General features: G+C 39.4%; 111 protein-coding genes, 3 tRNA genes, 1 pseudogene and 1 riboswitch (2 of these 116 only partly in view). Of the genes and pseudogenes, 53 read left to right on the top strand and 62 right to left on the bottom strand.

The annotated features are described in order from the left end of the window. The 3 genes in view from A9970_RS24405 to A9970_RS24395 are tightly spaced (at most 1 nt apart) and all read right to left on the bottom strand, a layout consistent with a single transcriptional unit that may run on beyond the window. Positions 1-170 carry the 5' portion of a GntR family transcriptional regulator gene (locus tag A9970_RS24405; protein ID WP_070567719.1) on the bottom strand. 214 nt of this gene lie to the left of the window's left edge, so the window shows 170 of its 384 coding nt (coding positions 1-170); the start codon lies at positions 168-170; its stop codon lies beyond the left edge, outside the window. Between the two features lies 1 nt (position 171). After that, on the bottom strand, positions 172-981 hold the full coding sequence (locus A9970_RS24400) for a hypothetical protein (RefSeq protein WP_182984041.1): 810 nt from the start codon (positions 979-981) through the stop codon (positions 172-174). Further along, on the bottom strand, positions 965-1816 hold the full coding sequence (locus tag A9970_RS24395; RefSeq protein WP_120332636.1) for an ATP-binding cassette domain-containing protein: 852 nt from the start codon (positions 1814-1816) through the stop codon (positions 965-967). Before A9970_RS24395 ends, A9970_RS24400 begins: the two co-directional genes overlap by 17 nt. A 723-nt stretch (positions 1817-2539) precedes the next feature. On the opposite strand from A9970_RS24395, the gene A9970_RS24390 reads away from it, so the two are divergent. Next, positions 2540-3016, top strand: a complete 477-nt coding sequence (locus A9970_RS24390) for a hypothetical protein (protein WP_182984040.1) — start codon at positions 2540-2542, stop codon at positions 3014-3016. On the opposite strand, the gene A9970_RS24385 is transcribed toward A9970_RS24390, so the two are convergent. Genes A9970_RS24385 through A9970_RS24375 form a run of 3 tightly spaced genes read right to left on the bottom strand, consistent with a single transcriptional unit; the run spans position 3017 to position 5788 of the window. After that, a complete protein-coding gene (locus A9970_RS24385; RefSeq protein WP_159731043.1) occupies positions 3017-3793 on the bottom strand; it encodes an enoyl-CoA hydratase/isomerase family protein in 777 nt (258 codons plus the stop codon). Next, entirely contained in the window at positions 3794-4633 is an 840-nt protein-coding gene (locus A9970_RS24380) for a hydroxymethylglutaryl-CoA lyase (RefSeq protein WP_120332633.1), read from the bottom strand. 6 nt (positions 4634-4639) lie between these two features. Continuing rightward, a complete protein-coding gene (locus tag A9970_RS24375) occupies positions 4640-5788 on the bottom strand; it encodes an acyl-CoA dehydrogenase family protein (RefSeq protein WP_182984039.1) in 1149 nt (382 codons plus the stop codon). Positions 5789-5942: 154 nt separating this feature from the next. On the opposite strand from A9970_RS24375, the gene A9970_RS24370 reads away from it, so the two are divergent. Beyond that, positions 5943-7550, top strand: a complete 1608-nt coding sequence (locus tag A9970_RS24370) for an acyl-CoA carboxylase subunit beta (protein WP_182984038.1) — start codon at positions 5943-5945, stop codon at positions 7548-7550. Between the two features lie 91 nt (positions 7551-7641). Here A9970_RS24370 and A9970_RS24365 read toward each other — a convergent pair whose 3' ends face one another. Both A9970_RS24365 and A9970_RS24360 read right to left on the bottom strand, forming a co-directional pair. After that, the gene (locus A9970_RS24365) at positions 7642-9570 is read right to left on the bottom strand and encodes an acetoacetate--CoA ligase (protein ID WP_182984037.1); all 1929 of its coding nucleotides are present in this window, start codon (positions 9568-9570) and stop codon (positions 7642-7644) included. A 122-nt stretch (positions 9571-9692) separates the two neighbouring features. Then, positions 9693-10739 carry a ferredoxin--NADP reductase gene (locus tag A9970_RS24360; protein WP_182984036.1) on the bottom strand — a complete coding sequence of 349 codons (1047 nt, stop codon included), beginning with the start codon at positions 10737-10739 and terminating at the stop codon, positions 9693-9695. A 253-nt stretch (positions 10740-10992) separates the two neighbouring features. Here A9970_RS24360 and A9970_RS24355 point away from each other — a divergent pair, with 253 nt between their 5' ends. Continuing rightward, positions 10993-11709 carry a superoxide dismutase gene (locus tag A9970_RS24355; RefSeq protein WP_159731051.1) on the top strand — a complete coding sequence of 239 codons (717 nt, stop codon included), beginning with the start codon at positions 10993-10995 and terminating at the stop codon, positions 11707-11709. A 54-nt stretch (positions 11710-11763) separates the two neighbouring features. On the opposite strand, the gene A9970_RS24350 is transcribed toward A9970_RS24355, so the two are convergent. Together A9970_RS24350 and pyrE are read right to left on the bottom strand one after the other, a co-directional pair. Beyond that, positions 11764-12162 (bottom strand): SRPBCC family protein, encoded by a 399-nt coding sequence (locus tag A9970_RS24350; RefSeq protein ID WP_182984035.1) that lies wholly within the window; start codon positions 12160-12162, stop codon positions 11764-11766. A gap of 20 nt (positions 12163-12182) precedes the next feature. Beyond that, positions 12183-12833 (bottom strand): orotate phosphoribosyltransferase, encoded by a 651-nt coding sequence (pyrE, locus tag A9970_RS24345; RefSeq protein ID WP_182984034.1) that lies wholly within the window; start codon positions 12831-12833, stop codon positions 12183-12185. Between the two features lie 22 nt (positions 12834-12855). On the opposite strand from pyrE, the gene A9970_RS24340 reads away from it, so the two are divergent. From A9970_RS24340 to A9970_RS24325, 4 genes are all read left to right on the top strand, one after another. Beyond that, the gene (locus A9970_RS24340; RefSeq protein ID WP_232475558.1) at positions 12856-13443 is read left to right on the top strand and encodes an NUDIX domain-containing protein; all 588 of its coding nucleotides are present in this window, start codon (positions 12856-12858) and stop codon (positions 13441-13443) included. Between the two features lie 58 nt (positions 13444-13501). Next, entirely contained in the window at positions 13502-14218 is a 717-nt protein-coding gene (locus A9970_RS24335) for a 3-ketoacyl-ACP reductase (RefSeq protein WP_182984033.1), read from the top strand. Between the two features lie 119 nt (positions 14219-14337). Next, positions 14338-15399: an NADH:flavin oxidoreductase/NADH oxidase gene (locus A9970_RS24330; protein WP_182984032.1), complete on the top strand. Its 1062-nt coding sequence runs from the start codon at positions 14338-14340 to the stop codon at positions 15397-15399. A gap of 86 nt (positions 15400-15485) precedes the next feature. Beyond that, positions 15486-15878, top strand: a complete 393-nt coding sequence (locus A9970_RS24325) for a VOC family protein (RefSeq protein WP_120332627.1) — start codon at positions 15486-15488, stop codon at positions 15876-15878. A gap of 64 nt (positions 15879-15942) precedes the next feature. On the opposite strand, the gene infB is transcribed toward A9970_RS24325, so the two are convergent. From infB to A9970_RS24305, 4 genes are all read right to left on the bottom strand, one after another. Further along, positions 15943-19092, bottom strand: coding sequence for a translation initiation factor IF-2 (gene infB / locus A9970_RS24320; RefSeq protein ID WP_153848248.1), 3150 nt, complete (start codon positions 19090-19092; stop codon positions 15943-15945). Positions 19093-19195: 103 nt separating this feature from the next. Beyond that, complete coding sequence (gene nusA, locus A9970_RS24315) at positions 19196-20437, bottom strand: transcription termination factor NusA (RefSeq protein ID WP_070567754.1); 1242 nt, start codon at positions 20435-20437, stop codon at positions 19196-19198. A 5-nt stretch (positions 20438-20442) separates the two neighbouring features. After that, positions 20443-20907 (bottom strand): ribosome assembly cofactor RimP, encoded by a 465-nt coding sequence (gene rimP, locus A9970_RS24310; RefSeq protein WP_159731061.1) that lies wholly within the window; start codon positions 20905-20907, stop codon positions 20443-20445. Positions 20908-21144: 237 nt separating this feature from the next. Beyond that, complete coding sequence (locus A9970_RS24305; RefSeq protein WP_153848246.1) at positions 21145-21921, bottom strand: LexA family transcriptional regulator; 777 nt, start codon at positions 21919-21921, stop codon at positions 21145-21147. Between the two features lie 102 nt (positions 21922-22023). Here A9970_RS24305 and A9970_RS24300 point away from each other — a divergent pair, with 102 nt between their 5' ends. Continuing rightward, a complete protein-coding gene (locus A9970_RS24300) occupies positions 22024-22347 on the top strand; it encodes a GIY-YIG nuclease family protein (protein WP_159731063.1) in 324 nt (107 codons plus the stop codon). A 72-nt stretch (positions 22348-22419) separates the two neighbouring features. On the opposite strand, the gene A9970_RS24295 is transcribed toward A9970_RS24300, so the two are convergent. Beyond that, positions 22420-24681, bottom strand: coding sequence for a transglycosylase domain-containing protein (locus A9970_RS24295; RefSeq protein ID WP_310889302.1), 2262 nt, complete (start codon positions 24679-24681; stop codon positions 22420-22422). A gap of 521 nt (positions 24682-25202) precedes the next feature. Here A9970_RS24295 and rpoN point away from each other — a divergent pair. The 3 genes from rpoN (at position 25203) to A9970_RS24280 (ending at position 28792) form a co-directional block, all read left to right on the top strand. Further along, positions 25203-26669, top strand: coding sequence for an RNA polymerase factor sigma-54 (rpoN, locus tag A9970_RS24290; protein WP_153848700.1), 1467 nt, complete (start codon positions 25203-25205; stop codon positions 26667-26669). A gap of 80 nt (positions 26670-26749) precedes the next feature. After that, positions 26750-27625, top strand: coding sequence for a carbon-nitrogen hydrolase (locus A9970_RS24285; RefSeq protein ID WP_182984030.1), 876 nt, complete (start codon positions 26750-26752; stop codon positions 27623-27625). Between the two features lie 90 nt (positions 27626-27715). After that, positions 27716-28792 carry an agmatine/peptidylarginine deiminase gene (locus tag A9970_RS24280; protein WP_182331225.1) on the top strand — a complete coding sequence of 359 codons (1077 nt, stop codon included), beginning with the start codon at positions 27716-27718 and terminating at the stop codon, positions 28790-28792. A gap of 106 nt (positions 28793-28898) precedes the next feature. Here A9970_RS24280 and agaR read toward each other — a convergent pair whose 3' ends face one another. The 3 genes from agaR to proS form a co-directional block, all read right to left on the bottom strand. Beyond that, on the bottom strand, positions 28899-29660 hold the full coding sequence (gene agaR, locus A9970_RS24275) for a transcriptional repressor AgaR (protein ID WP_153848702.1): 762 nt from the start codon (positions 29658-29660) through the stop codon (positions 28899-28901). A gap of 222 nt (positions 29661-29882) precedes the next feature. Further along, a complete protein-coding gene (locus A9970_RS24270) occupies positions 29883-30671 on the bottom strand; it encodes a GDP-L-fucose synthase (protein WP_182984029.1) in 789 nt (262 codons plus the stop codon). A 15-nt stretch (positions 30672-30686) separates the two neighbouring features. Beyond that, entirely contained in the window at positions 30687-32159 is a 1473-nt protein-coding gene (proS, locus tag A9970_RS24265) for a proline--tRNA ligase (protein WP_153848704.1), read from the bottom strand. A gap of 178 nt (positions 32160-32337) precedes the next feature. Here proS and A9970_RS24260 point away from each other — a divergent pair, with 178 nt between their 5' ends. The 6 genes from A9970_RS24260 to purH all read left to right on the top strand — a co-directional run bounded on the left by A9970_RS24260 (position 32338) and on the right by purH (position 39368). Beyond that, positions 32338-33531 (top strand): hypothetical protein, encoded by a 1194-nt coding sequence (locus A9970_RS24260; RefSeq protein WP_182331221.1) that lies wholly within the window; start codon positions 32338-32340, stop codon positions 33529-33531. A gap of 72 nt (positions 33532-33603) precedes the next feature. Continuing rightward, positions 33604-35196 carry a hypothetical protein gene (locus tag A9970_RS24255; RefSeq protein ID WP_153848706.1) on the top strand — a complete coding sequence of 531 codons (1593 nt, stop codon included), beginning with the start codon at positions 33604-33606 and terminating at the stop codon, positions 35194-35196. A gap of 161 nt (positions 35197-35357) precedes the next feature. Continuing rightward, on the top strand, positions 35358-36113 hold the full coding sequence (locus tag A9970_RS24250; protein WP_153848707.1) for a hypothetical protein: 756 nt from the start codon (positions 35358-35360) through the stop codon (positions 36111-36113). Between the two features lie 11 nt (positions 36114-36124). After that, positions 36125-37048 (top strand): LysM domain-containing protein, encoded by a 924-nt coding sequence (locus A9970_RS24245; RefSeq protein WP_182984028.1) that lies wholly within the window; start codon positions 36125-36127, stop codon positions 37046-37048. Positions 37049-37080: 32 nt separating this feature from the next. Further along, on the top strand, positions 37081-37719 hold the full coding sequence (locus A9970_RS24240; RefSeq protein ID WP_075993390.1) for a uridine kinase: 639 nt from the start codon (positions 37081-37083) through the stop codon (positions 37717-37719). A gap of 122 nt (positions 37720-37841) precedes the next feature. Beyond that, on the top strand, positions 37842-39368 hold the full coding sequence (gene purH, locus A9970_RS24235; protein WP_182984027.1) for a bifunctional phosphoribosylaminoimidazolecarboxamide formyltransferase/IMP cyclohydrolase: 1527 nt from the start codon (positions 37842-37844) through the stop codon (positions 39366-39368). Positions 39369-39421: 53 nt separating this feature from the next. On the opposite strand, the gene A9970_RS24230 is transcribed toward purH, so the two are convergent. Then, the gene (locus tag A9970_RS24230; RefSeq protein WP_182984026.1) at positions 39422-39790 is read right to left on the bottom strand and encodes a YkvA family protein; all 369 of its coding nucleotides are present in this window, start codon (positions 39788-39790) and stop codon (positions 39422-39424) included. Positions 39791-40119: 329 nt separating this feature from the next. On the opposite strand from A9970_RS24230, the gene A9970_RS24225 reads away from it, so the two are divergent. Further along, the gene (locus A9970_RS24225) at positions 40120-40830 is read left to right on the top strand and encodes a DUF4397 domain-containing protein (RefSeq protein ID WP_153848711.1); all 711 of its coding nucleotides are present in this window, start codon (positions 40120-40122) and stop codon (positions 40828-40830) included. Between the two features lie 86 nt (positions 40831-40916). Here the strand turns inward: A9970_RS24225 and A9970_RS24220 are convergent, their stop codons facing one another. Further along, the gene (locus A9970_RS24220; RefSeq protein ID WP_075993394.1) at positions 40917-41222 is read right to left on the bottom strand and encodes a septum formation initiator family protein; all 306 of its coding nucleotides are present in this window, start codon (positions 41220-41222) and stop codon (positions 40917-40919) included. Between the two features lie 231 nt (positions 41223-41453). Here A9970_RS24220 and lpxB point away from each other — a divergent pair, with 231 nt between their 5' ends. Together lpxB and A9970_RS24210 are read left to right on the top strand one after the other, a co-directional pair. Next, positions 41454-42569, top strand: a complete 1116-nt coding sequence (lpxB, locus tag A9970_RS24215) for a lipid-A-disaccharide synthase (protein ID WP_182984025.1) — start codon at positions 41454-41456, stop codon at positions 42567-42569. A gap of 57 nt (positions 42570-42626) precedes the next feature. After that, positions 42627-43262: a hypothetical protein gene (locus tag A9970_RS24210; protein WP_182984024.1), complete on the top strand. Its 636-nt coding sequence runs from the start codon at positions 42627-42629 to the stop codon at positions 43260-43262. Between the two features lie 64 nt (positions 43263-43326). Here A9970_RS24210 and A9970_RS24205 read toward each other — a convergent pair whose 3' ends face one another. From A9970_RS24205 to A9970_RS24195, 3 genes are read right to left on the bottom strand one after another with little or no spacing between them, the layout of a single operon-like run. Further along, the gene (locus A9970_RS24205; protein WP_182984023.1) at positions 43327-44406 is read right to left on the bottom strand and encodes a DUF3810 domain-containing protein; all 1080 of its coding nucleotides are present in this window, start codon (positions 44404-44406) and stop codon (positions 43327-43329) included. A gap of 21 nt (positions 44407-44427) precedes the next feature. Beyond that, positions 44428-45486, bottom strand: coding sequence for a nucleoid-associated protein (locus tag A9970_RS24200; RefSeq protein ID WP_153848845.1), 1059 nt, complete (start codon positions 45484-45486; stop codon positions 44428-44430). A gap of 10 nt (positions 45487-45496) precedes the next feature. Then, positions 45497-46402, bottom strand: a complete 906-nt coding sequence (locus tag A9970_RS24195; protein WP_182984022.1) for a histone deacetylase — start codon at positions 46400-46402, stop codon at positions 45497-45499. A gap of 158 nt (positions 46403-46560) precedes the next feature. Between A9970_RS24195 and A9970_RS24190 the strand changes: the two genes are divergently transcribed. Genes A9970_RS24190 through A9970_RS24180 form a run of 3 tightly spaced genes read left to right on the top strand, consistent with a single transcriptional unit; the run spans position 46561 to position 49288 of the window. Beyond that, positions 46561-47202, top strand: coding sequence for a YceH family protein (locus A9970_RS24190; protein ID WP_182984021.1), 642 nt, complete (start codon positions 46561-46563; stop codon positions 47200-47202). A gap of 6 nt (positions 47203-47208) precedes the next feature. Then, entirely contained in the window at positions 47209-48399 is a 1191-nt protein-coding gene (locus A9970_RS24185) for an MFS transporter (protein ID WP_182984020.1), read from the top strand. Between the two features lies 1 nt (position 48400). After that, a complete protein-coding gene (locus A9970_RS24180) occupies positions 48401-49288 on the top strand; it encodes a DUF72 domain-containing protein (protein ID WP_182984019.1) in 888 nt (295 codons plus the stop codon). A gap of 114 nt (positions 49289-49402) precedes the next feature. Here A9970_RS24180 and eno read toward each other — a convergent pair whose 3' ends face one another. The 9 genes from eno to A9970_RS24135 all read right to left on the bottom strand — a co-directional run bounded on the left by eno (position 49403) and on the right by A9970_RS24135 (position 55183). Then, positions 49403-50698, bottom strand: a complete 1296-nt coding sequence (eno, locus tag A9970_RS24175; protein WP_046675452.1) for a phosphopyruvate hydratase — start codon at positions 50696-50698, stop codon at positions 49403-49405. Positions 50699-50909: 211 nt separating this feature from the next. Next, positions 50910-52010 (bottom strand): glutamine-hydrolyzing carbamoyl-phosphate synthase small subunit, encoded by a 1101-nt coding sequence (carA, locus tag A9970_RS24170; protein WP_075993402.1) that lies wholly within the window; start codon positions 52008-52010, stop codon positions 50910-50912. Positions 52011-52236: 226 nt separating this feature from the next. After that, positions 52237-52548: a DUF2752 domain-containing protein gene (locus tag A9970_RS24165; RefSeq protein ID WP_182984018.1), complete on the bottom strand. Its 312-nt coding sequence runs from the start codon at positions 52546-52548 to the stop codon at positions 52237-52239. Next, the gene (locus A9970_RS24160; RefSeq protein ID WP_088162229.1) at positions 52548-52904 is read right to left on the bottom strand and encodes an NINE protein; all 357 of its coding nucleotides are present in this window, start codon (positions 52902-52904) and stop codon (positions 52548-52550) included. The genes A9970_RS24165 and A9970_RS24160 overlap by 1 nt, the downstream gene beginning before the upstream one ends. Positions 52905-53081: 177 nt before the next feature. After that, positions 53082-54080, bottom strand: a complete 999-nt coding sequence (obgE, locus tag A9970_RS24155; RefSeq protein ID WP_046675449.1) for a GTPase ObgE — start codon at positions 54078-54080, stop codon at positions 53082-53084. Positions 54081-54116: 36 nt separating this feature from the next. Next, positions 54117-54686 carry an adenylate kinase gene (locus A9970_RS24150; protein WP_046675448.1) on the bottom strand — a complete coding sequence of 190 codons (570 nt, stop codon included), beginning with the start codon at positions 54684-54686 and terminating at the stop codon, positions 54117-54119. A 74-nt stretch (positions 54687-54760) separates the two neighbouring features. Beyond that, positions 54761-54834 (bottom strand) — tRNA-Arg (locus A9970_RS24145). Positions 54835-55006: 172 nt separating this feature from the next. Continuing rightward, positions 55007-55080: transfer RNA gene (locus tag A9970_RS24140), tRNA-Arg, on the bottom strand. 29 nt (positions 55081-55109) lie between these two features. Then, a tRNA-Arg gene (locus A9970_RS24135) sits at positions 55110-55183 on the bottom strand. A gap of 187 nt (positions 55184-55370) precedes the next feature. Between A9970_RS24135 and A9970_RS24130 the strand changes: the two genes are divergently transcribed. Beyond that, a complete protein-coding gene (locus A9970_RS24130) occupies positions 55371-56204 on the top strand; it encodes an alpha/beta fold hydrolase (RefSeq protein WP_088163631.1) in 834 nt (277 codons plus the stop codon). Between the two features lie 104 nt (positions 56205-56308). On the opposite strand, the gene A9970_RS24125 is transcribed toward A9970_RS24130, so the two are convergent. Next, complete coding sequence (locus A9970_RS24125) at positions 56309-56644, bottom strand: DUF3276 family protein (RefSeq protein ID WP_075993406.1); 336 nt, start codon at positions 56642-56644, stop codon at positions 56309-56311. A 266-nt stretch (positions 56645-56910) separates the two neighbouring features. Here A9970_RS24125 and A9970_RS24120 point away from each other — a divergent pair, with 266 nt between their 5' ends. The 6 genes from A9970_RS24120 to A9970_RS24095 all read left to right on the top strand — a co-directional run bounded on the left by A9970_RS24120 (position 56911) and on the right by A9970_RS24095 (position 62320). After that, a complete protein-coding gene (locus A9970_RS24120) occupies positions 56911-57792 on the top strand; it encodes a LiaF transmembrane domain-containing protein (RefSeq protein ID WP_182984017.1) in 882 nt (293 codons plus the stop codon). Positions 57793-57795: 3 nt separating this feature from the next. Then, a complete protein-coding gene (locus tag A9970_RS24115; protein WP_120332608.1) occupies positions 57796-58842 on the top strand; it encodes a sensor histidine kinase in 1047 nt (348 codons plus the stop codon). Next, positions 58835-59575 (top strand): LytTR family DNA-binding domain-containing protein, encoded by a 741-nt coding sequence (locus tag A9970_RS24110; RefSeq protein WP_153845850.1) that lies wholly within the window; start codon positions 58835-58837, stop codon positions 59573-59575. Before A9970_RS24115 ends, A9970_RS24110 begins: the two co-directional genes overlap by 8 nt. Positions 59576-59606: 31 nt before the next feature. Beyond that, on the top strand, positions 59607-61037 hold the full coding sequence (locus A9970_RS24105) for a serine hydrolase (RefSeq protein WP_182984016.1): 1431 nt from the start codon (positions 59607-59609) through the stop codon (positions 61035-61037). 153 nt (positions 61038-61190) lie between these two features. Next, positions 61191-62165, top strand: coding sequence for a D-glycerate dehydrogenase (locus A9970_RS24100; protein ID WP_182984015.1), 975 nt, complete (start codon positions 61191-61193; stop codon positions 62163-62165). Continuing rightward, entirely contained in the window at positions 62162-62320 is a 159-nt protein-coding gene (locus tag A9970_RS24095; RefSeq protein WP_182984014.1) for a hypothetical protein, read from the top strand. Before A9970_RS24100 ends, A9970_RS24095 begins: the two co-directional genes overlap by 4 nt. Here A9970_RS24095 and A9970_RS24090 read toward each other — a convergent pair. Next, positions 62317-63174, bottom strand: a complete 858-nt coding sequence (locus A9970_RS24090; protein ID WP_153845847.1) for a mechanosensitive ion channel family protein — start codon at positions 63172-63174, stop codon at positions 62317-62319. The genes A9970_RS24095 and A9970_RS24090 overlap by 4 nt on opposite strands. 143 nt (positions 63175-63317) lie before the next feature. On the opposite strand from A9970_RS24090, the gene A9970_RS24085 reads away from it, so the two are divergent. From A9970_RS24085 to A9970_RS24060, 6 genes are all read left to right on the top strand, one after another. Further along, positions 63318-64184: an AraC family transcriptional regulator gene (locus A9970_RS24085; RefSeq protein WP_153845846.1), complete on the top strand. Its 867-nt coding sequence runs from the start codon at positions 63318-63320 to the stop codon at positions 64182-64184. A 2-nt stretch (positions 64185-64186) separates the two neighbouring features. After that, entirely contained in the window at positions 64187-64612 is a 426-nt protein-coding gene (locus A9970_RS24080; protein WP_046675442.1) for a DUF983 domain-containing protein, read from the top strand. A gap of 26 nt (positions 64613-64638) precedes the next feature. Next, positions 64639-65817: a cysteine desulfurase family protein gene (locus A9970_RS24075; RefSeq protein ID WP_220801690.1), complete on the top strand. Its 1179-nt coding sequence runs from the start codon at positions 64639-64641 to the stop codon at positions 65815-65817. Between the two features lie 81 nt (positions 65818-65898). Next, complete coding sequence (locus A9970_RS24070) at positions 65899-66225, top strand: iron-sulfur cluster assembly accessory protein (protein ID WP_153845844.1); 327 nt, start codon at positions 65899-65901, stop codon at positions 66223-66225. A 253-nt stretch (positions 66226-66478) separates the two neighbouring features. Next, a complete protein-coding gene (gene asnA, locus A9970_RS24065) occupies positions 66479-67525 on the top strand; it encodes an aspartate--ammonia ligase (RefSeq protein ID WP_259655470.1) in 1047 nt (348 codons plus the stop codon). Positions 67526-67762: 237 nt separating this feature from the next. Beyond that, entirely contained in the window at positions 67763-69016 is a 1254-nt protein-coding gene (locus A9970_RS24060; protein ID WP_259655469.1) for a DEAD/DEAH box helicase, read from the top strand. A 506-nt stretch (positions 69017-69522) separates the two neighbouring features. On the opposite strand, the gene A9970_RS24055 is transcribed toward A9970_RS24060, so the two are convergent. From A9970_RS24055 to A9970_RS24040, 4 genes are all read right to left on the bottom strand, one after another. Next, positions 69523-70251, bottom strand: coding sequence for a menaquinone biosynthetic enzyme MqnA/MqnD family protein (locus A9970_RS24055; RefSeq protein ID WP_153845842.1), 729 nt, complete (start codon positions 70249-70251; stop codon positions 69523-69525). Beyond that, complete coding sequence (locus A9970_RS24050) at positions 70244-70870, bottom strand: histidine phosphatase family protein (RefSeq protein ID WP_182984012.1); 627 nt, start codon at positions 70868-70870, stop codon at positions 70244-70246. The genes A9970_RS24055 and A9970_RS24050 overlap by 8 nt, the downstream gene beginning before the upstream one ends. Before the next feature lie 13 nt (positions 70871-70883). Continuing rightward, positions 70884-72083: an aminofutalosine synthase MqnE gene (gene mqnE / locus A9970_RS24045; protein ID WP_120332600.1), complete on the bottom strand. Its 1200-nt coding sequence runs from the start codon at positions 72081-72083 to the stop codon at positions 70884-70886. 103 nt (positions 72084-72186) lie between these two features. Next, a complete protein-coding gene (locus tag A9970_RS24040) occupies positions 72187-74010 on the bottom strand; it encodes an ABC transporter ATP-binding protein (RefSeq protein WP_182984011.1) in 1824 nt (607 codons plus the stop codon). A 265-nt stretch (positions 74011-74275) separates the two neighbouring features. Between A9970_RS24040 and A9970_RS24035 the strand changes: the two genes are divergently transcribed. Together A9970_RS24035 and A9970_RS24030 are read left to right on the top strand one after the other, a co-directional pair. Next, the gene (locus A9970_RS24035) at positions 74276-75436 is read left to right on the top strand and encodes a pyridoxal phosphate-dependent aminotransferase (protein WP_182984010.1); all 1161 of its coding nucleotides are present in this window, start codon (positions 74276-74278) and stop codon (positions 75434-75436) included. 131 nt (positions 75437-75567) lie between these two features. Beyond that, the gene (locus tag A9970_RS24030; protein ID WP_075993419.1) at positions 75568-76407 is read left to right on the top strand and encodes a prephenate dehydrogenase; all 840 of its coding nucleotides are present in this window, start codon (positions 75568-75570) and stop codon (positions 76405-76407) included. Between the two features lie 56 nt (positions 76408-76463). Here the strand turns inward: A9970_RS24030 and A9970_RS24025 are convergent, their stop codons facing one another. The 3 genes from A9970_RS24025 to A9970_RS24015 all read right to left on the bottom strand — a co-directional run bounded on the left by A9970_RS24025 (position 76464) and on the right by A9970_RS24015 (position 80832). Continuing rightward, positions 76464-77684 carry a tetratricopeptide repeat protein gene (locus tag A9970_RS24025; RefSeq protein WP_182984009.1) on the bottom strand — a complete coding sequence of 407 codons (1221 nt, stop codon included), beginning with the start codon at positions 77682-77684 and terminating at the stop codon, positions 76464-76466. Between the two features lie 49 nt (positions 77685-77733). After that, the gene (locus A9970_RS24020) at positions 77734-78117 is read right to left on the bottom strand and encodes a hypothetical protein (protein ID WP_088162243.1); all 384 of its coding nucleotides are present in this window, start codon (positions 78115-78117) and stop codon (positions 77734-77736) included. Positions 78118-78219: 102 nt separating this feature from the next. Further along, a complete protein-coding gene (locus tag A9970_RS24015; RefSeq protein WP_182984008.1) occupies positions 78220-80832 on the bottom strand; it encodes a TonB-dependent receptor in 2613 nt (870 codons plus the stop codon). A 429-nt stretch (positions 80833-81261) separates the two neighbouring features. On the opposite strand from A9970_RS24015, the gene A9970_RS24010 reads away from it, so the two are divergent. The 12 genes from A9970_RS24010 (at position 81262) to A9970_RS23955 (ending at position 91944) form a co-directional block, all read left to right on the top strand. Further along, positions 81262-81891 (top strand): Crp/Fnr family transcriptional regulator, encoded by a 630-nt coding sequence (locus A9970_RS24010; protein WP_075993423.1) that lies wholly within the window; start codon positions 81262-81264, stop codon positions 81889-81891. A 60-nt stretch (positions 81892-81951) separates the two neighbouring features. Next, positions 81952-82797, top strand: coding sequence for an NAD(P)-dependent oxidoreductase (locus tag A9970_RS24005; RefSeq protein ID WP_182984007.1), 846 nt, complete (start codon positions 81952-81954; stop codon positions 82795-82797). Between the two features lie 118 nt (positions 82798-82915). Continuing rightward, on the top strand, positions 82916-83659 hold the full coding sequence (locus A9970_RS24000) for a dienelactone hydrolase family protein (protein WP_182984006.1): 744 nt from the start codon (positions 82916-82918) through the stop codon (positions 83657-83659). A 33-nt stretch (positions 83660-83692) separates the two neighbouring features. Continuing rightward, on the top strand, positions 83693-84943 hold the full coding sequence (locus tag A9970_RS23995; RefSeq protein ID WP_220801689.1) for a hypothetical protein: 1251 nt from the start codon (positions 83693-83695) through the stop codon (positions 84941-84943). A 125-nt stretch (positions 84944-85068) separates the two neighbouring features. After that, the gene (locus A9970_RS23990) at positions 85069-85911 is read left to right on the top strand and encodes a VanW family protein (protein ID WP_235032797.1); all 843 of its coding nucleotides are present in this window, start codon (positions 85069-85071) and stop codon (positions 85909-85911) included. A gap of 63 nt (positions 85912-85974) precedes the next feature. Continuing rightward, positions 85975-86067: riboswitch (TPP riboswitch) on the top strand. Positions 86068-86149: 82 nt separating this feature from the next. Then, positions 86150-86953: a hydroxyethylthiazole kinase gene (gene thiM, locus A9970_RS23985; RefSeq protein WP_159727652.1), complete on the top strand. Its 804-nt coding sequence runs from the start codon at positions 86150-86152 to the stop codon at positions 86951-86953. Then, positions 86943-87575, top strand: a complete 633-nt coding sequence (gene thiE, locus A9970_RS23980; RefSeq protein ID WP_182984004.1) for a thiamine phosphate synthase — start codon at positions 86943-86945, stop codon at positions 87573-87575. The genes thiM and thiE overlap by 11 nt, the downstream gene beginning before the upstream one ends. Then, a complete protein-coding gene (gene thiD, locus A9970_RS23975) occupies positions 87572-88411 on the top strand; it encodes a bifunctional hydroxymethylpyrimidine kinase/phosphomethylpyrimidine kinase (RefSeq protein ID WP_182984003.1) in 840 nt (279 codons plus the stop codon). Before thiE ends, thiD begins: the two co-directional genes overlap by 4 nt. Beyond that, positions 88398-89054 (top strand): thiaminase II, encoded by a 657-nt coding sequence (gene tenA / locus A9970_RS23970; protein WP_182984002.1) that lies wholly within the window; start codon positions 88398-88400, stop codon positions 89052-89054. The genes thiD and tenA overlap by 14 nt, the downstream gene beginning before the upstream one ends. A 240-nt stretch (positions 89055-89294) precedes the next feature. Beyond that, positions 89295-90038, top strand: a complete 744-nt coding sequence (locus A9970_RS23965) for a GIN domain-containing protein (RefSeq protein WP_153845827.1) — start codon at positions 89295-89297, stop codon at positions 90036-90038. Positions 90039-90328: 290 nt separating this feature from the next. After that, positions 90329-90907: a DUF1572 family protein gene (locus A9970_RS23960; protein ID WP_182331198.1), complete on the top strand. Its 579-nt coding sequence runs from the start codon at positions 90329-90331 to the stop codon at positions 90905-90907. Positions 90908-91056: 149 nt separating this feature from the next. After that, a complete protein-coding gene (locus A9970_RS23955) occupies positions 91057-91944 on the top strand; it encodes an AraC family transcriptional regulator (RefSeq protein ID WP_159727658.1) in 888 nt (295 codons plus the stop codon). Here A9970_RS23955 and A9970_RS23950 read toward each other — a convergent pair. The 21 genes and pseudogenes from A9970_RS23950 to katG form a co-directional block, all read right to left on the bottom strand. After that, positions 91941-92747: a DUF2490 domain-containing protein gene (locus tag A9970_RS23950; protein ID WP_182984001.1), complete on the bottom strand. Its 807-nt coding sequence runs from the start codon at positions 92745-92747 to the stop codon at positions 91941-91943. The genes A9970_RS23955 and A9970_RS23950 overlap by 4 nt on opposite strands. Positions 92748-92775: 28 nt before the next feature. After that, complete coding sequence (locus A9970_RS23945) at positions 92776-93666, bottom strand: urea transporter (protein ID WP_153845823.1); 891 nt, start codon at positions 93664-93666, stop codon at positions 92776-92778. A 10-nt stretch (positions 93667-93676) separates the two neighbouring features. Beyond that, positions 93677-94474, bottom strand: coding sequence for an urease accessory protein UreD (locus A9970_RS23940; RefSeq protein ID WP_075993435.1), 798 nt, complete (start codon positions 94472-94474; stop codon positions 93677-93679). Positions 94475-94476: 2 nt separating this feature from the next. Beyond that, the gene (gene ureG, locus A9970_RS23935; RefSeq protein WP_112376090.1) at positions 94477-95115 is read right to left on the bottom strand and encodes an urease accessory protein UreG; all 639 of its coding nucleotides are present in this window, start codon (positions 95113-95115) and stop codon (positions 94477-94479) included. A gap of 12 nt (positions 95116-95127) precedes the next feature. Then, positions 95128-95817: an urease accessory protein UreF gene (locus A9970_RS23930; RefSeq protein ID WP_182984000.1), complete on the bottom strand. Its 690-nt coding sequence runs from the start codon at positions 95815-95817 to the stop codon at positions 95128-95130. Between the two features lie 169 nt (positions 95818-95986). Next, positions 95987-96529, bottom strand: a complete 543-nt coding sequence (locus A9970_RS23925) for an urease accessory protein UreE (RefSeq protein ID WP_182983999.1) — start codon at positions 96527-96529, stop codon at positions 95987-95989. Positions 96530-96532: 3 nt separating this feature from the next. After that, positions 96533-97120, bottom strand: coding sequence for a hypothetical protein (locus tag A9970_RS23920; RefSeq protein ID WP_153845820.1), 588 nt, complete (start codon positions 97118-97120; stop codon positions 96533-96535). Between the two features lie 158 nt (positions 97121-97278). Continuing rightward, positions 97279-99000 carry an urease subunit alpha gene (gene ureC / locus A9970_RS23915; RefSeq protein WP_070567879.1) on the bottom strand — a complete coding sequence of 574 codons (1722 nt, stop codon included), beginning with the start codon at positions 98998-99000 and terminating at the stop codon, positions 97279-97281. 65 nt (positions 99001-99065) lie between these two features. After that, positions 99066-99371: pseudogene (ureB, locus tag A9970_RS23910) on the bottom strand (urease subunit beta); the annotation flags it as partial. Positions 99372-99388: 17 nt separating this feature from the next. After that, positions 99389-99691: an urease subunit gamma gene (gene ureA / locus A9970_RS23905; protein ID WP_075993440.1), complete on the bottom strand. Its 303-nt coding sequence runs from the start codon at positions 99689-99691 to the stop codon at positions 99389-99391. A 175-nt stretch (positions 99692-99866) separates the two neighbouring features. Continuing rightward, positions 99867-100217, bottom strand: a complete 351-nt coding sequence (locus tag A9970_RS23900; RefSeq protein ID WP_159727663.1) for a hypothetical protein — start codon at positions 100215-100217, stop codon at positions 99867-99869. Positions 100218-100403: 186 nt separating this feature from the next. Beyond that, positions 100404-102842 (bottom strand): TonB-dependent receptor, encoded by a 2439-nt coding sequence (locus A9970_RS23895; RefSeq protein WP_220801688.1) that lies wholly within the window; start codon positions 102840-102842, stop codon positions 100404-100406. Positions 102843-102883: 41 nt separating this feature from the next. Continuing rightward, the gene (locus tag A9970_RS23890; RefSeq protein WP_259655467.1) at positions 102884-103477 is read right to left on the bottom strand and encodes a GNAT family N-acetyltransferase; all 594 of its coding nucleotides are present in this window, start codon (positions 103475-103477) and stop codon (positions 102884-102886) included. 95 nt (positions 103478-103572) lie between these two features. Further along, a complete protein-coding gene (locus A9970_RS23885) occupies positions 103573-104415 on the bottom strand; it encodes an ABC transporter ATP-binding protein (RefSeq protein WP_182983998.1) in 843 nt (280 codons plus the stop codon). After that, positions 104412-105428, bottom strand: coding sequence for an iron ABC transporter permease (locus A9970_RS23880; RefSeq protein WP_182983997.1), 1017 nt, complete (start codon positions 105426-105428; stop codon positions 104412-104414). The genes A9970_RS23885 and A9970_RS23880 overlap by 4 nt, the downstream gene beginning before the upstream one ends. Beyond that, the gene (locus A9970_RS23875; protein ID WP_159727666.1) at positions 105425-106426 is read right to left on the bottom strand and encodes an ABC transporter substrate-binding protein; all 1002 of its coding nucleotides are present in this window, start codon (positions 106424-106426) and stop codon (positions 105425-105427) included. The genes A9970_RS23880 and A9970_RS23875 overlap by 4 nt, the downstream gene beginning before the upstream one ends. Continuing rightward, a complete protein-coding gene (locus A9970_RS23870) occupies positions 106427-106984 on the bottom strand; it encodes an urease accessory protein UreE (protein ID WP_182983996.1) in 558 nt (185 codons plus the stop codon). Positions 106985-107114: 130 nt separating this feature from the next. After that, a complete protein-coding gene (hypB, locus tag A9970_RS23865) occupies positions 107115-107843 on the bottom strand; it encodes a hydrogenase nickel incorporation protein HypB (protein ID WP_159727670.1) in 729 nt (242 codons plus the stop codon). Between the two features lie 12 nt (positions 107844-107855). After that, positions 107856-108200: a hydrogenase maturation nickel metallochaperone HypA gene (locus A9970_RS23860; RefSeq protein WP_088162260.1), complete on the bottom strand. Its 345-nt coding sequence runs from the start codon at positions 108198-108200 to the stop codon at positions 107856-107858. 82 nt (positions 108201-108282) lie between these two features. Beyond that, entirely contained in the window at positions 108283-108684 is a 402-nt protein-coding gene (locus A9970_RS23855; RefSeq protein ID WP_088162261.1) for a hypothetical protein, read from the bottom strand. Positions 108685-108994: 310 nt separating this feature from the next. After that, complete coding sequence (gene katG / locus A9970_RS23850; RefSeq protein WP_182983995.1) at positions 108995-111274, bottom strand: catalase/peroxidase HPI; 2280 nt, start codon at positions 111272-111274, stop codon at positions 108995-108997. A 266-nt stretch (positions 111275-111540) separates the two neighbouring features. On the opposite strand from katG, the gene A9970_RS23845 reads away from it, so the two are divergent. From A9970_RS23845 to A9970_RS23835, 3 genes are all read left to right on the top strand, one after another. After that, positions 111541-112122, top strand: a complete 582-nt coding sequence (locus tag A9970_RS23845; protein WP_182983994.1) for a DUF4126 domain-containing protein — start codon at positions 111541-111543, stop codon at positions 112120-112122. 232 nt (positions 112123-112354) lie between these two features. Then, a complete protein-coding gene (locus tag A9970_RS23840; RefSeq protein ID WP_182983993.1) occupies positions 112355-113506 on the top strand; it encodes an efflux RND transporter periplasmic adaptor subunit in 1152 nt (383 codons plus the stop codon). Positions 113507-113509: 3 nt separating this feature from the next. Further along, positions 113510-115343 carry the 5' portion of an efflux RND transporter permease subunit gene (locus tag A9970_RS23835; RefSeq protein WP_182983992.1) on the top strand. The gene runs 1319 nt beyond the window's last position, so the window shows 1834 of its 3153 coding nt (coding positions 1-1834); its start codon is at positions 113510-113512; its stop codon lies beyond the right edge, outside the window.

The following is a 115343-nucleotide window of genomic DNA, read 5'->3' as shown; positions in this document are numbered from 1 at the left end:
TGCAACATATCGTAGGTCCGCATTACAGTATTGGGGTTAACCTCCATCTGAACTGCCAATTCCCTTACTGAGGGGAGTTTTTCATCCACTTTCCAGGTCGCTAGCAAAATATGATCACATACGTACTCAGCAATCTGAAGGTAAATGGCTTTATTTGCGTTGAACTCCATATTAAATCTCCTTTTCTTTTAACCTTAAAAAAGCAACCGCCCAAATCATTATGGTAAGCAACACTCCTACAGCGCCGATCAATGCAAAAATATGATTTGAATCAGACCAATAGTTATTATCCATTGTACCTACGGTATCCTGAGTCTGGGTTTTCATTAAGTAAACAAAAAGACACATCCAAACAACACAGTAAAGCACAAGAAAAATAGCCGTCTTTACATATTGATAGTTTTGGTAGACGATCCCACCAAGTAAGAAAATTGCATTCAGAAGAATTGGTACAAAACAAAAATAATAAGCTGGTTCAGGATATTGAACCTTGAAAAAGTACTGCCATAGATCCACACTTACCGCCTCTCCTGATGGCTGTACTTCATTTACAACCACAGAACCAACGCTCCTCAAATAAGAAACAAATGCCAAATCGATCAAATAAAAGACCAATAAGTATGAACCAATACTCACGACAACCGTATAGAATAAGCTGACTAGAAACTTTTCCAATTGTGAAGCTGGAATCATCAGCTCAAAAATCGCGCGGGTCTTCTTCCCTAAATCAGCAAAATAACTGCTCGAGATAACCGTTACAAAAAAGAGTCCCAAGATACAAAACAACGGTGCTCTGAAATTTAGCAACGAATAAACAGTATTCTTTCTGATATCATCATAATTTGATCCCAAATTAACCGCATAAAAACCAAAAATTACCCCGGCAATAATTCCTATTGACATCAGATAAATTCGTCCAAAACCAATCCATTGTCTTCGAATCAGTCCAAAAAAACGCGTAGCATTAAATAGATTTGACATACTCATCATGTTTAATAAGGTCCGTAATTTTTTCCTTGCACTGTAACACAGCATTAAATAGCAATTCCAAATCCAGCTTCGAATCTTCTACCGCCGAGTTTGGGAGAATAACATTAAAACCGCCTACTCCTTCTTCGGAATAGAGTGTATCCAAAGGCAACTCTCTTACTTTTTTAAAGCATAAACGATCAGTAATCACATGCATCGGAGCGTTGAGTGCGACCTTATGATCATCAAGTAAAATAACAGCATCAATAAGATTATCCAGATCACGCACCTGATGTGTGGAGATAATCACACATCGATCGTCAGTAATGGCAGAAGCCATGATCTTTCGAAACTGAACCTTAGAAGGAATATCCAAACCATTCGTTGGCTCATCCATGATGATCACTTTTGTGTTAGACGCTAAACCGAAAGAAATAATATATTTCTTTTTCTGTCCATAACTCATGTTTGCTAATTTTTGCTCAATGGGAATATCGAACTCACGGATAAGCTGATCAAAATATACCTGATCGAAGTTGGGGTAGAACCCTGCATTAGCCTTCAGAAACTGTTCTGATTTTACGGCAGGGAGATAAAACTCTTCCGGAATAAAACTAATCTCCCTTAACAAGGAAGGTTCCCTTCGATTAGGGTTATGCCCCAGCACATCAACTCGTCCCGAAACAGGATATACCAAACCGGCAATATTCTTAAGCAAAGTTGATTTGCCAGCACCATTCTTCCCCAACAAGCCATAGATATGCCCCTGCTTCAATTCAAGATCCATATGAAGAAAGAGTGGCCTCGATTTACTATAGCTGAAATTTAGATTTTGGATAGTAACCATACTACTGTATTATTTAATTAATACACTAATATAGAAACGAATTTTATATAATTCCAAAAATATTTTAAAAAAAACACAGGCAGAGCTTTGCTTACGCTCAGGCATTACCTTAATTTAACAGCGCAAATCGGAATAGGTTAACATAAATACTCAATTTATGTAATAAGCATAATATAATGACAAACAAATAGTTATTAAAATTAATTATGAAATTCGCAATAAACAAAACGCAACTTTGGCGATAGGTGTTATCGATGTTAAAACACTGAACAAATTATAACTATCCGCCAAAAGTAAAATAACCGCATTCTAAGCGGAATTAAATCAAAACCACACAAATCTCCTTGAGGATGACAAACAGCACCTCAGAGAGGCTAAAAACAGCCAAAAATAAAACATACAAGAGTAGTATTGATTATTCAATACGAAACACCTTTGTTCTTGCAATCATTTGAGCTGTCTATTTGAACCAGTTAATTGTTATTCTGCACCTGAACGATAAACAACAAATTACACGCAGCAGTAGTATTAACCAAGAGTTAAACAATATACAAAACAATCTAATAATCAAAATAATAAAAAATTTATATAAACAATAAATACACATAAATATGACATACTTTGAACAACAGATTAGTCAACTGATGAAAAACCGCCGTCTATTTTATGCGATGATATTGCTTAAAATAGCATTAAATCTATTTTATTACCATCTTTGTCTGTATGATGAATTACATTTATCCTTTCATTCTAGCGATGCATTCTTTATGGAGATGGGAGGTACTGATTGTACTAACGATTAGTCTCGTGAATTTTTTTCACAAAAGAAAAAAGGAACATCCATTCTCCCCTACCGATCAATTTCTTGTAAAAACTACGGTTATTTCTTTTTATATTCAGCTAGTTTTAGGTTTTAGCCTCTATGTACTGAGCCCCATCACACAGTACTTCCTGCAACATTTTGACGAAGCAGTTCACCTCAGGCAAATTCGCTTCTTCGGCATGGAGCACAGTAGCATGATGATTATTGCCGCAATCTGCTTAACATTAGGTGCCCTTAAAAGCAAAAACGCCGATACAAACGATCGACGTTTTAAAATATTATTAATCTGGTTTGGACTAGCTCTCCTGATCGCTCTTAGCTCCATTCCCTGGGAATTCTCGCCGCTGACAAGCAGACCTAGTTTTCGATCATTTTAATTAGCTATTTTGCCAGTTGGCTTTTCTTTTATTTCGCATTGCATCCATTCCCTCTTTGAAATCATTGGTTTTACGTAAATCTGCCAAGCTCTCCAATAGAAAGTTATACTTATCATCATAATCTTGCTCTTTTAATTTTCGCAGTGCTACAAAACCCCGTGATATAGCCAAGGGTGCATTTTCCAGAATCGTCCTTTTCAATTCAATCAATACTGTTTCTTCAGCATCCAGCATGCCATACAAAATTTCTTTTTCCAAAGCCTCCTCAGCAGAAAAAGACCGACCACTGATACAGAGATCCATCGCTTTTCTTTCAGGCATATATTCTGTAAGCAACGCCAACACCTGAAATGGAAAAAGTCCAATTTTCACTTCAGGCAAAGAAAAACGTACATGTGGGAGAGCAAACAAATACGTACAGGATAATGCTATCAAAAAACCACCTGCAATAACATCTCCCCTAACAACACAGATTGAAGGCTTATCTAAACAGGCAAATATTTCTGCCAGTGATTTTTCAACCTTGGGAATTGCCGAATTTCCAATATCTAATGTAGGGTCCTCAAAAGCTTTAAGATCCATACCAGCACAGAACACGGGACCTTCAGCCTCTATTTGTACTAAACGAACATCAGGATTGCTATTCGCCAGATTCAATGCATAGGCTATTTCGCTCACCATTGTCGGACTAAAAGCATTTCTTTTATCCGAACGGGCTAAGGTCAAGTTGAACACATGCCCCTCAACGTGCACTTTAATAAAATTCAGTTTTTCCATCTACAAAATCATTTGTCTGAAACTATGCTCCAATCCGATTATTTCAGCATCAGTTCCTCGTCCAAAATAATGCAACAACAGCTCTGAAGGTATATTACCGACCAAATCATCTTTTGCAAATGGACAGCCGCCATAACCGAGCAATGCGCCTTCAAATTTACGGCAACCTGCGAGGTAAGCTGCTTCAACCTTTGCAAGACTTTCCTCTCGCCTTGCATGAAAATGTGCACCTACTTCCAGTGTTGGAAAACGAGTTTTAACAAAACTAAATAATTCTGAAATCTGATTTGCATCGGCTTCTGAAGTTGTATCTGCCAAAGAAAATTCCCGAATGCCAAGATCGCATAATTTTCCAATCCACTCTTCTACCAAAAGTGGGGACCAAGGGTCACTATATGGGTTTCCAAAAGCCATGCTAATATAAACGACCAGAGATTTATGCTGTGAGTCGGCCAAAGCTTTCATTTCTTTTACCTGCTGATAAGAAGCCGCCAAGCCCATATTGGTATTTCGAAGTTGAAATGTTTCCGATATTGAAAATGGATACCCTAAAAAGTGGATTTTTTCCTCTAGAGCTGCCTCCTGCGCACCCCGAAGATTGGCAACAATCGCCAATAACTTCACTTTCTCATTCGTTCTGATTCCTTCCAGTACTGCTTTTGTATCCGCCAACTGCGGAACTGCTTTCGGCGAAACGAAAGATCCAAAATCAATAACATCAAACAGCCCACTTTCGATTAACGTATTGATATGTTTAATTTTCTTATCTGTCTCAATAAAGTTATGAAGCCCTTGAACAGCGTCTCTTGGGCAATCAACCAATACAACTTGATCCCTCATAATATGCTATAAAATATCTTTCTCAATCTCTCTAGCGATCACCATTTTCTGAATGCTTGAAGTCCCTTCACCTATTGTACATAACTTGGCATCTCTAAAAAACTTCTCGGCAGGATAGTCCTTTGTAAATCCATAACCGCCAAAGATTTGTACAGATTCATTCGAGACACTAACGGCAGCCTCTGACGCATAAAGTTTAGCCATCGCACCAATTTTAGAAACACGATCTCCATGATCCTTTAAATAGCCTGCCTGCCTCGTCAACAGTTCACTGGCTTCCACCTGTGTAGCCATATCTGCAAGTGCAAAAGAAACCGCTTGAAATTCGTAAATCTTTTTCCCAAACTGCTCACGCTCGTGCGCATATTTCAACGCGCACTCGTAAGCTCCGCGTGCAATACCCAAAGAAAGTGCCGCAATAGAAATACGTCCGCCATCCAATAATTTTAAGGCCTGCACAAACCCCTGCCCTTCTTCACCGATGAGTTGATCCCGATGAATCCGACAATTATCAAAAAACAGACAGGCAGTTTCTGAGGCGCGCATCCCTAATTTATTTTCTTTCTTTCCTGCGGTAAATCCAGGTGTACCTTTCTCAACAATAAAAGCCGACATCCCTTTTTTATCTCCCTTGACCCCCGTCCGCGCAATAACGACAGCAACACTAGAACTGATGGCATGCGTGATAAAATTTTTAGAACCATTTAACACGTAGTGATCACCATCTCTCTCAGCAAATGTCGTCATTCCACCAGCGTCCGAACCAGAACCTGTCTCTGTAAGTCCCCAGGCACCGATCCATTCAGCTGTCGCCAACTTTGGAAGATAACGTTTCTTCTGTTCTTCACTAGCAAAGCTTAATATATGATTTGTACATAACGAATTATGCGCTGCTACGGAAAGTCCAATTGAGCCACACACCTTGGAAATCTCATCCAAAACAGTAATATACTCCTGATATCCGAGTCCCGATCCACCATATTCTTCTGGAACGATCACACCCATGAAACCGTGTTCGCCTAACTTTTTAAAAACTTCTATTGGAAATATTTGGGCTTCGTCCCATTCCATCACATAAGGTTTGATATGATACTGTGCAAAATCTCGTGCACTTTGTCTGATCATATCCATTTGTTGTTTATTTTCAATAAACATAAGCATGAATATTAAATTTACAATCGGTAATTCAATTCAAATATATCAAAATATTTAGGAATAAAATTGCAAATATTTTAAAATTTTATTTTAAATTTATCTAAAAATAAGAAATTCTTAATTCAACAGCTTTTTAAAACCAAGATTATAAATTATGAAGGAGCTACTCGCATTACTTCGCCAAAAAAGAGAAAATTTAAAACTAGGTGGTGGCATCGATAAAATAAAAAAACTGAAAGAAAAGGGCAAAATGTCAGCCTGGGAACGAATAGAATATCTACTGGACCCAGACCGAGAATATCTGGAAATAGGCATGTTTGCCGGCGAGGGAATGTATAAAGAACATGGTGGATGCATAAATGCAGGCTGTGCAGCGGTACTAGGCTATGTAAAATCCAAACTATGTGTCATCGTCTCTAACGATGCAACCGTAAAAGCAGGAGCCTGGTTCCCTATTTCTGCCAAGAAAAATCTACGCGCACAGGAAATTGCCATGGAAAACAATCTTCCAATTATTTATTTGGTAGATTCTGCAGGCGTATTTTTACCGATGCAGGATGAAATATTTCCCGATAAAGAACACTTTGGCCGCATATTCCGTAACAATGCCCGAATGTCTTCCATGGGAATACCTCAAATTGCAGCAATCATGGGAAGTTGCGTGGCAGGTGGCGCTTACCTCCCTATTATGTCCGACTACGCCTTTATCGTCGAAGGAACAGGCTCTGTATTTTTAGCAGGCCCATACCTGGTCAAATCTGCAATAGGTGAAACCGTAGACGCTGAAACACTCGGCGGAGCTTCTACCCATTCGGAGATCTCCGGCGTGACAGACAATAAATTTCCCGACGACCAAAGTTGTTTAGAGGCTATAAAAAATGTTATCGATAAAATAGGTGGAAATCCAAAAGCTAATTTCAACAGAAAGAAAAGCCTTCCTCCAAAAACAGATCCGAGTAAAATAGTAGAGATTCTTCCCGAAGACAGGACAAAACCTTATCGCATGCAGGATATCTTGAATGCAATTGTAGATGCAGAGACTTTAGAAGAATACAAACCCGATTATGGAAAAACAATTGTATGCGCCCTCGCACGCGTAGACGGCTGGGCTGTCGGGATTGTTGCCAATCAACGTGAAATTATCAAAGCCAAGAAACCCGGCAACGCAATGGAAATGCAGATGGGCGGGGTCATCTATAGTGATTCAGCAGATAAGTCAGCGCGCTTCATCATGAATTGCAACCAGCAGAACATTCCGCTTGTGTTTTTTCAGGACGTCACTGGATTTATGGTAGGAAGCCGATCAGAACAAGGGGGGATTATCAAAGACGGAGCAAAAATGGTAAATGCAATGGCCAATTCCGTAGTCCCAAAGTTCACTTTTATTGTTGGAAATAGTTATGGCGCAGGAAACTATGCGATGTGTGGAAAAGCGTATGACCCACGACTAATCTACGCTTGGCCAACTGCCCAAATGGCTGTCATGAGCGGTGCCGCTGCGGGCAAGACACTGTTTCAAATCCAAGAATCAGCTTTAAAAACCAAGGGTCAAGAAATCAATGAAGAAGAAAAAAACAGTCTCCTTAAATCAATCGAAGATCGGTACAACGAGCAACTGAGTCCGTATTACGCTGCTGCAAGATTATGGGTTGATGGAATTATAGCACCTGAAGAAACACGAAAAGTCATCAGCATGGGAATTGAAGCTGCCAACGAAAAGCCTATTCTAGAACGGTATAATGTAGGTGTTATACAGGTCTGAGTGGAGTAAAATTAAATTAGAAAACCCCTCAAACGATAAACTTCGTCATCCGAGGGGTTTACTAATTAGGTATTTTTATAGCATACTATACTTAAGATCTTCTCCAGATTTTACTTATCGCTTCAAAGTCTAACAAAGATTCTCTGTTCCGCATAATATCTACTGACACCGCTTTTTCTACGGGCATCCCCGAAAAAATCTTCTTAATAGGCAGCTCCAGTTTTTTACCGCTTAACGTGTAAGGAATAGCCGCTACCTGAAAAATATCGTCAGGCACATGTCGCGGACTATATTGCTGCCGAAGCTCCCTTTTAATTTCCCCTTTTAACGCATCATTCAATAAACCATTATCCAATTGAACAAAAAGCAACATATCAGATGATCCATTTTCATGATCTACACAGATAACCAAACTATCCAAGACCCCTTCGGTTCTATTTAAAACATTATAGATCTCTGCAGTACCTATACGTACACCACCCCGGTTCAGCGTTGCATCTGAACGACCGTACATAATTATGCCATCATGTGCAGTGATCTTAATCCAATCACCATGACTCCAAACACCGCTATATTTATCAAAATAACTATCAAAGTATTTTTTATTCGCCAAATCATTCCAAAAATAGATGGGCATACAGGGCATGGGAGCTAAAATAACAAGTTCTCCCACCTCTCCATAAAGATGATGACCATTCTCATCAAATGCTTCTATCTTAGCTCCTAGGGTGCGACATTGAATCTCTCCCGCATAAACATCAAGCAATGTACACCCCGAAAGAAAGGCACTGCAAACGTCTGTACCACCACTTAGCGAGACAATTTGACTCTTTGGAAACTGTACATTTAGCCATTCAAACACATCTGGTGGAAGTGGTGAACCTGTCGATCCTATTGTTTTCGGCTGATAAGCCATGGATTTTAAATCTTGATCCTGACAGGAGATGAGATAAGCAGCGCCAACGCCAAAATGATCCACCTTGCTTTCCCGAGCAAAGTTCCATAGACTCAATTTATCGGGATAATTCGTGGCCCCATCATATATACACAATGTATTTCCCATTAAAAGGGCCGAAAGCGCGTAATTCCACATCATCCATCCGGTAGTGGAATACCACATGAATCGATCCCCCTCTTGCACATTTTGATGCAGTCCAAGTGCTTTCATATGTTCTAGCAGCATACCACCAACTCCATGTGTAATGGCTTTGGGCTTGCCAGTAGTTCCCGAAGAATACAAAATCCATATTGGAGCATCAAAAGGCATTGCTGTAAATTGGAGCTCAGCTTGTGTAAGATCCTTTTTCAGAATCTCTTCCCAAATATTGTCATCAATCAAAACACAAGCCAGTAAAGATGGTAGCCGCAGAGAAAGTTGTTTAATACTCTCCGCCTTTTCAAAAAGACGGCCATTATAGTAATAACTGGAATTTGCGAAGAGCACTTTGGGTTCAATCTGCTCAAAACGATCCTGAATACTCGCCTCCCCAAAGTCGGGCGAACAACAGGACCAAACAGCACCGATGGAATTGGCAGCCAAAAATAACGCAACAGCTTCAATGCCATTAATCAATATGCCAGCTACGCGATCTCCATTTTGTACACCTAATTCTTTCAAGTAGACCTGAAGTTTGAGAACCATGGATTCCAACTCAGTCCATGACACCTCTCTTTTAGCTTGCTGTTCAGATTGAAAAATTAATGCGGGACGCTTTTCCGTTGTGTTTCGAAATACGTGTTCAGCATAATTCAAGGTAGCCCCCGCAAACCACTTTGTTCCGATAAAGCTTGAGGAATCTGCTGGCGACTCAACAATGGTTGTAAAGTCTGAATGAAACTTTATATTAAAATAGGTGGCTATACTCTTCCAAAAACTAGCCAGTTCCGTCGTAGACCATGCCCAAAGCTCCTGATAGGATGGAAAGAATAAGCCATGCTCCTTCTCAACATATTGTTTAAACTTATTGATCTCAGATTGAGATTTTTGCTCTTCTGTTGGGCTCCAGAGTAATTTCCCCATAATAGTTAGCTATAAAACGGTTATATCCAAACTTAGATAAATTTACTTGTATATGCAATTTTAAATATTTCTGGCGCCCCATAACTGCACACCATATTTTTGGATTAAATACCAATGCTCAATTATAGTACTTCAATAGCGGTATTCATTTCTACCGGATGCCCCGTGCACAAAAGTATTCTTCCTTGTTCAACTTCGCGATCTGTTAACACCTCATTATAGTCCATTCTTACTTTCCCCCTTGTACACTGCGAAATACACGTACTACACATACCGGATTTACAGGAATATGGCAACTTAATTTTATGCTCTAGCCCTATATCTAAAATAGATTTATTGTAGGGAACCTCTAGATTATAAGTTTTACCTTGAAAAGATAGTTCGATGGCATAGGTTGTTCTATCGACTTCCTTTTCGGTCTCATCATCATCATCCTCTTCATTTTCGGGCAATAGAAATGTCTCTCGTTTTATCTGATTGGAATCAAATCCCATCCCCAAAAGTGTAAAACGACATAAGTCCATATAAATCACAGGACCGCAAGTATAAAACAAAGCATCTTCCTTATTTCCAAACAAATGATCGTTAACAATAGCATGTATATAATCTCTATTTAACCTGGCTTTCATCAAGTATTTACTATTGGAGTAAATCCACACAATAGTTAAGCGATCAGGAAATCGATCTGCCCAGTGCTCCAATTCCGATCGGAACGGTGTTAACTCCAGCGTACTATTACTGTAAATTAACACTATTTTGGACTTACTTTCAGCAAGAAGCGCTGTTTTCAGAATAGCATACAAGGGTGTAATGCCAATTCCTGCAGCAAACAAAAATAAGGTCCGAACCTTTTCCGGTTCAGGTTCATATACAAATAAACCCTGAGGTTCCATTGCATTGACGATATCCCCCTCCACAATAGTATGGTGGAGCAGTCGGGATATTTCCCCATTTTCGACACGCTTAACAGTGATACTTAAGGGCTCATTATTATCAGGCGAACTATTAAAAGAATAAGAACGACGTACCTCACGATCACCAAACACAAAAGAAAGTGTAATAAACTGCCCAGCTTTATAGGAAGGATAGTCTCCTGCTATAGATTCAAGCTGAAAAGTAATGTTATTATTAGGTTGGGGGATAATTTTTGAGATCCTTAATGTATACATAAATCAAACTTAGCTAAATTTGACTTTATAAACAATTATAATTCTCTAGCTACCCTGCCCTAAGACTGCCTTGAATCGCTCGTAAAAGGATGCAAATTATGTGTAGCATAAACCAAAATTCAAAACAATATATGCCGACTTAAAAGATGAATTTATAACAATTTTGTTGTATTACAATTAACAGACAATTCTTGCACAATATTTGTAAAATTTCACGTTATATTTATATCAAAACTAATCACAATAAGATTATATGCAAACACGCAGAAACTTCCTTCAAAATGCAGCAAAAGCTACACTAGGCATCGCTGTATCTGGATCAATATTACAAGATATTGCTTCCGCGAAAGCTACTGAATTAAATGCCGCTACTTTAAAGTTTTCCCAAGTAAAATTACCTTTCAGTTATGCCGCTTTGGAGCCTAATATTGATGCGTTGACAATGGAAATCCATTATACAAAGCACCATATGGCCTATATTAACGCCGTTAACGAAGCCATTCTTGCTGAAAATATCAAAGAAGCCTCAGAGGAGCAACTTCTAGCAAACATATCTAAGTACTCTCCCAAAGCAAGGAATAACGCTGGTGGAGCTTGGAACCATAACTTTTTTTGGGAAAGCCTGTCCGATAAGCCGAGCCAGCCCTCCGAAAAATTATTGACGATGATCAATAAGACATTTGGTTCTTTAGACAAATTCAAAGAACAATTTGCTGCAGCAGCAACCTCACGATTCGGTTCGGGATGGGCCTGGTTGATTTTGGATGACTCAGGTAACTTAAAAATTACCTCTACTCCAAATCAAGACAACCCTTTAATGGATGTTGCAGAGGTAAAAGGTATCCCCATTCTAGGTCTTGATGTATGGGAGCATGCGTATTATCTGCACTATCAAAACAAGAGAGCCGATTATATTAAAAATTGGTGGAATGTTGTGAACTGGAAAAAAGTCAATGAAAGACTAGCATAAAAAAAAGCTCGATTATTACTAATCGAGCTTTTTTTTATATCCGTTATAAACAACCTACCCTAACACTTCTTTTAATTTGTTGACCTGAAAATCAACTAATTTTTGAAGTGGTCCAGCAGCGATCATCTTCATCATCATATTAAGATCAGCATCGATAATAAAAGTTGCCTCTGTTACAGTATCACTAATCGCTTGCAATTCCCAACGAAGAGTAACCTCAAAAGGCGCTTTCTCCAAAGGAACCAACTTAATGATTTGATTTTCGACACGATCTTCTACCTTAAGTGCTAGCTTTGCCATATTCTGTATTGTAAATCGAGCTTCGTCCGTAGTCGAAGACCAATTGTAAATATTTTCCGGCATCAACTGTTCATGATTGTTGAGATCCGACAAAAATGTATACACCTCGCTGACATTTGTGTTGATTTCTGTTGTGTTCTGAATAGTAGTCATAACGATAAATTAATCTTCCTTTATTGAAAATTATCTCCCCAAGTAGCAGGATTCAATCGCCACTTTTTCAAGATCTCAATATCCTCCTCCAATACATAACTATTTTCAGCAGCGACCTGAATCAAAGCATCATAATTACATAAACTGAAATAAGGACATTTTGCATCGGCAAAATTATCAGTAGCTTGTTGCAATCCATAAGTAAAAATAGACACCAAGCCAACAACATTGCAGCCAGCCTCACGTAATGCCTTTACAGCCACTAAACTACTCTTACCTGTCGAAATTAGATCCTCAATTACAACTACACGTTGACCGCTAACCACTTCTCCTTCAATTAAATTCTGACGACCATGGTCCTTAGCTGAGCTTCTAACATAAGAAAATGGTAGTCCCAAATCCTGTGCTACCAAAACGCCTTGTGGAATACCTGCCGTAGCAACTCCAGAAATCATATCCACTGATCCAAACTCTTCCTGAATAAGCTTAGAAAGCTTTTGACGAATGTATGTACGGATCGATGGATGAGACAAAGTGATACGGTTATCACAGTAAATTGGAGACTTCCAACCCGACGCCCATGTAAAAGGACTTTTAGGTTGCAATTTTATTGCTTTAATTTGCAATAAGGATTCAGCAACTTTTTGTTCAACCTCATTTAAATTATTCATGGCGCAAATTTATAAAATTTATATGAACGAAACCGTGCTAATTTTAGCAGATTTCGTTCCATCGAAAACCAAAAACCCACAAACAATTAGTTTTCAAGAGATTGACCTCCAAAAACTTTTCAAACAATCTGAAATTGATAAAGTTCCAAAAACATATCTCTACATCAACAAGGATTTTGAAACTGTATTTCAAAACTTAAAAAATAAAATTAAGCTCATCAAAGCAGCCGGTGGATTGGTTAAAAACGGTGATGGGGATTATCTTTTTATCTACCGGTTGGGAAAATGGGACCTTCCTAAGGGCAAAGTGGAAGACAATGAAAAAATGCGGGAAGCAGCAGTACGTGAAGTCGAAGAGGAATGTGGTATCAAAATCAACTATTTGGGAAAGAAAATTACCACATCCTACCATACCTATTTTTTGCGAAATGGAGAATTCGTCCTGAAAGCAACAAACTGGTACGAAATGGGAGTGAATAAAGTCCCTAAACTGATTCCACAAACCGCAGAAGATATTACCAAAGCGGAATGGCGTCATGTGGACCAATTTGAAGACATACGGAACAACACTTACCCTATTATCGAAAATATCCTCAAAAAGGCAAAATAAGTTGCCTTTTTGAGGTTCATCTGACACGAATAAAAAAGATCATACCTATTTTTATGTTATGGAAAATATAACAGGAAAAAGAGCCTTAATTACAGGTGGTGCGCGGGGATTAGGAAAAGCAATTGCTTTCGCATTGGCCAAAGAAGGTGTACATATCGCGATTACTGGGAGAAATGAAGCTGCTTTGAAGGATACGGCTGCGGAACTTGCCGAGCTAGGCACCGAGGTCACTTATGCCGTTTTTGACGTATCAAATTATAGTGCTGTACAACAGGAGATCGAGCAACTGAAAAATACTTTCGGTAGCTTTGATATCTTAATTAACAATGCGGGAGTGGCATCATTTTCCTCTGTGCTCGACATGGACGTTGCCGATTGGACATCGATCATTCATACCAATCTCTTGGGTACATACTTTGTTACAAAAGCTATCCTTCCACAACTGATTGAAAAAAATCAAGGCGATATCATTATGGTATCTTCGACAGCCGGATTAAACGGTGCGGCCACCACTTCCGCTTATAGTGCATCAAAGTTTGGCGTCATTGGCTTCGCCGATTCTTTAATGCGGGAAGTACGGAAAAACAATATTCGGGTATGCACGCTAATGCCAAGCACGATTGCTTCCGATATGTCCAAAGAACTTGGACTTACCGATGGCGATCCAGAAAAAGTTCTCCAGCCTGAAGATTTCGCAGAGTTAGTGGTTGCTAATTTAAAACTGCCAAGAAGAGCAATGCTAAAATCAGCATCTTTATGGTCTACAAATCCTTAACAGTTGAACCACGGTTCACAAAGATTTAAATAAAGGCTTCTGAGGGCATCTCTTTACAAAACAAAGAATTGATCAAGGCAGGAGCTTTCCTTGCTCCTGCCTTCTATAAACACGCAATTATGAGTCAATTATTTTCATCAGTAAATATTGGAAACCTGCAATTGAAAAATCGTTTGGTCGTATCTCCAATGTGCCAGTACTCCGCAATGGATGGTTTTGCAAATAACTGGCATTTGGTTCATTTGGGCCAATTTGCAATCGGCGGAGCTGCAGCAGTAATACAGGAAGCAACAGCAGTTAGCCCTGACGGTCGAATCAGTGATGGAGACCTTGGTTTATGGGACGACCAGCATATCGAAAAATTAAAAGAAATAACCGAGTTCATTAAAGAAAATGATTCCATACCGGGCATACAACTTGCTCATGCGGGCCGCAAAGCAAGCAGTAATAAACCCTGGGTCGGGCGGAATCAATTTTCACCAGCGGATCCAAAGGGTTGGCAAACAGTCGCCCCATCTCCGATCCCTTTCCATTCTGGAGATTATGAACCACAGGAACTTGATGTAGACGCCATTGAAAATCTGATTGAACAATTCGGAACAGCAACGAAAAGAGCCATACAGGCAGGCTATGAAATTATTGAACTCCATGCCGCACATGGATATCTGATCCATCAATTTCTTTCACCACTGAGCAACTTACGGACAGACTCTTTCGGCGGGATCTTTGAAAATAGGATACGTTTTCTTATTGAAATTGTGAAAAGAGTAAAACAAGAAATAACAAGCCAAAGTTTATGGGTACGTATTTCAGCAACAGATTGGGCCGAAGCAGGCTGGGATTTACAGCAGTCTATAGCCTTATCACAACTACTGTATACATTGGGGGTAGATTTAATTGATGTCTCGAGTGGAGGCTTGGTCTCCTATCAAAAAATAGATGTAGGGCCAGCATATCAGCTCCCTTTCGCCATCGCGATTAAGGAACATACCAAGAATAACGTTGCCACAGTAGGTTTAATCAAAACGGCTATCCAAGCGTCCGAGATCATCGCTCAAAAGCAAGCTGATTTAATCTTAATCGCGCGGGGATTTCTTGATGATCCACATCTTCCATTACATTTTGCCAAAGAATTAAACGCTGACATCCCCTGGCCTAAACAATATGAAAGAGCAAAATAAGATGAAACATTGTAAATAGTCTGTATATGACCCATATCCTTAAGGAACAACCTTGTATAACAAACGCAATGAGATAAAATTTAATAATGAAATTAAACCTCAACAAGATACATCATATCGCTATTATCTGTAGTGATTATGAGCGTTCAAAGAAATTCTATACTGACATACTGGGCCTAGAGATTGCTAGAGAATACTATCGTGTGGAACGTGATTCCTACAAACTGGATCTCAAACTCAATGATCATTACATTATAGAACTTTTTTCGTTCCCATCACCGCCTAATCGGCTCAGCTTTCCAGAAGCCGCCGGTTTAAGACATCTTGCATTCGAAGTCGATAATCTCGACCTAGAATTAAATAAGCTCGAAAAAGCAGGTGTATCACACGAAGGGATCAGAATAGACGAGTTAACAAATAAACGCTTTACATTCTTCTTTGATCCTGATCAGGTTCCAATAGAACTATACGAACGTTAAAACAGAAAGCGGCATTGATTAAAATCAATGCCGCTTTCTGTTTTATTAGTGTATCACTAAGTGATTACAATTTACGTTTCACTTCAACTTGTTCGTAAGCTTCGACAATGTCTCCTACTTGAATATCATTGAAACGGTCAATATTTAAACCACATTCATAACCCATTGAAACTTCTTTCACATCGTCTTTGAAACGTTTCAAAGATGCCAGTTTACCGGTATGAATTACGACACCATCTCTGATTATGCGGATATCATTATTTCTATTGATCTTACCTTCTTTAACCATACATCCGGCAATCGTACCAACTTTAGAAATTTTGAAAGTTTCTCTGATTTCAACCTCAGCAACAATTTTCTCCTCAAATTTCGGAGCCAACATACCCTCCATCGCAGACTTGATTTCATCAATCGCATCATAGATGATCGAATATAAACGTACATCAATTTGCTCGTTCTCTGCCAACTTACGTGCGTTTTGTGTTGGACGTACTTGGAAACCTATGATGATCGCATCGGAAGCAGAAGCTAACAATACATCTGATTCAGAGATCGCACCCACTGATTTATGAATAATATTAACTTGGATCTCGTCAGTAGACAATTTCAATAATGAATCTGATAATGCTTCAATAGAACCGTCCACATCACCTTTAACGATAATATTAAGTTCTTTAAAGTTACCGATGGCCAAACGACGACCGATTTCATCCAAGGTAATATGTTTAGTTGCACGCATACCTTGCTCGCGTTGTAACTGAAGACGTTTATTGGCTACAGTTCTAGCTTCAGACTCGCTTTCAAGAACATAAAGCTTATCCCCTGCTGTTGGTGCGCCGGCCATACCCAAGATTTGTACTGGAACAGACGGTCCAGCCTCTTTAACACGTTCACCTCTTTCATTAGTCAAAGCCTTCACCTTACCTGAATGTGATCCCGCTAAAATAGGGTCTCCAACACGTAATGTACCACTTTGTATCAATACCGTTGTCACGATACCACGACCTTTATCCAAAGCTGCTTCAATTACTGAACCAACAGCGCGTTTTTTCGGATCAGCTTTTAGATCTAACATCTCAGCCTCCAATAGAACTTTCTCTAATAATAGGTCAACATTTTCTCCCGTTTTTGCTGAAATCTCTTGCGCTTGGAACTTACCACCCCAGTCTTCAACTAAGATATTCATCGCAGAAAGCTGCTCACGGATTCTATCAGGATTTGCTCCCGGTTTATCTACTTTAGTAAATGCAAATACGATTGGTACTCCCGCTGCTTGCGCGTGGTTGATTGCTTCTTTTGTTTGCGGCATGACTGCGTCATCCGCTGCAATAACGATAATAACAATATCCGTCACTTTAGCACCGCGAGCACGCATAGCCGTAAAAGCCTCGTGACCAGGAGTATCCAAGAATGTAATTTTACGGTCATCCTCCAATTTCACCGCGTATGCACCGATATGTTGGGTGATACCACCAGCCTCACCAGAAGTAACGTTCGCCTTACGGATATAATCCAATAAAGATGTTTTACCATGGTCAACGTGTCCCATGACCGTTACAATAGGGGCTCTTGAAACCAAATTCGCTTCGTTATCCGGTTCCTCAAGTTCAGCAGTCTCCTCATCCTCAGGTTTGATAAACTCTACCTGATAACCAAATTCATCCGCTACAATTGTTAAAGTTTCCGCATCTAAACGTTGATTAATTGACACGAACATACCCAAACTCATACAAGTTGCAATAATTTGGGTTACCTGAACGTCCATCAAATTAGCTAATTCGTTTGCAGTTACGAATTCTGTAACACGCAATATTTTCGCCATCATTTCTTGCTCCATTGCAGCTTCTTCTGCATGTTGAGCAACATCATCACGTTTCTGACGTCTCAATTTGGCACGTTGCGCAAATTTACCAGATTTACCTGCACCACTCAAACGAGCAAGTGTTGCCTTGATTTGATCTTGGATTTCCTTTTCAGTAGGCTCTTCCTTATTCTCAACAGGTCTTCCCTTACCTCTATTGTCAAAACGATTACCGTGTTGTGGTCTCGTACCTTGTCCTGGTCTACCTGGGTGTTGGTTGTTACCTCCTTGTCCCGGTCTACCATGCTGTTGGTTGTTGTTTTGCCCTGGACGATTGTTCGGGTTGTTGTTAGGACCATGATTCCCACCTCGGTTACCTCCTTGTTGGTCCCGGTTGTTGGGGTTGTTACCATCACGCGGCCCACGGTGTTGGTTATTATGACCTTGACCTTGCCCCGCATTTGGGTTTACTGGACCATTTGGATTCGTACGCTTACGCTTACGTTTCTCATTATTATTTCCAGCATTTGAAGATGAAGCCACTGGTTTGTGGGAAGGTCTAGCAGATGGTAATTCAATCTTACCAATGACTTTAGGACCTGTCAATCTTTCTGCGCGAGCAGAAATAATTTCATCTCCTTGTTTTTTCACAGGCTCCACTATTGGAGTTACTGGTACAGCTTTCGGCGCTGTTTCTTCTTTTTTCTTGTCTTCTACCTTCACAGGTTCAGTTTTTGTCTCTACAACCGGAGTTGCTTTTACTTCAGTTTTATTTACTTCGGGTTTTTCTATTTCAGCTTTTGGCACGACAACTTCCGGCTTCTTCTCAATAACCTTTGGTTCTTCTTTTTTCGCTTCAACAATAGGCGCTTTGACTTCGGCTTCTTTCTTTTCTTCCACCTTAGCTTCAGCTTTAACCTCTACAGGTGTTTCTTTGACGGTTTTTGGTTCCTCCTTAACAGGTTCTTCCTTCTTGACCTTACTTCCGCCTCTATTCAATGCGTCCAGATCAATCTTACCAACCACCTTCATACCACCTTGATGAACAGGCTCCTCTACTTTTGTAGGAGTAGTTTCCTTAACAGAAGGGATTTCTACCGTATTCTTGACCAAGATTTCCTTGGATTCGTCATGATCTTCGAAATCCTCATTCTTAGATGATTCCTTAGGAGAAGTGGACGGCGACTCCTCACGACGAATTTTGCCAATCACAATTTGTTTAGCTTCATCTTTCAGTGATTTGTCTCCCTGAAACTCTTTTAACAGCACACCATACATCTCTCCGCTCAATTTAGTGTTAGGCTTTGCTTCTACATCATATCCTTTTTTCACTAAACATTCCACGGCGGTATGTATCCCGATGTTGAGTTCCTTTGCTGCTTTAAGCAAGTTTGTTCCTTTTCCTTCAGTCATCTATAATATAAACTATTTTAATATAATTACAAAAATATGTTTTTTTCCATCCATAAACAATTTATTCCGAATGTTAGATAGAAAAAAATTAACGAGCTGAATTTTATTCAAATTCAGCTTGTAAAATACGTACAATCTCACGAACAGTATCTTCTTCCAAATCGGTACGTCTAACCAGCTCTTCTTCGCTAAGAGACAACACCGACTTCGCTGAATCCAAACCAACACGTTTCAATTCATCAATAACCCAGCTTTCAATCTCATCGCTGAATTCTTCGATATCAACGTCTTCATCAAACTCGTCATTTTCGCGATAAACATCAATTTCATAACCAGTCAATTTACCAGCCAATTTGATATTGTGTCCTCCACGACCAATTGCTAAAGAAACTTGATCCGATTTTAAATATACAGCCGCAGTCTTATTTTCTTCATCGATTTTGATTGAGCTAATCCTTGCTGGACTCAAAGCACGAGCGATATACAATGAATGATTTGTTGTAAAATTAATTACGTCAATATTCTCATTACGCAGTTCACGAACGATACCATGAATACGGGATCCCTTCATACCAACACAAGCTCCTACAGGATCAATACGATCATCATAAGACTCAACAGCAACCTTCGCTCTTTCTCCTGGTTCACGAACGATTTTCTTGATCGTAATCAAACCATCAAAAATTTCAGGAACCTCAAGTTCAAATAAACGTTGTAAGAACGCAGGTGCGGTACGTGAAATAATAATCTTTGGATTATTATTCATCATATCCACTTTATGCACAACTGCGCGAATACCATCTCCCTTTTTGAAATAGTCAGCTGGAATTTGTTCTGATTTAGGAAGAATTAATTCATTACCGTCCTCATCCAATACCAAGATTTCCTTTTTCCAAATCTGATAAACCTCACCAATGACCAACTCTCCTTCTCTATCTTTATATTTCTTAAAGACTTCGTCTTTTTCCAATTCCAAAACCTTAGATACAAGCGTCTGACGTGCAGCTAAAATTGCACGACGGCCAAAGCTTTCCAATGTGATCTGTTCAATAAAATCATCGCCTACTTCCAAATCTTCATCATGCTTTCTAGCTTCTGCCAATTCGATTTCAAGATCATCATCCTCTGAAAACTCATCTTCAACAACGACACGCGTCCTCCAAATCTCCAAATCTCCGTTATCTGGATTCACGATAACATCCACATTTTCATCCGTACCAAAACGACGACGGATCATACTACGAAAAACCTCTTCCAATACTGTAATAACAGTAGGTCTATCGATATTCTTAAACTCCTTAAACTCTTGAAAAGAGTCTATCAGATTGATGTTGCTGTTACTCATTATTATTAAAATGAAATTACCACTTTTGTTGCTTTTATTTGATCAAAAGGAAGTTCTTTTTCTACCTCTTGTGCTTTTTTACCTTTTTCTTTTATCTTCTGAAGAACATTGATCTTCATCTCGTCTACGGCCAATAATGTACCTTCAACTTTTGTATTATCGTTCAACTTCACCTGAACTGTACGACCTATATTCTTTTGATATTGTCGAATATTAACAAAATTAGCATCAATACCTGGAGATGAAACCTCTAAACGGTAAGCGTCATCAATTACATTTTCCTCCTCCAGGTGGAAACCGACATGACGGCTCACCTGTGCACAATCATCAATATTTACACCATTATCTCCGTCCAAAAGAATCTCAAGAATTTTATTTGGGCGCATCTTCACACTGACGATAAACAAATCCTCGCGATCTGCAATTTTTTCCGCGATGAGTTCAATAACTCTCTTTTCTATATGCTGCATTGTTCTGTTTCTAGAAATGCTAAATTAATTGAATTAAAAAAAGGGGGCAATACGAGCCCCCTTCCTTTCAGATATGCAAATATAGCATTTTATAAAATAAAAAACAAAATTAGATAGATTGTTTTTGTATCCAACACTCCTACATTCCCTATAAAAACAAGCTATCGATCGCTCCTCGGTCATAGAAATTCTCTTCACAGCGCAACTATATCATAAAAACACGCAGATAATTCCCCGCTATTTCGAACTATCTACCACCGCATTAATTGTTTTCTGCATCTGCGCCATCATGCTCGTCAATGTTTCCATTGTTGGCTCTGGCGTAGGCTCTGGCAGTTGTGTACTGATAAAAGCCTTCGCCTTCCACACCTCAAGAATATCGGCAGTCTCCACCCAGTAAGGCTCATATGTCTTATTATCAGAAACAAGTTTCAAACCTTTATCTTCTTTAAATTTAAAAGCAATACGTTTATACACCACGCCATCTTCCTTAGACAACACAACATAGGTACTCCCAGGTTTAATATCATGCCAATTTTCCACATACTCCGCTACAATAATGGACCCCGATGGCAAAGGTAACATCGAGTCCCCCTTTATTTCAAAAGCGCGAAATGTACCCTGACCAAACATAGGCAGCGAAAACTTAGGCAACTCAGCCACATATTCCGGATCCCCATACCCATTTAAATACCCGGCACTTGCCTTAACGGGAACAAGTTCGATATTTTCACGATCATCTGCGTCTACAGTCACACTAAGCACCCTTAAATTTGAGGCGTTGCTTTTGGGAACCGGCTTCCATTTATCATCAATAACATCGTTTGCCAACTCATCCATAGTCAAACCATAGAATTCGGCAATCTTCTTTAATAACTCATATTTGGGCTCTGCTCGATCTTCCTCGTACGCACCGACAGATGCACGCTTAATTTCCATAAGATCAGCAAATTGTTGCTGTGTGATTTTTTTTCCTTTTCGAAGGAACTTCAGATTGGACGAAATATTTGACATATTATTTTTTCAAAAAAACATTTTGCAAAAACTAATTTTATTAGTAATATTGTGCCAATAAAATTAGTAAATATATTTTAAACGTCCAAATAATTTAGCATTATGAACAATTTTATTGTATATATATCAACTGACAACAATCGTAAACACTTTAAAATCGGCCTCAGTTCCAATATCTTTAGTACAGTAATGGAATTACAGCAATCCAATAGTTTTATTTTCAACCAAGGACCTAGTTTAAATAGAATAATCTACACAGAATCTTTCACAAATTCGGAGACGGCCAATAAGAGAATAAGCGAACTGCAGCATTTTACGACCATGCAAGTCGAACGGCTCATTCGTAAATACAACCCTAACTGGAATAATCTTTTTCCACAGCAACACCAAGCGTTCAACAAGAGAGATTCCAACCACGCAGCCTAACATAAAAAAAGCCACCTTAGTTAAACTAGGCGGCCATCTTTATTTTTTAGATATAATCCTCTTTAAGTAGTATCAGTTTTGACTACCGACCTCCTCCAACGAGGATGACCCTTCGCTACTCGCTCCACTATCAGCACCTTCAGTATGATTACGCTCAACAGGATGCTCCGCTCCCTCTTCCTCTGGTCCAATAAATCCTTCATCAACAGGCTCTTCCACTTGTGTAGAATCACTCTGATCTGGCTCTGGATCACTATAACGCGGAGTTTCGCATTTGTAAGATTTCGTAATTTCAACAGTAGGACTAGGAAACTTACCTTGGGTATACCCCAACTGTTTATCTTTATAAACAGACTCCATATACACACCAAATATTGGCAATGCTGTACGAGAACCTTCTCCAGAATGGGAATTTTTAAAGTGAATACTCCGTTCGTCGCAGCCAACCCAAACACCTGTAACCAAATCTTTAGTTACCCCCATATACCAACCATCTACATATTCGGAAGAAGTACCTGTCTTTCCGCCGATTTCATTTTCCTTATCAAATAAATCCCATTCCCACAATCCCTGAGATGTACCTCCAGGTTCTTCCATACCACCACGCAACATATACGTCATCAACCAGGCATCTTGCTTATCCACCACTTGTTTACGCTCCGCCTGAAAAGTAGCAATAACATTACCATCATGATCTTCGATCTTAGACACCAATAAAGGAGTGACACGCTCACCGTGATTCATCATCGTTGAGTACCCATTCACCATTTCAAAAACAGAAACATCATTAGGTCCTAACCCTACAGAGGCAACCGGATTTAATTTACTCGTGATACCACAACGATGGGCTGCATCAACAACTTTCGCAGGCGTAACCATATCAGTCAATTGTACTGTAACGGAATTAATAGAACGCGCCATTGCATGACGCAGAGACATTTCTCGATAAGAAAAATTCCAGTCTGCATTTTTGGGTTCCCATATCTCCACGGAATCCCCTTTATCAATCTTGATCGTAACAGGCTTGTCGGTAATCTTATCACATGGAGACATCCCTGACTCCAATGCAGCCAAGTATACAAAAGGCTTAAATGTGGATCCCGCTTGTCGCTTCGCTTGCATCACGTGATCATACTTAAAATATTGATGGTTTATTCCACCCACCCAAGCTTTAATTTCACCTGAATATGGATCCATGGACATCATCCCCGCATTTAGCATCATGGCATAATATTTCAAAGAATCCATTGTAGACATATCCTTTTCGATCCTACTGCCATCCTTCCAATTATAGACTTCGATCTTCTTCTTTTTATTCAAGAAGTAACTGATGCTATCAGGAGTATTTGCATATTTCTTACTCAAAAAAGCATAATAAGGAGTTTTCTTAGCTAGATTATCCAAAAAATTAGGAATAACTTTACCTGACAGATCGCGCCAAGGCTCTTGTCCTTCCCAGGTATTATTTAAACGTTGCTGTAATTCCAACATTTGTTTTGCTACAGCTTCTTCAGCATGCTTTTGAAGTTTAGAATTTATAGTGGTATAAATTTTCAAGCCATCTGTATAGATATCATAATTATTATCTTCAGCCCATTTTTCCAACCACTTAGCTACAGCAGCACGTAAATAAGAATCCCCGCCAGCATTAAGGTCTTGACTATTCGTATTCAAAACAATCTTCTCTTTTACAAGGTTATCATATTCCTCTTTTTTCAAAAAACCACCTTTATACATTTGACTTAAAACGGTGTTTTTTCTGACAAATGCATTTTCAGGATTACGAATAGGATTATATAAAGTAGTACCTTTTAACATGCCGATCAAAACAGCAGCCTCATTTTGATTCAATTGATTGGCTCCTTTTGAAAAATAGCGTTTTGCAGCAGTCTCAATCCCATAAGCATTATTACTGAAGGATACTGTATTTAAATACATTTCCAATATCTGATTTTTAGAATAGCGTTGCTCCAATTTATAAGCCGTCATCCACTCCTTAAACTTCGTTACCACCAGGCCTGCAACAGGAAGACGTGTCAACAAACCACCCGCCTTATTATAACGCGTACGATAAAGATTTTTAGCTAACTGTTGCGTAATTGTACTCGCGCCACGCTTATCCCCTTTTAAAGTAGAGATAATACCTGATCCTAAACCAAAAAAATCAACACCATTATGACTATAAAAACGTACATCCTCAGTTGCTATCAACGCACTTGTAACCGATTTAGGAATGCTATCAAATGGAATTGGATTTCTATCCTCGTCGAAATATCGCCCAATTAAAACACTGTCTGCCGTATATAATTCCGTAGAAATATTAACGCTAGGCATAACAATATCCTTTTTTGTCGGGGAATAACCAAAGAGCCATAAAAAATTTAATTGTATAGCACAAATCAATATAATGACAAAATATATTGCTATAAGGAGATAACGAAGAATCCTATTCTTAATACGTTTAAACATAAATGGAAATTTATCTTATATTCAACACATCCGACCAGCAAAAGGTTTTACGCCCGCCCAATATGCCTTTTTATCTATTTTCAGGGGCTAAATATACAACTAAATAAATCGCTGTAATCAACTATTTACATTTTTTAACAATAAAAAACACCCGTCAAACAACTATAAAATGCCACAGAATTCCAAAGGGTCGATTTTGGAAATAACCACAACAATTCAATAGTAAAATAGCCGTCCGGAGAAAACAGACCCAATCTCATCTTTGTTTATAATTTTTGGCACCCCGTTCCACAAATATTATACCCATTTTTTATTTATTATCGATTTTATTTTAAAATAATAATGATATTTGTTTAAATTTAGATGTAAAAAAGTCAACTATTAGCATGTTAAAACAAACATTACAACAAAAGCTATTGCAGAAATTGTCTCCGCAACAAATACAATTTATAAAATTGTTGCAGGTTCCGACGGTTTCATTAGATGCTCGAATCAAGGAAGAATTAGAAGAAAACCCTGCGTTAGAAGATGGTAGCTTGACTAATATGACCGACCCTATAGAAGAATACCCCGATAAAGATCCAGACGATAATTTTGATAATGAAGATGGGTTCGATTCAGAAGACTTTAGTTTAGAAGACTATATCCAGGAAGATGATTTCAAAGATTATGGCAACGGCTATGATTATGGAGACGACGATGACGACCGCAAAGAAATGCCTGTTGCTATTCAACACTCCTTTTATGAGCAGCTGCAACAACAGTTGGACCTCTTGGCATTAGATGACAAGCACTTTTTAGTTGGCCAACAAATCATTGGTAGTCTAGATGACGACGGCTATTTACGCCGTCCAATTATCAATCTTGTAGACGACCTAGCTTTTGGTCAAAATGTAATGACTGATGAGCAGGAAGTTTTAGACATGCTAAAAGTAATTCAAGATTTTGAGCCTGCGGGAATTGGAGCCCGTGATTTGCAAGAGTGCCTGTTGATCCAGTTACAAAAAAAAGATACACAAAATCCAACCATCAAACTTGCGATTAAAGTCGTATCGAATTACCTTGAGGAGTTCACCAAAAAGCATTATGATAAATTAGAAAAATCTTTAGGCGTTTCATCTGAGGATCTAAAAAATGTAGTCAATGAGATTCTAAAACTTAACCCAAAACCAGGAGACTCCGGCGCGGTTGCAGGCAAACAACTTCATATTATCCCGGATTTTCATATCAGCAATAATGATGGCATACTACATTTGACTTTAAATGGCCGAAATGCGCCTGAGCTCCGCATAAGTCGTGATTACCAACACATGTTTGAGCATTACGAGAAATCGGATCAAAAGGATAAAAAAATGAAAGAGGCTGTGCAATTCGTCAAACAAAAACTTGACTCCGCCAAATGGTTTATTGATGCAATAAAACAGCGTCAACAAACCTTATTAAAAACAATGAATGCAATCATGGAATACCAATATGACTATTTCCTTACTGGTGATGATCGTAAGTTAAAACCAATGATATTGAAAGACATCGCCGACAAAATCGATATGGATATATCAACTGTGTCGCGGGTAGCAAATTCGAAATACGTACAAACAGAATTTGGAACATTTCTCTTAAAATCATTTTTCTCTGAAGCTATCCAAACGGATTCCGGTGAAGAAGTATCTAATAAAGAGGTTAAGAAAATATTGGAGGAGTGCATCGCAAAAGAAAATAAACGGAAACCCTTGGCTGACGAGAAATTAACTGAGATCCTAAAAGAAAAAGGCTACAATATTGCGCGGCGAACGGTGGCAAAATATCGGGAAGCATTGAATATTCCTGTAGCAAGATTACGAAAAGAGCTCTAAGAGCTCTTTTTGTTTTTCCCACAGACCAAATCCAAGTTAAGAATAGTATCTTTGTGCTGTATTAAAATAAGCATTAAAGAATGAGCAAAGTAAAAGTTGGAGTTGTACAGATGAGCTGTACCGCAAGCAAACAAGAGAATCTCGAAAAAGCTATCGCTAAAGTAAAAGAAGCCGCTGCAAAAGGTGCGCAAATTGTGTGTCTGCAAGAACTATTTACCTCTTTATATTTCTGCGATGTGGAAGATTATGACAATTTCGCACTGGCTGAATCCATTCCCGGCCCATCGACGGACGCGCTATCGGCTGTTGCTAAAGAAGCAGGTGTCGTAATTATCGCTTCATTATTTGAAAAAAGAGCAGAAGGATTGTACCATAATACGACCGCTGTATTAGATGCAGATGGTTCCTATTTAGGGAAATATCGTAAAATGCATATTCCAGATGACCCTGCATTTTATGAAAAATTCTATTTTACGCAAGGAGATTTAGGCTACAAAGTATTCAAAACAAAATTTGGAAGAATAGGCATTTTAATTTGCTGGGATCAATGGTACCCTGAAGCATCTCGAATTACCGCATTGATGGGTGCCGAAATCTTATTCTACCCTACAGCTATCGGATGGGCAACCGATCAAGATGAAGAAACCAACAAAGATCAATACAATGCGTGGCAAACAATACAACGCTCCCATGCCGTTGCAAATGGTGTCCCTGTTGTATCCGTTAACCGTGTAGGATTTGAACAAAATGGTGCGATGAAATTCTGGGGTGGAAGCTTCGTTACGAACGGACAGGGCAAATTGCTTTACCTTGCCTCACATGACAAAGAAGAAATTGAGGTCGTCGAATTGGACTTAAATGAATCGGACTATTTCAGAAAACATTGGCCATTTTTGAGAGACCGAAGAATCGAAACATACGCACCGATCACCAAACGTTTTATTGACGAAGACTAATATTGGATATTCTAGCCATTTCAGTTTCGAACGCACACAACTGTGCTGAAACGAACTGAAATGGCTTTTTTTAATCCCCTTAAAATAAGTATGGAACAAAAAAAGACATTCACACAGGACTATTTTGACAATTCCCCAAAACAACAGGGCTTCTCATTTCCCGCAGAATGGGCAAAGCAAGAAGCCTTATGGTTGAGCTGGCCACATAAAGAGGAATCTTGGCCTGGGAAGATTGAAACAATATACAAACCCTATTGCGAATTTATTAAAGTCGTAGCAGCAGGGCAAAAAGTAAGGATTAACGTCGCTAATGAGGAAATGCAAAATTTTGCTATTACCGCGCTCAAAGAAGTGACAACAGATTTTAGCAATATCGAATTCTATTTTAATCCGACTAACGACGCTTGGTGTAGAGACCACGGTCCCGCTTTTATTATTAACCAGGCAACAAATCAAAAAGCAGTTGTCGACTGGGGTTATAATGCCTGGGGTGGAAAATACCCTCCTTTCGACTTGGATGACGTCGTTCCAACGCGTATTGCCAAAGAATTTAACCTTCCTTTATTTACCCCTGATATCGTCATGGAGGGCGGTTCAGTCGAGTTTAATGGCGCAGGAACAATCATGACAACAACCGCTTGTCTATTGAATAAAAACCGAAATCCACACCTGACAAAAGAACAAATAGAAACCTATTTGAAAGAATTTTACGGTCAGGAACAGGTTTTATGGCTTGGAGACGGTATCGTTGGAGACGATACAGATGGACACATTGATGATATTACACGTTTCATCAACGAAAACACCGTTTTAACGGTTGTGGAGGAAGATCCAACAGATGAGAACTATGAGATACTTCAAGAAAATCTAGCAACACTTCGTTCATTTAGACTTTTAAATGGAGAGCCACTGCATATCATTGAACTCCCAATGCCAGCACCGGTCATCTATGACGAAACAAGATTACCTGCTTCTTATGCTAATTTCTACATTGCAAACGATGTTGTTGTTGTACCGATCTTCAACGATAAAAATGACCAAAGAGCACTGGATATCATCCAAGGCTGTTTCCCTACACGTAAAGTCATAGGAATAAATTCCGTCGACATTATTTGGGGGCTGGGAAGTTTCCACTGTTTAAGCCAGCAAGAGCCGGCGCTGAGCTAAAAAAAGCTATCCATAAAAAAATGTCCCCAAATAGTTAAACACTCTTTTGGGGACATTTTTTATGATAAAAATAAGCAGCTCAGCTTTGAGTTTTAGTTAAGCCGTGTTAAACAACAATCACATTTACCCCGGCTTTTTCTAACGATTCCACAAAGCTTGTATTTACTTTGTCATCGGTAATTAATATATCAATTTTATCAAAACCACAAATCCGCCCGAAGCTTCGCCGTCCGAATTTAGACGAATCTGCTAATACGACAACCTTTTGAGCCGTATCGATCATAATGCGATTTAATTGTGCCTCCTGGGCACTCGAAGTTGATACGCCGTATTCCAGGTCAATACCATCGACTCCCAAAAACAATTTACTGCAGTAAAAATCATGCAATAAATTTTCTGCATACTTTCCCGTTACGGATGTCGAGGTCTTACGAAGCGTCCCGCCCATCTGCATGATTTCAACCGAAGGATATTTGATCAATTCCATCGCAACATTCAATGCCGAAGTTACTACAGTGATATTTCCTTTAGGAATGATCTGCTTCGCTAGCGACTGCATGGTCGTTCCTGAAGCTATAATGATTGAATCATTTTCCTCAATCATTTCAGCCGCTTTTTTTCCGATCCGGCTTTTATCATCCGAACGAAGCTTCTCTTTTTCAAATACTGTACGGTCAGTCGTATAAGGATTATATTGTGTTGCCCCGCCATGCGTTCTAAACAACAATCCACTATCTTCCAACAAGGTCAAATCTTTCCGAATGGTTACAGAGGAAACGCCCAATTCCTCACATAGATCAATTACCTGAACTACGCCGACCTCCTTTAATTGTTTTAAGATATATTGATGTCTTTCTACATTTGTCATGGCTCTATTTATAATAAGCTGTTAAAATACTAAATCTATTATCGGTTTGTTTAAAGGAATATGTCGATATCTTGAAAAAATCCATCGATATCAATAAATTTCAACAAATATGACTTTCTACTTAAATTTCCCGTAGTAGAATTGATGTTAAAATAATGAAATTATTTAATTTTTTCACGCTGACAATCATAAATTCATTTTTATTTTAAAAAGAAAAATGAATTAAAATTGCAAAGGATCAGGCAGGACAAATTGATAATCAAGTTCCTCTAAAAGTAATCTTCCGCTAACTATTTTTTGAGTCGCATCCGCAGCTTCGAACGCAAGAGGCAAAGCATAACCATATTTTTTTGCCGAAGCTAGAATAACATCCTTTTTCTTAGGATGTAAGGGAGCAACAATATTGTATACAGTATACTTAAGCGCATTGCAAGATGCTGCCTCTAACAGTCTGATCACATCATCGATATGAACAAAATTGGCGGGCTGTTCACCCGTCGTACAGATACGTTCGGCAAAATATTTGGCAAAAACACGATTTTTACCAAACAAACCTCCTAATCGATAAATTATAGTATCAGCCAATCCCAACATACTTGCTTCAGCAAGCAAGAGTTTTGATGAAAGTTCGGTTATATCTGCATAGGATTCATCAAATACGCCATCTTTGTCCGGATAAATTCCAATAGAGCTCAGGAAGACTTGTCTCTTCCATGTCATATGCGCATAAAATGATTTGATATTCGAAAATCTGTTTTCAAGGATCGCTACACTATTTTTCTGACTTGCCGGTATACTGTTTAATACGAAGTCAAATTGAGTAGGTAAAACTACCTGTGCTGGAAAATTTTCATAATCAAAGTCTAAAATAAACGAAAAAATACCATCGGCTTTAAGCCGATGGTATTTTTCAGATGTTGTCGTACTGGCCCAAACCTCATGGCCTTGATGCTTCATATGTATCGCAAAAGATTCTGCGAGCCAACCGCATCCCAAAATGAGTATCCTCATATTACGACAACACTATTAATAAGCTTTTGCAAACAGTACACGCCGACTTGAAGGTTTCCCTGTAAAGATACAGATACCTTCCTCTTCCTTCGCATCCAAAGGAATACAACGAATTGTTGCCTTAGTTTCTTCTTTTACACGTTTTTCCGTTTCTGTTGTTCCATCCCAATGACAAGAAATAAAACCACCCTTACCTTCCAGTACTTCTTTAAACTCATCATAAGAATTCACCTCAGTAAAATGAGATGTCCTGAAATTTAATGCTTTTTGGTATATATTTTCTTGTATTGTATCTAGCAATTGTACAATATTACCAGCCAAGCCTTCCTGAGCAACCGTTTCTTTCGTTTGAGTATCACGACGCGCTAATTCTACCGTACCATTTTGCATATCTCTCGCTCCAACAGCTACACGTACAGGAACACCCTTTAACTCCCATTCTGCAAATTTAAAGCCTGGACGTTGTGTGTCCCGATCGTCGTATTTTACAGATATATCGTTCACACGCAATTCATTTGTTAACTGATTCACAAATGCATCGATTTGCGCCTTTTCTTCTTCAGTCTTAAAAATCGGAACGATGACAACTTGAATTGGTGCTAATTTTGGCGGCAATACCAATCCTTGATCATCTGAGTGAGCCATAATCAATGCGCCCATCAAACGTGTAGAAACACCCCAAGAAGTAGCCCAAACATGCTCCAATTTACCTTCTTTAGAAGTAAATTTCACATCAAACGCCTTTGCAAAGTTTTGGCCAAGAAAATGAGAGGTTCCTGCTTGTAATGCTTTTCCATCCTGCATCAATGCTTCAATACAATACGTATCCAAGGCACCCGCAAAACGCTCGTTTTCTGTTTTTCTACCACGTACAACAGGCACAGCTAAAATATTTTCAGCAAATTCAGCATACACATCAAGCATACGTTCTGTTTCTTCAATAGCCTCTTCTCTTGTCGCATGGGCTGTATGGCCCTCCTGCCATAAAAACTCTGCAGTACGCAAGAAAAGACGTGTACGCATTTCCCATCTTACAACGTTCGCCCATTGATTGACCAAAATTGGGAGGTCACGATAAGATTCAATCCATCCACGATAAGTATTCCATATAATCGTTTCTGAAGTCGGGCGCACGATCAACTCTTCCTCCAATTTCGCGTCTTCATCCACGACGATCTTACCTGTACCATCGTTTTTTAATCGATAATGAGTTACCACTGCACACTCCGTAGCAAAGCCTTCCACATGCGCCGCCTCTTTAGAAAAAAACGATTTGGGAATGAATAAAGGGAAATAAGCGTTGCTATGACCTGTTTCTTTAAATCTTTTATCTAAGATCGCTTGCATCCTTTCCCAGATAGCGTATCCGTATGGTTTGATCACCATACAGCCTCGTACAGCTGAATTTTCAGCTAGATCAGCTTTAATCACAAGCTCGTTATACCATTGTGAATAATCTTCAGCACGACTTGTTATTCCTTTACTCATATGAAATTGATAAATTATTGTAACATTATTACGTTAAATCTCGTCTGTAATTCTAATACGAAAAGCGTTCAATAAAAAATATTTGTATTTTTGATTACTTCGATTAAACCCCCTTGAGAAATTTGCGTCTAAGATAGTAAATAAGGCTGTATAATCGAAAATAAGGATTTAGGATATTATGAAAAAAAATAGATTATTTATCGGAGCACTTGCCATAACAGGAGCGTTCATGCTTGGTTCCTGCGGCACAAGTAGGCAAATCTATGGCGACGATGTCTATGGCAACAATGGGCAAGCTAGACAAAAGGTTTATCAAAGCCCAGATTACTATTACACAGATGCAGATCAGGCCCAACCAAACGGGCAAGCGCAAGGCGGTTACTATGATGACGAATATTCTGATCAGGATTACAACAATGATTCCTATGAAGATCTTGAATATGCCAATCGTATCAACCGTTTCTATTACGCTAGTCCGGGCATGACGTATTTCGACCCATTTTTTGATCCATGGTATGGTTATGGTTTCGGCGGTTGGTACGGATACGGCCCATCGTTCGGAATGGGATGGGGATGGAACTCTGGATGGGGTTCATCTTGGTCTATCGGCCTCGGATGGGGTTGGGGATCTAGCTGGGGCTGGGGATCTCCTTGGTATGGCGGTTACAGACCTTGGGGTGGCTGGTACGGCGGCGGCTACTGGGGATCTGGTTGGTATGGAAACGGCTACTGGGGCGGTGGTTCCTGGGGTAACTCAAGACCACGGTATGCATCAAGTAGATCTGTATACAGAGATAACTATAACACGCGCAGTTCATCATCAAGAACCCGAACTTCAGGTGGATATGACCGCAACAGCGTTGCTCGAAATTCTGGAGGATACGATCGTACTGGCGTAGCACGCGATTCTAGAGGACGTATTACATCTGTTTCAAATAGGTCAAGAACTTCTGACGGTTCCGTGACACGTGGTTCTTCTTATGACAGGTCAAACGGTAGAACAAGAACATCTGATGGTGTATCGAATAGAGCTTACTCAGATGGTACTCGTTCAAGAACCTCAGATAGAGTCAATGGTTCCTATCCAAACAACACACGTAGCACCTCTAGCGGATATTATAATAATGATTCGAGAACACGAAATAGTTCAGGTGAGGTATCTCGTCCGATGAGCCGTTCGATGGAAACACGCTCCAGCAACCCAAGCTCAACGTCAAGACCATCGTATACTCCGCCAACAAGAAGCTATGATAGTGGTTCATCATCCCGCTCTTCTAGTGGTGGTTTTTCTGGAGGTGGTAGTTCTAGATCTTCGGGAGGAGGTTTCTCCGGAGGCGGAAGCTCAAGATCAAGTGGAGGACGTACTCGATAGTTAAAAGCATTTTGAATAGTAGCATACAAGAAATTGTATGCTACTAATTTATTATTGACGACATTTTAGCATATGACAATCAAAAAATTACTTTTTGGAACTGCATTCGTTTTAGGTGCAGCAGGGACTACTCAAGCGCAATATACGAAAGATGTACTTTTATTCTCCCAAGGGGACAATGGCGGAACAGCTCGTTTTAAAGCCATGGGAAATGCATCTACCGCATTAGGTGGAGATATAAGTTCGATTACGGGTAACCCCGCGGGTTTGGGCTACTTCAATCAATCTGACGTATCATTAACAGCCAGATACCTTAACAACAAAAATAAAACAGACTATTTTGGTCAAAATTCAAACAGCAGCAAGAATAATTTCAACTTAGACAACGCTGGAATTGTTTTTCACCTCCCAACTTACCGCAATGGAGGTAACCTCGATAGAGGTTGGTTAAATTTCAATGTCGGTATTGCTTACAACCGCAATTATGTCTATAACAACCTGCTAGAGTATCGAGGAGTAAATAATACGAGTTCGATATCAGATGCTTATTCCGACCGCCTTTCAGGTGTCGGAGGAACACAAGGTTGGGGCCAGGAAGTTTATAACAACTCTTTATTATTCGATGTAGACCCCAAAAACGCGGGTGCATATATCCCCATTACAGTTGGCGGAACTTTCGATGGAAAAAATGGTTTTAATCAAGTGAATTCCATCTTAGAAAAAGGAAGCAAATCCGAATCCGTCTTGTCATTTGGAGCCAATTATAGCAATAAACTTTATTTAGGAGCCTCTTTGGGTTTCACCGCATTTAGCTACGACAATTCCAGCTGGTTTACAGAATATGGTCAAACAATGACGGCCGACCAATTAAAAGCCATTAACAAAGATTCAGAATTTTTAAAACCAACCAATGCCCAAAAGTATGCCATGTTGGATAAAGATTATGAATTATATGATGATTATGCACAAGCCACTGATGGTACTGGTGTCGACTTTAAACTTGGGGTAATCTATAAATTTACGCCAACGTTTAGCATGGGATTCACCGCTAAGTCACCTACATTTATGAGCATCCGGGATGAATCATATAGTAATTCTGAGTTCCGTTACTTCAGACCAAATGAAGACAAATCATTTAAAGAGTATAGAACCAGTGATGACGCAGGGCACAGTTACTTGGAATATAACATGAATACACCCTATAAATTATCTCTTGGGGCGAGCCAATTATTTTCAAGAGGATTAATAACCGCTGATGTCGAATGGGTAGACTATGCCGCTATGCGTTTTAAAGATGTGGGAAATTACAGTAAAACTTTAGAAAAGAACATGAATCAAAACATCAAAGATACTTACCAAGGTGCATTTAATGCGCGAATTGGTGGTGAAGTGATGTTTGATAATGTATTTAGCGGAAGAGCTGGTTTCAACTACAGTGGCAACCCCTATAAAAATGCAGACTATACGAATTATACGGCATCTTTAGGTATCGGCGCTAAACTTGGCCGTGGCATGTATGTTGATTTGACTGGTGCGTATAATGCAGTCAACTACAAAGAAAGCCCATATTTGATTAATGAGAACTACTGGAATAATGCTAGTCCAGTAGCAGATATAAAAAATCAACGGACTAATGTTGTACTAACTATTGGTTCAAAATTTTAAACTATATTTTTTTCAAAAAAAGTCCAGCTATGTCTGGACTTTTTTTTTGAGAAAAAACAGCAGAGAACAAACATAAAACACGCTAAAATTAGTTTACGCGTGATTATACTTGTATATAAAGGTAACTTTATCTAAGTTTGTCCCCTCGGATTGAAAATTACATGGCAAATCACACAATTTCAAAAGCATTCAATTTCATTTTTACATACCCCATTTGGCGGATAGAAATCGATGCGGAGAATAAATTGATCGCTGTGGAGACCAGAAACCCAGACGATACCCTGCCCTATTTTAATGTAGTCACTTTTGAAGGAACTTACGTATTAAAAGACTTCAAAGCAATAGCCAAAGAGTGGGTCCTTGCTGGAATTCAATGCAAAAAACTAATACTTAAGAAGATTGCCAATAACACACCTATCGACGCAGGCATACAGGTAGTCGATTGTTACAACCCAAAACTACAGGAAACCTGGTTCAACTACATATTCATCGGTATGGTTGACCAAGGTGTGCTTATTAGACCAAAAGTAATAGCAGAAGGCTTCCAATTATTTTTGAACCTCCAATCGATGTCGATTGAAAGTAAAAATGAAACTCCCTTTAAACCTTATACCAGCGAGCTGGTCTATCCTATTATCTACAATGGTGACATCCCCATTTTTTTGAAGGACTTCCCAATTGATGGTGAAATCTGGATAAATACGGTGAATGACTACTTTATTTGGGCTTTCTATGAAAAAGACAGAAACAATCGTTATCAAATCAGGCTAGTGCAATCCACTAGAGAAACATTGACAGAGTCTATTATTGCAGTTTCCGAGCTGGAACTAAAGCTCTTCAACATTTATTTTCTTATTCACGAACAAATATTCCTTTTGACAGATAATAAACGGGAGTTTGTTTCGTATTTAGTATAATTGCAAAATATATGAAAGTTTTATTCGAATTAAAAACATATAAAAAGATAGCTATTCTATCCATCGCGATATTAGCTATTCAACAAGTTGAAGCAAAGAATTCAACTTCTTTACGTACTGATTTTACCCCTGATTCAGTAGGAACTGAAGCTATCAATGGTGAAGAATACGTTCTGTTCAAAATTGAAAAAGGAGACAATTATTACCAGTTAAGTAAAAAGTATAAAACAACGGTAGGCCAGTTGACCCAAATAAATGGTAATGGAACATTAAACCTTGGCCAAATTGTTAAGATTCCAACCGGTCGGAAAGCGAAATCTTTGATAAATAACGATCGTGGAAATACGGCAGTGCAAAATCTGGGTAATCCGCAACAGCAAGAAGGTTTTACGGAATATATCGTTGGTGAGAAAGAGACACTTTATGCCATATCTAAAAGATTCAGTATTTCTGTTGAAGATATCAAAAAAGCGAATAACTTAAAAAACAACGTTATTGGCGGAGGAATGAAGCTCATGATCCCCAATCAGCCCCTACCTCCTGAACGGCCAAAATTAGTTGAACCTAAAGGAATCGAAATTGTAACGCCTGATTCTACAGACGATGACGATAAAGAAGAAAATCAAATTTCAACAAACCGCTACGGAATACGCGAGAAGTCCGAACGTGGTATTGGTGTGTGGATTGATGGACTTTCATCCCAGGGTACAAGCAACCTTGCTCTTCATAAGAGCGCTCCAGTAGGTACTATTCTAAAAATTACCAACCCAATGACCAAAAGTGTTACTTACGCAAAAGTGGTCGGTAAATTTAATGATAATGCCGAAAACCAAAATGCAATTGTCGTGTTGTCAAAGTCTGCCGCCGCAAGCATAGGCGCACTTGATAAACGCTTCCAGGTCGAAATTGCGTATGGATTACCGCTAGAAAATTAACAGAATAAAATAGCTTTTATAGCATAGTAAGAATGAATAACAAACCGTATGTCATAGGAATTGCCGGAAGTAGTGGCTCTGGAAAGACTTTTTTTTTAAATAGTTTTTTAAAACATTTTAAGCCTAATGAGGTGACCTTAATTTCCCAAGATGATTATTACATCCCTGCCAATACTAAAACCCAGGAGGAAAATAGGCTCTATAACTTCGATATTCCGACATCAATCGACAGAGATGCTTTTTATAAAGATATCAAGGCACTCTTTAACGGTGAGACAATATATAAAGAAGAGTATACATTTAACAACCCTTCATTAACACCCAAAATACTAGAGATTAAACCGGCACCAATTTTAATTATTGAGGGCCTATTCATTTTCTATTATACGGAAATTAATAATTTAATCAATCATAAGATATTTTTAAGCGCTGATCAGGATATCGCATTAAGAAGACGTCTACACCGCGATCTGGTTGAACGGGGCTACTTTGAAGATGATGTCATGTACAAATGGATAAACCATGTACTACCATCCTACAACGAGTACTTACTTCCTTATCAGGATACTTGCGATCAGGTCATATTTAACAATACCGATGAACCAGAACCAATCTGGGATATCACCAACCAAATTTCTGAAGAGCTAAAATTAAAGCTCAATTTGGTATAAAATTAAAACAATGTAGAAAGGAGAATCTCGTAAACAGATTCTCCTTTCTATTTAAAGTACTTGATTTATTGGTATCAAGATTTTAAATACCTATCTTTGCGCCACGAAACAAATCCATCATAATGAACCATCCTGTAAAGATTAAAAATGCATTGGTTTCAGTCTATTATAAAGACGGCCTTGCTCCTTTAGTTGAATTATTAAACAAATACGGTGTTACCTTCTATTCCACTGGTGGAACAGAAACATTTATCAAAGATTTAGGTATAGATGTTGTTCCAGTTGAAGACCTCACCAGCTACCCTTCTATTTTAGGAGGCCGTGTAAAAACATTGCATCCAAAAGTATTTGGCGGTATTTTGGCACGCCGCCCGCTTGAGTCGGATCAACAACAGCTTGCTCAGTATGAAATACCTGAGATCGATTTGGTTATTGTGGATTTGTACCCTTTTGAAGAAACTGTTGCTTCCGGTGCACCCGAACAAGATATTATCGAGAAAATAGATATCGGTGGAATTTCACTGATACGCGCTGCCGCTAAAAACTTTAACGATGTCGTTATTATCTCTTCCAAAAATGATTACAAAGAATTGGAAGAAATACTAGCAAACCAAGAAGGTAATACGTCATTGGAACAACGTAAAGAATTTGCTAAACGTGCATTCAATACATCCTCGCATTACGATACTGCAATCTTCAACTATTTCAATCAAGAAAATCCGCTTCAGGTTTTTAAACAATCTGAGCAAAAAGCACAGGTGTTGCGCTATGGTGAAAACCCACACCAAAAAGGCATTTTCTTCGGCGATTTAGATAAGATGTTTGATAAATTAAACGGTAAAGAGTTATCTTACAACAATTTGGTTGACGTTGATGCTGCCGTTGCTTTGATTGATGAGTTCACAGAACCTACATTCGCGATCTTAAAACACACAAATGCTTGTGGAGTTGCCTCCCGTTCAACAATCAAACAAGCTTGGTTAGATGCTTTAGCATGTGATCCTGTTTCAGCTTTCGGTGGAGTCTTAATAACGAATGGTCAAGTTGATGCTGCAACAGCTGAAGAGATCAATAAATTATTCTTCGAAGTGTTGATTGCACCTTCTTATTCTGAAGAAGCCATCGCTATTCTTACCGCAAAGAAAAACAGAATTATTTTGGTTCGTAAAGAGGTTACACTACCAGGACAACAGTTCAAAACTTTATTGAACGGCGTTATTCTTCAAGATAAAGACAATACGATTGAAGGACCTGAACAAATGGTTACGGTAACACAAGTACAGCCTACTGCAGAACAACTGGAGGACCTTTATTTTGCGAACAAAATTGTAAAACACACTAAGTCAAATACAATCGTATTTGCTAAAAATGGTACTTTGTTAGCTTCAGGCGTAGGCCAAACTTCTCGTGTAGATGCATTGAAACAAGCTATTGAGAAGGCAATTTCTTTCGGTTTTGACCTTAAAGGCTGTGCAATGGCATCGGATGCCTTCTTCCCTTTCCCTGATTGTGTGGAAATTGCTTCAGAAGCTGGTATCGCAGCGGTATTGCAACCTGGTGGTTCAATCAAAGACCAGTTATCAATTGATATGGCCAATGAAAAAGGAATCTCCATGGTAACAACAGGTGTTAGACACTTTAAGCACTAGTTGAACTTCAATAATAAATAAAAAAGCTACTTTTCTAAAGTAGCTTTTTTTATTTATCTCGTTTCTACAGGAAACTTCGAACGCTTATACTGTTCCATCTCAACGCTGAGTTTGCGAATCGCATAACCAACAATGGCCACATCATCTATCCACCCGCCCACGAGAATAAAATCAGGAATCGCATCAATCGGCGAAACCACATAAAGTATCGTTCCAATAATAATCGATAAATTCCATTTATCCATTTTATACTTCCCCGTAATTGTGTCCTTACACATCGCAATTAATACGTTGAATTCGTCCATATAGCCCCCTAGATTCCTCGCTTTTGCCTCCGCCTGTACAAATTCAGATTCCGTAATTTTACGATGCCTAAACTGCTCAAACATTCCTTTCGCAATTCTTTTGATTCTATTGTTCATACCTCAAAATTAGGATTACTAGTTTAACAATCCAAATCCTCGCCCTAAACCAAACTCGATTCAAAATCGGATTGCATATCGCAACATAACCAAATCCTTCCCTTCAAACTGACTAAATTTTACCTAGAAACCATATTCATCTGTTACCGATCCCAAAGCCACCATCTTTAAAAAGTGATTTACAAAGGCTATCTGAATAAAAAACGAGGTCTGAATATGGATTTTTATTATTTTTACAAATCGCTGTAGCAAAGTGTCAGTCATCTCCGTATAATAGACAACACAAGCGCAATGTGAGTCACAAAAACAGATTTTAATATTACACGGATATGAAAAACTATAGATTATTTAATTTTATTGCTATTGCTTTAGCGGCCCTCTTTCTAACAAGCTGTCTAAAAGATAACGATGACCAGCCAATTCCTGCTGCGTTGCTTACCATGGTCAATGGATACACGGATGCGAATGCAGTTATATATTTCGCAGACGGAGGCTCGCTTCAAAACCCCAATTATCCATTGGGATTCAAAAGTTATGCTCAAATTGGCTTATTTACAGGAGCACGTAGAATTACAGTTTCCGCTGAATATAACACTAAATTAACGGATACAACTGTAACAATCAAAGACAGCACCATATATACATCCTTTTTATTTGGAACTAAATCCAAACCCGTACAGGTGATCACCACAGATCGAATCAATAAAGACATCAAAAATACAGAGTCTGGTTTACGCTTCTTTAATCTTGCTGAAGGTACAGATTTAGTTAGCTTAAAAATAGGCGATCAGGCTTCCCCTTCAGAATGGACAAATAGAGCACAAGAAACACAGAATTCGGCAAGTGCCCATCAGGGATTTATCGCGCAAAAGAGCGGCACATTCACCGTCACAGCTCGTGATAAAGCCGGAAAAACAATCGCAACACGCAGCGACATTAAATTGGTTGAAGGCTATTATTATTCATTAATACTCATAGGCAAAGCTAATGATGAAAAGAAACCATTATATATTGGTTTAGTAGCACAAGCCGCAAATTAAAATACCCATATCTATATACTTTATAACAACGGCCGTCATGTAAACATGATGGCCGTTCTTTTTCATTTTATATTATACTGTAGATCTTAATGATTCTCTTTAGCTGCTACTTTAGTAATCACATAAATATCCTCATTATCTTTTTTCATCTTATACTTCTCACGAGCAATACGTTGTACTTCCTGCGGATTTGATCGAATATCGTTAATTGTTTTAATGATGGCAGCATTTTCCTTCAGGTAGAAGGAGCGTTCACTTTCCAAATTTGCTTTCTGTTTTTGATAACTATACTGCGTAGCAAAGTCATTTCGATCAAAAAACAACATCCACACGAGAAAAGCCAAAGCGGCTAACAAATACTTATTTCTTATTAAAGACCACAATCGTTGCATAAGACAAAAATACTATTTAGCTTTTATACTTAGGATATTTTCTTCAAAAGTTGAACATCTTTAATTAAAGATATGGAATAATATATTCAAAGTCATCATATACCTAGAATAATCTTATCTTTAACAGTTCAAAAACGATCATTTCAATGAAATATCCATCGTTAAGACTAAACGCAGTTTTAACGATAAAAAGATATTCCATGTGATCATTAAAGAATAAATCGTTGACATATGAAATACTATCTTATTGCAGGTGAAACTTCAGGGGACTTACATGGTGCCAATCTTATTAAAGCATTAAAAATTGAAGACCCCAATGCGACTTTCCAAATAGTCGGGGGGAATCTAATGCAAGCAGAGGCCGAAAAAAAAGCGTTGATACATACCTCAGAAATGGCTTTTATGGGCTTTATAGAAGTTTTAAAAAATCTGCCAAAGATATCTAGAAATCTCAAACTTGTTAAAAATGATCTATTAAAAGAAAAACCGGACACCGTCATTCTAATAGATTTTCCTGGCTTCAATTTGAAAATTGCTGATTTTGCAAAAAAACATGGAATCAAAACATGCTACTATATTTCCCCTAAAGTGTGGGCCTGGAATCAAGGTCGCGTAAAGAAAATCAAACGGATTGTCGATCATATGTTTTGTATTTTGCCTTTTGAGGTAGATTTTTATAAGAAGTGGCGCATGCCCGTTGATTACGTTGGAAACCCGCTGTTAGATGCGATTTCAACCTATAATTTCAATCCCCAATTTAGAGCACAAAATGGACTTTCAGAAAAACCCCTGATCGCCCTTTTACCGGGAAGCCGGGAAATGGAAATTTCAAAGCTTCTCCCTATCATGGCCGAACTTCCGTTTTTCTTTCCTGTTCATCAATTTGTCATCGCCGGTGCTCCTAATTTTGATGAAGCCTACTACAAGCAGTTTTTTAAAGGTATTGATATTCCCGTGATCTTCGATCAAACCTACGACATTCTCCATAACGCAGAAGCCGCAGTCGTTACAAGTGGAACGGCTACACTTGAAACAGGTATTCTGAAAGTACCTCAGGTTGTCGTTTATAAGGCTAACCCAATATCTGTATGGATAGCCAAATTAGTCATCAAGGTTAAATTTATCTCTCTAGTGAATCTAATTAATAATTTCTTATCAGTAAGGGAATTGATTCAAGACGACTGCACGGCATACGATATTTCATATGAAGTAGGTGAACTTATCAATAACAAAGCTCATCGCGCAAGTGTGATGGAAAACTACGATATTTTGGCCGAAAAACTAGGTTCTCCTGGCGCATCAGAGAAAACTGCCAAATTAATTGTAAAATATCTCGCTAAAATTTAAACTCTTTTACCTTTTATTTGTCAAACTACTAGTTAGTTACAATTAATTAAAAGTTTTATGAAATTTAAATTTATTCTAGTTTTTTTTCTTTGCTTTGCAATGTCCTTCACTGGGAAAGCACAAGAAACACAACATATTTCTAAACTGGAAATTGGCAAAAAGGCAAAAAAAAATATCGATAATAGAGACTCAACTGTCGTCATGCACATCGATACTTTAATCATGAAAGACAATGCTACCCTTTCGTTCTATGGCAAGAAAAATGTTAAGCTAACGATTGGTTATGCTGAAATTGGAAATAAAGCAACCATCTATGGAACCGATGGGAAGAATAACGGTGCAAATTTTGACATCAATGCTAATTTTCAAAAATTAGGTTCCCTTTATATCATTGCAAAGGGAGATGATGCTTTTAATGGCACTAAAACTTTTCCCAATGGGAACGGAGGAAAAATTAAAGTCACTTTAACAGATGGCAGTCTCAAACCGCAAACAACAAACAAAAAGGCTGCGAACTATATCTATGGAGACGTAGCTGCAGGTGGGCGGGCTGTCAATGCAAACACAGACTTGAGAAACATCTATGATCGGATTAAAACTGCTCCCACCGGATTGAGAGGGTTGCCACAAGGACAAATTTATTCTGGCAGTGCCGGCACTGAGGGTACATTTGAACTAATTTCAACACAATAACGAAATCTTTAACCCATAAAAAAGGCGTATTATTCTCTAATACGCCTTTTTTATGGGTTCATTATTATCTACATCCTCTTCTTTTAAGCTCATAGGCCAATACCAACCGCGTCATGCGGTCGTACCGTGCTATTCCTTCCTGTTGATTGTTATGTTTCAGGTATTGATTATAAAACAATCCCATCACATCGTCGACCCAACCCGTGTATTGACTCCAAAAATACCTTTCTTTTTCCACGTCTTTCAATACTTTTGCGCTTAATCTTCCCTTGTAATCCTTTCCTAAATCAGGATACATACCCTGCAGTTCGCGCAACATATAAAGCGTGGTCTGTAGATAAGCCGAGTATCGGTAAAAGATTTGTGGATGTTGCTGTAAGCGAACAAAAGCTATAAAATTCGCCTCGTCTTCAAAACCAATTCCCTGTTGATGCGCAAGTTCATGCACTGTAGTAAAAGGTAAAAAGGTGACTGGCATGGCTTTATTAACCTGTGCTTCATGAGTAAATGGATTAAAATAGCCCGAGACACCAAAAAAAGAGACTATCCTGCTATTTATTGGTGATTTTGCCCTAATTTGACCCCTTGACAAGAATTCAGCAAAAGCCGTATCCTGTTGTACCCATGTACTCAAATCCGTTTGAATAGTTTCTTTATGCTCTTCCCATTGGGATGGATCCACATGTTCCCGCAAGTTATTTGTACTGTCCAGAAACCCATTCAAAACCACGAGATAATCGGCTAACTTTAAGCTATCAACTTGCAAATTGGCATTGGTACTGATTGGTTCACGATAATAATTCAGGCCCCAAGATAGGTAAAAGAAAAAATAGAGAGCCAATAACAAGTTTATGATAAGTAGAACCGGACGAAAGGAATTTTTCCATCTTCCTTTCCATAAATTTCCGATCAATTTAGCAATTGAATAAAGTAGCAACCCAACTACTATAGCATAAAATAGATCACCTAAACTAAAAGGAACATAACCAAAAATAAATCTTGGCACATGGCTAAAGGAACGGTAAAAGCCGCGCGCATAAAACACCTCAATCCATTGGCTATGTTTCTCAATCAGGGAGAATATAAAAATTCCAATCAGAAGTAACAGCAGCGTGAAAACAGCTATTTTATTGCGCTTTTCCATTCAAATAATGATATAAAACGATTAACTTTCGTTCTCAAAATAGACCTTATAATAATTCATGCCTTTATCCTCATCGTAACCCTTCTCAAGATATTCACGTTTACCATGAACATAGATATGAAAATTCTTATCCAGCTTTAAAACAGACTTGTAAGAAGATTCCATTTTTTTTACCGCTTTATCTGCTATTTCAAAACTTGCCTGAAATGGAGAGTCAAATTCATCTTCAAAACCAGCTTTAAAGTCCTGAAATAAAGCAATCGCCTGCGGGTTGCCCAATACTTCCTCCTCAAACTCTTCCTGGACAAAAGTTTCCTTTTCCTTAAAGTAATTCATGGATTTGTTCATCAGATCAATCTTGTCCGCTTTCTCCAATTCAAACGTTTCGTCTAATTTTTCCTGAACAAAGTTCTTATACACTTTCAGGTAATTCCCCGTTTGATTGAAATTATCGTTACGCACGCGAAGCTGCAGAAACTCATCTTTCCAATATACAGCCTCCTGTTGACGGTTTGTCTGATCGAGAACCAGCACCTTATACCCCTCTTCTTCTTCTACATTGACAATAATACAGCCCTTGTCCAGTTTATTGATATTGATCGCCTCCTGCTCATATTCCAACATAAAAGCACCTTGCTCCGGATATACTTTCAGATAAGTCTCTTTATTCTCAGATTTGAAGATACCAATCGCATCATGTTCTTCCCCCTCGATCTGTACATTCTTTAAGGCAACTACATACACCTCTCCAGCCTTAATTTTAGGATGGTTGGATACCTCATAAAGGTGTTTTGAAATTTGTTGGGAAAAATCATGAAATGGAAGCTGCTCCTTAAAATACTGTCTTGCAAAATAGAAAATCTCATTCAGCTCCAACTCTCCATTGGGATGATATAAGCGATATACCTCATTCACCTTTGCAAAAGGACTCATAAAATACTGCATTAGGAGTCCAGGTAACACTTCATCTCCTTCAAGAGATACCGGGGCATCCGACAAAATATAAAATTCATCTTGCGCTTTATTGCCTACACGATGAATAGATAACGCTTCAAAAGTTGCATCTTGGTGAAAAAACATATTTCTTATCTTATAAATTATATATATCTATTGCTATTCTAAAAGTCTGACAATGTGCATTGACAATATCTTTAATTTCAGGAGAATAACCTCCGCCCATACTTACTTGAACAGGGATATTGTGTTTATGGCACATTTGAAAGACCAATTCATCTCTTCGATGACAGGTACTGCTGCTTAAGTTCAATTTACCCAGCTTATCTGTTTCCAAAATATCTACCCCAGCCTGGTAGAAAACGAAATCAGGCTCAAATTCCCGAAATACATCAACCAAACTTTCTTCCAATAAAGTGAGATATTCCATATCCGTAATATGATCTGCTAAGCCAATATCCAAATGGGAACGCTGTTTGACAAAGGGATAGTTTTTCTCACCATGCATTGAAAAGGTAAACACCTGATTATGCCCCTCAAAAATATGGGCGGTACCATTTCCTTGGTGCACATCCAGGTCAATGATGAGGATACGGCTAGCATATTTATACTTCAACAAGTAGCCGGCGGCAGTCGCTTGATCATTCATCAGACAGAAGCCTTCACCAAAATCATAACCTGCATGATGTGTCCCCCCTGCAATGGTAAAAGCAACACCATACTCAAACGCATATTTAGCACTTCGGATCGTCCCATCAAGGATATATCGCTCCCGATCAACAAGGCTTTGACTTAATGGAAAACCTATTCTACGGACCATTTTGGGATCCAGTGTAAGCTCAAATAACTGCCTTACATACACTGGATCATGGACCAAACAGCATGTTTCAAAACTAGCGAGCTCAGGACTGAAAAAACTTGACTCGTCTGCCAGACCTTCATGTTTTAACTGTAAAGGAATCAGCTCGTACTTCAGCATCGGAAATCGATGCCCCTCTTTGACGGAATGGACAAATTCTTGACGAAAAGCTATCTTAAGCACCTTAAAATCTTATATTACTCATGCGAAGATAAGAAAAAGATCTTTTGGAGTTATATGAGAAAAAGGGCATCTTTGAGAAGAAACAAACAGCAAGCCAATGTTATGTTGCCATAACAGCATACTTGTATTCGATCATAAATTTATATTCTTCAAAATAAATGGAAACAACTAATTTGCCCCAATTGTCTGCCATGGAACAACGTGTACTAGGCTCACTAATCGAAAAATCAAAAGTAACTCCAGAATATTACCCAATGACAATCAACAGCTTACAAGCTGCTTGTAACCAAAAGACTTCCCGCAAACCGGTTGTACAATATACAGAAGAAGATATTATTGCGACATTGGATATATTAAAGAAAAAGGGCTTAATCTCGACAGTTGTTGGCGGTGGATCTCGTGTAACAAAGTACAAACACAATTTTGCCATACAATTTCCACTGGTTCCCTCTGAATTAACCATTGTCTGTTTATTGCTACTCAGAGGACCACTGACCGCCGGCGAAATTAATTCAAACTCCGGAAGACTTTATGAGTTTGAATCGTTGAGCGAAATCAATGAACAATTGGAAAAATTGGCACAAGAAGGCTATCTTAAGTCCTTACCTAAACAAATGGGACATAAAGAAGTCCGCTACATCCATTTATTAGGAGAAATCAATCTGGAGGCCTATGAAAATAGTGGTCCGGTGAGCAGCTCCTCGAACGACCAGATCTTACTCGATCGAATTGCACAATTGGAACAAGAAGTTGCAACATTGAAACAGCAATTTCAGGATCTCTGGGATGAATTACATTAATTGCTCATGTCGCAAACAATAGATTCAAAAAACGAAATATCCAAAGCAACCTTGTGGTTGATGACCATCGCTACAGGCTTAGTTGTCGCCAATAATTATTACAATCAACCGCTATTGGGCTTGATTGCCAAAGACCTACATATTGACGAGGCTACGGTCAGTAATTCGGCCATGTTAACGCAGATCGGATATGCCTTTGGCCTGTTACTGATCGTTCCCTTAGGGGATATGTTTAAGAGAAAGAAAATGATCTTGATCGATTTCTTTTTCATTATTTTTTCTTTGGTAGGTATGGCCATGTCCACTTCTATCCTTTCTATTTTGCTATTCAGCTTTCTGATAGGTTTCACATCTGTTATTCCACAGGTTTTTGTACCCATGGCTGCCGAACTTGCAAGCAAAGAAAAGCAGGCTTCAGCGATTGGTATGGTAATGTCGGGTCTGCTGATCGGTATATTACTCTCTAGGGTTGTAAGCGGGTTTGTCGGCTCCTACTTTGGCTGGCGCGAAATGTATTGGATAGCGTCAGCAATTATGGTCATTACAGCCATCACCATCGCAATCAAGCTACCAGAGGTACTGCCTAATTTTAAAGGTTCTTATAAAGAATTGATGCGATCAGTCTGGAACTTTGCCAGGAAACAACCTGTATTACAGCTGGCTGCTTTTCGTGGAGCCATGGGATTTGGGGCTTTTTCCGCATTTTTTACAACGCTTGTTTTCCATCTTGCAGCCCCACCTTTCTTTGATGGCCCCGCAACCGCAGGAGCCTTTGGCCTTGTAGGTGCCTGTGGGGCGCTTGCAGCTGCTTTTATCAATAAACTAACCATTTATATAGGCAAAGCAAAAATCATCTTGTACGCGATCCTATTGATGTTAATCAGCTGGTTATTATTCGCCCTCTTCGGCAATTACTATTGGGGCCTGATCCTCGGTGTTATTCTTATCGATCTTGGCCTACAGTCGATGCATATCCTAAATCAAAGCGATTTCTATGCGCTAAACCTCGGTGCCAACAACCGACTAAATACCGTATATATGGTCAGCTATTTTATTGGTGGATCAACAGGCACTTTTTTTGCTGCACAAGCGTGGCAACACTTCCAATGGCCCGGTGTTATTTTCGTAGGCACATGTTATACGCTGTTGGCATTGTTGGCTCATCTATTATTTGATTATAAATTAAGAAAAAACTGATATGAAATTCGGCCAAGTAGAACATCCCGAGGAAATCGATTTTACCCTTCCTCCTACTACACCAGAAACCTTAACCTTATTACAGCACTTCAAAATAGACAAACCTTTTGAGGTATATGTAGGCTGTGCAAAATGGAATAAACAAGATTTAAAAGGCTTTTATCCCAGAGGTACAAAAGACGAACTTGCTTATTACTCCACACAGTTTAACAGCATTGAACTCAATGCTACATTCTACAATTCACCTGGCATAGACCAGGTAGAGACCTGGAAAAAGAAAACACCTGCTAACTTCAAGTTCTTCCCAAAAATACCACAATCCATCAGCCATTTCAGCAGACTATTAAATACGGGTGATAAAGTAAAATTATTTACGGACTCCATTGTTCATTTCGATGAAAAACTGGGAATGGCTTTTCTTCAGATGCACGACAATTATAATCCAAAGGACATGGCCCGTTTAAAACTATTTCTTCATGACTGGCCAAAAGAAGTCCCGCTAGCGTTGGAAGTCCGAAATAAAGATTGGTTTTCCAAACCCGAAGTAACAAAAGAACTCTATGCACTGTTGGAGGAAACCAATGTGACCAATGTACTGGTCGATACTGCAGGCCGTAGAGACATGCTCCATATGCGCCTGACCACGCCGATTGCTTTCGTACGGTATGTAGGTGCAAATCATGCAACAGACTATGATCGACTGGATCAATGGATCGATGTTCTGAAACTATGGCGGGATAACGGATTGCAAAAATTGTATTTCTTTATCCACCAGAATATTGAGGTGGAATCACCGTTACTGGCGACACATTTTATCAAAAAACTGAATACAACATTCGACTTGGATCTAACCTATCCCAACAAAAACACAGGAAATACCTTATTTTAAGACAGGTTATCAGATCCGGTCCGTAATGCACCGATAGAAAAATATATTTTGCCCACAAAAAAAAGCCGAAGTAGAAGATACTTCGGCTTTTTTTATTAAAAATCAAACTTTAGCTTATTTTTTAGCGTATTTAAAGTTTTTACCGATGAAACGGGCATTACCACCCAATTCTTCTTCGATACGCAACAATTGATTGTATTTAGCCATACGGTCAGAACGTGAAGCAGAACCAGTTTTGATCTGTCCACAGTTCAATGCTACAGCTAAGTCAGCGATAGTCGCATCTTCAGTCTCGCCAGAACGGTGTGACATCACCGAAGTATAACCAGAATTTTGAGCTAAAGTAACCGCATTGATCGTTTCAGTCAATGAACCGATTTGATTTACTTTCACTAAAATTGAATTCGCTGTATGGGTATCAATTCCTTGTTGAAGACGTTTTGTATTTGTAACAAAAAGATCATCACCTACTAATTGAACATGGTCACCGATTTTATCAGTCAATGTTTTCCATCCAGCCCAATCATCTTCAGCCATACCATCTTCGATAGAAATAATAGGGTATTTAGCTGTTAATTCAGCCAAATAGCTTGCTTGTTCTTCACTAGAACGTACAGCACCTTTATCACCTTCAAACTTCGTATAATCGTATTTACCGTCTTTGTAGAACTCAGAAGAAGCACAATCTAACGCTAAACAAACATCTTGACCTGGTTTGTAACCAGCGATTTCAATCGCTTTCAAAACTGTTTCGATAGCATCCTCAGTACCTTCAAAAGTTGGCGCAAAACCACCTTCATCACCTACTGCAGTTGAAAGACCTCTGTCATGTAAGATTTTTTTCAAGGTATGGAAAACCTCAGTACCCCAACGCAAAGCCTCAGAGAATGAAGGCGCACCCACAGGCATGATCATAAATTCCTGAAATGCGATAGGTGCATCAGAGTGTGAACCACCATTGATGATATTCATCATAGGGATAGGCAACGTGTTCGCATTTACACCACCGATATAACGGTATAATGGTTGACGTGACTCCTGAGCAGCAGCTTTCGCTACAGCTAAAGAAACTCCTAAAATAGCATTTGCACCCAAGTTTCCTTTATTTTCGCTACCGTCTAAATCAATCATGATTTTATCGATGGCATTTTGCTCGAAAACATCTACACCTTCTAGTGCTTTTGCAATTTTAGTATTTACATTCTCAACCGCTTTCAAAACACCTTTTCCTAGATATTTTGACTTGTCACCATCACGCAATTCTACTGCTTCGTGAATACCAGTTGAAGCACCTGAAGGAACAGCTGCACGACCAACAAAACCATTTTGTGTAGTAACATCTACCTCAATTGTAGGGTTACCGCGCGAATCCAAAATTTGACGCGCATGAACATCGATAATTAAACTCATCTCTTTATTAGACTATAATTTATTTTCATTACTTAGTGTAGATAAGACACACTCTTGTCTACAGACATTTTTCACAATCAAATATAATAAAAAATGTATTTATTCCCCTATTTATTATGAATAAAATATGCCCCATCGGCATAACTGTTCAAATAAATACAATAAAAAACCCTTCAAGATCTGAAGGGTTTTTTATATAATATTGTACAACTTAGTTTTTGATCATCGCTACAAAATCATCAAACAAGTAGCGCGAGTCATGTGGACCCGGTGATGATTCTGGGTGATATTGCACCGAAAATGCTTTCTGTCCTTTGATACGGATACCTTCGATAGACTGATCGTTCAAATTAACGTGTGTAATTTCGACGTTCTCAGAATTTTGGATATCTTCAGCCACAACCCCAAAACCGTGGTTCTGCGAAGTGATTTCACAACGATTAGCGATAATGTTCTTCACTGGGTGATTGATACCACGGTGTCCGTTATGCAATTTGCTTGTGCGGATACCATTTGCCAATGCTAAGATCTGGTGACCTAAACAAATACCAAACATTGGTTTATTTGCATTCAAAATAGCTTTTACCGTATCGATTGCATAATCCATTGGTGCTGGATCGCCAGGGCCATTGGAAATAAAATAACCGTCCGGATTCCATTTCTCCATTTCCTCAAATGTTGTTTTCGCTGGAAAAACCTTCGTATATACATCACGAGCCTCAAAATTGCGTAAGATATTTTTCTTGATTCCCAAGTCCAAAACTGCCACACGTAACGAAGCATTTTCATTACCGAAGAAATAAGGCTCGGCTGTTGTTACTTTTGAAGACAGCTCAAGTCCATCCATTGAAGGAACTTCAGCCAATTGACGTTTTAATTCTTCAACATCCAATGTTTCTGAAGAAATAATCGCATTCATCGCACCTTTATCACGGATATGTCGCACCAATGAACGGGTATCCACATCAGAAATACCAACTAAATTACCCTCTTCAAAGTAGCTTTGGATAGATTCATCAGCCATTTTACGGCTATAGTTGATGTTGTAGTTCTTACAAACTAGTCCCGCAATCTGAATTTGATTTGATTCGGTATCATCCTCATCAATACCATAGTTACCAATATGAGCATTGGTGGTTACCATGATTTGTCCAAAATAAGATGGATCTGTGAAAATCTCTTGATAACCAGTTGTTCCTGTATTGAAACAGATTTCCCCAGTAGTCGTACCAATTTTACCAGCGGCTTTACCGTGATAAACTGTACCATCTTCTAAAACTAAAATTGCAGGCAATTTGCTGTAGTTGGTCATTATCGATGTAATATTATAAAATGTGTATCCTTACTTTTATGAATTTTAAAGCGTTCTTGATTGGATATAAAAAAAGCCCTCAAATGGGCTAAATATCAATTAACAATGCATCATCACGATTGACAAACCGTTCCCTAAGGCACCTACCAATAAAGACTCTACTCTAATTTTCACGGGAGACAAAGTTACGACATATCACTTAAAAGTGAAAACATTTTTTATTTTTTTATTCTTCAACTAATCCCTTCCTCCAAAACGCTGCAAAGTCTCTCAAAATCAGACCTGTCAATAGCGGAACAAACATATAAATCAGCGGATTCTCTAGCCACGCTTCTCGAAACTCCAAGCGCAACAAGGCAATCAGCGCGGTCGTAAGACCACATCCCGGACAATCATAGCCACTCGCAGCCTTCCAAAGGCAAGGAACAAGAATATGGATATCCGTGAAAAGATATAAGCCTATAGCAATCCCGAAATACCCCAATACCAACGAATAGATCCAATGATATTTAAGGTATTTCAGTAGGATATAAACCATTAATTATTGTTTATAGGACTCTTAATGTAATTGCCATCTGCATCCTTATATTTACCGACAAGAATCATAATCAAATCAATTAAATACCAGATACCACAACCGCCCAAGGTAAGCAGCTGAATAACGGCAGTACCAATTTGCCCCAAATAGAACCGATGTGCTCCAAAAGGGCCTAGAAAAAAGCAAAATAACAATGCCGGCAACCATCTGTCATCCTGAAACGTGTTATTTTGTTGCTGAAAGGGTTGGTTGGCATAAAATATAGGCTGTCTTACGCCACAATAGGGGCAAACCTCGGCCTTGATATTGATCAACTTGCCGCATTCTACGCAATACTTTTCGTCTTCTGTTTTCATTTAGATTTAATTTGGTAATGGGGCTAAAAACCAGCCTTCCATCCGGGATAAAATAATAGCATGAAATTAACAAAAAAACTTATAAAATGTTCTTTTTTTAGCAACATATAGCATTTAATAGAAACAGAAAAGGCGCTTCACGGTGTGGAGCGCCTTTTCTATTTATATATTCAACCTTTAGGAGTTGATTGCTTTCCAGATCATATCTTTCAATGGTAATATATTTTTACCTGTCACCGAAGAAATGAAAATATAGGGTACATCTTCCGGTAGCTCCTGCTCCATTTCCTTCTCCAGCTCCTCATCGAGCATATCAGACTTGGTAATAGCCAGCAATTTGGGTTTATCTGCCAATTCCGGATTATATGCAGTCAGTTCATTCAATAAGATTGCGTACTCCTCACGGATCGTCCGATCGGTATCGGCCGGCACCATAAACAGCAAAACAGAATTTCGCTCGATATGCCGCAAGAAACGATACCCTAATCCCTTTCCTTCTGAAGCCCCTTCGATAATACCCGGAATATCGGCCATAACAAAGGAACGGTTATCCCGGTAGCTCACCATACCCAAATTAGGCACCAGTGTTGTAAAGGGGTAATTCGCGATTTCTGGTTTCGCAGCAGAGACGACTGACAACAACGTTGATTTACCAGCATTTGGGAATCCAACCAACCCAACATCAGCAAGAACCTTCAATTCGAGAATCATCCACTGTTCTTTACCAGGAAGACCAGGTTGCGAAAACCGTGGTGTCTGCTGCGTTGGCGACTTAAAATGCCAATTACCTAGCCCCCCTTTTCCTCCCGGAACCAATATTCTGGTTTCACCGTCTTCTGTGATATCGAACAACACCTCTCCCGTCTCTGCATCCTTCGCAATTGTACCCAATGGCACTTCCAAGATCTCATCACGTCCAGTTGCCCCCGTACGCAAAGAACTGCCGCCAGACTCACCGTTTGACGCAATAATATGCTTACGATATTTTAAATGGAGTAACGTCCAGAGATTAGTCGTTCCTTTCAGTATAATATGCCCTCCACGACCGCCGTCACCACCATCGGGTCCACCGGTAGCTGTGTGCTTGTCACGGTGCAAATGAGCCGAACCTGCCCCACCATGTCCAGAACGACAACACACTTTCACATAATCAACAAAATTCGAACCTTGCGCCATTACAATTTATTACAGTCTAAAAAGTACTTATTTTAATTAATAATTATCGATGATATCTGTTAAACTTTTAAAGATAGAATCGATATCACCGATACCATTCACTTTAGAAAGTTTACCTTGTGCCTCATAATACGGCAACACATGAATCGTCTTCGTGAAATATTCATCAATACGCTTCACCAATTTATCAGCATCATCATCCGCACGACCAGAAATTTCCTTACGTTTAGCGATGCGTGCTTTCAATTCATCCTCATTCACATCCAGTGCGATTACTACCGAGATTGAGGTATTGATACCTTCTAAAAAAGCATCCAATGCCTCAGCTTGAGCAACAGTACGAGGAAATCCATCAAAAATAAATCCTTTTGCATCCGGATTTTTCTTTACTTCCTCTTCCAGCATTGCTATAGTAATCGAATCTGGCACTAAATTTCCCTCAGCAATAATCTGGCTCACTTGTTGACCAAGTGGCGTTTGACCTTTAATATGTGCTCTAAAAATATCACCAGTGGAAACATGAACCAATTGATATTTTTCAATAAGCTTTGCAGATTGGGTTCCCTTACCTGCACCCGGAGGGCCAAATATTACAAGGTTTAGCATAGTTTTATTTAAGAAATTAAAACGAGTTAAAAAATAAAAGCCTAATCACAGATGATGACTAGGCTTTTCAGTTGTGCGCTCCAAGGGAGTCGAACCCCTAACCTTCTGATCCGTAGTCAGATGCTCTATCCAATTGAGCTAGGAGCGCAATAAACCATTACGTTTAGAACTCTGTCCCATGTGTTTTGGTGACGCAAATATAGTCAGAATTCGTTTTTTTACAAATTTTTTTTCAAAAAGACGTCCCCTCCTTCCATCGACTGCCCTGCAATAATGCTTCTAAAAACAAAAAGCCAATCAAATTGACTGGCTTTTATTTGTGCACTCCAAGGGAGTCGAACCCCTAACCTTCTGATCCGTAGTCAGACGCTCTATCCAATTGAGCTAGGAATGCCTCTTTAAAAAATACAAAAACTGTATTTGTGCGCACCAAGGGAGTCGAACCCCTAACCTTCTGATTCGTAGTCAGATGCTCTATCCAATTGAGCTAGGAGCGCTAGGCAACCAAAACAAATCCGTTATCCTTTTCCGTTTTGGTGATGCAAATATCGTTATATTTATCGATTTAACAAACATTTTTTCTCTTTTTTAAACTTTATACAACAACATTTCTTTTATCTCGTTGATAATATTATATTTAAAATATCAACTTTTTTTTTCAGACACGGACAAATGTTAGCATTCATGAGCAAAAGAGAATTAAAACTCAGTAAAATTCGCATCGGAGATATCAGTATCTCTTACTATATTCGCCCAAGCAAATTATACCCCTCTCCGAAAACAGTCATTTTCATCCATGGTTTCCCCTTCAACAAAAACACCTGGAAACAACAACTCCTACAACTCGACGAAGATTATACAGGCATCGCCATTGATGTTCGAGGACATGGCCTAAGTACCAATGGACATGGTTTTTTCTCCGTCGATGTTTTTGCCAAAGATCTTGTGGAGTTTATTCGTAAACTCGACCTCAATCATGTCATCCTTTGTGGAATCTCTATGGGTGGCTACATCGCCCTCAGAACCTATGAACTGATCGGACAACAGCTCAAAGGACTTATCCTCTGTGACACGAATTCTCTTTCCGACGACAACAAAGGCAAACAAAAGCGTTTTGATTCCATTCAGGCTTTATTAAAATATGGCAGAAGACCATTTGCCATTGGCTTTATCGCAAACGTGTTTCACGATAAAACAATCCGTGAAAACCCCGAAGCTGTTGAACTCATCAAAAGCTGTATTCGCAGAAATGAAGTCGCCAGCATTTGCGCGACACAACTCGCTCTTGCTTCACGAACAGATACAACCCATTCGTTGAAGACAATTATTATTCCAACACTGATCATAAAAGGTAAACACGACAAGTTGATGAGCGAAGAGCAAACAAATATCCTTATCGAAAATATACCCGACGTCCGCTATATGGAGTTTGAAGAATCCGGGCACCTGCCAAATCTCGAGGAACCCGAAAAATTCAATGCGGTGCTCAATGATTTCCTGCGAAATATACCATTATAACCATCACCTTGGTCGTCAAGTGCGGCATCGAATATAAAACCATAAAAAAAGCCACAACAGTGGCTTTTATTTCTTTTTTTCATTAAGATTTCGTTCTACGGATACTAGAACGAAAAATCATCTTTTGACCGAACATCCGCTTCCTCAGCGTATGCATCATCAAAGTTAGGCTCATAACGTTTCTCGATTACTTCCTGATTAGACTTGATGTAATTAACCACATCCGTCAAACCATCAGCGAATTTCTCAAAATCTTCTTTATATAAGAAAATCTTATGCTTAATAAACTGGCCATCCTCAAAGCGCTTCTTGCTTTCTGTGATAGTAATGTAGTAATCGTTCGATCGAGTTGCTTTTACATCAAAAAAATAAGTACGCTTACCTGCTCTCACCTTTTTTGAAAAAACTTCTTCACGTTCTTTGTTTTCAAAATCTCCCATTGGTTGTTATTTAAGTTTAAAGTAATCTTAATCTTTGATAAATATATAATAATTCATTTTAATACACCAAATAATATTAAAAAAAAAGACAATTACGCATAAAAATGGCAGTTCACTTCTATTTATAGCCGGGATAAAAAATAAACAACAAGATTTTTTACCGACGAAATCATTACATTTACCGAAAATATAAGTTGTATTACCTAAAGCAAATATGTAGAATATATTTGTGCCTCTATCTTTGAGTCATAAATAGTAAAAACATTATGGAAAAAGAACCCATCATACCAAACAGCAATAATAGCCGCAATATTGTAGGAGCGATTGTGATCATCGTAGGTATATTCTTATTATTGAATAACCTAAATTTAGGAAGCTGGTTTCCGGATTGGTTATTTGGCTGGCAAACGATATTAATCATCATTGGATTGGTCATCGGTATAAATTCCCAATTTCAGAAAAAATCGGCAATTATCCTACTGATCATAGGCGGAGCAAGCCTTATTTCAAGAATGATGCGCACAGACTTTGGTTCCGTAACCGTCCCAATCATCATCATTTCTCTCGGGATTTACTTTATCATGAGCAAAAGGAAACCTCCGATGGCTCCTCCAACCTTCCCTAATCCGCCGCAAGGCTCTTACGACTGGGATAAGCGAGTCAATGTACCTTCGGAGGGTGTTACAGATAGCAGTCTTACTGACCAGGAATCAAGACCATTTAACGAACAATACGGTTCAAGCCAACAAGCCTCGCCTAATCAGCAGGCTTTTGGCGACAAAGATAAAGATTCCTTTCACCAGTCATTTGAGGACAACCTCAATCTGAACACCATCTTTGCAGGCCAAAAGAAAGTAATCTATTCCAAACATTTTAGAGGGGGCAATTTGACCAATGTATTTGGAAGTGTAGAGCTGGATTTAACAAAAGCAGATATTCAGCAGCCTATTGTGATCGATACATTCCAATTGTTTGGCAGCGCACGTATTATTATACCTCCGCATTGGACGGTATTTAGCAACGTCGCCTCAATCTTGGGTTCTGTCGATGACCGCCGGTTCCAAACGATTTATAACCCCGATACAGATAAAAAAATCTATATAACAGGCACCTGTATTTTAGGTAATTTAACCATAAAAAATGCTTAATAGATGAAAAGTAAGCTGTTCCTCAGTGTTAAAAGTCGATTAATTGGCATTATCTGCATATCCGTATTTATCGGATATCTCGCGTTACAGTATTTATTGATGCTTCGTTCTGGTTTTGACCAACAACTCGCATTCAAAGATTCATTCATAAACAGTATTGTTATGATGTTTTGCTGTTATGGCATGTCATCAGCACTCAATTTCTATACCCCACAACCCCGGGAGATTTGGAAGGTACTCATCATCGGTTTAATCATGGGCGCAATAAGCATCGCATTAAGCCGATTCTTGATGAGTTACTTTATCCAATCGACCTTTACCCCTTTGCTGGATTTAACATTACCCTATCGGGGTATCGTTAACTTCCTCATTTTGACTTCTGTTGCCATTATCAATATCGTTTGGAATATTCAGGAAGACAACATCAACAATATCAAGCGGAAGCAGGAATCCGAAAATTTACTTCGGGAAGCCGAACTGTATAATTTAAGACAACAGTTACAGCCTCATTTCCTGTTCAATAGCCTCAACTCCATTATAGCACTTATTGGTGCCAATCCGGATGAAGCCCGAAACATGACATTCCAACTATCGGACTTTTTAAGAGGAACATTAAGAAAAGAAAACAATCAAATTATCACACTTGAAGAAGAGCTCGATCACCTTCAACTTTATCTCGATATTGAAAAAGTACGCTTCGGTCATCGACTAAATACATCCATCTCTTCCTCAGAAGAAATTTTCAACAATAGATTACCAGCCATGATTATTCAACCACTGGTAGAAAATGCGATTAAACACGGCTTATACAATGTAACGGATCAAGTAGAAATTAAAATAAAATGCCATTCGAATGATGGTCAGCTGCTGATTCAGATTACCAACCCCTTCGACACCGAAGAACAGTCAAAACCGAAAAAAGGCACCGGATTTGGGCTATCGAGCATTCAGCGCAGATTATATCTCCTGTATGGAAGAAATGATCTACTGGAAACTCAAATTCAGGACAACATATTTATTAGCACCCTAAAAATACCTCAATATGATTAAAGTCGTTATTATCGATGATGAACCCCTTGCACGCTCCATTATTGCGGGTTACCTAAAAAATGAAGACGATATATCCATCATGGCAGAATGCGGTGATGGCTTTGAAGCAGTTAAGGCTATCCATGCGCACGAACCGGATTTAATTTTTCTGGACGTACAAATGCCCAAATTGACCGGATTTGAAATGCTTGAACTCGTTGACGATCCTCCTGCAGTCATCTTTACGACCGCTTTTGACGAATACGCCTTGAAAGCTTTCGAAAAGAACGCCCTGGATTATCTATTAAAACCGGTATCACCAACACGATTCAAAAAAGCTTTAGAAAAATTCAGAACAAGCTACTCCGCACCTGAGAAAAAAGTCCAACCCAACTACGAAGTACTTACGGCGCAAGACGAAACAAAAATCGACCGTATTGTTGTAAAAACAGGCACCCAGATCAAGATTATTCCGATTGATACAGTCAAATATCTGGAGTCTTATGATGATTATGTTAAAATTCATACCAAAGATGGCATGTACCTGAAAAATAAAACAATGGCATTTTTTGAAAAATCTTTGGATCCAAATCAATTTGTCCGCATACACCGTTCTTTTATCATTAAAGTGGATCAGTTGGCCAAATTGGAACCTTATGAAAAGGATTCTTATATTGCTGCACTGACATCGGGCGAAAAGCTCAATATCAGTAAATCAGGCTATGCACGATTAAAACAATTGATTGGAATTTAAACATTCCGTAGATTTGTGCCCATCAATAGTTATGAAACATTTTATTACAATAGTATTGCTGGGCATCACATCTTACTCCTTTGCCCAAACGAATCCTGAGGAACAGGTCAACAGAGGAGTTTATAATAGGCTGGAATTTTTTATCAATTCCCAGATGACAGACTCTGCCTATAATTTGGCCAGTAATTCCTTCAAACAACAATTTAGCCTAGCCAAATTCACCCAAGTACTACAGGAGTTCTATCCCTTAGGAAGAGTAAAAAGCTCAACGATAAAAGAATTTGAAAAAGGGCTTGCAACTTATCAGATGGACTTCGACAGCAAATCGTATGAGGTTCTTTTTGCAACAGATACAAGTCTAAAATTCAATACATTAAAATTCACTCCTTTGGCAATAAAGCCTCAAGTGGAAAAAACTATTGTGGTACCTGCCACACAGAAATCAGTCGATAACGACGATCTTTTTGTTGATTCAGTTGCAAATGCCTATTTGAAACAACAAAATACGCAATCACTTGCAATTGGCATTCTAAAAAATGGACAAACCAAAACCTATTTCTATGGCGAGACGGCCAAAGGCAACCAAACTCCGCCTACAAAAACGTCTATTTATGAGATCGGTTCACTGAGCAAAGTTTTTACGGCTATACTTTTGTCAAATCTTGTCGAAGAAGGAACGATAACCTTAGATCAGCCTATCGCGCTATTTCTCCCTGATACACTCAAGAAAAATGAAGAGCTTTCGAAAATAACGTTTCAAATGCTGGCCAATCATACCTCTGGCTTACCTAGACTTCCTGACAATCTTGACAAAGTAAAAGGATTTAACGAAAACGATCCCTACAAAACATACGACAAAAAAGCACTTTATAATTACCTCGCAAGCTTTAAAAATAAAAAAAATCCAGGTGAAGAATATGAGTACAGCAATCTTGGTTACGCCGTATTAGGAGACATTATATGCAGTATCTATAAAAAAAGTTATGATCAGCTTGTAAAAGACATTATCTGTAAACCACTTGAAATGAGTAATACCTTTCAAGTATTAGACCCTAAAAGAAAAGATACTTTTAAAGTATATAACAAAGAAGGCCAAGAAGTAGTTCCTTGGTCATTTGACTCTTTCGGTCCCGCTGGCGGATTAAAATCGACTCTGGAGGATCTGCTTAAATTTGCGAATGCACAATTTAAGATGCCGCAGACTCCCTTGGAAAATGCGATGGCAAATACCCGGTTATTTACATTTTTTCTACCCCCAGACACAGACCTGGGACTCGCATGGCATATGAATTTGATTGACGACCTAACGGTTTATTGGCACAATGGCGGAACTGCTGGAAGCAGCTCCTATCTAGCCTTATCGCCCGACAAAAAAAGTGGCGTAGTCATCTTGTCCAATTCAGCCATCTCTGCCGATGACAAGGGTAAAGCTATCTTGGATTACCTACTCCGTAAAAAGTAAAGTTCAAAAAACAAGAAATAATGAGCCATATTGAAACAACAATATGGCTTTTTTTGTTGTAATAGCGATGAGTGATCATTAATTTTGAAGATAGGACAAAACAAATGGATTCAGAGGAATCAACCAACAACAAGCTAAACAGCATCTATTTACATGAAGATATTTATCACTAAAAAAATTCCACAAAAAGGCATAGATCTATTAAAATCTGCAGGGCACGACATTTCTATACACGATTCAAGCACCCCCCTATCCGAAACGGAGCTTATCAAAGCTAGCCAACAGGCCGACTATGTCCTTAACGGTGGGATGCAAAAGTTTGATGCTAATTTTTTTCAAAACTGCCCCAACCTAAAAGCCCTATCTCTCATGAGCGTCGGCTATGACAATGTGGATATCTCAGCCGCAACACAGCATGGAATACCCGTAAGCAATACACCAGGCATCCTTTCGGGAGCAACAGCAGACGTTGCTTTCCTCTTGATGCTATCGGTATCGCGGAAAGCATTTTTCAACCACAAAAGAATTTTGCAGGGCGAATGGAAAGGTTTTGATCCCACTGCAAACCTAGGCGTCGAGCTCAATAACAAAACACTGGGCATCTATGGACTGGGACGAATTGGCTTTGAATTCGCCAGAAAAGCCAAAGCAGCGTATAACATGGAAATTATCTATTACAATCGGAGCCGTAATGAGGAAGCTGAACAAATTCTTGGCGCACGATATGTTAATTTCGACGATCTGCTCACGCGGAGCGATGTACTTTCAATCCATGCAGCTTTGACTGCGGAGACTAAAAACCGGTTTGACAAAAATACGTTTACGCGCATGAAAAACTCCGCTATATTAGTGAATACTGCTAGGGGCGGATTGGTCAATGAATTGGATCTAACAGAAGCCCTGCAGACTGGCCAATTATGGGGAGCCGGGCTTGATGTAACAGACCCGGAGCCGATGGATCCAAAAAACCCACTCTTAACGATGGAAAATGTTTGTATCCTGCCGCACATCGGCTCTGCCACCGTAGAAACAAGGGATAATATGGCACTTATGGCCGCCAGCAATGTACTGGCAGCAATCAAAGGCGAAAAAATGCCACAAATTATCAATAAAGAAATATATCAATGAAACGAAGATTTTTTCAGCTTTTAAATAGCTTAAATAAAGCCATCTTACCAAAATACGGTAAGATGGATCCGTTAAAATTAAAAAAGCACCAGCAGGCTATCATTGCCTACAGGTACTTTGTCCTTATACATGCATTGGAAACGAACCAGGACTAAGCTTTTGCAGTTCCTTGGTCACTTGAATTTGAAACAATGCTAATCTGCGTCGGATTGGAAGATAAACTAATATCGTTCCTTTCCAGCTCCAACATAATCTTTTCCTGCATCGAGTTTCGAGCAGCGACATAATGCTCTCTTTTCGTCCAGGCACGAACGGTCAATACCATGGCACTATCTCCCAATTCTTTGATGAAAACAGTTGGCTCCGGAGTTGTCAACACATTCTCATTCGAACGGAGAACCCTTAATATGATATCTTTCGCTTCTTTCACGTTTTTATCATACGAGATACTGATGGTATATTCAAACATCCGTTGCACAATTTTCGTATAATTTTTGATAACCGAATTAGCCAAGGGGCCATTAGGACTAAAAACACGTACCCCATCATCCCCTATTAAAGTAGAATACAAGATATCAATCCTTTCTACCGTACCTGCGGTACCATTTGCGCTCGAAATTGAATCTCCCACTTCAAAAGGCCTAAACATCAATATGAGCACTCCGCCAGCAAAATTGCTCAAGCTGCCCTGAAGTGCCATACCAACAGCCAATCCAAAAGCAGACAATGCAGCGATAAACGAGGTTGTCTGAATCCCAATCTGGCTGGCTACAGTAAGAAGCAACATCACCCACATGACAATCTTGACGATGCTAGAGATAAAAGCCCGGATCGAAGGATCCACATTTTTCCTTTCAAAACGTTTATGTAATAATCGGTCCACAAAACCAATCACATATTTACCAAGAATCAATAGGATAATCCCCCCTATAATCCCCGGAATAGACTCAATCACAATGTCTGTCAAACGCCCAAATCTCGTTTCTAGGCTATTCAAATTACTTTCCATTTATAAATATATTTTAAAATTTTAGACACAAGGATTGTTCCAACATCGCCCACGCACTATCAAAAGATCAAAATCATTGAAAAATACCACAAAAGAACAAATAAACACCACTATTAAAAGAATATTTAGTGTAATTTTGCTGTATGAATAGAAAAAACACCATTCCTATCATTGATAGTTGTAGTATTGATCTCAACAATAATACAACGATTCATATTGATGATCTAAAAGAATATATCATCAAGCATCAGGATATGGTGTTTCCTCACAAACATAATTTTTTTCATTTTGTACTATTCACTAAAGGCTCAGGGGAACACATTATCGATTTCAATCATTACAACATTGAACCATATCAAATCTATTTTATGGTACCGGGCCAGGTTCATACCTGGAACTTTACAGGTGACGAAGATGGTTATGTTGTCAATTTTTCCATTGATTACTTTCAGTCTTTTCTCTTACGGACCGATTACCTGGAGCGCTTTAGCTTTTTACAGGGTAAAATTGAACATCTGATATTTGTTTTAGCTGAACAATATCGACCCCAGGCGACGGCTATTCTCGATCAAATCTTATCTGCAAAAGCGGAACGATTACCAGAAGACTATATCCGTACACTTTTATTGCAGTTTATATTATATATATCGATTGCTACAGAAAAGGATCATCAAGAACACAGTACGCCATATAATCACAAGATATTCAATAGTTTTCAGCAATTGGTTGAACAGCAATTCAAGTCTACCAAATTGCCCAGTGTGTACGCAGATCAGTTATTTATTACGCCCAATCATCTGAATGCAATCTGCAAATCCTATATTGGACAATCTGCTGGAGAAATCATCCGGAACCGCATTGTCCTTGAAGCGAAGCGGCTCCTGGTCAATAGAAATTTAAATATTACCGAAATTGCAGATGAGCTGCAATTTAAGGACAACTCATACTTTACTAAATTTTTCAAAAAATCCGCTGGGCTCACACCAGAAGAGTTCAGAAAACAACTATAACTATGGAAGAGGTTAAATACGAATTATCTGAATTTAAAGCAGCATGGCAAGCAAAATGTCCAAGATGCAGAATCGGCCATGTGTATCAAGGGCCTGCATACGGTCTGAAAGTACAAAAAATGAATAGCCATTGCGAATACTGTGGACTTCGTTACGAACGTGAGCCAGGTTATTTTTATGGTGCCATGTATGTTACCTATGCGTTCTCCATCGCCGAAATGGTTACTGCCTGTATGGCAACCTATATCCTAACAGGCAATGATTCTTCTTTTATACTTTATGCAACAGTTGCTATCATGAGCGTTGTTTTAATGTCGCCATTCAACTACCGCTATTCCCGTATCATACTGATGTATTGGTTAACTCCGGGCTTAAGATATGATCCGAATGTCAAAAAAAAGGAAGTTGATGTGAAGGCTTCAGCATAACCTTCATTATCCTTATCTTTATCCTGATGAAGGATATCATTTATTTGGATAACAACGCAACAACTCGAATTTTGGATGAAGTATGGGATACCATGACTCCCTACTTCATCCAAAACTATGCGAACGCATCGAGTGTTTATCACCAAATGGGGCGTGAAGCCAACGCTGCCATCCAACTTGCCAGAGGGCAGATAGCTGAAGTGCTGAATTGCTCACCGAAAGAACTATTTTTCAATTCAGGTGCAACAGAAAGTATTAATACCGTAATCTGTGGCATATTTGACAAATATCAATCCAAGGGGAATCATATTATCACCGTTTCAACAGAACACAAGGCTGTCTTAAGTTGCTGTGAACAATTGACGAAAAAAGGAGCACAGATCACCTATCTCCCCGTCGATGCACAAGGAATGATCAATATAGACGACTTGAAAAATGCGATGAGTGCCCAGACCATACTCGTTTGCATTATGGCCGCTAATAACGAGACAGGGGTATGTACATCGCTAGCACAAATTGCTACTATTTGTACAGAGAAAGATATCTTGTTCTTCTGTGATGCAACGCAGGCTGTTGGAAAAATCGACATTGATCTACAAAAAATCCCTATCGACCTCTTATGTCTGAGTGCGCATAAACTTCATGGCCCAAAGGGAATCGGCGCCTTATACATTCGTCGAAAATCAAAGCCGATTCAGATTACCCCATTAATTGTGGGTGGTGGTCAGGAAGGCGGATTTAGAGGCGGGACATACAACGTGCCAACTATCGTCGGCTTTGGAAAAGCCATGTCTCTGATTAAGCCAACATCTTATAATACGGTCGAACAAAACCGCAATCTATTGGAAGAAATTTTAAGTGCCATTCCTGAAATCATCATTCATGGAAAAAATGTACCCCGCCTACCAAATACCAGTTACATTAGTTTTAAACACATACTGGCCAGCGAAATAATGACTACCTGCCCTGCATTGGCGCTTTCCTCGGGCTCGGCCTGTGTGACCGGATCCAGGGAACCTTCCCATGTTTTAATGGCTATGGGCATTTCCAAAGAAGACGCATTATCGGCCATTCGCTTTAGCTTAAGCATATTTACGACTCAAGAGGATATTATACGTTGTGCCCAATTGATCACAGAAGCCGTTCGTAAAATCCGCGATCAATCCCCCATCTGGCAGCTTTTCAAAGCTGGCCTGATCGATTAATTTATGACATTCTAAAAACTTTATAACAGACGAAATATAACGAGATTGTATGTATCTTTGTGTCATACAAAGGATATTACTATGATTACAGTTACTGACAAAGCAAAATCTCGTATCGAGGAAATCATGAAGGATGAGCAATATGACAGCAATTACTTTGTGCGTGTTGCTGTGGAAAGTGGCGGTTGTTCGGGCTTGAGTTATAAGCTGAACTTCGATAACGAAGAAAAAAAAGGTGATCAATTTTTCGAAGATAAAGGCGTGAAGGTCTGTTTGGATATAAAATCATTTTTATATCTAGCAGGCACAGAATTGGATTATTCCGATGGTTTGGACGGAAAGGGTTTTGAATTCCACAACCCGAATGCGAGCCGGACCTGTGCATGTGGCGAAAGCTTCTCCGTTTAATCAATCAATCGATCCACCATAAACAAAAGAGCCCTGAAATATTTCAGGGCTCTTTTGGTAAGTAACCAAACACTTTTGGTTGCACCAACAAATTATTAGTTTTATAATTAAATATTGACCTACCTTCATTTTGTTGGAATTTTTTTATTTTTTCAACTTTTTAATGGATAAATATTAAAAATCACAACCAAACAGATTAACTAATGATATTTTCATACTTTTGTATGAAATAACTGAATAAAAAAATAAAACCATGCATATCAATCCATGTATGGTATTTCATTTGACTCATATGGAGGGAAGAAAACTTTTAAGTACCGAAGTTGCTATCAGCTTCGTTAAAGATACATTTGTCCAACAACTAAAGAAAGCATTAAATTTAATTCCGATCTCATCACCATTGGTGGTTTTAGACGGCACAGGATTAAACGATGACTTAAATGGAATTGAGCGTCCCGTATCATTTCCGATTAAATCATTGAATGAAAAAAGGGCTGTCGTGGTACATTCATTGGCAAAATGGAAAAGAGTCCGTTTAAAAGAGCTTGAAATGTTACCTGGGGAAGGCATTGTGACAGACATGAAAGCCCTGCGTCCTGATGAAGATTACACCCCTATTCACTCGATCTATGTAGACCAATGGGATTGGGAAAAAGTAATCGATAAAGATCAACGTAATTTGGCCTTACTGAAAGAAACCGTATTAAAAATTTACGATGCGTTACGATTTACAGAACAACAGGTTGAAAGCAAGTATCCACAGGTAAAAGCGATTCTTCCGGAAACCATTACATTCATTTCGGCTGAAGAACTACTGCAAAAATATCCTAATCTAAGTGCAAAGGAACGTGAAAATACAATCACAAAAGAATATGGTGCTGTGTTTTTATACGGTATCGGAGGGGCACTGAGCAATGGTGTTGCACACGATGGACGCGCAGCGGACTACGACGACTGGAGCACTGCCAATGAGGCTGGGCACAAAGGATTGAACGGCGATATTCTCGTATGGAACCCGATCTTAAATTCAGCATTTGAGCTTTCTTCCATGGGAATTCGCGTCGATAAAACCGCTTTGGCACATCAAATGGAAATCAGAAATTGCACTGAAAAATCCAAACTGACTTTCCATAGCATGCTTCTTAATGATCAATTACCGGAATCTATGGGCGGTGGGATCGGACAATCACGTGTCTGTATGTTTATGCTCAAGAAACAACATATTGGAGAAGTCCAAGTCAGTATCTGGGAAGAGGACAAAAAAGAAACGCTAAGACAAGAAGGTATTGATATCTTATAAAACAATACTTATTAAGAATTAATAACGCGGCAACTATACCGCGTTTTCCAGTATATCGATACAAATCAGCGCAAGGTAATCATCTTTTATAGACCGATTACCTTGTTTTTTTAGGTATAAAATGCCTAAAAAATTTTCATTCTAGTTTGTTCCTTTCAAGATAGCGGTATTTTGTATTTTTGCTAAATGCAGCTAGAAGCTATTTTAAATAAATTAGGCATTTCATCCTTAAATGAGATGCAAGAAAAAGTAGTGGAATCGTTCCAAAAAGACCATGATTTCATCTTACTTTCACCCACAGGATCTGGCAAAACCTTGGCCTTTTCATTGCTCATTTTAGCGCAATTGAGGGAAATCGTTCGGGAGGTTCAAGTACTGATTTTAGTGCCAACCCGCGAACTTGCCTTACAGATAGAGCAAGTGCTACGCAAGGTGGGCACAGGTCACAAAGTCACCTGTGCCTATGGCGGTCATAGTACCCGTATCGAAAAAAATGAATTCAAGGATGCTCCCGCAATTATTATAGGAACTCCAGGACGTATAAAACAACATATCGAAGAAGGAAATTTTGATCCGACCAGTATCCACACCCTTGTGTTAGATGAATTTGATAAATCGTTGGAACTGGGATTTCAGCATCAAATGGATTTCATTATTCGACATATACCAGCCATCAGATCAAGGATATTGACTTCTGCAACGATGATGGATGTAATCCCGCCATTTACACAGATAAAGGAGCCTATTCTTGTTGATTTTCTGAATAACTCACAGAACATACCCCGCATTACAATAAAAAAGGTCGTTGCCCCTGTTCAAAAGAAATTGGAGGCATTACTAAAACTCATCTGCAAGATCGGAACGAAAAAAATGATTATTTTCTGTAATCATCGCGATGCAGTAGATCACATCAGCGAACTGCTGGACAATCGCAATATTATTCACGACACTTTTCATGGCGGACTTGAACAGCAAGATCGTGAGCTGGCGCTTCTCAAATTCCGTAATCATTCCAACAATGTTTTAATCACGACCGATTTGGCTGCAAGAGGGCTGGATATCCCCGAAGTCGATGCCATTATTCATTACCAGCTACCGCATAAAGAAGATGGCTTTATTCATCGCAATGGACGTACTGCGCGTATGCAGGCAAAGGGTGATGTCTATGTCATCTTAAAGCCTGAAGAAGCCTATCCCTATATAGCGGAAGAAATACCTGAAGAGGAATTTCCAGAATACTATGATCTTCCGGAAAATTCACCTTTCGCCACACTTTATATCAGTGCTGGACGAAAAGATAAAGTCAATAAAATTGACATCGTAGGTTTTCTTCTACATTTGGAAGGTGTGGAAAAAGACGACATCGGTATAATAGAAGTGAAAGATAAAGTAGCTTATGTTGCCGTTAAAAGAAAGCTTGCTTCCGTTATTATCAATAAGGCTAGTGGGCAAAAAATCAAAGGACGTAAAGTAAAAATTGGACGTACCTAGTTCTTCGCGCTCCAAGAGATCCTCCTTATCTATTTCGGTGGCGAAGGTCAGATCCATTATCCAACTGTGATTAATGCATAAGGAGACCTGCATTGTCGTTTAAATAAGTCGATATAAAAACCACTCAATGAGTGGTTTTTTTTATAGGGACCTGATTAACTCTTGGTTAACATCATGTTTGATACTAACAGGGGTATTACAGGGGGTTAGCAGGGGTATAACAGGGGGTTAACAGGGGTGTACCCCTATTAACCCCCTGTTAATACCCTGTAAAAAGGGTACTGTTACCCTTTTAATTCCAAACATGGTGTAATCGGAGTTATAAGCCTTATCGAAGTCGTTATAAACAAAAGCAAGAAATAAAGGGAATTTATCAGGGGGGTAGTACCCCCGGGGAATCAATCGCCAGGTAAACCTTCACAATGCCGTGTAAGGCCTACCTGGCGATGCTAATTTAAAATTTTTCAGGGTATGTCATGGGTCCTGTTCAGGTCAAGCGCCCTAGGTTAATCCAGTTCTTTTAAATACCGGAGATACAACTGCACAGCTTCGCGTTTCTTATCTGTCAAATGGAAATTAAGATGCTGCGTCAGATATTTGGTATAATCAAAGCCCTCAAATTCTGGGAGACCGGCTATCACATCGGTTGCATGTTCAACGCCATATGCTAAAGCTTCATTAAATTGCTCCACAAAAGAGTCGGGAAGTTTTTTGTTACTTACCCATAAGGCAAAAGCGAAAGGTAATCCGGTGAAGTTAAACCACTCTTCCCCCAAATCATAAACATAGGGTACTGCATTCTTCTTACCGAAAGTACGATCCCCAATTAGAACATAGGCATCTGGCTCTATAGATTCATCAGTGATCAATTCTACATCCTTTTTCCAATAATTTTTAATCAATACACGTGCTAAACCATTTGACGTGCGCGATTGCTTATCTAAACGTAAAGTTTTGACCTCATCAATAGGCTTATTGGCAAAAATAAAGACAGAATCGACAGCACCTTCTGTGCCGATACAAAAATCGGTATTAATATAATACTCGGGAAGACTTAATAAGGCAGCTGTGGGTATAATACCGATATCAGCTTGATCATCGATTACTTTCTGTGCACAGGCACTTGGATAATCAACGCTCAAGTCGATTTGCTCCATCACTTTCGATTTACGTATTCCATTCAAAAATGGATAAGTATTGGTATACGATACGGCAGAAACTCTAATTTTATTCATTTATCAATGCTTCTAAGTGTGCGGTATTGTAATGGTCCACAATCTCAAATTGACCATTATCATACAGCAATTTATATAAAGCAGTATTTGTATGCGGGAAATCATCCATATAACGGGCATCGACACCTGTCATTAGACAAAGCATAATCCGTAAAGCACGACCGTGCATACAGACTAATATGTTTTTTTCATCTGCCTGAGCGAGCATATGATCCAAGGCGACTTGTTGACGAGCCATCAATTCATAAGGAGACTCTCCGTTTTCAATACTGACATCCAATTCTCCGTTGCGCCATGCTGCGACCAATTTTTCAAAACCAGTTAGCAACTCTGGTGTTTGTTCTTTTCCTTCATAAACTCCCCAGCTTATTTCATCCAAACCAACAAGCTGTTCCCAAGGTAAATCCAAATCAAGAAATCCCTGTACAGTTTGATGCGTACGCAATAAAGTGGAGGTATATATCTTATCAAAAGGCACCGTCTTATAGCGATCAAAGAAAGCCTGAGCTTGAGCTATGCCCATCTTATTGAGCGGGGAATTAACACCCCGTCCCTGCACAATACCTTTTAAATTTAGATCAGTCTGTCCGTGTCGTATAAAATAAAATGTCTTTTTCAACGTGCGATATGAGTTAGGAATTGACAACAGGTAATGCATAATAGCTTTTCTTTTGATCACCTTGATCAAAAACAAAATCATTATAATCGGTCACCACATTGTAGAGGGTATCTCTTTCTATCGGATGGCGTCCAACATTTTTTATCAGCTCGACAACCTCTTGTGTGGTCATCCCTGGCTTTTGCTCTTCTGCTCCTGCCATGCTGTATATTTTTGTCGTATCATCCAATGTTCCATCGATATCATCGACCCCAAAAGCCAAGGACAACTGGGCCGTATCTCTCGATATCATTGCCCAATAAGCTTTAATATGATCAAAATTATCCATGTAAATTCGAGCGATCGCATAATTCCTTAGGTCTTCGATAACGGATACCTCGGGAATATGGGACATTTGGTTCTCCTTATTTCTAAATTTTAAAGGAATAAAGGTCTGAAAACCGCCAGTCTTATCCTGCAGCTGTCTTAGGCGCTCCATGTGATCTACACGATGCCAAAACTGCTCAATATGACCATACAGCATGGTGGCATTGGTATGCATTCCCAGCTTATGCGCTTGCTCATGAATATCCAACCATTGTTCGGCGGTACATTTATCATGTGCAATCTGCTCTCTGATTTCTGGATGAAAAATTTCTGCTCCCCCACCCGGCATGGAATCCAAGCCGCAAGATTGCAAATACTTCAGGCCATCGTAATGGCTTAATTTTGCCTTCTTAAAAATATAGTAATACTCTACAGGTGTAAGTCCTTTAATATGCAACTCGGGGCGATGCGCCTTACATTTGCGAAAGAAATCAGCATAAAATTCGAGGTTTTGTTTAGGAACAACCCCTCCAGTGATATGAACTTCAGTAACAGCCTCATTGTCATATTTTTTAACAATATCCATCATGCCGTCAACTTCCATCTCCCAACCTTCTGCTCGTTCTTTTATTAACCTGGAATACGAACAGAACTTACAGTCATAGACACAAACATTAGTCGGCTCAATGTGAAAATTACGATTGAAAAAAGTATGATCTCCATGGCGTTTCTCACGAATATAGTTAGCAAGCACACCAAGATAGCCTAGCTCACCTTTTTCATATAAAAGCACTCCTTCCTCAAAAGTGATACGCTCCTCTCGCAAAACTTTCTCCGCTATATCTCTCAACTCGACAGCTAAGTTTTTGTCGTTTATCAAGAAATTCAATTTATCTATTGCGTTCATTAAATGTATCTCCTATCTTAAATCAAATGTACCGAAAAGGCAACAAAAGTTATAATAAAAAATGTGACAACAACTAATTTGACAAACCTCTTAGAAAAGAAAGCTAATCTGTAAATTGTTGCATCTCGATTAATTTGCGGTATAATCCTTCACGTTGTATCAGCTCACTATGGCTACCTACTTCTACAATCTTTCCTGCTTCAATAACCACAATTATATCCGCATTCTGAATGGTACTTAAGCGGTGGGCAATGACAACTGTCGTTCTATTGTCCATTAATTTATATAATGAGTCCTGTACCAATTTTTCAGATTCGGTATCTAGCGCAGAAGTCGCCTCATCAAGAAGCATGATCGGTGGATTCTTTAAAACAGCCCGTGCGATACAGATCCGCTGGCGTTGGCCACCCGATAATTTACCGCCCCGATCACCAATGTTGGTCTGATAACCATGTTCTGTTTTCAAAATAAATTCATGCGCATTGGCAATCCGTGCAGCGGCTTCAACCTCTTCCTGGCTGGCAGAAAGATTAGCAAATGCTATATTATTGAAGATCGTATCATTAAACAAAATAGACTCCTGATTGACGACACCGATCATGTCCCGTAAAGAATCCTGGTTTAAATCCCGTAAATCAGTACCATCAAACAAAATTTGCCCTCCAGTGACGTCCATAAATCTCGGGATTAAATCAACCAAAGTTGATTTTCCCCCACCTGAAGGCCCTACCAATGCAACGACTTTTCCTTTTTCTATAGTCAAATCGATGTTCTGGAGAATCTCTTTATCTTTGCTGTACGAAAAATTGACCTGGTTAAATACGATATTCTTCTCAAAGCTTTTCACAAGTTTCGCGTCGGCGCGATCTTTCACTTCCGTCTTTTCATCAATAAGCTCCAATACCCTTTCACCTGCAGCAAGACCATTGTGGATACCGCTAAAAGAATCTGTTAACGCCTTTGCCGGACGCATCACCTGCGAAAAAATAGCGATATAGGCGATAAATTCCGGTGCAGTTAACCCCTTGTCACCTGAAAGCACCAAATGACCGCCATATAAAAGAATAATTGCGACCATAATGACACCCAGTAGCTCAGAAACAGGCGAGCTTAACTGTTGTCTTTTAGCCATAGCACGGCCGATATTCGCATAACGTTCGTTCTCATCATGAAATCTGTTCTTAATAAAGGAGACCGCATTGAAAGCTTTGATAATTTTAATCCCCGATAATGCTTCGTCCAAATAGGAAATCATATTTCCATACGACTCCTGTGCGGCATGCGCCTGACTTTTAAGATTCTTAACGATTCTTGCAATAAAAAATCCAGATATAGGAATAACCAAAAGGGAGAAAAAAGTCAATTTTGGAGAAATATTAAACAGCATCACGATATACGCGATCAATTGCAAAGGTTCCTTAAAAACCACCTGCAATGTCCCTGTAACAGAATACTGAACAACCTGCACATCTGACGCGACTTTAGAAACAATATCTCCTTTTCGTTGCCCCGTAAAATAGCCAACATGCAGATCCATCACATTATCAAACACCGCTCTACGCAATTTGAGCAGGGTATGAATGCGAAAATTCTCCATAATACGCTGACAGAAATAACGAAATAGATTACTGATAAATACAGAGATCACAATAACAATACAGACGTATTTCAATGCACCATAGGCTCCAAACTGGCTATTAGCAACACTGGCATAGTAATTAAACCACGCGAGAATGTCTGTATAAGCCTCTGGCTTTACGACCTCGGCGGTCTCTTTACCAGCGTTAAAAAGTGTATGGAGTAATGGAGCAAGCAATGCTAAATTCAAGGTGCTAAATATAACCGTGATCAGCGTGCAAATTACATAGGGGATTGCAAATTTCTCAATGGGTTTAGCAAACGATAAGAGCCTAAAATATGTTTTCATTTATTTTGAACTAAGACAAATTACCTTTATACGAAAAGTCATTCGTCGGTCTCTCCTCTACCTTTCAGATTTTTGACGAGGAAATTGAACAAAAATAACAAATTAATCAAGAAAAGCACATATCCTGGTAAGGGACTATAAAATTGTTGCATCTCAAGACTAAAGCATCCAGCTTGTTTTGCTTGAAAAATCGATAAAAAAATCTCCTTTTAATAGATAATTCCCTAATTTAGCCTTATTCAAATACCAAATTTATTAAAATAAAATGCAAATAGACGTTGCCAAAAGATTGCAGCACACTGAAGAATATTATTTCTCCAAAAAATTAAGGGAAATAGATGAGTTAAACAAACAGGGTGCGCGTGTAATCAACCTAGGAATTGGAAGTCCAGACTTGCCTCCGCACCCGGAGGTGATCGAGACATTAAATACGAATGCCCAACTTCCAAATGTGCATGGCTATCAAAATTATAAAGGCGCCCCCGCCCTACGACAAGCCGTTGCAGATTGGTATCAACGTTATTATAACGCAACTTTTAATCCCAATACAGAAATATTACCCTTAATAGGGTCAAAAGAGGGTATTGTGCACATCTGTATGACCTATCTACAGGAAGGAGACCAAGCGCTTATACCCAATCCTGGCTACCCAGCTTATGCTGCTGCAGTGAGATTGAGTGGTGCTGAAGCGATTACCTATAATCTTACACAAGAGAAAAATTGGCTTATTGATCTAAATGAGCTCAAAAAACAAGACTTGTCAAGGGTTAAACTGATGTGGATAAACTATCCTCATATGCCAACAGGTGCCTCGGCACCCGATGCATTTTATCAAGAGCTGATTCAATTTGCCAAAGAGCATAACATCTTGATTTGTCACGATAATCCGTATAGCTTTATTTTGACAGATACGCCAAGAAGCATTATGAGTATCCCTGGCGCGAAAGATGTGGCCATTGAGTTGAATTCGCTGAGCAAGTCTTCCAATATGGCGGGATGGCGAATTGGAGTGCTCGTGGGTGCCGAAGAACGTATAAACCAAGTACTCCGTTTCAAAAGCAACATGGACTCAGGTATGTTTTTACCTGTTCAGCTGGCTGCGGCAAAAGCCTTACAACTTGATGCCTCCTGGTATGCTGATCTAAACAAAATTTACGCTGAAAGACGTCAGCAGGTTTATGAAATTATGGATTTACTGGACTGTTCTTATCAAAAAGACCAAGTAGGTCTGTTTGTATGGGCACGCATCCCTGAAAAATATAAGGATGGTTATGCGCTAAGCGATGCTGTTTTGGACAAATCACGGGTATTTATTACACCGGGTGGAATTTTCGGAGACAAAGGCGATCAATATATACGCATCAGTCTCTGTGCCACAGTAGAGGTGCTCAAAGAATCAATCCAGCGCATTAAAGATAATTTCTAAGACATTCGATATCTCGACAGCTTAATCGCTTTGAAATTATCGATAGAATAATTGATCGACAAACAACCAGGGTATAAAGCGTTCGGTGTATAACATTTGAACAAAAATACGCTTAATATAATTGTTTACATATGAACATTGCCATTGTAGGCGTAGGCTTGATCGGCGGCTCAGTTGCCATTCGCCTAAAAGAAACAAAATTCTGCGACAAAATAATCGGTGTAGATAAAAGTCAAAAGAACTTAGATAAAGCGATGCATATCGGCTTCATTGACGAAACAGCAAGCTTAGAAGATGCGATTAAGAGCTGTAAAGTATTGGTGCTCACAATTCCTGTCGATGCCATTTTACATGTTGTTCCTCAAATCTTGGATTTGGTTACAGATCAGGTCGTCATTGACATGGGATCGACAAAAACAAATATTCTCAACAAAATCAAGGATCACCCTAACCGGGGACGTTACGTTGCAGCCCATCCCATGGCCGGAACAGAGTATTCGGGGCCTGAGGCTGCAATACCGGGCTTATTCAAAGGCAAGATGATGGTGTATGTCGAAGCATTTAAAACTGATGAGGATGCTTTCGAAATTGCTGATGCCATCACCGACCAATTGGAGATGCGCAGCTGTTTTATGAATGCGGACGAACATGATGTACACACTGCTTATGTATCACACATCTCTCACCTGACCTCTTTCGCCCTCGCCTTAACGGTATTGGAAAAAGAGAAATCTCAGGGACGTATCTTTGAGCTGGCAGGCTCGGGATTTGAATCTACGGTACGTCTGGCCAAAAGTTCGCCCGATATGTGGACACCTATTTTCAAGCAAAATCGCGAAAATGTACTCGAAGTACTCGAAGAACATATCAAGCAGCTTCAATCCCTGCACGATTCTATTGCCACAGAGGATTATGACAAATTGCACAAACTTATTACCCGTTCCAATAAGATAAAAAGGATCATTAAGTAAAGGGTGCTCTAGTTAGAGCAGCAGGTATAAAAAGTCCACCTTTTGGTGGACTTTTTTTATTCATCTTCCAATTCATTGAATTTATCCAAGTCGGCTTTTGCACCTATAGGATCACCCAATTTTTCACGAATTGCTGCCCGGTAAGAATACAGATCAGAATAATATGGATTCAAATCGATCGCTTTCGAGTAATCTGCCAGTGCGCCTGGTAAATCCTCCAACTTTTCATTCAAATCGGCCCGTAATGAATACACATAAAAATCTTCCGGATTGAGCGTAACAAGGCGGTCAAAATCCAATAATGCTTCCTCAAAATTTCCCAATCGCTCAAACAAAGATGCCCTTTCTTCGTATACGATCGATGAATCACGATCTATTTCCTCCGCTTTGGCATAGTCTTCCAGCGCACTTTGGTAATTGCGATAGGATTCAAACACTTTAGCGCGAAATATATAAGCAGCGGAACGATTCTCATCAAGAGCAATGGCCTGATTGAAATCAGACAATGCCAACTCAAAACAGGTCAATTTCAGGTACAAACTTCCTCTAAAAACAAACAGATTGCTATCCTTATTGTCGGATTCCGCAATAGCAGAAGAATAAAGACCGATTGCTTTTAGATAGCTATAGCAATGAACATATTCAAGTCCCAATGAATTTATTTCGTCAGTACTCAGCTGCTTTGGCTTCGATTCCAGCTCTTGAATAACCAAATTATCGGCCTCAAAGTAAGTGAGTTCAGCTTGATTCTCCGCCCATTCCAATACACTATGATAATTAAAATCCAGTCTCTTGGCAATCTGATAATCATAGAAAGCACCTTCGTCTTCATCGATGAATCGATAAACTAAACAACGGCTCGCATAAAAAAACGGTTCCTCTTTATACTGTTCTATTGCGCTTGTAAAAGTTGCAATAGCTTGGTCATAGGCTGCTATTTTAAAATAATAAAGCCCCAAATAGCTATAGGCAAGTGCATGATGAGTCAAAGCAATCGCCTGCTCAAGTAAAGCGACAGGATTGCCATCGCCACTGATTCCGACATTAAATCCTTCCAATATAGATCTAATCGCGCTCTGTTGGACCGTATCTAGCCAATCAGCGGAAAAAGATGAACTCGCTTCCGGAAAAAATGATGAAATAGGTAAAAAAGAAAACTTAGCAAGAAGTACGGGTACCGGCAGTGTAAAATCTGATTCCACAAAAGTATTGTTTTGTAGAATGACAGCTAGATTTGAAAACATATGCTTCATACCCAAAACTAAGCTAAATTTCATTACAAAAGAAATCTAACGGGAGATCGGGTATTATAATCGGGTGTTCTTATCAACTAATTTCACCTGTCAGGTATAAGTATTTATAGCGGACAATATCCCTCGAATTTGTAAATTTGATTAATTTTTCCTTTTTGAAAACATAATTGGAAACTTTCTCTTCCATCAAACGCAGGAATTCAACAAATTCAGCAAAAAAGTCTTGACGTTCTCCTGGTGTAAACTGGCTGTTTTTTACAATCCAAAAGAATTGCTCTTCATTTACATGGAAAGATACCTCATTTTTCTTTTCTTTTCGAAAAATAAAGATTGGGTCATTTTCTTGGTTAATAAATAAAGCAAAGCCTGTATTTCCACCATCCAAATTAACAACAAAAGCAGAAAAATGGACAGTACCGATCTGTAAATTTTCCAGACAAATTAATTTATGCAACATCAGGTTGACAATTAGATCACCTAAAATTATTAAGTTTTTATTAAAAAACAAAAAAAGGCCCACAAAATAATTGTGGGCCTTTTGTATTCGACGTAAATCTTATTAGAATGTAAATTTCACAGATGCATTCCAAGTTCTACCCTGTCCGATCAAAACAAAATTGGAAGTGTCAATACCATTCCAAGTATTGTTCACATCTGTCACCAAGTTACTCGAAGTAGCTTCCGAAATATAGAACTTATTCAACACATTGTTCATGTTGACACGGAAACTCATACTGTTCTTGTCACTTACTTTGACATTGTAAGAAAGACCGGCATCCAAAAGATTAAAAGACGGTAATTTCATATAGCGTCCATAAGTTTGGCCATCTATTACTTCTCTACGATAATTCGATGCATACAAACGCTCATAATATCTGTAGTTTGCGTCAACAGACAAACCCTTAAACACTTTATATTTAGCACCAAATCCATAAGAAGTTTGCGCTGCGTTACCAACATGTTCACCGGTTAAATTAACCTGAGAACGTCCCAATTCGACGCGGTTATCGTTACGTACGACCGAGTTTACTGCGCCATCGTATTTCCAGTCACCTATCGATAAAAACCCTGTTAAGCTTAATTTTTCGATTGGGCGGGCCTCAAAATCAACTTCTACCCCTCTATGCACCTGTTTTACACCGTAATTTGTTGTATATAAATAGGCACCTTCGACCAAAATACCAGGATCGTTTGTTGGATTGTATTTTTTCACATCATCTGCCGTCGCTAAACTCGAACTACCCGTAACACGGTTTTCCCAAGTTGTGCGGTAAACATTCACATTCACATCCAAGAATCGAGAAGCAAATTTATAACCAGCCTCTAAACCAAGGATTTTTTCATTTTCAGCATTTTCATTAATATCATTTGCAAAATTCATGAAAATATTGTTTTGATAAGGCTGACGGGAATAGTACCCTGCATTACCAAAAACACTATGATGTCCCAATGTATAACTTACACCACCCTTCGTATTGTAGCCAAAGTTGTTCACGTCTTTAGAATCCTCATTACCTGGTGTGTATTGAAAATAATCAGAACGTTTGTTTTGTTGTTCGGAAACCGATCCTTGGAAAAACGCTGTAAAGCCATTTTTCGCATATTCCAATTGACCGAACAGACCTCCGTAACGGATGTATTGATTGTAATCCCAAGCTAAACGATCTTCACGCGAATCAGGTTTACTTGAGAAAGCTTTCCAAGGGTTCGTTGAGTATGTATTGGTAACCAATGGCTTATTAGGGAAATTAACATTACCGCCTAATACAACACCATTTGTATTTCCAAGTGGATCAGTCAATTTACGATAGTGTGTACCTTTATAGTCCCTTACATCAAAACCGACATTGAAATTCAAGGATTCTGAAAGTTTACGATTATAGTTAGAAACTATACCAAACCATTGGTGATTGTTCACATCAGCAGCTAAATATTTGCCTGTATTGTATTTATCGCTTCGCAAGGATTGGCCACCCCCAGCAGCTAACGATGCGTAAACGACAGTTGACAAAGATGATTTATCATCGATCGTCCAGTCCCAGTTCAAGTTGGCTACTGGCTTATGATAAAAGTTCTTTTGTGCATTCATCATCACGCCGTTTGCATCCTTATAATTGTCGTTATAACGTCTGCCATTAGCGAGATAGTTAGACAATTTTGAGGTATACCCCTGGTTGTGCCACTGTGGTGCACCCGTTACCATAAAGTTCAGGTTGTGCTTTTCATTCGCTTTATATCCAACAGACAGGAAATAACTTTGTCCAGCACCTTCTGTATGGTCCATATAACCGTTACCTGACCACTGTGTAAACATAGCCGAAACAGCAAAGCCGTTTTTCATAAGACCGGTATTGTAACCTACCGTTGCCTTCATAAACATATCGTTACCAACAGTGGTACGAACAAAACCACCCTCTTTCATTGCAGTGGATTGTGTCACGTAATTTACGGTTCCGCCGACAGATGAAATCGCTAATTTAGATGATCCCAAACCACGTTGAATCTGCACTAAAGAGGCAATATCTGTAAGTCCCGACCAATTTGACCAATATACACTTCCATTGTCCATACCATTGATAGGCTGACCGTTCAACAAAAATGCTGTATTGGACTGATCAAAACCACGTGTTGTCATAGAAGACTCACCAAAACCTTTTGCCTGACCAGTGATATAAACCGAAGGGGTATTAGCTAATGCTGAAGTAATATCCTGTGCTCCTACCCTTTCCTCTAAATCCTGCTTACGGATCGTCGAAACGGCAATCGGTGTCTTCCTTCCTGCCGCAATATCGATAACCCCATGACCGACAACAACAACCTCATCCAAATTTGTTGAAAATCCAGCCGTAAAAATTGGATTGATATTCAACGATTCCCCCGATTTCAGCATGATGTTTTCGAAAACAACAGGTGTCTCGCCAATGTAAGTTACCTCTACTTTGTAGGGGCCTCCTTCTTGAAGATTTGAAATTTGAAATTTTCCTTGGGCATCGGCTGAGCCACTTACTACTTGTCCACTTGGGATGTGGGTAATTTTAATGGTTGCTCCTTTAACCGTTTGTCCAGTAGCTTCTTTGACAACTCCTGAAACCGAACCAGTATTTGCTGTTTGACCTTGAACGGCACTATAACTAGCAAAAACAAGGGCAAAAAAAAGTAAAGACTTTTTCATGTTAGATGTGATTGTTTTGTTTTTGTGCCGCAAAATTAGGAATTGATTGTCTTTTTAACTAATTTTAACAATACCAATATGATGCAGTATCTCTATATAGAAAGAATAAATTTTAATCTTCCACAGAAAAACAGCAAATTTCCGCAAAAAGAGGCAATAAAAATACAGCATACATAAAATAAATACAACACATCCATCCTATTCATAAAAAAACATCAAAAATAATCAGAATAATATTTTGTCTGTTTTGAATAAATCAAAATTTATCAATTTTACGATTTTTATGAATTGCATACAAGATTTTATAGCCTATCCTCATGAGGTGCTAAAAATTGTTTCTTTCAATCCACCATTCCCACCTACCTCCTTTTCTTCCCACAACAGCTGAAATAAGCCTATAAATAATTAACTTTAACTAATTTAAAAAATATGTTATCCATAGAACAAGCTTATACAGGCATTCTTGAACCGGAATTAATCGCTGAAATAGCGGAAAACGCGCATATAAAAACGTTCCGTGAAGGTGATCTCATCATTGATACCAATCAATATATCAAGGCGATGCCTCTCCTCTTGGATGGGGCAATAAAAATTGTCCGGGAGGATGAAGATAAAGGCGAATTGTTGCTCTACTATCTGGAAAAAGGTCAAACCTGTACAATGTCAATAGCCTGTTGCCTCGGGAATAAAAAAAGTGAAATTCGTGCGCTCGCAGAAAAAACAACGACTGTAGCCATGATTCCAAATGAGCTTGTCAACCTTTGGATGGGAAAATACCCTTCCTGGCGAAATTTCATCATATCAAGTTATTCAAGCCGTATGGACGAAATGTTACAAGCTGTTGATAGTCTAGCTTTTTCCAACATGGAAGAACGCATCATCAATTATTTGAAAGCCAAAGTGAAGCTGAATGACGACCGAATACTCACCCTTACGCATCAGGATATCGCTTCCGATTTAAATACATCCCGAGTCGTTGTCTCCCGAATTTTAAAAAAACTGGAACAGGAAGATAAAATAGTGCTGCTACGTAACGAAATTAGGGTATTAGTGGAATGAGCAAAACATTTGTATCTTTAGTTATACGTAAATTTCAAGAGCAATTAATGTAATTTTTAGATGAAGATAGAAAAATTAGGATTTATAGGATTAGGAAACATGGGATACCCCATGGCTAAAAATCTAGAAAAAGCAGGATTCCCCCTTTCTGTTTACAATAGAAACAAGGCTAAAGCAGCAGGCTTTGAAGAGCAATCAATTATCAGCGAAGATATAGGTGAATTAGTCGATCATAGCGATATTATATTCTCCATGCTCACAAATGATGAAGCAGTCAGCGAAGTATATGAAAAAATCCTCCAAATGGAGATCAAGGGCAAATTATTTGTCGATATGAGTACAATATCTCGTGAACGCTGTATTTCAATAGCCACTAAGCTAAAAGAAAAAGGCGCTGCTTTTATAGATGCTCCTGTTGCCGGCAGTACCAAACCAGCGACTGAGGGTACACTTATTATTATGGTGGGTGGTGATCCCGAAGATCTTCATCGCGCCCAACCATACCTCGAGCAGATGGGAAAATCGATCAAACATCTCGGCGAAAATGGCCAGGGAATTGCCGCTAAACTTGCGATCAACTATTTCCTTTCCACCATCTATCAAGGTCTCGCGGAGACGATCTTATTTTCAGATAAACTGGGAATTCAACGAAGCGATATGCTCGAAATCATCAACGATAGTGCCAGCGGCAGTGGGGCAACAAAAGTGAAAACACCATTATTGGTGGAAGAAAACTACAGTCCTGCATTCGCGCTAGACCTTATGCTGAAAGATATTCGACTGGCTCAACAAGCCGGTGCTGACTATCCCCTCCTCAAGACCTTAATCGAAACCTACGGGAAAGCACACGATCAAGGTCTCGGACAGCTCGATGTTATTGGTATCATTGAATCCATCAAGTCGTAGCTTCAGGTTGGCGACAGTGAAAAAAATGTACATTGAAAATTATATTTAGTTGAGATGGACTCCAAATTAGGTTCATTTCTGAACACACAAAATAATGAGTGGAACAAATTCTTTACAGATGAAAACAGTTATGACACTATTGATGCTTACTATGGTCACCATGACTACGCAGGCCCAACAATTAAAACAGGTTTCTTACCAGGATGGTGAACAAAAACTCAACGGCATGGTAACCGCCAATAGGGCAAAAAAAGGCCCTGCTGTCTTAATTCTTCCGGCATGGAAGGGAATTGACAACGAAGCGAAACAAGCTGCATTGCTTCTTGAAAAAGAAGGTTACATCGCTTTCATTGCCGACATCTACGGTGAAGGAAATATTCCCTCGGACAACACCGCAGCTTCGAAAATTGCCGGCCACTACAAGACAGACTATAAAGCTTATCAGCATCGCATAATGCTCGCATTGGAACAACTGAAAAAAGAGGGCGCTGATCCGACGAAAATTGCTATCATCGGCTATTGTTTTGGAGGTTCAGGAGCATTAGAAGCGGCGAGAGCCGGCTTCCCCGTCAATGCAGTGATCAGTATCCATGGAGGCCTATCCAAAGCTGCCGACAGACCCAATGGTTCGATCAAAACAAAAGTACTCGTTGAGCACCCAGCAGCCGATAAAAGTGTATCAAAAGAAGATTACGATGGGTTGGTCAAGGAATTAAATGAAGGAAAAGCAGACTGGCAAATAATCACTTACGCAAATTCTGGACACACATTTACGAATCCCGAGTCACCCGAATATAACCCCGTAATGGCTAAACGTGCCTGGGAGCACACCTTATTATTTTTGAAAGAAGTATTAAATTAAATAGCAAAGTCAACAACAGCAATATCGACCCAAATGAATTATAACGTGAAACTGCACATTTATCCGATTATCGTTCAGTTGTTAATATTGCTGTTGTATAGTCCCATCGCCATATCACAAACAGTAAAATCGCTAACCATAGCTAGTCCTTCGCAAGCAATATTGTTTGTCACCAATGAGTCCGATAAATCGACCGATTTTATCATGCGTCTACACGAAAAAAATGCTGCTGAGATTTTCAAACAGGTACCTTTTAGCACAACAAAGTTATTGGTCACAAAAACTGATGCAAAAAAACTTACATTCATCGTTAAAAATCACCAGTGGACCATCGACGTATTGTCATTGAAGCAACGTCATGCCATGATCTTGTTTGATGGATTAGCAAAACCCAAGATCATATACGATAGTAATACCTATCTGGCAGCAGCCAAACCGATATTAAACACCAGCACACCAATTGCGTCAAAGAAAGCTTCGGCACAATATAATGCCTCACATTTCTTTGACTCAATCGCACAAGTTCAATTTATTCCATCCGGGCAATATGCAGCGGCTGTTATCGCAAATCCCGCTCTTCCTCTTTATTACAGTCAGCGTAAGAATATATGTGACGGCACTTATGTAATGCAGCAGTTTTCGGACGAAAATGAGGTGCAATCCGGTGCAATTATGACGACTGTATATGAAGAAGGCAAAGAGATCACATCGAACAATCTTTCCGGGGGAAATAATTATTACAACAAAAGATGCTATAATCAATTCGGACTTATCGACTCCATACAGTACCTTCGAAATAGTAAGTGGAGCAGCAGTACAATTTACCGGTATCTCCCAAATGCCATTGTTTCCTACGATCCTACATTTGAATCGGCGATGATTTATCACTTGAACAGTAAACTCCAGGTTATAAAAAGTGAATCCATTCATTTTGTATATCAACGGAGAGACTGGACCATTTACAGTTATGATCAACAGAATCGAATTACTGAAGAGATTTCGGGCAGAAATGATCAAAGAGAAAGTCGCGTCCGCTATCAGTATGATAGTCCGGAAACAAGTGACTACTCACTACGCCAAACCTTCGATCAAAGCGATCGACTGACAGCCGAAATCAAGCGATCGTACCGAGCCAACGAAACGATTGATGAGTTTTATTATGAGGGTGTATTACAACAAAAATCTATTGTAAAAGATCTCGGAAACTGTACCTACGAAAGCTTGATATATAACAAGGAGGGAAAGTTAACAGCAAAATACATACAGGCAAAGAAAACCAACTAAACGAACTGAAAAACTGCACTAAGCTCAGACAATAAGATTCTTGATTTTGATAAAAAAATATTCGACGAAATTCGGCAAAAAACACATTTCTGCACTAATTTTGATAGCGATACATAAACGTCAAATTGAGAAAAAGAAAACTGATCAGTCAACACCATCCCATACTCTATTTTATTGCAGTATGGGCGAGAAGAGTGCAGCGCAAAGCCGTTTGGCTATTTGATAATAAGAAATACAGCACAGCTAAATCAGCTGAAAAACTTCCCTTTCGTATTAAAAAGCATCAGTCTGTCTTATTAAAAAAATTGGGCGAAAATAATATGCAACTGCAGATCAACAAAGTTACCAACCTGAAAATTGCAGCAGCACAGATTAATAGCATTCTGATCAGACCGAAGGAAACCTTTTCATTTTGTAAACTCGTTGGACTACCCACTGTAAAAAAAGGATATCTGCCCGGCATGGAGTTATCCTTTGGTGAAGCAAGAGCGGGTATTGGCGGTGGAATCTGTCAAATATCCAACCTCATCCATTGGCTTGTTATCCATAGTCCACTCACCGTCAATGAACGTTATCACCACTCTTTTGACCCTTTTCCTGACGATGGCCGTGTTTTGCCATTCGGTAGTGGAGCTACCGTCTTTTATAACTATCGTGATTATCAATTCACCAACAACACGCCTTACACCTTTCAAATAAATCTCTGGTTCACAGACAAATGTTTAGAAGGTGAATTGAGGATCGATCAAGAACTGGATTTTGCGTATCATGTCTTTGAAAAAGAACATCAATTTCTTAAAATAGACAATCAGTTCTTTCGTAAAAATGAGATTTGGCGCGAGAAGTTTTTAAAGTTTCAGGGTGGAAAAGTTTTAGAGACAGAGCTCTTGACCAAAAATTTTGCCCGCGTCACCTATGTTCCTACTGCGTATATTGAAATTAGTGCCGATCAAAATACGGCCGATTAATTCAACAAGCTAAGTGATCGAAAAATGACTGATATGAAAAGTCCTCTTTTTTGTTTAAGTTTGGTCTGGCTTTGGGGGTATTCTGTATAGAATTGAGATAGTCCCTTTGAACCTGATTCGGTTTATACCGGCGTAGGGAAAAGCAAAAATCCACTGTACAGCATACTCCTTTACTGCACAGGCTATCGCTCTTCTTCCCTCCAAGGCCACAAAGTACATCTTAGCATATGTAAAAAGAATGGAAGATTCAATTATCAATTTATTAGAGCAGCTGAGGGTTGAAAAACCCCTTGTACACAACATCACAAACCTAGTCGTGATGAACAATACTGCCAACGCACTTTTAGCCTTAGGAGCGTCCCCTGTGATGGTACACAGTCCATTAGAAGTACGCGAGGTTGTCGATATTGCACAAGCTCTTGTCATTAATATCGGCACCTTGAGTGAAGAAACAGCCGAAGCTATGCTGGTTGCTACCGAACATGCCAATACCATTGGACGGCCATGGGTACTTGATCCTGTTGGTGCTGGAATATCAGCATTCCGCAATGATTTATTATCCAATCTACTGGATCTCAAACCAACGGTTATTCGTGGAAATGCATCAGAAATCATGACGCTATACAACTTCAACCAACCGAACACAAAAGGAGTCGACAGCACGACAGCAAGTAAAGATGCCCTCCGATTTGGCCAATTATTACAAGAGCAAACCGGCTCCATTATCTGTATTTCTGGAGAAGTAGACTATATCCTTTCACAGCAATACCGGGTTGAAGTTTTTAATGGCAACCCTTTAATGACACAGGTAACTGGACTTGGCTGTAGCGCTACTGCGCTTATTGGTGCATTTCTAGGTGTTACAGACCAATATTTTGAAGCAGCTGTTGCCGGTGTGTCCATTTTGAGCTTGGCGGGAGAACTCGCTGCCCAAACAGCAGCTGGCCCGGGTACCCTGCAATTGAATCTCTATGATGAACTCTATCAGCTCAATGCAGAACGTCTAAAATCAAAGCTCAAGATCAAACGCTATGCGCATTAATCCGCTTTTCCCCTACCCTTTATATTTGGTGATTTCTGAGCGAGACTGTTATCCTCAAAATTGGCTCAGTGTCGCGGAAGAGGCCATTATTGGTGGAGTCGATCTTATACAACTGCGCGAAAAAGCTGACGATCCGGCTACATTTTTGGATAAAGCCTTGCGCTTGAAAAAACTGACCGATCATTATGGTATTCCGCTCGTGATCAATGATGTTGTAGCAATCGCTGCCCAAATCGAGGCATGGGGAGTACATGTGGGTCAAAATGATTTCCAGCCGCTCGCTATTCGTGAAAAATATGGCGATAAATTAACTATTGGCTGGTCAATAGAAGACATGCAACAACTGGAAAGTCAACAAATGTACGCCGTTGACCACCTTGGTGTAAGTCCCATTTTTTCAACGAAAACAAAGGTGGATACGGTTACTGAATGGGGAATTGCGGGTTTAAAACAACTTCGGAGTAGGACGGAAAAACCATTGATCGCAATCGGAAGGATGAACTTACAAACTGCAGAAGAGACCTGGAATGCAGGTGCAGACTCCATTGCAGTCGTTTCGGCCATATGCCAAAGTCAAGATCCCAGAGCTGCCAGTGCACAACTAAAAGAACTATTAAAATGACAAAAGATAAAAAATACCGCGTCCACACTGTACTCAGCATTGCAGGTTTCGACGGTAGTGGTGGTGCAGGTATACAAGCAGACACCAAAACGATATCTGCATTAGGATGTTATGCCATGAATGCCTTAACTGCCCTACCCGTACAGAATACACAAGGTGTAAGAAATATTTATGAAATTCCTACGAACGCTGTCCGAGACCAATTAGATGCTATTTTTGACGACATCTATCCCGATGCAATCAAAATAGGGATGGTACACAACATTGAACTTGTGGAGCTTATTAGCGCCTATTTAAAAGAATATAAAGGACCTATCGTATTTGATCCAGTCATGGTATCGACCAGCGGGCACAAGCTCATTCACGATGATACAATTCAGGCCTGCATAGAACTTCTTTTTCCTTTAGCAACGCTGATTACACCAAATTTAGATGAGGTAAGTGTTTTAGTAGACGAAGTTATTGACAATGTCGAGAAAATGGAAAAAGCGGGAAATAGCTTGTTGGCCAAGGGGTGTCAATCCGTACTGATTAAAGGCGGGCATCTCCAAAGTCAAGAGTTAACATCCCTGTTGTTCCAGCAGAAGAATCCAACAATTGAATTCAAATCACAAAAAATTAACAGCAAAAATACACATGGCTCCGGTTGTTCGCTTTCTTCAGCAATTGCGAGCCATTTGGCACAAGGCGTTGGCCTCGTTAGCGCAGTAGACTTCGCATTGGCCTATATACACGCAGCAATAGCTGGTAGCAAAGACCTCGTCATTGGCAAAGGAAATGGGCCATTAAATCACTTCCACAATCCGATTAAACTTATTCAATATGAACTGGACTGATCATGCCTGGGATTCAATAACATCAATTTATTCAGATATACTTGCTATGCCGTTTATTGTTCAGCTTAGTAATGGCAGTCTTCCCCTGGATAAATTTCAATTTTACATGCAGCAGGATGCTTTCTATTTAGAAGAATTTGGCCGCGTCCTTGCTTTTATAGGTGCTAAAAGCACGGATAATCAACAAGCATTGGACTATTTCGAATTTGGTCGCAATGCGCTTCTTGTTGAACGGGCATTACACGAAAATTACTTTCGGGAATTTGGTTTAAGTCCTGCCGACAAGAGCAACAAAATCGAACCAACCTGCCATCATTATGTCCATTTTCTAAAAAGTGTAGCCGCTTTCGAGTGCGTTGAGGTCGCTATGGCGGCAACACTCCCCTGTTTTTGGATTTATAAGGAGGTCGGAGATCACATTGTATCGACAGCAAATACACAGGGAAATCCCTATTCCAAATGGATAGAAACCTATAGCGGTGAGGATTTTGCACAGGGCGTTATCAAGGCGAAAAACTACGTTGACAAAATTGCAGCAGAAACTACTGCAACAAAACGGGAGAAGATGCGACAAGTATTTATAACAGCTTCCCAATTAGAGTATCAATTCTGGTTAGCAGCCTACAAACGAAGGGTATGGTAAACAAACTATTGTCCGATACCGAACAGTTGATGTTCAAAAATGAGCATTAACGAAAATAGCACTCAGGAACAAAACTAGTGTTAATCAGTATTTTAAACGGATTTAAAGTTTTGGCACTACTATTATACTATAGGTGGCAGTTAACAATAGAGCCTGTGCATAAGCACATAAGAAACGATAAAAAGGGAAATTAAAATGAAACTTTCAGTAACAATAAATTTAAACTAATAACAGAAAATAATGAAAAGAATCTTAACCATTGCCTTTATTTCATTTTTATATGTAGCTCAGGCACAAGAACGCGAAACGCGCAAGATCACTGCTCCAGACGGCATTTCATCGGCAACTTCACTACGTGTGGATTACATTCATTCAAATCGAAATGAAGTTGTTGTTGAAGCAAACAACCCTGAACATTTATCCCTTATAGAAACGACCGTAAAAAACGGTACACTGTACGTACAGTATAAAAGAAATACGCAAATTAGAAATGCGAGAAACAATCGTGTAATTGTTTATTCAAGTAAGATACCAACACGTTTCTCAGCATCTTCTAGCAGTTCAATTCATACCGATGAAACTATTAAGGCCGATAAAATTTCTGTTGACGTATCTTCTTCAGCAAGCATATCTCTTAAAAAATTAATTGCGGATGATATAAGCCTTTCAACCAGTTCTTCGAGTAGTTTAACAACGGATGTGAGCAGTAAAAATTTGCAGGTATCTGCAAGTAGTTCGTCCAGCCAAGACATTTCGGGAAGTGCTTCAAATTTAAATTTGAACACCAACTCATCGGCATCGGTTGATATGAGCCGTTTCTCAACAACAAATGCCCAAATACAAGCGAATTCGTCTGCAAATGTAACGCTCAGCGTGAAAGAAAACTTACAGGGAAAGGTTTCTACATCTGCAAGAATTGCGTTAAAAAATCAACCAAAAAATGTCCAAGTTGACAAATCAACTAGCGGCAGAGTAGTACTATAATTTTTAGTGTGGTCTTTAATAAAGACTGTTTGTTTATGTTTAATGTTTAGTTAGCTTAAAGGTGATACATACCCCAGTATCACCTTTGCTTTTATCCCCCTTTTTGCTCACACTTCTCCTTCTCCTTCTCCTTCTAAATTTACACATTAATCACCTCAAAAAGCAGTATCTGGAAATTAGTGAGATCGATAGCAACACCAGATTTCTACTCAAAAAAAACTATTTTAGGTCTCGGTTTCACGACATTTTTTGTATATTAATATTCATATAAATGACAAACTTTCGGCGTAATGGATAATTTTTTAGCGACTTGTATAAAGCAATTTCAATATTATAAATCATTGGGTGATAAAACATTTACACAACTAAGCACTGAACAACTCTTTTGGCATCCAAATGATTCAAGCAATAGCATTGCATTAATTGTAAAACATTTAGGCGGAAATATGCTTTCCCGTTGGACGGATTTTCTCAGCACAGATGGTGAAAAAGAAAATAGGAACCGGGATCAGGAATTTGAGAACAGCTGGACAGATCGCGATGAGCTTATTACCTATTGGAATGCTGGATGGGCTTGTCTATTTCAAGCAATTGAATCTCTCGGAGAAGAAGATCTCGTTAAAATCATCTATATCCGTAATCAAGGACATACTGTCATGGAAGCGATCTTGCGGCAACTCGCACATTATCCTTACCACATCGGGCAGATTCTCTATATCGGAAAAATATGTTTGGATGATAAATGGTCCACCTTATCGATACCCAAAGGTCATTCAGCTTCCTATAATAAGGAGAAATTCAGCCACGAAAAACAGCAACAACATTTCACCTCCGAGTTTCTAAAAGGGAATCAGGAGAATATGTATTAAATAAGCTTTTACACTCCATTAGCACAGTAATTACTCGAATGAAAGCATTGGATTTTAACCTATTTTTCGCAAACTTTTAAGTATATTTGTCATACATACAACTATTCTTTTTTAGTTGATTTCATTGGTAAGTACATTGTTTTAAGACTATGAAAAATTCGATTAAGATCATTAACAATTACGAGTATAAAAAGTTATTTCTACCTGATGTTTCTGAGCACAATTTATTCAATGAGAATAAAATTCAAGTCTATCGAATTGAAAATTACCTACGCAGTATCCTGATGCCTGTCATCCCCTATCGTACAACGTTTAATTTTCTCATTTTTGTAACGAAGGGATCCCTGACCCAACATCTCGAAAGCGCATCTTATACATTAACTGAAAATCAAGTCATTAATATCAAACAAGGCAATATCACGGCCACGCTGGCAATTTCTGATGATGTAGAAGGTTTTTTTGTGGTCTATGAAAATGAAATTGTGACTGATATTGAACTCGGTATAAACGATATCAAATTTTTCAATTCCCATCCATTTACCACACTAAAAGTACATGTAGCGCATTGGATCCAGCAAATGTTGATATTATTGGAAGAAGAACTTTTTACTGAGGGCCGTGTGATGGAAGTCTGCATTGCAATGATGCAGTGTATCTTATTAAAGGTGATAAAATCGGATATTGAAACAAAGGCCCCGATGAGCCGACAGCTAGATATTGCTTTCCGTTTTCGCGAATATGTACAAAAATTCCATATCGATCATAAAAACGTATTATTCTATGCCAATTTATTGCATATCTCTGAAAACTACCTCAATAAATGTGTTAAAGAAGCGACGAATAAACCACCGAAGCAATGGATTAGCGAAATAAGTATTTTACATAGCCAGATTCTGCTGCAGGATGCTACGAGAGATATTGCCGGTATAGCCTTTGAATTGAAATTTCAATCGCCCTCGTATTTCACTAGGCTATTCAAAAAAATCACTGGGTATTCACCCAGTGACTATCGAAAACATAAGTTTATGGCGGACTAATGTTTTTTATTGTAAGGTAGATTCCAGATTAAATCTACGGCTAAATAATGAACCCCAAAATCTACTTTGTCATAGCCTTTAATTAAGTCGTTCATATAACCCAGATCCAATCGCAAAGGTGTTTTTGGAATATCTGTCATGTAATAGAACCCCAGACGGGTCTCTTTATAAGCAAAGCTAGACCATGTACTAACAGGTTCGTAGAGCTTACTTATTGCAAAAAGCCCTTCTGCGCTCAAAGCCAATTCTTGCTTATTTTTAGCCGAAATTTTAAAATTTAGCTGCGACTTCAAGCGGGTCCTAAATTGAAAATTCTCTTCGGCTTTCTGAAAATCAGCTGTAAAGAACTTTCGAAACTCTTGCCTTAACGTATTTTTCCATTTCAAACGATCATTAAAGGTAAATGTATACGCATATCGTCCATATAACCTAAATTCTTGCTCGACACCTTCATTATGGTAGGGTGCCGCCTCATCATAAACGTTTTGGCGACGATAGCTCAATGCATAGCTATATTGTTGATTCTTAGCAAATTTATGATAGACCTCATGGTTTAACACCCAAATGGCCTGCTTATGAAATGGATTTGAATCGTCGGGCGTACTTTTAGTTCCCAAACCGATGTAGGTTAGTGCCTCTTTGGTTCCCGCACTATCTAGTTTGCGGCGTAAGCCTAGAACGGACCAAGATGCGGTCCTTGCTTTTCCTAATCCCGGCGGACTGACTTGCGCGTAGGCAGTATTTACATGAATTCCCAATAAGAGCATTATTGGGAATAGTTTTATTAAACGAAATTTAAACATAGATAAAATTTTAGTTCACAAAAAAGGACTAGGAAGTCCCTTCGGCTGATGAAAATTTATTCACCAACCATTTATCAATAAGTTTGACCGGTTGCATCGCCCACATCGCAAAAACAAATGGAAAAGTCAATGTTGTCCAGCCGTGATGAATCAAAAAGTGATCAAAATATGTGGCGATAATTACAGCAATTAATACATATACGCCATCACGAACACGTGGGCCGCTCAAGGCGATTCCAACCAAAACTGCATTGAAGCTAAAGATGCCATTATTGGTCATGTCTGCAGATTCATGGCCATGGTGGGAAATATAAACACTGATGATAACAGCAGCGAAACCGTAAAGTGCTCCCATGGGATTGCTCAGGAAAACCCCGATGAAAAAGATCAATCCAGCAATTAAACTACCCTGAAAAATAACCTGACCAAAGGCATGGCCTTCAATTAAGAAGTCATCCATTTCCTGAATATCAACAAAATGCTCGGGTACCGTCCTTAAGGCCAATTCTGGAATACTCAACACATACAATGCGATCCAGGTAATTAAAATAAAAGGAAATGTAAATACGGGCAGATTCTTCTTTAATGCAAACCCCATCAAGATGGTGGTCAACGCAGATCCTACGATTAAAGCTCCCCATACCCAGACGTTTGTCTGAAAATAGAAAACCAAAGCTATACCATAAAGCGTAGCATTAAATCCGAAGAGTCCATCATTGATATGATCCTCATCAAATTTCATCAACTTGGCAGTCAATACCCCAACGATATTGGCGAGGATTCCCGCAAAGCCCATTAGTGCCGAATCATAAATAATGGCGCCTATAAATAAAATACCCGTCCAAATGTTACCCTGTAACATAATTTGCCCAAATCCTTTAAAAAAAGCTTTTATAAAAGCTAGGATGTTATTTTTCATTGGAATATAATTAGTTGTTATTCAAAAATATGTTGTCCCATAATGCGCTCTGCATTTCTTTAAAAAGAAGATAAAGCTGTTCGGCACCGTAACCTAAAACGCGAACCATAAAACCGTCATGTTGCAATTCACTAATACCAAACGCGACGTCTTTGGTTTCTCCGTATTGTTCATGGAAAGTCTCGATCCAGTCACTTGGATTCAAGCCGGCACTATTAAGGTAGATCAAAGTCCCCTGGTGCGTATAGCCTTCCAAAATACCCAAACCTTGTATAGGCATACGATCTGGCTGCAGCAATACATTATCTTTCACAACAAGCCTACCATTGACATAACATTCTGTCAGATTTTGAAAGTGATTGTACATAAACTCTTCACCAGACATTTTCCGACCACAAGTCACGATTTCACTAAGCAATAAGTGACAATTAGAGGCAAGATGTACAATGTTATGGCTCAAAAAATGAGACGAATGTTGTGGTACTACAGGATGGGGCACATAAGAAAAAACAGCATTTTCACCGATATTCACTTCCATAGTTTGGGAAGAATGGCCTTTCATATGAAACAAACGCTGGTAAGCTTGCGTTTGTAACTGCAACTTAGCCCCCGGAGCAATATCAACTTGAATACGATGGTCATCTCCATCCAACAAACCAGGCGATGAACTCATAATCATCAAGTACGCTGCGTTGTCTTTTTGATATTGTCCAACTGGAACGATACGAAACGGTTGTGTCGCATATGCATCTTTTAAAAAGGATTTTCCCTCGCGATGTGCTATTTTAATATCTAAAGAACAGATCATAGTTAACGTAGTAAATTAGGTTCCTCAATATCTTGAAGGAGTGCGTATTTTTTAATCCAGCCTACAATCTCTTCCAAACCATCTCCAGTTTTTAGATTTGAAAACAAGAATGGAGAACCTTTACGCATTTTACGTGCATCATGCTCCATTACTTCTAAGCTTGCGCCTACATAGGGTGCCAAATCTTTCTTATTGATCAATAGAAGATCTGATCTTGTAATTGCCGGACCACCTTTACGAGGCATTTTTTCACCTTCGGCAACATCAATTACGAAAATGGTGATATCGGCGAGATCCGGGCTATAGGTAGAAGTCAGGTTATCACCACCACTTTCAATCAAAATCAACTCTAAATCCGGAAAGCGGCTTGCCAGTTCCTCCACAGCTTCCAAGTTCATACTCGCATCTTCCCGTATCGCCGTATGTGGGCAACCGCCCGTTTCTACACCGATAATCCGTTCACGGGGCAGCAAACTATTTTTGGCCATATATTCCGCATCTTCCTTGGTATAGATATCATTCGTAATTACTGCAAGATCAATTTCATTCATCAAACGCCTGCTCAATCTTTCCAATAATGCTGTTTTACCAGATCCTACAGGACCACCAACCCCTATTTTAACATATTTTCTGTTTTCCATTGTAATTGTTTTTTAAGAAATATAAACTCTAGAATATAATCGTTCGTGTTGCATGCAACGGATGTCAAATCCAATGTTGCATAAGCCCACTAAATTCCGTTCAACTGCTAAGGTCTCCTTGCAGAGATCAAGTATATCGTCATGTAAACCAAAAAGTATATCTTGGCCATCCAATTGCCCTAATGGCACAAGTTTAACAGCATTGGTCACCATCGTAATAGCGGCATTATAATAAAAGCCGTGTAACGCTTCTTCCAAAGGAATTTCCAAAAGTGACGCCAACATGCCATACATCAAACAGTAATGACTATCTACTTCCTTCTTTTGGATTAATTCACCCCAGGACAGCATAAAATCCTGCTGTTGATACCGACTGAATATTTTATAAATACGCACGCCCAGTTTTTTACTAGCATCGCGAATTTCTCTTGGACTTTTTAATGCTGTACATTCTTGATCTAGGGCGATCAATGCATCCATGTCCTGCGAAGAAGTTGCATCATAGGCTAGTTTCATCAAAGCAGCATCATTGTACTTCAGATTATACCAGAGATTATGACGCACGTATTTGTCCGCCGTGGCCTTATCACAGACTAAGCCCTGTTGCACATAGGTTTCCAGTCCATTTGAATGGGTAAACCCACCAATTGGCAATGTAGGATCTGCTAAATGAAGTAACTTGCCTAGAAATGTATTTTTCATTGACATTATTTTTTATTGTAAGTATATATCTTCAAGGACCAATCAGCTCCTTGCGTAATCTTCTCTATCATTGGGTATTAAAGCTGTCCAAGTTTTTCCTTTGATTCTTATTTTTTCCATTAAGGCATCAATGAGCCCGCTACGCTCGGTTATTGGACAGAAAGGATCTTCAATCTTCGTTCATAGCTGCTGGCGCTTGCGAATTCATGAAGGCTTTATCGTTGATTAAGAGCGGTATATTCTTCGTCGAAAACTTCATCTTCTGATGATGTTTTGGGTCGACATTTGCATTGAGCTGACGTAAAAGTTGGCGCTCGCAACGTTGCGGGTCAAACCCCTGTTTCGCTAACCACTCGTACATTGACCTTTCATAAGGCATAAGCAATTCATTTGCCTCCACAAATAGAGGCAAATGTTTATTTCCAATTTCACTACTTACAAAAGCGGTTCGAAGGAAATCAATTGCCATGACACGGATGACTTCACAAGGTTTGATCGTTACCACAACAATTTTCTCTTCATCTTCGTACAAGATATCGCCATCCTGCAAACTGGATGTATTACCCAACAATTTGACGGCAATATCCATTCCCTCCGCTGTACGTAAACGTTGAATACGTTTGGTCGACTCATACCATTCAATAGCGAGCGAATCAAGACGCTTATTGATCTGCTCACCCTGAATATTCCTTGTGATTTCCGTGATTATCATTTTCTAATTTTTAATAAATAGATTTTTAGATAAGCCTAAACCTACTGTAGACCCATTGATTCCCGTAATAACTTCGTGATCACTGGGAATAGCGGCATCTTTACTATTTTTCTTTTTATAAGACAATTCTGCCACTTTAGCTTTTAATGCCCAACCTTTTCCCAAGGCGATACCCACAAGCGGGTACACCCTGAATAGATACCCATTGTATTTACCATCGACCATAGTACCACCGGTCGCGACATGTTGATCGCCCCACAAATAATGCACATCAACCTGGCCAATTAACATGAAATGCTCACTAAGGGGCCAAGTATTACTATAGAAAGGTCCTATTTCATGCGAATGATCTGTAAAATCCAGTGCTTTATCCTTAGCAGAATTGAATCCATAGTTTAGCCCCGCATTCATGTTGTCGGTGAAAAAATAGGCAGCACCCACCGGAGCGGCACTAAATTGATGCCCCGCTGTTGTTTCGTGGTAATTCAGTGACCCATAAACCATGATACCCCCCTTTTGCGCATAGGCCGATTGTATCGTAAAGCATGCTATTGCTATACAACAGCCTAAAAATGTCTTCAAATTTTTCATTAGCGTAAATCGTATTTTAGCAGTAATGAAGCATCATGAGCAGTCATTATTCCCTCTCTTTATGCGCTTTTGATAAGCCCATGATGATTTCATCAACATATTGTTTTTCATAGTTTATGGCGTGATATCGGATCACGCCATAAAAAAGTAGTATAGGGTTAAAACAAGAAGTATCGTTGTCCCAACGAAACTGTATCAACCGGTTTTGATCGCAGAATCTCACCGTCAAGACTTACCTCATAATTCTCTGGATTGACGATAATTTCAGGTGTAGCATCATTGTGGATCATATCTTTTTTGGAGATATTCCGACAATTTTCTACAGCAAGTAAGGTTCTTTCCAATTTATACTCTTCTTTAATTCCTTTTTCCAATGAAATTTTAGAGACAAAGTCAAAACAAGTTTGGTGAACAGCTTTACCTAAACCGCCGAACATTGTTCTTAAAATAATTGGCTGTGGCGTAGGAATAGAAGCATTCGCATCACCCATTTTTGAAGCGATAATCATCCCGCCCTTAATAATCATTTCTGGTTTTGCGCCAAATAAAGCAGGACGCCAGATCACCATATCGGCAATTTTACCGGGCTCGATTGAACCAACATATTTGGAAATACCATGAGCAATTGCTGGATTGATCGTGTATTTCGCTACATAGCGACGTGCACGGAAATTATCGTTGTCCTTGCCTTCGTCTTCAGGTAATGGGCCTACTTGTTTCTTCATTTTGTCTGCAGTCTGCCAAGTCCGTGTGATGACTTCACCTACACGTCCCATTGCCTGCGAATCCGAGCTCATGATACTGAATACACCGCGATCTTGCAGTACATCCTCAGCAGCAATCGTTTCTGGACGGATACGAGAGTCAGCAAAAGCTACGTCTTCCGGAATTTCTTTACTCAAGTGGTGACAAACCATCAGCATATCCAAATGCTCGTCAATCGTATTTTTAGTGAATGGACGTGTCGGATTTGTCGATGCTGGCAAAACATTTGGATACATCGCCGATTTGATGATATCTGGAGCGTGACCACCACCAGCACCTTCTGTATGGAATGTATGGATGACACGTCCATTGATAGCTTGAATAGTATCTTCTAGGAAACCCGCTTCATTCAAGGTATCTGTATGGATTGCAACTTGCACATCGTATTGATCTGCGACAGTCAAAGCTCTGTCGATTGTTGCTGGTGTAGCACCCCAATCTTCGTGGATTTTAACGCCTAACGCGCCAGCTTCAATTTGCTCCACAATAGGTTGTTCAGTACCTACGTTTCCTTTACCAAAGAAACCGAAGTTCATTGGAAGGTCTTCAACAGCTTGCAACATGCGGCGTAAATTCCATTTACCCGGTGTTACTGTAGTTGCATTTGTTCCATCCGCTGGACCTGTACCACCACCAATCATTGTTGTAACACCGCTATACAAGGCCGTTTCAACTTGTGTTGGGCTGATATAGTGAATATGGGTATCAATACCACCTGGAGTTAAGATATATCCTGATCCACCATGTACCTCCGTAGAAGCACCGATAATCATATTTGGTGTAATATTGTCCATTGTATCCGGATTTCCAGCACGACCAACACCAACAATTTTACCATCCTTAATACCAATATCACCTTTCACGATACCCCAGTGGTCAATGACGATCGCATCAGTGATCACCATATCCAATGTACCTTCATCACGTGTATGAACTGAGGATTGGCACATCCCGTCACGGACAGTCTTACCACCGCCAAATTTGGCTTCATCGCCGTAGTAAGCGTAGTCTTTTTCGACTTCAATAATGATATCTGTATCTCCTAAACGGATTTTATCTCCACTTGTAGGGCCAAAGATGGCGCTATAATTTAATTTGCTAACTTTTAAACTCATGATACTTTGTTTTTAAAGCCTTGTTCTTTTACTTTTTTCATTGCATTTGCTTTCGCAACTTCGGTTTCGGTATCTCCATTTGCCAAATCATTGTGGCCATAGATCCTTCTTGCACCCGCATACGGAACCAATTCGACGTCTTTTGATTCACCTGGCTCAAAACGAACCGCTGTACTGGCGATAATATTCAACCGTTTGCCAAATGCCTTTTCACGATCAAACTCCATCATTTTGTTCACCTCAAAGAAATGAAAATGTGAACCTACCTGAATTGGTCTATCACCTGTATTTGTCACAGTGATAGTTGTAACTTCTCTACCTTCATTACAGATAACATAGCCATCTGCAATAAAAAATTCTCCTGGGATCATAGATTATATTTTAACAATTAGCGAATCGGGTTATGAACAGTAACCAGTTTTGTACCATCTGGAAATGTAGCTTCAATCTGTACATCATGAATCATTTCAGGCACACCTTCCATGACATCTTCACGTGTCAACAACGTTGCACCATACTGCATTAAATCAGCAACAGTACGTCCGTCACGAGCAGCTTCCAAAAGTTCACTACTGATCAATGCAATAGACTCCGGATAGTTTAATTTAAGTCCTCTAGCTTTACGTTTTTTCGCTAGTTCGCCGGCAAGATGAAGCAATAGCTTCTCTGTCTCTCTAGGTAATAAATGCATATAAATATTATTTAAATTGTTGTTATTCGAATTAAAACAAGTCACGGTGAGTACAGGTCACGACAAGGCCATACGACTTAAAAAAATCGTTCAAAATCGTGCTTAAAAGGACAGATTATACCCCTACGCAGCGCAAGGTCTGTCTCTTATTAACCGTTGTAAGAAATGGAAATTTTTATCCCAGAAACGGGATCTTTAAACTTTGGAAAAGAATATATTTTGGCGGCAGGATCAATCGATCCATATAAGGCCTTCTGTTATTCTGAATTTTGAGACGTACAGGATAACAGAATACAAAAAGACAAATTGAAAGCACTCCCCAATAGAGCAGCTTGCTCCATTCATCTTTGAGGTCCATCTGTTCGGTGATATCATAGACATCACGATCTTTAACCGCAGCGACCAAATTCTCCCGCTCGGAATTTTCCGAACCTTTTTCTACATGAGTATGGAAAGCCGCCAGGCTTATCCGGAAAACGGGTAAACTTTGGACAGTAGAATGCGTCGGTATAGCTATTCCTTTCATGAGCAGGGTGCTCAAAAGAAAAACTAAAAAGACTAAACTATACCTCATTCTTGTGTTCACAATTCTATTATTTGTTGTTCAAATTTACGACCAAAGCAGGCTACTTGACTAGCACAAATCTTGAATTAAGTAGTCCAAATTTGTTGAAAAAGCCCGCTTTGGAGATTTTAGATCAATATTTCAAATTTAAAAAGAGTAACCAACTGATACCATGATATTTCTCGGCGCACCAGCAAAGGCTCTCGTGTAGTCAAAACCACCTAAAAAATAATATTTATCGAATACATTGTTCAGGTTTACGGCCATTTTCATAGCACCAATGTGGTAATATGCCGCTGCATTAACAGTTGTATAAGATGGCCATTGTCCCCAGAGTGCATTTCCATCGCTATCCTTTCCGATGCTATTGTCCATCCGCTTACGGTCTACATAATAAACACCGGCACCAAAACCTAAGCCTTTTAAGGTACTATTTGAAAACACATATTTTAACCAGGCACTCGCCATATTTTTGGGTGCTCCTGGCAGGGACTGTCCTATTTCAGAAGGAACCGAGGATGATTTCACCTCCGTATCATTATAGGTATAATTGGCCATAACCTGGAACTCCCGTGTCAACTGCCCACGCACATCGAGTTCAACACCCTGGGATAGCGCTTTGCCAGATTGTCTATACTCCGGCAACCCTGAATCATTGATAGCCCCTGTGGCAATGAGCATATTCCGTCGTTCAATCCGGAATAAGGATAGATCAACTTGCAATTGTTCCTTAAAGAAACCCGTCTTCACCCCTGTTTCCACCTGGAAACTCCGCTCGGCATCAAAGGGTTTATCTGCACCATAATCTTTATAGTTCTGAATAAAATTGGCGCCTACAGGTACAAACCCTTGTGAATAACTTGCAAAATAGTTAATCTGCTTATTGATTCCATAGGTTACACCAAAACGAGGTAATAAGGCATTTTGTGTCGCATGAAACCGATTTTGTCCATCAAGTGTTTCAGAAGAATAGTGTTCATGACGTAGACCTACAATAAGTTTCAATCGGTCGTCAATGCTGATTTGATCCTGTATATATTTACCCGTTGTTTTATAAGGGCTCAAAAAAGGATAAGCGACTCCTGTACGCCATACATAATTCGTCAGATCATGAGTCGTATAGGTAGGATTGTTTAAATCAAAAGTCAAAGGAACAACTTTACCATCTATAGTTTGCTGCCTAGCCTCCCGCAATTGGTTTTCTTTGTCGCCCCGATATTGGGCAAAATCAATCCCAGCAACCAAATGATGATCAACTCTATCGCCCAAAAGATCCCACTTGACGTAACCGACAACATTATCGGTATAATCACGCCCATGGCGATCAAAAAAGCGCATATTCATAATGGTATTATGTGGTGCATCAGCAAACGTGTTCATTGTCCGGTGTTCATTGACATCTTCCTGATAGATGGATTTCATGTAACTCAGATTCAAACTAACATGTTCTGCCAGACGCTGAGACAAACGAGCGCTTAATGAAAAAGTCTTGGAATTATAAAAATCAGAAGGCTGGCTCAACGTAAATGATCTTGGCAAAGCATAAAAGTTATTTTCCTTAATCCCCATTCCCCGATCAAGATAACCGTTGAACTGATTATATACCATGTCAATATCAACCACCGTGCCTTCAGCTGGTTTGAAGGTGAAGGAAGGAGCAATCATCATTCGTTTCTGACGATTTACGTCACGGAAAGTCTTCGTATCTTCATAACCCGCATTAAAACGATATAAAATACGCTTGGCACTATCCAATGGTCCACCGAGATCTACAGTGGTTCGCATCGTTTCAAAACTACCACCGGCAAAATTCACATGCCCCTTAAAATCTTCCAAAGGCTTCTTTGTTGTCATATTAATTGTACCCCCCGGCACAATATCCCCAAACAAAGATGCCCCAGGCCCTTTCAAAACCTCGATATTTTCAAGATTGATCGTTAATGGCGAATTATAATAACTGTTACCATACCCATACCCCGAGCGTAAACCATTGACAAGCCGTACACCCGTTTCATAACCGCTTTTGAAACCGCGGATAACAACATCATCATAGGAAGATGCTTCTGTCACACCAGCCAGGTCCTGTACCAGCGCTCCAGTAGTAAAAGCCTGTTTATCTTCGATAAATTCCTTACTGAGTACAGCGACAGATTGCGGTAGATCCTTTAATTTTCCTGCAAATTTCCCCCCCAGCTCCATATTATTTGTCAGATATGAATTGTTGCGTCTACCCGTAACCAATACTTCATCCAATGTATTATCACCGGCTACCATAAGCAATCGAACTCCTTTTTTTGCATTCCAGTTGGCCGTGTTCAAATCCTGCAATACAGGCTTATACCCAATTGCAGCTGCACGTAGCTGTACAGGAAAAGAAGTTATTCCGGTAAAACTAAATTCGCCCTGAGCATTAGAACTTGTCTGTTTTTGTCGATCTGCCAGTGTCAATGTAACCCCTGAGATTGGATTACCGTTTTCATCCTGGATCTTACCAAATAGTGCCACACCTTGTTGTGCATACACCGCTCCCGGTACGGAAGCACTTGTCAATAAAGCGAAAGCTAGCGCTTTCATTACGTTGTTCATTCGAATAAATTATATATTTTTTGGCTTATCCACTTTTAGGGTTAAGCAATACGATCAACGAATAATTCCATGTGTATGGTTGGAAAATTCGATTCATTACAAAAGTCTTTCAACTGAAATCCCTGTTTTCCCCAAAACTCATAGGCTCCAGTCAGGAATGGGTGGGTATGTAAATAAAGCCTTTCGATACCTTTCTCCTTAGCGACCGCTGTCAAGCCCTTAAATAAGGCAGTTCCTAAACCTGACCTACGATAGCTTGGGTCGACAAAAAGACGGGCTACTTCCACTGTTTTCCTTCTGTCAATATCCAAATGCGGGAAACGGTAGTCATAAGCCAGCATGCCAACGACGCCAATCAGTTTACCCTGCTGATCTTTTGCCTGCAAGAATGCACCAATTTCAGCCTCAAGATACACGGCTGAAAAAGCCAGTAGATCTTTGGGAAGTTTATGTGCATCCAACATCGGGAACAACTGTTTCCGAAATTCTATGACATAAGGTAATACGACATCAATATCTTCTTTTTCAACACGAGATATGCTGATATTTTTCAAATGGGGTTGCGTAGGAAAACATCGCTTGCTCATCTGTTGATTTTCAACCAATATATTGCCGCTGTCTTTGATGGTATTCATATCGTTATAGCTATTTTAAAATATTTGCACAGTAAACTGAGCATCTCACTTGCAAACCATGATCTTTCATAAATGCACCTACTCAGGCAGCTTCATCATGGCGTATTCATTTCAATTTTGGTCTCCGCATTATGCGCTGAACCCGCAATGGTGTCAAATGCCCTATCCGCACCCAGCATCGGAACAAACATCCATTTCTTTTGATTTTCCAAACTGATCAAAGGAAGTTGATAGGTCTGTTCCAATAATTCCCGTACTTGCTCTTGCTCCAGACCGTGCAGATCCACAAGCCTATTGTCCTTCATCAGATAAAACTGATCACCAAAAAGGTACGCCATGTTGGGGTCGTGCATCACACATAACACGGTTGTCCCCTCTTTGACCAGCTCCTTGGCTGTCTGCAGAACCGCAATCTGATATTTCAGATCCAAATGATTGGTGGGTTCATCAAGCAATAATAAATCAGGTTGTTGTACCAACACGCGACAAAGTAATACCAATTGTCGCTCTCCTCCAGACAATGAGGTATAGGGTTTGTCCTCTAAATGTGTGAGGTTAAATCTATCCAAGATCTGTTCAACGGCCTCGAAGTCTTCCTTACTTGGTGAAAAACGAGAAAATGAGGCTCGTCCCGTCAGAATAACATCAACAACGCTAAAAGGAAATGTGGTCTGATGGAACTGGTTCAGAAAACCCAACTTCAATGAATTGGCCCGACCAACCTTCCAATCGCGACGTTCTGTTTCACCGATAAGAACTGATCCATTATATTTTTTTTCCAGCCCTGCAATAATATTAAACAGAGTCGATTTACCACTTCCATTTCGACCAAGAATAACAGAAAGCTTTCCTTCCGGAAACGACATGTTTACATCATTTAAAATGACATCCTTACCATAGGCAAAAGAAAGGTTTTTGATATGAATCGAATTACTCATGAATTCCAGTTGATTTCGTTACGGCGCATCAGATAAATAAACAAGGGAGCGCCAATAATCATTGTAAAAACACCGATCGGAATTTCAAATGGCATAACAGCCCTAGAAAAATCATCGATAAGTAATAGGAAAGTACCCCCAATACTGATATTTGCCCACACAATAATATTGTTATTGGGTCCAAAGATCATGCGGCTGATATGTGGTACAATTAATCCGAACAGACTAATCACCCCGACAGCTGCCACAGCTGATGCCGTAATTAGTGTTGCTACAGCAATGAAGACCAATTTCAATATTTTCGGGTTAACGCCAACAGCAATTGCTTCTTGATCTCCAAGGGCGAGAAGATTCAGCTTCCAGCGCAAAAGGATCAGGATCCCCAATCCTATTGTGATCGGCAGGAACGCTTGCTGTACTTTCGACCATGATGCCGTATGCAGATTCCCCATTGTCCATTGCACAATAGCTTGTAATTTATAGGGATCACTAATGTATTGTAACAAGGTTAACATTGCTGTAAATACACCGGAAATAACCATTCCAGCTAACACCATCCCAATAATCGAGGTTTTCAAGCCGGCATTTGAAACAAAATAGGTCAAACCTACAGCACATACACCAAACAGAAATGCCGATAGATTGACGGACAATAGAGGGAACAACATGGCCAATGCGGCCCCAAAAGCAGATCCCGAAGAAATACCCAATGTAAAAGGATCAACGATTGGATTCCTAAAAATGGCCTGTAAAATTCCGCCGGAAGAAGCTAATGCTGCTCCGACCATAAAAGTCAACAGAATCCGTGGTAAACGTACCTGCCACAATATCGTATCCATGTTATCTTTTAATACAGCATTATGGTCTCCGATATAAATTCCCACTTCCGATCCAATGCGTTGGCAGAGCTCGACAAAACCAATGTTCTGACTTGATCCTACAAGTAAGGAAAGCAATAAAACCAACAGCGGTAAAACAACTAGCAGAAACAGCTTTTTTAATTGATGTATCATTGAAGTAGTCCTGCTTTACCGTATAGTTTTTCAAAAGCTATGGTCATATCCTGATCAAGCTGTTGTTTCGTATAATCCGAAAAACACCAATGTCTAATCTGTTTGGCAAAAAGCATAAATTTGACGGTATGTGGATCGAATGGGAACGACGGTGACATCACAAATACCTGTTTATTTCTCACTGCAGGTAATGCCGCGAGTTCCTTCAGATTATATACGTCTGCCAATTTAGAATTCCAAAGAATAATGAGGTCCGGATTCCATTTATAAATCGTTTCTGCACCGACATTTGGGGCTTCCATTTCCAACGGGCAGGCATTCGCTGCGCCCGACAGACGGATCGCCATATCAATCAAACTACCTCGACCGGATGTCGAAAGCACTCTACCTTTAGACCAGGCATAATAAACCTTCTTCTGTATTTGATCCTTGGGAGCAGTCATTTTTTTGATCTCCGCCGAAACAAATTGAACAATTTCTTCCGCTCGCGCTTGCTTTCCGAGTAAGGCTCCCATCCCTATCAGTTCATTAAAAATACTTTTTTCATCCTGCGAAGAAAAAGTAAACACGGGAATTCCAAGATCCTCTAATTGGGAAATATTATCCTGATCGGTATTGAACGTCAAAACAAGATCAGGGTTCAAGCCCACTATGCTTTCCACATTATTTGCCTGGCCTGCGAAGGTAGGCGTTGCCAGTTCTTTTTTTGCAATTCTTTGATCCAATTTAGATAAAAAGCTATAGGTATCTTCGAGCTGATAAACCTGCTCAGGAATACCGACAAGACTATTTTCAGCACCCAACATATACACTTCATCAACAAGCGAAGGGAATAGTACAACCACACGCTTTGCCACATGCGCCAACACAACTTCCTTCCCTCTACTATCGACTGCTTTCACTTGACTGTTGAGCGTGCCGGATTGCCGATTTTGGCAGGCACTCAATATACCAGAGCATACCAAAAGCAATACAACTATAATTCGATTCACTTTCATTTAATTATCTTTTCGAACTTGTTCACCCAAACTGATATGCCCGTCTATTCTCTTTAAATCTGGATTCTTCTTATTTTTAGCCTGCAAACGAATCAAATCTTCGGATAACAGTAAGGCTTCCTCCAACTGAATCGACGTTCCATATTTTACCAAAATCTGCTCGTAAAGCCTTCCATCATAAGGGAGACGAAGAGATTCTTTGTCTGCCACCTTGAATATTGGCAGGTGTCTGTTTCCGATGAAATAACCGAAATCTGCAAGCTGAACCAAATCCGTTGGATTAAATCTTATCGTCAACGAAGGCTTGACAACCAAGATCGCTTGCAGCGTTTCCTGATGAAATAAACCATCACCATGGTGCCATTCCGCTCCTTGTTCCAATTGCATAAGGATTGCTTTTCCGTTTATTGTATTGCGCGTCAGGCGTCTTTTATGGACTTCATACCACTCAAGATGCACTTGATCGACCTCACTAAGGGCAAACTCCTTGTTTGCGACAATTTTATCTATTGGTATGGGCAGCTTATTCATTTTTGTAAACTTATCTTCATCACACATTAACAGCACTTTTTGACTTTGTTTTCAGGGCTATTTATTTCCTCAAAAAACAGCACTATTGCATCAACATTGAACAGGATAACAATAAAACATGGATCATTATTATCCTATTCATTTTATCTGTTGTTCATTATTTTACTTCAAGCGCTTTATATTGATCTTTTTTTGCCTGAACTCTTTCTTTCAACCAATCACACCAAGTATCAAGGCCGTCACCATTTAATGTACTGATTGTAATAACTTCTAAATTGGGATTTACCTCGCGCGCATCTTTCGTTACCGCATCTACGGAGAAAGGTACATATGGTAATAAATCCGCTTTGGAAACCAACATCAATTCGCTTGTTAAAAACATACGTGGGTATTTTTTGGGTTTATCATCCCCTTCTGTTGTCGCCAATAAGGTTACGCGGTAATCTTCACCCAAATCAAATGCCGATGGACACAATAAGTTCCCAACGTTCTCGATAAACAACAGATCTATTCCTTCAATATCGATATGATCCAGGGCTTGTAAGATCATTTGTGCCTCAATATGACACATTCCTCCAGTGACAATCTGCAAGGCATTAATACCCACATCGCGCATACGTACCGCATCACGTTCAGTTTCCGGATCACCCACCAAAACAGCGATATTCAAATCTTCCGATAAACGTTTTCCCGTCTCTTGCATCAAGGTTGTTTTGCCCGAACCCGGAGAAGAGCATACATTGATCACACAGACATCTTTCAGTCTATCGCGGATGGCTTTTGCGACAAAATCATTTGCTTTTAATAAATGTAGTGTTGTATTTTCACATTGAACCGAACCTACACGGTTACCTAAACTTTTAGGATTTGGAGTATTGTCTGACATGATAAACGATTTTTAGTCTTGTTTAAAAATTACTTTTGATATATAGAGTTCATTTCCCTGAACAATTGTACTGGAGGGTTGCCCGCAGTCACAGACAAATCGATGAAAATGAACAGGGAAATTTTTCTGGCAATGTTCACAGTATGCAATGATATCGTTTACAACGACCTCCATTTCCATATCCTGGTATTGCGTATTTTCAGCAATAAAAGCATCAAATGCATTTTGGATCAATACAGGCTGAACGTTGGATAACAATCCTGCTGTAACTTGAATTTTTTGAATATCATCTACCCTAGCCTCATAATGCGAGGTCAACGTATCAAAAATATCCTTTACTATACTTAGCTCGTGCATTGGTATATTTTAAGAAATAAATAAATTTAGAAAAGAAATGGCAGATTTCTTTGCCTGTCTGATGTGAAGAAAAGCTTACGCCTTAGCATGGAATTTTGATTTGCTCAAACAGCAAAAATCGAGCTATGGGTATAGGCTCAAGATCTAAGGTATGTTCATACCGATAGTCTTTCTGCAATGGGGATGGCAGTAGTTCATGCCAAAGCAAATCAACAGTAACCAACCAACGATCCATTAACCAATCTTGTGCTACTTCTACGTCCATTTCCGCAACAATGGATTGAAGCGATGGGTAGAGTGAACAAAAGTGGCTATGATCTTTCGGAAAATGGGTTATGCGTGAATCTCCCGCGTGTTCTGAAGGACTTTTTGAAGATAAATACGAGGATTTAAAACTATCACTTTTCAGTACAAGACTGTTTGCATTTAAAATTTTAAATGATAATAACAGTGCTGCAAACAGAAAAATAAAGTGCTTCCACATAGCTTTAACGTAACAAAGTATCAAAGATTCCTTTGAAACCAATACAAAGTTACTACCGATCAAAGAAGAAAAAGTAGCACAAATCTTGAATTTTATTTCACAAAATAGGAAACACCCAAAGAAAATTCCATAATTCTATATATATTAAATTAAAATTTGGTTAAAGTGAGATTAAAATGATATTAGAGGCAAAAATTGGGTATTTTTTGTCGCAGCTAAACATGATAGAAGATATTTTCTCCTATAGCAAAATCGTAAGAAGCCAGCCTCGATAGGAGACTGGCTTCTTGAAAGACTTAATATTTATTCATTAGCGATGCAAATCGAAGCGATCCAACTCCATCACTTTATTCCATGCCTTCACAAAATCTTGTACAAATTTTTCGTTTGCATCGGAACTGCCATATATTTCGGCAACGGCTCTTAATTCAGCATTAGAACCAAAAACAAGGTCTGCGCGTCCTGCTTCCCATTTTTTAACACCAGTTTTACGATCTGATCCTTCAAAAACTTCCCGATCCGGAGAGATTGCTTTCCAAGCCGTTCCCATATCCAATAGATTAACAAAAAAGTCATTGGTCAGTTGCCCAGGTCGGTCAGTCATTACGCCTAGTTGGGAACCATCAAAATTGGCTTGAAGGGCACGCATCCCGCCAATAAGAACAGTCAATTCAGGAACCGATAAGGTCAGCAACTGTGCCCTATCAATCAATAACGATTCCGTAGACACGGTATAAGCGCCTTTGCGATAGTTTCTAAATCCATCCGCAATTGGCTCAAGATAGCCCATGGATTCCACATCCGTTTGCTCCTGTGTAGCATCCATACGCCCAGGGTGGAACGGTACTTTGATATCATGCCCAGCAGCACGAGCTGCCTGCTCTATCGCAGCAACACCGCCCAAGACAATTAAGTCTGCCAAAGAGATTTTTTTACCGCCCTGTTGTTTTCCATTAAAATCCTGCTGAATCTGCTCAAGCGCGGTAAGAACTTTTTGCAGTTGCGCCGGATTATTGACTTGCCAATACCGCTGCGGAGCCAAACGTATTCTAGCGCCATTTGCACCACCTCTCATATCCGACCCACGGAATGTAGACGCTGAAGCCCAGGCTGTCGTTACGAGCTCGGCAGTGCTAAGTCCCGCGTTCAATAGGGCGGATTTCAATATACTAATGTCATCCGTATCGACCAAAACATGATCGACAGCCGGAATAGGATCTTGCCACAATAATTCCTCAGCAGGAACTTCGGTCCCCAAATAACGCTCTCTTGGTCCCAAATCACGGTGTGTTAATTTAAACCAGGCGCGAGAAAATACATCAGCAAACGCATCTTGATCTTCGTAAAATTTACGCGAGATCTTTTCATAGATTGGATCAAAACGCAACGATAAATCGGTCGTCAGCATCGTTGGCCTGCGCTTTTTATTTGGATCAAAAGGATCTGGAACATTCGAATCGGCACCTTTGGCGACCCATTGGTGTGCTCCTGCAGGGCTTTTTGTCAATTCCCATTCATGCTCAAACAGATTCTTAAAAAAGAGGTTGGTCCATTCCGTTGGTTTTTGAGTCCAGATAACCTCCAATCCGCTCGTAATCGCATCAGCACCTACTCCACTGCCGTAAGTGCTTTTCCAACCTAATCCTTGTTGTTCTATACCGGCAGCTTCAGGCTCTTTTCCGACATTGTCTGCAGGTCCAGCTCCGTGTGTTTTTCCAAAAGTATGCCCACCTGCAATCAAAGCGACAGTTTCCTCATCATCCATAGCCATCCGACCAAAAGTATCTCGTATATCTTTTGCAGCGGCGATAGGATCAGGATTTCCATCCGGTCCTTCTGGATTAACATAAATTAATCCCATCTGTACCGCTGCCAACGGTTTTTCAAGATCACGGGAGTGTTGCTTACCATCTGCATTATCATCGGCAGACAAAACACCATGTGCTTCAACTACACCTTCTGAACCATGTGCATAACGAATGTCACCGCCTAACCATGTTGTTTCAGAGCCCCAATATACGTCCAATTCTGGTTCAAAAGCATCCACACGACCACCGGAATAACCAAAAGTTTTGAAGCCCATAGACTCCAAAGCGACGTTACCGGTTAAGATCAATAAATCTGCCCAGGAGATATTTTTACCATATTTTTGTTTGATAGGCCACAACAGGCGACGAGCTTTATCTAAACTCACATTATCAGGCCAGCTATTCAAGGGTGCAAAACGTTGCTGACCAGACCCAGCTCCGCCTCGACCATCACTTACCCGATAGGTACCCGCACTATGCCAAGCCATCCGGATGAATAATGGGCCATAATGACCAAAATCTGCCGGCCACCAATCCTGTGAATCGGTCATCAATGCATGCAAATCTTTTTTTACAGCTTCTAAATCCAACTGCTTAAATGCTTCTGCATAATCAAAGCCTTCGTCCATCGGATTTGACTTGCTCGCATGTTGTCTCAACAGATCTACACGAAGTCTATTTGGCCACCAATCCTGATTCTGAGTTCCCCCTCCCGCAACGGCGTTGCGCATAGTACCATTGTGAAATGGGCATTTGCTAATGTCTTTTTCGTTGTTGTCCATATGAAAAGAAAGTTTATTTATATAATACCTTAAGTGATCAAATTGTTTGACTTCCACTTTCATAAAATTACACAAATGCACTCCCACTTGTACATCGAATGATTCGATACACTATAATCAAAATCTATACACACCATCATCAAGTATATAAAAACTTGAAAATCATCTTTTAGCGAGACTCCAGAAAACGCGGATTTTTAGCATTGCTAAAACAAAAGCCATTCTTTTATTATTCTACAATTAGGTTGTATCAAAAAATATTGGCCATGATTGAACTTTCTACATTTTTGGTGAGTGCTTTTATAGGAGTGAGTTTGGCGGCAGCCACTGGCTTCCGGATTTTCATGCCCTTATTTTTATTGAGTCTTGGCTGTCGGCTGGAACTGTTCCAAGTTGGCAATGAATTAGCCTGGGCGGGTTCACCTCTTGTTTTAGCAGCAACAAGTATAGCTATGATTTTGGAAATAGCGGGGTATTACATCCCTTTTATAGACAATATATTGGACAGCCTATCCATCCCCTTAGCAACCATAGCCGGTACTTTACTTTTCGCTATACAGTTTACAGATATTTCTCCTTTTTTCCGCTGGGCTATGGCCATAATAGCCGGTGGCGGTACTGCAGCAACCATTAGCACGGCCCTGGCAGGCACCCGAGCCGCCTCTTCGATCGGAACGGCCGGTTTTGGTAATTTTATGATTTCGACAATGGAAACAATCGGTTCTACAATTTTAACCATACTCGCCATATTTGTGCCTTTTATGGCTATAATCGTTGTTATAGGCTTGTTTTATTTCTTCTGGCGATTTGGCAGAGAACAACTAAATAAAAAACTTAAAAGAACTTAATAGCTGCCAAACCATTGAATCTAATGAAACAGGTGCTCCTATATTTAAAAAAATTAAAACTTTATCACAATAAAGAGATTATGCTGATAACATATGCGCCTGTTTCATTTGATCTTTTAGTATAAAACAAAACAGTGATAGATGATATTATAATCTAATTGACAGCAAAAGCTGCAATAAATTAATTGGAACTCAAAAAAACGTTAACAATCTAATTATTTAGACATATTTTATGGTCCGCTATTTTTTATCGCTTTTAATACTTTTTCTTTTGCAGTCCTGTACACAATCGAAGAAGGAAGTTAAAGATAAAGCCATTTCAAGCTATCAGGTACTCGATCTTGTTCCTAAACAAGTGACCATTTACAATGAGTTTCCAGCTTCGATACAAGGGGAAAATGTTGTGGAGATCAAACCGATGGTTTCAGGCTATCTACAGGATATTTATGTTCCGGAAGGGACAACTGTTGTAAAGGGGCAACTGCTATTTCGAATTAAAAATCCACAATATGACCAGGATATCATTACTGCTCGTGCTGCCATCAAAATTGCTGAGGCAAATGTCAACACAGCGCGTATGAATGTGGAAAAGGTGAAACCTTTGGTTGAACAGGATATCGTTAGCAAATATGAACTCGACGCAGCCCAATACAACCTACAATCCCAACAGGCATCACTTGCACAGGCAGAAGCCAATTTGGCTAATGCCCAAACCAATCAGGGATACACCTACATCCGTAGTCCTCAGAATGGAACTATTGGACTAATTCCCTACAAAATTGGAGCGTTGATCAGTAACACCGCTTCAGATCCCTTAACAACCCTCTCCAGCACAAACAATGTATTTGCCTATTTCTCTGTCAGTGAAAAACAACTGCTTTCTTTTATGGAAAATACGGCTGGACAAACATTATCAGATAAACTAGCGCATATACCGCCGGTCACTTTAGTTCTGGCCAATGGCATGGTCTACCCCACCAAGGGAAAATTGGAGCCGGCTAGCGGCGGCGTTGAAGCAAGTACGGGAACAGCTACCTTCAAGGCAACTTTTTCAAATACGATGGGATTAATTTCTAACGGCGCTAGTGCTACAATACGCATCCCTAAAGATCTTCAGCATGCAATACTTGTCCCACAGACCGCTATTTATCAATTGCAGGACAAATCTTTTGTTTATAAAATAAATAATGACAACAGGGTGTTTAGTACCGTCGTCAATACATCTCCAACAAATGATGGAAATTTTGTGGTAATCACCAGCGGTGTAAAAAATGGTGATCGCCTCTTATTGAACGGCTTAAATATCAGTGATAGTACCAAAATAACCCCCTTGACCACGAATACAGACAGCATATATCGTAGTATGAATACTTCTAATCCATAGTCTATGTTAAAGATTTTCATTCGGCGGCCAGTATTAAGCACAGTAATCTCTGTCATTATTATGGTATTGGGTATGCTGGGTATCAGCAACCTCCCTGTTGCTCAATACCCAGATATTGCACCACCCACGATACAGGTATCAGCATCTTATCCCGGGGCCAATACAACAACCTTGATAAATAGCGTCATCGTACCTTTAGAACAACAAATTAATGGAGTCGAAGGAATGGCCTATATGACATCCAGTGCTAGCAATACGGGATCGGCAAGTATTAGTGTTTATTTTTCCGTGGGAAGGGATCCAGACCAAGCTGCAGTCGATGTTCAGAATCGTATTAGTACGGTGTTGTCAAAATTACCACAGGCTGTAACGCAAGCTGGGGTTACAGTGCGCAAGCAACAAAACAGCAATGTGCTAATTTTAGGTCTTTACAGTACCAGTAGTCAATATGATCAAAAATTTCTACAGAATTATGCAGCGATCAATCTAGTGCCGCAGCTACAGCGAGCCAATGGAGTCGGTGGAGCGAATGTATTTGGCGGTGCATTAACTTACGCAATGCGTATCTGGTTACAGCCCGATAAAATGGCTGCTTATGGCCTTATCCCTGCCGATATTACCACAGCCCTAAATGCACAAAATTTCAATGCTGCCCCCGGGAAAATAGGCGACAACGGCCAGCAGTCTTTCCAATACGATATCACTTATCGCGGTACTTTAACATCTATCAAAGAATTTGAGAATATTATTGTGAAGGCGATTGGCAATGGTCAATACCTTTTTCTAAAAGATATTGCACGCGTTGAACTGGGAACACAAACATATACCAGTGTTACCACAATTAATGGCTTTCCAGCAGTTGCAATTTCTATCAGTCAGACACCAGGTTCCAACGCTCAGAATGTTATACTCGGTGCACAAAAAGTCATGGCCGAAGCGTCACAAAATTTACCTTCGGGAGTCAAAACATTAGAACTTGTCAACATCAATAATTTTCTGAGTGAAAGTATCAGCAAAGTGATTCATACGCTTATTGAATGTTTTGTTCTAGTATTCTTAGTTATCCTTCTATTTTTACAAGATGTGCGATCGACGATTATCCATGGTGTATCGGTACCTGTTGCAATCATAGGTACTTTTTTCTTTCTATATCTGTTCGGTTTTAGCCTCAACCTCCTTACATTATTCGCACTCGTACTGGCGATTGGAATTGTCGTTGACGATGCCGTTGTGGTGGTTGAAGCGGTCCACAGCAAATTAGAAAACGGCTATTCATCACCTCGAAAGGCCGCAGTTGATGCCATGCAGGAAATTGCCCCAGCCATTATATCGATAACATTGGTCATGGCCTCGGTATTTTTACCGGTTACATTTTTGGGCGGCTCGTCGGGTGTATTTTATAAGCAATTCGGAATAACTCTTGCCATAGCCATCATTATTTCGGCAATCAATGCACTTACGCTCAGTCCGGCTTTAGCCGCATTATTTTTGCGTCCCCCAAAAAAAGAGTCTGAAAATATAAACCTTGCTCAAAAAGTAAAACATCATTTCAATCATGCATATGACAAATTGATTAAAAAATATACTGCTGGAGCGACATTTCTAATAAACCGTAAATGGCTAACCTTGCTTCTTGTAAGCATCTTTGCAGCTTTATGTTATGTTATGATTAAAACAGTACCCACTAGTTTTGTTCCTGCAGAAGATATGGGTACTGTTTACGTAAATGTTACCCTTCCGGCCGCAGCAACGAAAGAGCGTGTACAACTTATCAATAAACAAATTGATAGCATCAGTCATACTATTCCTGAGGTACAGGCCACAATGACGACATTAG

It is taken from the genome of Sphingobacterium sp. UME9 (assembly GCF_014170215.1).
GTDB classification, from domain to species: Bacteria; Bacteroidota; Bacteroidia; order Sphingobacteriales; family Sphingobacteriaceae; genus Sphingobacterium; species Sphingobacterium paramultivorum.
Note: the sequence above shows the minus strand (reverse complement) of the source record. Positions and strands in the feature narration are given on the sequence as shown.

Excerpts from the sequence above, each read along its gene's own strand:
- A9970_RS24010 (WP_075993423.1), top strand. The coding sequence starts at position 81,262 with ATGTTATCCATAGAACAAGCTTATACAGGCATTCTTGAACCGGAATTA.
- A9970_RS24090 (WP_153845847.1), bottom strand. The coding sequence starts at position 63,174 with ATGGAAAGTAATTTGAATAGCCTAGAAACGAGATTTGGGCGTTTGACA.
- infB (WP_153848248.1), bottom strand. The coding sequence starts at position 19,092 with ATGACTGAAGGAAAAGGAACAAACTTGCTTAAAGCAGCAAAGGAACTC.
- A9970_RS24375 (WP_182984039.1), bottom strand. The coding sequence starts at position 5,788 with ATGTTTATTGAAAATAAACAACAAATGGATATGATCAGACAAAGTGCA.
- A9970_RS24340 (WP_232475558.1), top strand. The coding sequence starts at position 12,856 with ATGAACGAAACCGTGCTAATTTTAGCAGATTTCGTTCCATCGAAAACC.
- A9970_RS24185 (WP_182984020.1), top strand. The coding sequence starts at position 47,209 with ATGTCGCAAACAATAGATTCAAAAAACGAAATATCCAAAGCAACCTTG.
- A9970_RS23930 (WP_182984000.1), bottom strand. The coding sequence starts at position 95,817 with ATGAAAAATACATTTCTAGGCAAGTTACTTCATTTAGCAGATCCTACA.
- A9970_RS23995 (WP_220801689.1), top strand. The coding sequence starts at position 83,693 with ATGAATTATAACGTGAAACTGCACATTTATCCGATTATCGTTCAGTTG.
- A9970_RS24040 (WP_182984011.1), bottom strand. The coding sequence starts at position 74,010 with ATGAAAACATATTTTAGGCTCTTATCGTTTGCTAAACCCATTGAGAAA.
- asnA (WP_259655470.1), top strand. The coding sequence starts at position 66,479 with ATGCATATCAATCCATGTATGGTATTTCATTTGACTCATATGGAGGGA.
- A9970_RS24000 (WP_182984006.1), top strand. The coding sequence starts at position 82,916 with ATGAAAACAGTTATGACACTATTGATGCTTACTATGGTCACCATGACT.
- A9970_RS24105 (WP_182984016.1), top strand. The coding sequence starts at position 59,607 with ATGAAACATTTTATTACAATAGTATTGCTGGGCATCACATCTTACTCC.
- proS (WP_153848704.1), bottom strand. The coding sequence starts at position 32,159 with ATGAGTAAAGGAATAACAAGTCGTGCTGAAGATTATTCACAATGGTAT.
- A9970_RS24130 (WP_088163631.1), top strand. The coding sequence starts at position 55,371 with ATGAGCAAAAGAGAATTAAAACTCAGTAAAATTCGCATCGGAGATATC.
- A9970_RS24395 (WP_120332636.1), bottom strand. The coding sequence starts at position 1,816 with ATGGTTACTATCCAAAATCTAAATTTCAGCTATAGTAAATCGAGGCCA.
- A9970_RS24355 (WP_159731051.1), top strand. The coding sequence starts at position 10,993 with ATGCAAACACGCAGAAACTTCCTTCAAAATGCAGCAAAAGCTACACTA.
- A9970_RS24200 (WP_153848845.1), bottom strand. The coding sequence starts at position 45,486 with ATGTTTTTTCACCAAGATGCAACTTTTGAAGCGTTATCTATTCATCGT.
- A9970_RS23900 (WP_159727663.1), bottom strand. The coding sequence starts at position 100,217 with ATGAAAGGAATAGCTATACCGACGCATTCTACTGTCCAAAGTTTACCC.
- lpxB (WP_182984025.1), top strand. The coding sequence starts at position 41,454 with ATGAAATACTATCTTATTGCAGGTGAAACTTCAGGGGACTTACATGGT.
- A9970_RS24095 (WP_182984014.1), top strand. The coding sequence starts at position 62,162 with ATGAAACGAAGATTTTTTCAGCTTTTAAATAGCTTAAATAAAGCCATC.
- A9970_RS24325 (WP_120332627.1), top strand. The coding sequence starts at position 15,486 with ATGAAATTAAACCTCAACAAGATACATCATATCGCTATTATCTGTAGT.
- A9970_RS24390 (WP_182984040.1), top strand. The coding sequence starts at position 2,540 with ATGATGAATTACATTTATCCTTTCATTCTAGCGATGCATTCTTTATGG.
- A9970_RS24370 (WP_182984038.1), top strand. The coding sequence starts at position 5,943 with ATGAAGGAGCTACTCGCATTACTTCGCCAAAAAAGAGAAAATTTAAAA.
- A9970_RS24080 (WP_046675442.1), top strand. The coding sequence starts at position 64,187 with ATGGAAGAGGTTAAATACGAATTATCTGAATTTAAAGCAGCATGGCAA.
- A9970_RS24350 (WP_182984035.1), bottom strand. The coding sequence starts at position 12,162 with ATGACTACTATTCAGAACACAACAGAAATCAACACAAATGTCAGCGAG.
- A9970_RS24190 (WP_182984021.1), top strand. The coding sequence starts at position 46,561 with ATGGAAACAACTAATTTGCCCCAATTGTCTGCCATGGAACAACGTGTA.
- A9970_RS24365 (WP_182984037.1), bottom strand. The coding sequence starts at position 9,570 with ATGGGGAAATTACTCTGGAGCCCAACAGAAGAGCAAAAATCTCAATCT.
- A9970_RS24385 (WP_159731043.1), bottom strand. The coding sequence starts at position 3,793 with ATGGAAAAACTGAATTTTATTAAAGTGCACGTTGAGGGGCATGTGTTC.
- A9970_RS24400 (WP_182984041.1), bottom strand. The coding sequence starts at position 981 with ATGTCAAATCTATTTAATGCTACGCGTTTTTTTGGACTGATTCGAAGA.
- A9970_RS24115 (WP_120332608.1), top strand. The coding sequence starts at position 57,796 with ATGAAAAGTAAGCTGTTCCTCAGTGTTAAAAGTCGATTAATTGGCATT.
- nusA (WP_070567754.1), bottom strand. The coding sequence starts at position 20,437 with ATGAGTAACAGCAACATCAATCTGATAGACTCTTTTCAAGAGTTTAAG.
- A9970_RS23950 (WP_182984001.1), bottom strand. The coding sequence starts at position 92,747 with ATGTTTAAATTTCGTTTAATAAAACTATTCCCAATAATGCTCTTATTG.
- A9970_RS24245 (WP_182984028.1), top strand. The coding sequence starts at position 36,125 with ATGAAAGTTTTATTCGAATTAAAAACATATAAAAAGATAGCTATTCTA.
- A9970_RS24270 (WP_182984029.1), bottom strand. The coding sequence starts at position 30,671 with ATGAGGATACTCATTTTGGGATGCGGTTGGCTCGCAGAATCTTTTGCG.
- ureG (WP_112376090.1), bottom strand. The coding sequence starts at position 95,115 with ATGGAAAACAGAAAATATGTTAAAATAGGGGTTGGTGGTCCTGTAGGA.
- A9970_RS24180 (WP_182984019.1), top strand. The coding sequence starts at position 48,401 with ATGAAATTCGGCCAAGTAGAACATCCCGAGGAAATCGATTTTACCCTT.
- mqnE (WP_120332600.1), bottom strand. The coding sequence starts at position 72,083 with ATGAACGCAATAGATAAATTGAATTTCTTGATAAACGACAAAAACTTA.
- A9970_RS23940 (WP_075993435.1), bottom strand. The coding sequence starts at position 94,474 with ATGATCTGTTCTTTAGATATTAAAATAGCACATCGCGAGGGAAAATCC.
- A9970_RS24240 (WP_075993390.1), top strand. The coding sequence starts at position 37,081 with ATGAATAACAAACCGTATGTCATAGGAATTGCCGGAAGTAGTGGCTCT.
- A9970_RS23960 (WP_182331198.1), top strand. The coding sequence starts at position 90,329 with ATGGATAATTTTTTAGCGACTTGTATAAAGCAATTTCAATATTATAAA.
- A9970_RS24220 (WP_075993394.1), bottom strand. The coding sequence starts at position 41,222 with ATGCAACGATTGTGGTCTTTAATAAGAAATAAGTATTTGTTAGCCGCT.
- ureA (WP_075993440.1), bottom strand. The coding sequence starts at position 99,691 with ATGCATTTATTACCTAGAGAGACAGAGAAGCTATTGCTTCATCTTGCC.
- A9970_RS24120 (WP_182984017.1), top strand. The coding sequence starts at position 56,911 with ATGGAAAAAGAACCCATCATACCAAACAGCAATAATAGCCGCAATATT.
- katG (WP_182983995.1), bottom strand. The coding sequence starts at position 111,274 with ATGGACAACAACGAAAAAGACATTAGCAAATGCCCATTTCACAATGGT.
- purH (WP_182984027.1), top strand. The coding sequence starts at position 37,842 with ATGAACCATCCTGTAAAGATTAAAAATGCATTGGTTTCAGTCTATTAT.
- A9970_RS23945 (WP_153845823.1), bottom strand. The coding sequence starts at position 93,666 with ATGAAAAATAACATCCTAGCTTTTATAAAAGCTTTTTTTAAAGGATTT.
- A9970_RS24260 (WP_182331221.1), top strand. The coding sequence starts at position 32,338 with ATGAAAAAAAATAGATTATTTATCGGAGCACTTGCCATAACAGGAGCG.
- A9970_RS24335 (WP_182984033.1), top strand. The coding sequence starts at position 13,502 with ATGGAAAATATAACAGGAAAAAGAGCCTTAATTACAGGTGGTGCGCGG.
- A9970_RS24205 (WP_182984023.1), bottom strand. The coding sequence starts at position 44,406 with ATGGAAAAGCGCAATAAAATAGCTGTTTTCACGCTGCTGTTACTTCTG.
- A9970_RS24380 (WP_120332633.1), bottom strand. The coding sequence starts at position 4,633 with ATGAGGGATCAAGTTGTATTGGTTGATTGCCCAAGAGACGCTGTTCAA.
- A9970_RS24300 (WP_159731063.1), top strand. The coding sequence starts at position 22,024 with ATGAACAATTTTATTGTATATATATCAACTGACAACAATCGTAAACAC.
- A9970_RS23875 (WP_159727666.1), bottom strand. The coding sequence starts at position 106,426 with ATGAAAGTGAATCGAATTATAGTTGTATTGCTTTTGGTATGCTCTGGT.
- A9970_RS24075 (WP_220801690.1), top strand. The coding sequence starts at position 64,639 with ATGAAGGATATCATTTATTTGGATAACAACGCAACAACTCGAATTTTG.
- A9970_RS23895 (WP_220801688.1), bottom strand. The coding sequence starts at position 102,842 with ATGAACAACGTAATGAAAGCGCTAGCTTTCGCTTTATTGACAAGTGCT.
- thiM (WP_159727652.1), top strand. The coding sequence starts at position 86,150 with ATGGAAGATTCAATTATCAATTTATTAGAGCAGCTGAGGGTTGAAAAA.
- carA (WP_075993402.1), bottom strand. The coding sequence starts at position 52,010 with ATGACCAACTACAGCAAATTGCCTGCAATTTTAGTTTTAGAAGATGGT.
- A9970_RS23845 (WP_182983994.1), top strand. The coding sequence starts at position 111,541 with ATGATTGAACTTTCTACATTTTTGGTGAGTGCTTTTATAGGAGTGAGT.
- A9970_RS24360 (WP_182984036.1), bottom strand. The coding sequence starts at position 10,739 with ATGTATACATTAAGGATCTCAAAAATTATCCCCCAACCTAATAATAAC.
- A9970_RS24070 (WP_153845844.1), top strand. The coding sequence starts at position 65,899 with ATGATTACAGTTACTGACAAAGCAAAATCTCGTATCGAGGAAATCATG.
- hypB (WP_159727670.1), bottom strand. The coding sequence starts at position 107,843 with ATGTCAGACAATACTCCAAATCCTAAAAGTTTAGGTAACCGTGTAGGT.
- A9970_RS23890 (WP_259655467.1), bottom strand. The coding sequence starts at position 103,477 with ATGAATACCATCAAAGACAGCGGCAATATATTGGTTGAAAATCAACAG.
- A9970_RS24035 (WP_182984010.1), top strand. The coding sequence starts at position 74,276 with ATGCAAATAGACGTTGCCAAAAGATTGCAGCACACTGAAGAATATTAT.
- eno (WP_046675452.1), bottom strand. The coding sequence starts at position 50,698 with ATGAGTTTAATTATCGATGTTCATGCGCGTCAAATTTTGGATTCGCGC.
- A9970_RS24020 (WP_088162243.1), bottom strand. The coding sequence starts at position 78,117 with ATGTTGCATAAATTAATTTGTCTGGAAAATTTACAGATCGGTACTGTC.
- A9970_RS24030 (WP_075993419.1), top strand. The coding sequence starts at position 75,568 with ATGAACATTGCCATTGTAGGCGTAGGCTTGATCGGCGGCTCAGTTGCC.
- A9970_RS24160 (WP_088162229.1), bottom strand. The coding sequence starts at position 52,904 with ATGAAAACAGAAGACGAAAAGTATTGCGTAGAATGCGGCAAGTTGATC.
- A9970_RS24250 (WP_153848707.1), top strand. The coding sequence starts at position 35,358 with ATGGCAAATCACACAATTTCAAAAGCATTCAATTTCATTTTTACATAC.
- A9970_RS23920 (WP_153845820.1), bottom strand. The coding sequence starts at position 97,120 with ATGAAAAATTTGAAGACATTTTTAGGCTGTTGTATAGCAATAGCATGC.
- A9970_RS24230 (WP_182984026.1), bottom strand. The coding sequence starts at position 39,790 with ATGAACAATAGAATCAAAAGAATTGCGAAAGGAATGTTTGAGCAGTTT.
- A9970_RS23860 (WP_088162260.1), bottom strand. The coding sequence starts at position 108,200 with ATGCACGAGCTAAGTATAGTAAAGGATATTTTTGATACGTTGACCTCG.
- A9970_RS23965 (WP_153845827.1), top strand. The coding sequence starts at position 89,295 with ATGAAAAGAATCTTAACCATTGCCTTTATTTCATTTTTATATGTAGCT.
- A9970_RS24085 (WP_153845846.1), top strand. The coding sequence starts at position 63,318 with ATGAATAGAAAAAACACCATTCCTATCATTGATAGTTGTAGTATTGAT.
- rpoN (WP_153848700.1), top strand. The coding sequence starts at position 25,203 with ATGTTAAAACAAACATTACAACAAAAGCTATTGCAGAAATTGTCTCCG.
- A9970_RS24285 (WP_182984030.1), top strand. The coding sequence starts at position 26,750 with ATGAGCAAAGTAAAAGTTGGAGTTGTACAGATGAGCTGTACCGCAAGC.
- A9970_RS24255 (WP_153848706.1), top strand. The coding sequence starts at position 33,604 with ATGACAATCAAAAAATTACTTTTTGGAACTGCATTCGTTTTAGGTGCA.
- obgE (WP_046675449.1), bottom strand. The coding sequence starts at position 54,080 with ATGGCGCAAGGTTCGAATTTTGTTGATTATGTGAAAGTGTGTTGTCGT.
- agaR (WP_153848702.1), bottom strand. The coding sequence starts at position 29,660 with ATGACAAATGTAGAAAGACATCAATATATCTTAAAACAATTAAAGGAG.
- ureC (WP_070567879.1), bottom strand. The coding sequence starts at position 99,000 with ATGAGTTTAAAAGTTAGCAAATTAAATTATAGCGCCATCTTTGGCCCT.
- tenA (WP_182984002.1), top strand. The coding sequence starts at position 88,398 with ATGAACTGGACTGATCATGCCTGGGATTCAATAACATCAATTTATTCA.
- rimP (WP_159731061.1), bottom strand. The coding sequence starts at position 20,907 with ATGCAGCATATAGAAAAGAGAGTTATTGAACTCATCGCGGAAAAAATT.
- pyrE (WP_182984034.1), bottom strand. The coding sequence starts at position 12,833 with ATGAATAATTTAAATGAGGTTGAACAAAAAGTTGCTGAATCCTTATTG.
- A9970_RS24295 (WP_310889302.1), bottom strand. The coding sequence starts at position 24,681 with ATGCCTAGCGTTAATATTTCTACGGAATTATATACGGCAGACAGTGTT.
- A9970_RS24005 (WP_182984007.1), top strand. The coding sequence starts at position 81,952 with ATGAAGATAGAAAAATTAGGATTTATAGGATTAGGAAACATGGGATAC.
- A9970_RS24280 (WP_182331225.1), top strand. The coding sequence starts at position 27,716 with ATGGAACAAAAAAAGACATTCACACAGGACTATTTTGACAATTCCCCA.
- A9970_RS24150 (WP_046675448.1), bottom strand. The coding sequence starts at position 54,686 with ATGCTAAACCTTGTAATATTTGGCCCTCCGGGTGCAGGTAAGGGAACC.
- A9970_RS24305 (WP_153848246.1), bottom strand. The coding sequence starts at position 21,921 with ATGTCAAATATTTCGTCCAATCTGAAGTTCCTTCGAAAAGGAAAAAAA.
- A9970_RS23880 (WP_182983997.1), bottom strand. The coding sequence starts at position 105,428 with ATGATACATCAATTAAAAAAGCTGTTTCTGCTAGTTGTTTTACCGCTG.
- A9970_RS24100 (WP_182984015.1), top strand. The coding sequence starts at position 61,191 with ATGAAGATATTTATCACTAAAAAAATTCCACAAAAAGGCATAGATCTA.
- A9970_RS23925 (WP_182983999.1), bottom strand. The coding sequence starts at position 96,529 with ATGATAATCACGGAAATCACAAGGAATATTCAGGGTGAGCAGATCAAT.
- A9970_RS23955 (WP_159727658.1), top strand. The coding sequence starts at position 91,057 with ATGAAAAATTCGATTAAGATCATTAACAATTACGAGTATAAAAAGTTA.
- A9970_RS24165 (WP_182984018.1), bottom strand. The coding sequence starts at position 52,548 with ATGGTTTATATCCTACTGAAATACCTTAAATATCATTGGATCTATTCG.
- A9970_RS23870 (WP_182983996.1), bottom strand. The coding sequence starts at position 106,984 with ATGTGTGATGAAGATAAGTTTACAAAAATGAATAAGCTGCCCATACCA.
- A9970_RS24025 (WP_182984009.1), bottom strand. The coding sequence starts at position 77,684 with ATGAAATTTAGCTTAGTTTTGGGTATGAAGCATATGTTTTCAAATCTA.
- A9970_RS24225 (WP_153848711.1), top strand. The coding sequence starts at position 40,120 with ATGAAAAACTATAGATTATTTAATTTTATTGCTATTGCTTTAGCGGCC.
- A9970_RS23840 (WP_182983993.1), top strand. The coding sequence starts at position 112,355 with ATGGTCCGCTATTTTTTATCGCTTTTAATACTTTTTCTTTTGCAGTCC.
- thiE (WP_182984004.1), top strand. The coding sequence starts at position 86,943 with ATGCGCATTAATCCGCTTTTCCCCTACCCTTTATATTTGGTGATTTCT.
- A9970_RS24330 (WP_182984032.1), top strand. The coding sequence starts at position 14,338 with ATGAGTCAATTATTTTCATCAGTAAATATTGGAAACCTGCAATTGAAA.
- A9970_RS24110 (WP_153845850.1), top strand. The coding sequence starts at position 58,835 with ATGATTAAAGTCGTTATTATCGATGATGAACCCCTTGCACGCTCCATT.
- A9970_RS24210 (WP_182984024.1), top strand. The coding sequence starts at position 42,627 with ATGAAATTTAAATTTATTCTAGTTTTTTTTCTTTGCTTTGCAATGTCC.
- A9970_RS24060 (WP_259655469.1), top strand. The coding sequence starts at position 67,763 with ATGCAAGAAAAAGTAGTGGAATCGTTCCAAAAAGACCATGATTTCATC.
- thiD (WP_182984003.1), top strand. The coding sequence starts at position 87,572 with ATGACAAAAGATAAAAAATACCGCGTCCACACTGTACTCAGCATTGCA.
- A9970_RS24055 (WP_153845842.1), bottom strand. The coding sequence starts at position 70,251 with ATGAATAAAATTAGAGTTTCTGCCGTATCGTATACCAATACTTATCCA.
- A9970_RS23855 (WP_088162261.1), bottom strand. The coding sequence starts at position 108,684 with ATGTGGAAGCACTTTATTTTTCTGTTTGCAGCACTGTTATTATCATTT.
- A9970_RS24015 (WP_182984008.1), bottom strand. The coding sequence starts at position 80,832 with ATGAAAAAGTCTTTACTTTTTTTTGCCCTTGTTTTTGCTAGTTATAGT.
- A9970_RS24125 (WP_075993406.1), bottom strand. The coding sequence starts at position 56,644 with ATGGGAGATTTTGAAAACAAAGAACGTGAAGAAGTTTTTTCAAAAAAG.
- A9970_RS23885 (WP_182983998.1), bottom strand. The coding sequence starts at position 104,415 with ATGAGTAATTCGATTCATATCAAAAACCTTTCTTTTGCCTATGGTAAG.